Annotated in this window: 85 protein-coding genes and 1 tRNA gene; 63 read left to right on the plus strand and 23 right to left on the minus strand. The window is 56.6% G+C overall.

The window, feature by feature from the left end; genetic code table 11:
* Positions 1 to 168: 168 nt before the first annotated feature.
* Complete coding sequence (htpX, locus tag AB1724_12010; protein MEW6078531.1) at positions 169 to 1,095, minus strand: zinc metalloprotease HtpX; 927 nt, start codon at positions 1,093 to 1,095, stop codon at positions 169 to 171.
* Between the two features lie 136 nt (positions 1,096 to 1,231).
* Between htpX and AB1724_12015 the strand changes: the two genes are divergently transcribed.
* Together AB1724_12015 and AB1724_12020 are read left to right on the plus strand one after the other, a co-directional pair.
* Entirely contained in the window at positions 1,232 to 1,768 is a 537-nt protein-coding gene (locus AB1724_12015; protein MEW6078532.1) for an LEA type 2 family protein, read from the plus strand.
* Positions 1,769 to 1,773: 5 nt separating this feature from the next.
* Complete coding sequence (locus AB1724_12020) at positions 1,774 to 2,700, plus strand: alpha/beta hydrolase (GenBank protein MEW6078533.1); 927 nt, start codon at positions 1,774 to 1,776, stop codon at positions 2,698 to 2,700.
* A gap of 24 nt (positions 2,701 to 2,724) precedes the next feature.
* On the opposite strand, the gene AB1724_12025 is transcribed toward AB1724_12020, so the two are convergent.
* The gene (locus AB1724_12025) at positions 2,725 to 3,891 is read right to left on the minus strand and encodes an ATP-binding protein (protein ID MEW6078534.1); all 1,167 of its coding nucleotides are present in this window, start codon (positions 3,889 to 3,891) and stop codon (positions 2,725 to 2,727) included.
* A 382-nt stretch (positions 3,892 to 4,273) separates the two neighbouring features.
* Between AB1724_12025 and AB1724_12030 the strand changes: the two genes are divergently transcribed.
* From AB1724_12030 to AB1724_12105, 16 genes are all read left to right on the plus strand, one after another.
* Positions 4,274 to 5,281 (plus strand): NAD-dependent epimerase/dehydratase family protein, encoded by a 1,008-nt coding sequence (locus AB1724_12030; protein ID MEW6078535.1) that lies wholly within the window; start codon positions 4,274 to 4,276, stop codon positions 5,279 to 5,281.
* 12 nt (positions 5,282 to 5,293) lie between these two features.
* Positions 5,294 to 6,127, plus strand: a complete 834-nt coding sequence (locus AB1724_12035; GenBank protein MEW6078536.1) for an SDR family oxidoreductase — start codon at positions 5,294 to 5,296, stop codon at positions 6,125 to 6,127.
* 12 nt (positions 6,128 to 6,139) lie between these two features.
* The gene (locus AB1724_12040; GenBank protein MEW6078537.1) at positions 6,140 to 6,526 is read left to right on the plus strand and encodes a hypothetical protein; all 387 of its coding nucleotides are present in this window, start codon (positions 6,140 to 6,142) and stop codon (positions 6,524 to 6,526) included.
* Between the two features lie 367 nt (positions 6,527 to 6,893).
* The gene (locus AB1724_12045; protein ID MEW6078538.1) at positions 6,894 to 8,333 is read left to right on the plus strand and encodes an amidase; all 1,440 of its coding nucleotides are present in this window, start codon (positions 6,894 to 6,896) and stop codon (positions 8,331 to 8,333) included.
* Between the two features lie 13 nt (positions 8,334 to 8,346).
* The gene (gene surE, locus AB1724_12050; protein ID MEW6078539.1) at positions 8,347 to 9,117 is read left to right on the plus strand and encodes a 5'/3'-nucleotidase SurE; all 771 of its coding nucleotides are present in this window, start codon (positions 8,347 to 8,349) and stop codon (positions 9,115 to 9,117) included.
* 13 nt (positions 9,118 to 9,130) lie between these two features.
* A complete protein-coding gene (locus AB1724_12055; protein ID MEW6078540.1) occupies positions 9,131 to 10,102 on the plus strand; it encodes an HD domain-containing protein in 972 nt (323 codons plus the stop codon).
* 29 nt (positions 10,103 to 10,131) lie between these two features.
* Complete coding sequence (locus AB1724_12060) at positions 10,132 to 10,935, plus strand: crotonase/enoyl-CoA hydratase family protein (GenBank protein ID MEW6078541.1); 804 nt, start codon at positions 10,132 to 10,134, stop codon at positions 10,933 to 10,935.
* A 112-nt stretch (positions 10,936 to 11,047) separates the two neighbouring features.
* Positions 11,048 to 12,655 carry a carboxyl transferase domain-containing protein gene (locus tag AB1724_12065; GenBank protein ID MEW6078542.1) on the plus strand — a complete coding sequence of 536 codons (1,608 nt, stop codon included), beginning with the start codon at positions 11,048 to 11,050 and terminating at the stop codon, positions 12,653 to 12,655.
* A gap of 5 nt (positions 12,656 to 12,660) precedes the next feature.
* On the plus strand, positions 12,661 to 13,452 hold the full coding sequence (locus AB1724_12070) for an enoyl-CoA hydratase-related protein (protein MEW6078543.1): 792 nt from the start codon (positions 12,661 to 12,663) through the stop codon (positions 13,450 to 13,452).
* A gap of 48 nt (positions 13,453 to 13,500) precedes the next feature.
* The gene (locus tag AB1724_12075) at positions 13,501 to 14,988 is read left to right on the plus strand and encodes a biotin carboxylase N-terminal domain-containing protein (protein ID MEW6078544.1); all 1,488 of its coding nucleotides are present in this window, start codon (positions 13,501 to 13,503) and stop codon (positions 14,986 to 14,988) included.
* Positions 14,989 to 15,540, plus strand: coding sequence for a biotin/lipoyl-containing protein (locus tag AB1724_12080; protein MEW6078545.1), 552 nt, complete (start codon positions 14,989 to 14,991; stop codon positions 15,538 to 15,540).
* Positions 15,541 to 16,431: a hydroxymethylglutaryl-CoA lyase gene (locus AB1724_12085; protein MEW6078546.1), complete on the plus strand. Its 891-nt coding sequence runs from the start codon at positions 15,541 to 15,543 to the stop codon at positions 16,429 to 16,431. It abuts the gene before it with no gap.
* 390 nt (positions 16,432 to 16,821) lie between these two features.
* Entirely contained in the window at positions 16,822 to 17,214 is a 393-nt protein-coding gene (locus AB1724_12090) for a hypothetical protein (GenBank protein ID MEW6078547.1), read from the plus strand.
* Between the two features lie 184 nt (positions 17,215 to 17,398).
* Positions 17,399 to 18,523 (plus strand): pyruvate carboxyltransferase, encoded by a 1,125-nt coding sequence (locus AB1724_12095; protein MEW6078548.1) that lies wholly within the window; start codon positions 17,399 to 17,401, stop codon positions 18,521 to 18,523.
* A 51-nt stretch (positions 18,524 to 18,574) separates the two neighbouring features.
* Positions 18,575 to 19,258: a YkgJ family cysteine cluster protein gene (locus AB1724_12100; GenBank protein MEW6078549.1), complete on the plus strand. Its 684-nt coding sequence runs from the start codon at positions 18,575 to 18,577 to the stop codon at positions 19,256 to 19,258.
* A gap of 73 nt (positions 19,259 to 19,331) precedes the next feature.
* Positions 19,332 to 19,640, plus strand: a complete 309-nt coding sequence (locus AB1724_12105) for a hypothetical protein (protein ID MEW6078550.1) — start codon at positions 19,332 to 19,334, stop codon at positions 19,638 to 19,640.
* 71 nt (positions 19,641 to 19,711) lie between these two features.
* On the opposite strand, the gene AB1724_12110 is transcribed toward AB1724_12105, so the two are convergent.
* Both AB1724_12110 and AB1724_12115 read right to left on the minus strand, forming a co-directional pair.
* Positions 19,712 to 21,517 (minus strand): acyl-CoA dehydrogenase, encoded by a 1,806-nt coding sequence (locus AB1724_12110; protein MEW6078551.1) that lies wholly within the window; start codon positions 21,515 to 21,517, stop codon positions 19,712 to 19,714.
* A 33-nt stretch (positions 21,518 to 21,550) separates the two neighbouring features.
* Complete coding sequence (locus tag AB1724_12115) at positions 21,551 to 22,318, minus strand: enoyl-CoA hydratase/isomerase family protein (protein MEW6078552.1); 768 nt, start codon at positions 22,316 to 22,318, stop codon at positions 21,551 to 21,553.
* A gap of 195 nt (positions 22,319 to 22,513) precedes the next feature.
* Here AB1724_12115 and AB1724_12120 point away from each other — a divergent pair, with 195 nt between their 5' ends.
* Positions 22,514 to 25,507, plus strand: a complete 2,994-nt coding sequence (locus tag AB1724_12120; protein ID MEW6078553.1) for a pyruvate formate lyase family protein — start codon at positions 22,514 to 22,516, stop codon at positions 25,505 to 25,507.
* On the opposite strand, the gene AB1724_12125 is transcribed toward AB1724_12120, so the two are convergent.
* The 9 genes from AB1724_12125 to AB1724_12165 form a co-directional block, all read right to left on the minus strand.
* A complete protein-coding gene (locus AB1724_12125; GenBank protein MEW6078554.1) occupies positions 25,462 to 25,815 on the minus strand; it encodes a hypothetical protein in 354 nt (117 codons plus the stop codon). The genes AB1724_12120 and AB1724_12125 overlap by 46 nt on opposite strands.
* Positions 25,816 to 25,834: 19 nt before the next feature.
* Positions 25,835 to 28,312: a hypothetical protein gene (locus tag AB1724_12130; protein ID MEW6078555.1), complete on the minus strand. Its 2,478-nt coding sequence runs from the start codon at positions 28,310 to 28,312 to the stop codon at positions 25,835 to 25,837.
* A gap of 4 nt (positions 28,313 to 28,316) precedes the next feature.
* Positions 28,317 to 28,976: a hypothetical protein gene (locus AB1724_12135; GenBank protein ID MEW6078556.1), complete on the minus strand. Its 660-nt coding sequence runs from the start codon at positions 28,974 to 28,976 to the stop codon at positions 28,317 to 28,319.
* Between the two features lie 2 nt (positions 28,977 to 28,978).
* Positions 28,979 to 29,680 carry a hypothetical protein gene (locus AB1724_12140; protein ID MEW6078557.1) on the minus strand — a complete coding sequence of 234 codons (702 nt, stop codon included), beginning with the start codon at positions 29,678 to 29,680 and terminating at the stop codon, positions 28,979 to 28,981.
* Positions 29,681 to 29,710: 30 nt separating this feature from the next.
* Positions 29,711 to 31,402 carry a hypothetical protein gene (locus AB1724_12145; protein ID MEW6078558.1) on the minus strand — a complete coding sequence of 564 codons (1,692 nt, stop codon included), beginning with the start codon at positions 31,400 to 31,402 and terminating at the stop codon, positions 29,711 to 29,713.
* 179 nt (positions 31,403 to 31,581) lie between these two features.
* The gene (gene metW / locus AB1724_12150; GenBank protein MEW6078559.1) at positions 31,582 to 32,181 is read right to left on the minus strand and encodes a methionine biosynthesis protein MetW; all 600 of its coding nucleotides are present in this window, start codon (positions 32,179 to 32,181) and stop codon (positions 31,582 to 31,584) included.
* A 40-nt stretch (positions 32,182 to 32,221) separates the two neighbouring features.
* Complete coding sequence (locus tag AB1724_12155; GenBank protein MEW6078560.1) at positions 32,222 to 33,385, minus strand: homoserine O-acetyltransferase; 1,164 nt, start codon at positions 33,383 to 33,385, stop codon at positions 32,222 to 32,224.
* Positions 33,382 to 34,641: a PLP-dependent transferase gene (locus tag AB1724_12160; protein MEW6078561.1), complete on the minus strand. Its 1,260-nt coding sequence runs from the start codon at positions 34,639 to 34,641 to the stop codon at positions 33,382 to 33,384. Before AB1724_12160 ends, AB1724_12155 begins: the two co-directional genes overlap by 4 nt.
* A complete protein-coding gene (locus AB1724_12165) occupies positions 34,638 to 35,102 on the minus strand; it encodes a two-CW domain-containing protein (GenBank protein MEW6078562.1) in 465 nt (154 codons plus the stop codon). Before AB1724_12165 ends, AB1724_12160 begins: the two co-directional genes overlap by 4 nt.
* A gap of 64 nt (positions 35,103 to 35,166) precedes the next feature.
* Between AB1724_12165 and tmk the strand changes: the two genes are divergently transcribed.
* From tmk to AB1724_12210, 9 genes are all read left to right on the plus strand, one after another.
* A complete protein-coding gene (gene tmk, locus AB1724_12170; GenBank protein ID MEW6078563.1) occupies positions 35,167 to 35,826 on the plus strand; it encodes a dTMP kinase in 660 nt (219 codons plus the stop codon).
* A gap of 318 nt (positions 35,827 to 36,144) precedes the next feature.
* Entirely contained in the window at positions 36,145 to 38,454 is a 2,310-nt protein-coding gene (gene cysS, locus AB1724_12175) for a cysteine--tRNA ligase (protein ID MEW6078564.1), read from the plus strand.
* A 75-nt stretch (positions 38,455 to 38,529) separates the two neighbouring features.
* Positions 38,530 to 39,510 (plus strand): hypothetical protein, encoded by a 981-nt coding sequence (locus AB1724_12180; GenBank protein MEW6078565.1) that lies wholly within the window; start codon positions 38,530 to 38,532, stop codon positions 39,508 to 39,510.
* 168 nt (positions 39,511 to 39,678) lie between these two features.
* Positions 39,679 to 39,867 (plus strand): ferredoxin, encoded by a 189-nt coding sequence (locus AB1724_12185; GenBank protein MEW6078566.1) that lies wholly within the window; start codon positions 39,679 to 39,681, stop codon positions 39,865 to 39,867.
* Between the two features lie 93 nt (positions 39,868 to 39,960).
* The gene (locus AB1724_12190; GenBank protein ID MEW6078567.1) at positions 39,961 to 41,229 is read left to right on the plus strand and encodes a DUF362 domain-containing protein; all 1,269 of its coding nucleotides are present in this window, start codon (positions 39,961 to 39,963) and stop codon (positions 41,227 to 41,229) included.
* Entirely contained in the window at positions 41,226 to 41,804 is a 579-nt protein-coding gene (locus AB1724_12195) for an MGMT family protein (protein ID MEW6078568.1), read from the plus strand. The genes AB1724_12190 and AB1724_12195 overlap by 4 nt, the downstream gene beginning before the upstream one ends.
* 1 nt (position 41,805) lies before the next feature.
* A complete protein-coding gene (locus tag AB1724_12200) occupies positions 41,806 to 45,231 on the plus strand; it encodes a UvrD-helicase domain-containing protein (GenBank protein ID MEW6078569.1) in 3,426 nt (1,141 codons plus the stop codon).
* Between the two features lie 89 nt (positions 45,232 to 45,320).
* On the plus strand, positions 45,321 to 45,731 hold the full coding sequence (locus AB1724_12205) for a hypothetical protein (GenBank protein ID MEW6078570.1): 411 nt from the start codon (positions 45,321 to 45,323) through the stop codon (positions 45,729 to 45,731).
* Entirely contained in the window at positions 45,728 to 48,151 is a 2,424-nt protein-coding gene (locus AB1724_12210; protein MEW6078571.1) for a PBP1A family penicillin-binding protein, read from the plus strand. Before AB1724_12205 ends, AB1724_12210 begins: the two co-directional genes overlap by 4 nt.
* 12 nt (positions 48,152 to 48,163) lie before the next feature.
* Here AB1724_12210 and AB1724_12215 read toward each other — a convergent pair whose 3' ends face one another.
* Entirely contained in the window at positions 48,164 to 49,036 is an 873-nt protein-coding gene (locus AB1724_12215) for a hypothetical protein (protein ID MEW6078572.1), read from the minus strand.
* A 1,034-nt stretch (positions 49,037 to 50,070) separates the two neighbouring features.
* On the opposite strand from AB1724_12215, the gene AB1724_12220 reads away from it, so the two are divergent.
* The 8 genes from AB1724_12220 (at position 50,071) to AB1724_12255 (ending at position 56,553) form a co-directional block, all read left to right on the plus strand.
* The gene (locus AB1724_12220; GenBank protein ID MEW6078573.1) at positions 50,071 to 50,679 is read left to right on the plus strand and encodes a site-specific integrase; all 609 of its coding nucleotides are present in this window, start codon (positions 50,071 to 50,073) and stop codon (positions 50,677 to 50,679) included.
* A 49-nt stretch (positions 50,680 to 50,728) separates the two neighbouring features.
* Positions 50,729 to 51,082 (plus strand): DUF6516 family protein, encoded by a 354-nt coding sequence (locus AB1724_12225; protein ID MEW6078574.1) that lies wholly within the window; start codon positions 50,729 to 50,731, stop codon positions 51,080 to 51,082.
* 5 nt (positions 51,083 to 51,087) lie between these two features.
* Entirely contained in the window at positions 51,088 to 51,447 is a 360-nt protein-coding gene (locus AB1724_12230; protein MEW6078575.1) for a transcriptional regulator, read from the plus strand.
* Positions 51,448 to 51,559: 112 nt separating this feature from the next.
* Positions 51,560 to 52,144, plus strand: coding sequence for a hypothetical protein (locus AB1724_12235; protein MEW6078576.1), 585 nt, complete (start codon positions 51,560 to 51,562; stop codon positions 52,142 to 52,144).
* 44 nt (positions 52,145 to 52,188) lie between these two features.
* Positions 52,189 to 52,899 carry a hypothetical protein gene (locus tag AB1724_12240; protein MEW6078577.1) on the plus strand — a complete coding sequence of 237 codons (711 nt, stop codon included), beginning with the start codon at positions 52,189 to 52,191 and terminating at the stop codon, positions 52,897 to 52,899.
* A 202-nt stretch (positions 52,900 to 53,101) separates the two neighbouring features.
* Complete coding sequence (locus AB1724_12245) at positions 53,102 to 53,305, plus strand: helix-turn-helix domain-containing protein (GenBank protein MEW6078578.1); 204 nt, start codon at positions 53,102 to 53,104, stop codon at positions 53,303 to 53,305.
* 629 nt (positions 53,306 to 53,934) lie between these two features.
* Complete coding sequence (locus tag AB1724_12250) at positions 53,935 to 55,224, plus strand: DUF3987 domain-containing protein (GenBank protein MEW6078579.1); 1,290 nt, start codon at positions 53,935 to 53,937, stop codon at positions 55,222 to 55,224.
* 960 nt (positions 55,225 to 56,184) lie between these two features.
* Positions 56,185 to 56,553, plus strand: a complete 369-nt coding sequence (locus AB1724_12255; protein MEW6078580.1) for a hypothetical protein — start codon at positions 56,185 to 56,187, stop codon at positions 56,551 to 56,553.
* A gap of 152 nt (positions 56,554 to 56,705) precedes the next feature.
* Here AB1724_12255 and AB1724_12260 read toward each other — a convergent pair.
* Both AB1724_12260 and gltX read right to left on the minus strand, forming a co-directional pair.
* Positions 56,706 to 56,779 (minus strand) — tRNA-Gln (locus AB1724_12260).
* A gap of 50 nt (positions 56,780 to 56,829) precedes the next feature.
* On the minus strand, positions 56,830 to 58,230 hold the full coding sequence (gene gltX / locus AB1724_12265; GenBank protein MEW6078581.1) for a glutamate--tRNA ligase: 1,401 nt from the start codon (positions 58,228 to 58,230) through the stop codon (positions 56,830 to 56,832).
* 180 nt (positions 58,231 to 58,410) lie between these two features.
* Here gltX and AB1724_12270 point away from each other — a divergent pair, with 180 nt between their 5' ends.
* The 15 genes from AB1724_12270 (at position 58,411) to AB1724_12340 (ending at position 70,457) form a co-directional block, all read left to right on the plus strand.
* Positions 58,411 to 60,327: an aldehyde ferredoxin oxidoreductase family protein gene (locus AB1724_12270; GenBank protein ID MEW6078582.1), complete on the plus strand. Its 1,917-nt coding sequence runs from the start codon at positions 58,411 to 58,413 to the stop codon at positions 60,325 to 60,327.
* Positions 60,328 to 60,586: 259 nt separating this feature from the next.
* Complete coding sequence (rpmF, locus tag AB1724_12275; GenBank protein ID MEW6078583.1) at positions 60,587 to 60,766, plus strand: 50S ribosomal protein L32; 180 nt, start codon at positions 60,587 to 60,589, stop codon at positions 60,764 to 60,766.
* Between the two features lie 47 nt (positions 60,767 to 60,813).
* On the plus strand, positions 60,814 to 61,566 hold the full coding sequence (gene fabG / locus AB1724_12280; protein ID MEW6078584.1) for a 3-oxoacyl-[acyl-carrier-protein] reductase: 753 nt from the start codon (positions 60,814 to 60,816) through the stop codon (positions 61,564 to 61,566).
* A 27-nt stretch (positions 61,567 to 61,593) separates the two neighbouring features.
* Positions 61,594 to 61,824: an acyl carrier protein gene (gene acpP / locus AB1724_12285; protein MEW6078585.1), complete on the plus strand. Its 231-nt coding sequence runs from the start codon at positions 61,594 to 61,596 to the stop codon at positions 61,822 to 61,824.
* Between the two features lie 33 nt (positions 61,825 to 61,857).
* The gene (gene glyA, locus AB1724_12290; GenBank protein ID MEW6078586.1) at positions 61,858 to 63,099 is read left to right on the plus strand and encodes a serine hydroxymethyltransferase; all 1,242 of its coding nucleotides are present in this window, start codon (positions 61,858 to 61,860) and stop codon (positions 63,097 to 63,099) included.
* A gap of 111 nt (positions 63,100 to 63,210) precedes the next feature.
* Entirely contained in the window at positions 63,211 to 63,696 is a 486-nt protein-coding gene (locus AB1724_12295) for a cytidine/deoxycytidylate deaminase family protein (GenBank protein ID MEW6078587.1), read from the plus strand.
* Positions 63,697 to 63,699: 3 nt separating this feature from the next.
* Positions 63,700 to 64,152, plus strand: coding sequence for a transcriptional regulator NrdR (gene nrdR, locus AB1724_12300; GenBank protein ID MEW6078588.1), 453 nt, complete (start codon positions 63,700 to 63,702; stop codon positions 64,150 to 64,152).
* A gap of 27 nt (positions 64,153 to 64,179) precedes the next feature.
* Entirely contained in the window at positions 64,180 to 65,277 is a 1,098-nt protein-coding gene (gene ribD, locus AB1724_12305) for a bifunctional diaminohydroxyphosphoribosylaminopyrimidine deaminase/5-amino-6-(5-phosphoribosylamino)uracil reductase RibD (protein MEW6078589.1), read from the plus strand.
* Positions 65,277 to 65,939, plus strand: coding sequence for a riboflavin synthase (locus AB1724_12310; GenBank protein ID MEW6078590.1), 663 nt, complete (start codon positions 65,277 to 65,279; stop codon positions 65,937 to 65,939). The genes ribD and AB1724_12310 overlap by 1 nt, the downstream gene beginning before the upstream one ends.
* Before the next feature lie 15 nt (positions 65,940 to 65,954).
* The gene (locus tag AB1724_12315; protein MEW6078591.1) at positions 65,955 to 67,169 is read left to right on the plus strand and encodes a bifunctional 3,4-dihydroxy-2-butanone-4-phosphate synthase/GTP cyclohydrolase II; all 1,215 of its coding nucleotides are present in this window, start codon (positions 65,955 to 65,957) and stop codon (positions 67,167 to 67,169) included.
* A gap of 63 nt (positions 67,170 to 67,232) precedes the next feature.
* Positions 67,233 to 67,700, plus strand: coding sequence for a 6,7-dimethyl-8-ribityllumazine synthase (ribE, locus tag AB1724_12320; protein MEW6078592.1), 468 nt, complete (start codon positions 67,233 to 67,235; stop codon positions 67,698 to 67,700).
* Positions 67,701 to 67,712: 12 nt separating this feature from the next.
* On the plus strand, positions 67,713 to 68,150 hold the full coding sequence (gene nusB / locus AB1724_12325) for a transcription antitermination factor NusB (protein ID MEW6078593.1): 438 nt from the start codon (positions 67,713 to 67,715) through the stop codon (positions 68,148 to 68,150).
* A 26-nt stretch (positions 68,151 to 68,176) separates the two neighbouring features.
* On the plus strand, positions 68,177 to 69,547 hold the full coding sequence (locus tag AB1724_12330; protein MEW6078594.1) for a TrpB-like pyridoxal phosphate-dependent enzyme: 1,371 nt from the start codon (positions 68,177 to 68,179) through the stop codon (positions 69,545 to 69,547).
* 15 nt (positions 69,548 to 69,562) lie between these two features.
* On the plus strand, positions 69,563 to 69,841 hold the full coding sequence (locus AB1724_12335) for a hypothetical protein (GenBank protein MEW6078595.1): 279 nt from the start codon (positions 69,563 to 69,565) through the stop codon (positions 69,839 to 69,841).
* The gene (locus AB1724_12340) at positions 69,831 to 70,457 is read left to right on the plus strand and encodes an MBL fold metallo-hydrolase (GenBank protein ID MEW6078596.1); all 627 of its coding nucleotides are present in this window, start codon (positions 69,831 to 69,833) and stop codon (positions 70,455 to 70,457) included. Before AB1724_12335 ends, AB1724_12340 begins: the two co-directional genes overlap by 11 nt.
* A gap of 94 nt (positions 70,458 to 70,551) precedes the next feature.
* Here AB1724_12340 and AB1724_12345 read toward each other — a convergent pair whose 3' ends face one another.
* Positions 70,552 to 71,349: an FKBP-type peptidyl-prolyl cis-trans isomerase gene (locus tag AB1724_12345; GenBank protein ID MEW6078597.1), complete on the minus strand. Its 798-nt coding sequence runs from the start codon at positions 71,347 to 71,349 to the stop codon at positions 70,552 to 70,554.
* A 251-nt stretch (positions 71,350 to 71,600) separates the two neighbouring features.
* Here AB1724_12345 and AB1724_12350 point away from each other — a divergent pair, with 251 nt between their 5' ends.
* A complete protein-coding gene (locus AB1724_12350) occupies positions 71,601 to 72,338 on the plus strand; it encodes a hypothetical protein (protein ID MEW6078598.1) in 738 nt (245 codons plus the stop codon).
* A gap of 78 nt (positions 72,339 to 72,416) precedes the next feature.
* Here AB1724_12350 and AB1724_12355 read toward each other — a convergent pair whose 3' ends face one another.
* The 4 genes from AB1724_12355 to AB1724_12370 all read right to left on the minus strand — a co-directional run bounded on the left by AB1724_12355 (position 72,417) and on the right by AB1724_12370 (position 77,853).
* Positions 72,417 to 75,680 carry a DUF748 domain-containing protein gene (locus tag AB1724_12355; GenBank protein ID MEW6078599.1) on the minus strand — a complete coding sequence of 1,088 codons (3,264 nt, stop codon included), beginning with the start codon at positions 75,678 to 75,680 and terminating at the stop codon, positions 72,417 to 72,419.
* A gap of 8 nt (positions 75,681 to 75,688) precedes the next feature.
* The gene (locus AB1724_12360) at positions 75,689 to 76,495 is read right to left on the minus strand and encodes an MBL fold metallo-hydrolase (protein MEW6078600.1); all 807 of its coding nucleotides are present in this window, start codon (positions 76,493 to 76,495) and stop codon (positions 75,689 to 75,691) included.
* A gap of 739 nt (positions 76,496 to 77,234) precedes the next feature.
* Positions 77,235 to 77,546, minus strand: a complete 312-nt coding sequence (locus AB1724_12365; protein ID MEW6078601.1) for a HigA family addiction module antitoxin — start codon at positions 77,544 to 77,546, stop codon at positions 77,235 to 77,237.
* A 10-nt stretch (positions 77,547 to 77,556) separates the two neighbouring features.
* The gene (locus tag AB1724_12370) at positions 77,557 to 77,853 is read right to left on the minus strand and encodes a type II toxin-antitoxin system RelE/ParE family toxin (protein MEW6078602.1); all 297 of its coding nucleotides are present in this window, start codon (positions 77,851 to 77,853) and stop codon (positions 77,557 to 77,559) included.
* A 304-nt stretch (positions 77,854 to 78,157) separates the two neighbouring features.
* Between AB1724_12370 and AB1724_12375 the strand changes: the two genes are divergently transcribed.
* The gene (locus tag AB1724_12375; GenBank protein ID MEW6078603.1) at positions 78,158 to 80,938 is read left to right on the plus strand and encodes an Hsp70 family protein; all 2,781 of its coding nucleotides are present in this window, start codon (positions 78,158 to 78,160) and stop codon (positions 80,936 to 80,938) included.
* A 6-nt stretch (positions 80,939 to 80,944) separates the two neighbouring features.
* Here the strand turns inward: AB1724_12375 and AB1724_12380 are convergent, their stop codons facing one another.
* Positions 80,945 to 83,122, minus strand: a complete 2,178-nt coding sequence (locus tag AB1724_12380; protein ID MEW6078604.1) for an acetate--CoA ligase family protein — start codon at positions 83,120 to 83,122, stop codon at positions 80,945 to 80,947.
* A 255-nt stretch (positions 83,123 to 83,377) separates the two neighbouring features.
* On the opposite strand from AB1724_12380, the gene ppdK reads away from it, so the two are divergent.
* The 5 genes from ppdK (at position 83,378) to fusA (ending at position 91,566) form a co-directional block, all read left to right on the plus strand.
* Entirely contained in the window at positions 83,378 to 86,110 is a 2,733-nt protein-coding gene (gene ppdK / locus AB1724_12385) for a pyruvate, phosphate dikinase (GenBank protein ID MEW6078605.1), read from the plus strand.
* Between the two features lie 98 nt (positions 86,111 to 86,208).
* Complete coding sequence (locus tag AB1724_12390) at positions 86,209 to 86,433, plus strand: hypothetical protein (protein ID MEW6078606.1); 225 nt, start codon at positions 86,209 to 86,211, stop codon at positions 86,431 to 86,433.
* A 43-nt stretch (positions 86,434 to 86,476) separates the two neighbouring features.
* A complete protein-coding gene (locus tag AB1724_12395) occupies positions 86,477 to 88,774 on the plus strand; it encodes a GspE/PulE family protein (GenBank protein ID MEW6078607.1) in 2,298 nt (765 codons plus the stop codon).
* 195 nt (positions 88,775 to 88,969) lie between these two features.
* Positions 88,970 to 89,533 (plus strand): GerMN domain-containing protein, encoded by a 564-nt coding sequence (locus AB1724_12400; GenBank protein ID MEW6078608.1) that lies wholly within the window; start codon positions 88,970 to 88,972, stop codon positions 89,531 to 89,533.
* The gene (gene fusA, locus AB1724_12405; GenBank protein MEW6078609.1) at positions 89,530 to 91,566 is read left to right on the plus strand and encodes an elongation factor G; all 2,037 of its coding nucleotides are present in this window, start codon (positions 89,530 to 89,532) and stop codon (positions 91,564 to 91,566) included. The genes AB1724_12400 and fusA overlap by 4 nt, the downstream gene beginning before the upstream one ends.
* Before the next feature lie 81 nt (positions 91,567 to 91,647).
* Here the strand turns inward: fusA and AB1724_12410 are convergent, their stop codons facing one another.
* The gene (locus tag AB1724_12410) at positions 91,648 to 92,184 is read right to left on the minus strand and encodes a periplasmic heavy metal sensor (protein ID MEW6078610.1); all 537 of its coding nucleotides are present in this window, start codon (positions 92,182 to 92,184) and stop codon (positions 91,648 to 91,650) included.
* Positions 92,185 to 92,625: 441 nt separating this feature from the next.
* On the opposite strand from AB1724_12410, the gene AB1724_12415 reads away from it, so the two are divergent.
* The 5 genes from AB1724_12415 to groL all read left to right on the plus strand — a co-directional run bounded on the left by AB1724_12415 (position 92,626) and on the right by groL (position 98,428).
* Positions 92,626 to 94,416: an ATP-binding protein gene (locus AB1724_12415; GenBank protein MEW6078611.1), complete on the plus strand. Its 1,791-nt coding sequence runs from the start codon at positions 92,626 to 92,628 to the stop codon at positions 94,414 to 94,416.
* Positions 94,417 to 94,423: 7 nt separating this feature from the next.
* Positions 94,424 to 95,788, plus strand: a complete 1,365-nt coding sequence (locus AB1724_12420) for a sigma-54 dependent transcriptional regulator (GenBank protein MEW6078612.1) — start codon at positions 94,424 to 94,426, stop codon at positions 95,786 to 95,788.
* 270 nt (positions 95,789 to 96,058) lie between these two features.
* Positions 96,059 to 96,259: a cold shock domain-containing protein gene (locus tag AB1724_12425; GenBank protein ID MEW6078613.1), complete on the plus strand. Its 201-nt coding sequence runs from the start codon at positions 96,059 to 96,061 to the stop codon at positions 96,257 to 96,259.
* Between the two features lie 230 nt (positions 96,260 to 96,489).
* Positions 96,490 to 96,777 carry a co-chaperone GroES gene (gene groES, locus AB1724_12430; protein MEW6078614.1) on the plus strand — a complete coding sequence of 96 codons (288 nt, stop codon included), beginning with the start codon at positions 96,490 to 96,492 and terminating at the stop codon, positions 96,775 to 96,777.
* A gap of 19 nt (positions 96,778 to 96,796) precedes the next feature.
* A complete protein-coding gene (gene groL, locus AB1724_12435) occupies positions 96,797 to 98,428 on the plus strand; it encodes a chaperonin GroEL (GenBank protein ID MEW6078615.1) in 1,632 nt (543 codons plus the stop codon).
* The last annotated feature ends 522 nt before the right edge of the window (positions 98,429 to 98,950 follow it).

A 98,950-nucleotide genomic window follows, 5' to 3' on the forward strand; every position in this document is an offset into this window, starting at 1 on the left:
AACCGATTCTTTTCTGACAGATCGACAGCCTTTTCATCTAAAGACCCGTCTCTTGTCATCCTCCGCTTACGCGGGCTCTGACCTTATGTGTAATGGTTTGTTTTGCTGTGGAAATTATCCTTTTTTAATCATACTTTTGATCACAAGTCAATGGTTTCCGTAAGATGATCAGGAGAGGTTGTCCCAGAAGGCCTTACCCTTCTCATAATTCACGCCCCCGCCGCTGTCGTTTCGGCCGGAAGGCCGACCGGTCGGGGAGGCTCCCCGCAGGCGGGCGATCCGGTCCTCCAGTGGCGGATGCGTAGAAAAAAGGCTGAGCAGGCTGCCGCCGGAGAGGGGGTTGACGATGAACATGTGGGCCGTGGAGGGATTGGCGTTCATGGGCAGACGGCCGGAATAGGATCCGATCTTGGCCAGGGCGCTGGCCAGGCCGGTGCTGCTGCCCGCGAACGAGGCGCCGGAAGCATCGGCCAGATACTCCCGGGAGCGGGAGATGGCGGTTTGAATCAGGACCGCCGCCAGCGGCGCCAGAAAAGACATGATGATCAAGCCCAGGCCGCTCATGCCGCCCTCCTCGTCGTCCCGCCCGCCGCCGAATATCGCCGACCACCGGGCCATGTTGGCGATCATCATGATGGCGCCGGCCATGGTGGCGGCAATGGAGCCGATGAGGATGTCGCGGTTTTTGACGTGGGCCAGTTCATGGGCCAGAACGCCGGCCAGTTCGTCCCGGTTCATCAGCCGCAGCAGTCCTTCGGTAACCGCCACCACCGCGTGCTCCGGGTTCCTTCCCGTGGCAAATGCGTTGGGTGAATCCTGGGGAATAATATAGACTTTCGGCATGGGCAGACCGGCCTGACGGGCCAGTCCTTCCACAATCCCGTAAATCTCAGGCGCGTCGGTGACCGTGACTTCCCGGGCATTGTACATGCGCAGGACGATTTTATCCGAATACCAGTAACTGATAAAATTCATGCCCGCCGCGAACACGAACGCGATCATCATGCCCTGGCGTCCGCCCAGAAGCTGACCGATCACCATGATCAGCACCGTCATCAGCGCCAGCAACAGGGTGGTTCGAATCTGATTACCCATGTTTTCAATTCCTTATTTAAAGTTCCGCCGCCACACGCACCAGCTTTTTTTTAAAATATAAGAAGGCTTATGATAACTGGCAAGATTCAGCAAATATTTTTTGACAAATTCACCCCTTGAGGTGATGATCAATCTCATGAATATCTCTTCACCATGCTTCCGAATAATCGCCGGCTTTATGGCCACCATGGTCCTCTGCCTTGCCGGCTGCGCCACCCTGTCCGGCATGAAGACCCCGGAAATCAAACTGGCGGGGCTCCGGGCCGCGGAAATCAAAGGACTGGAGGCCGTCTTCGAGGTGGACCTGCGCGTTATCAACCCCAACAAAACGCCACTGGACATCCAGGGCGTCGACTGCGAGCTGGCTTTCAACGGCCGTCACCTGGCCAGAGGCGTGGCCGGTCCGCAAACAGAGGTCCCGGCTTACGGCAGCGGCGTCGTCTCGGTCACGATCTATGCCTCCCTGCTGGACCTGTTCGGCGCGGCCCGGCGGATGGTGGAAAGCGCCAACAGCGACGCCCCGGACGAACGCTGGACCTATGCCGTCAAAGGCAGCCTGGACCTGGGCAATACCTGGTTTACCAGCATCCCCTTTGAGTCCGGCGGAGAAATCGATCCCAGAGAACTCATGGACACGCAATCTTCCAGAAAACCCGAAATAAAGCAGGAGTGAAACCCATGTTGAGCCGCAACGCGAAGATATTAAACTTTGTTCTCAAATACGGCCTCAAGCCGCCCCAGGCCATCATGCCCATGAATCCCGGCGTGATGATCGGCTTGAGAAAAATCGTGGATGCCGGCGTCCGGCTGATCGACCGGGTGCCCGGCCACGTCTCCATCGAAAAGACGGCAGCCGGCGGCGTTCCCGGAGAATGGGTCATCTGCGGCGACGCCGTTGACCGGAACAAGGTGATTCTTTATCTGCATGGCGGCGGTTATTTCTTCTGCTCCCCGGTCACCCACCGGCCCCTCACCTGGCGCCTTTCCCGGGAAACCGGAACCCGGGTGCTGAGCCTGGATTATCGCATGGTGCCGGAATACACCATGGCCGACTGCCGCGAAGACGCGGTCAGCGCCTACCGCTGGCTGATGGACCAGGGCATCGCGCCCGCCGACCTCTTTATCGGCGGAGACTCGGCCGGCGGCGGATTGACGCTGCTGACTCTGCTGGCCCTTAAAGACAGGGGCATTCCCCTTCCCCGGGCCGCCTTCTGCCTTTCTCCGTTCGCGGATTTAAGCGGAACCAGCCCCACTTTCATTTCCAACGCCCGCAAAAGCGACATGTTTCATCCCAGACTTTTAAAGAAGACGGAGGCGTATCTGACCACCGGCCGGGACCCCTATGACCCGGACCTTTCCCCGGCCTTCGGGGACTATCAGGGCCTGCCGCCGCTGTTTATCCAGACGTCGGACGCGGAACTGCTGATGAACGACTCCCTGCTGACAGCGGAAAGCGCGAAAAAAGCGGGCGTCGAAGTGGAATTGAAAATCTGGCACGATCTGCCCCATGTGTTCACCCTTTTTGCCGATTTCGTCCCGGAGAGCAAACAGGGCATAAAGGAGATCGCCGGCTTTATCCTCAGGCAGATGTCAGCGCCGGCATAAAAATGTTATAAGATGCGAGCCGTGTCATGAAAAAATCCGCGGCATGTCCTTCCAGCCGAGGACCCGGCCGGAAGCCCGGTCATACCCCTTTGCCCCACCGTATATCAGAAAACAGTTGTCCGCCGTCAGGCCGGATATCCTGCTGAAAAAGTCCAGCCCTTTGAAAAAGTCGGAGGCCAGCGTTTCTCCGGACTTGATCTCAACCGCCCGGAACGTGTTCCCCTCCTCAATCAGCAGGTCAATCTCATGCCCGGTGCTGTCCCGCCAGAAAAAGGCGTTTGATCGGGCGCCGGAATGAAACCGGTGCTTGACGTATTCCGCCACGACAAAGGTTTCAAATATGCTGCCTCTCAGATAGTGGGAACGAAGTTGATCGGGGGATTGGATATCCAGCAAAGAGCACAACAGCCCCGTGTCGAAAAAATAGAGCTTGGATTGTTTGACGACGCGCTTATTGAAATTCTTGTAATGAGGCTTGAGCAGAAAAACGATAAAACTGGCCTCCAGAATAGATATCCATGAACTGACCGTTTTATAATTGATGCCCAGTTCATCGCCCAGGCTGGAAAGATTCAGCAACTGGCCGGTCCGTCCCGCGCACAGCCTTACACATCGCTGAAACGCGGCCAGGTCGCCGATATTTTTGATGCTCCGGACATCCCGCTCGATGTAGGTCTGAATATAGGACGGATAGTAATCCGGCGCCGCCACCTGCCGGTCATAAAGAACGGGATAGGTCCCGGCAAAAAGGAGATTGTCCACCTCGGATGTCAAAAGTCCGGCCTGATCCAGTTCCTTCAAGCCAAAAGGCATCAGGTGAAACACCGCCACCCGGCCTGCCAGCGACTGGGAAATGTTTTCAAGCAGAAGAAAATTTTGCGAACCGGTCAGGATAAACCGGCCCATCTTTCCGGATTCATCCGCCACCACCTGGAGATAGGAAAACAGTTCGGGCAGTTTCTGCGCTTCATCAATAACGACCCCTTTTTCAGCAAAGGCCTTCAGAAACCGGACAGGATCTTCTTGCGCGGCGGCACGGTCATTCAGGTTCTCAAGATTAACGTACGCGTATTGCGGAAACAGAGCCCGCGCCAGTGTTGTCTTTCCGGATTGCCGCGGCCCTGTCAGGGAAACCACCGGAAACTTTTTTGCCATGGATACGATTTTTTTGCCCAGAGCCCGATCTATCATTTTTTCTCCCCGGATAAATATGGACCAGGATATATTTACAAATTAGGAATGTCAATCCTAATTTGTAATAATTGCGGGTTGGGAGCGGTGGCCCCCGATCACTGAGCGGGCCGCATCAAACCATACCGCACCATGTCATCTTCCGGCACGGTTTTTCGGAGCGTCCACCCCCTTCTGGATTTTTGAATCGGTTTCCGGTATGGTAAAAATTCCCTAATCCGATTTTCACAATTTTTTTTCTCGTATCTGGATTCCGGGTCGGGGGCCGGAATGACGGGCAAGAAAACATGGCCCCGGAAAAAGGATAAGCTTAATAAAACATCATGAATAATGATAGAGAATCAACAGACGGGATAAAATCTTCTAAATCGTAAGGAAGACCATGACGACCATTTATGTTACCGGAGCAACGGGGTTTATCGGCGGTCATCTGGTTCAGTCCTCTCTTGCCGCCGGGCACGCGGTCCGGGCCCTGACCCTGGCCGGCGATCCGGGCGCCGAGGACCTGCGCCGGGCCGGGGTCGAGGTTTTTAGCGGAGATATCCGCGACGGCGATGCCGTGGCCAGAAGCATGGCCGGGGCCGACATCGTCTATCACTGCGCCGCGGTGGTGACCGACTGGGCGCCGAAGAAACTGTTTGCCGAGGTCACGGTGGGCGGCACTGAGAATGTGTGCCGGGCGGCCCTGGCCGCCGGGGTAAAACGGCTGGTGAAACTCAGCACCAACGACGTCTTCGGCCTGGATGAATCGACGGTCCTGACCGAAGAAAGCCCGCTTTCGCCCTGGGGCGAACCCTACCCGGATTTTAAAATCCAGGCCGAGGAAGTCGCCTGGCGCTATCATCGCGAGAAAGGCCTGCCGGTCACCATGGTCTACCCCTGCTGGGTCTTCGGCCCGGGAGACCGGACCTTCGTGCCCCTGCTGGCCGACGCCATTTTAAACAACGAGATGGTCTTCTGGCGCAAAGACGTCCTGGTCTGGCCGGCCTACATCGACAACCTGGTGGACCTGCTGACGCGCATCGCCGTGGACGACCGGGCCGTGGGCAACGGCTACCTGGTTCATGACGGGGAGTCGACCACCCTGCAGTCCTTCTGCGCCGCCATCGCCGAGGCCCTTGGCGCGCGGCCGCCGCGCCGGCACATCCCGTACGCCGCCGCCTATGCCGCGGCCGCGGTCATGGAGGCCTTCTGGAAGCTGACCGGCCGGACTTCCCGGCCGCTGCTGACCACCTACACGGTCAAGAACCTGGGGTCCCGGCTGCGGTTTTCCATCGACAAGGCCGCCCGGGAGCTGGATTGGCGGCCGCCGGTGTCATACCCGGAAGGCCTGCGGCGGACCCTGGACTGGCTGCTGACCCTGGATCGGAAAACCCTTAAAAGTAAATAGGGGACGTGTGACATGATAAAAAGTTCAGACCTGTTTGACGGCAAGAACGTGTACATCACCGGCGGCTCCAGCGGCATCGGTTTGGCTATGGCCGAACAGGCGGCCGCGGCCGGCGCCCATGTGCTGATTTTCGCCCGGGACGAAGACCGCCTGCGCCAGGCGGCCGAAAAAATCCGGGCTGCCCGGCGGGACGAAAAGCAGAACGTTGCCTGGCATGCCCTGGATGTGACGAATGTGGCCGTGGTTTTGCCGACGTTCTGGAGAAACGTCGAGCAATTCGGCCCGCCCGACATCCTTATTAATAGCGCCGGCCAGGCCAGGCCGAATTATTTTGAAAAGATAAACGCCGAACAGTTCGACGCCACCATGAAACTCAATCTCTACGGCACGCGCCACGCCATTGCCGCGGCCCTGCCCCACATGAAACCGGGCGGCTATATCGTCAACGTCTCCTCGGTGGCCGGCCTGATCGGCGTGTTCGGCTACACCGACTACAGCGCCTCCAAGTTCGCCGTGATCGGTTTTTCCGAGGCCCTGCGGGCGGAGCTCAAGCCCAGGGGCATCACCGTGTCGGTGCTCTGCCCGCCGGACACGGACACCCCCGGCCTGGAAGCCGAGAACGTCACCAAGCCGGCCGAGACCCGGGCCATTTCCGCCAACGCCCGCACCATTCCGGCCGAAACCGTGGCGCTGGCCCTGATGCGCGGCATGGCGAAAAAGCAGTTTCTGATCATCCCGGGCTTTGACGCCCGCCTGTCGGTGCTGGTCAAGCGGCTGGCCCCGGGCCTGGTGGAGTGGATCATGAACCGCACCATCGCCCGCATCCATCAATCATCCGCAAAATAAGGAGACTTTCGCATGCAACGATCCGCTGTCGTCATATCCTGGCTGATGATCCTGACCGGCGCCGGTATTATCCTGTTCTGGATCGCCTTTTTCTCCGTCAACCTGGTCCCGGAAAACGCGCCGGCCTGCTACCTGGCCTTCGAGCGCTCCTTCCCGCCGCCGGACGCCCTGCTGGCCCTGGGCCTGATTGTTGCCGGCGTGCTGACCCTGCGCGGCCGCCCCGCGGGCCTGACCCTTTCCCGGATCTGCGCCGGCGGCCTGCTGTTTCTGGGCGTGATCGACATCTCCTTCAACCTCCAGAACGGCATTTACGGCCTGGGCACCGACGAGTTGATCAGCATGGCGGCCATCAACCTCTGGTGCGTGGGGCTGGGGACGGTTTTGGCCATCCGGTCCTGATACCAATTCCAAATCAAAGCGCTCGCGGTGTTGGCTGCGTCGTCGGCTCCTCGACGTATTACAATACGCCTGCGTCGCCTCCTCCTGACCCCCTTGTCATTTCGACCGAAGGGAGAAATCCCGTTTTTTCAAGAAGTTGTTTTTGCGAGATTTCTCGCTACGCTCGAAATGGCAAGGAAATGTGGCGTTTACGGTTGCATCAGGTAAAAACGTGATGGCAAAGCCATCCCGTTTGAATTCGTCAGGTTTATCTGGTAAGAATTTCAGAAGCATTATATACAGGGTATCGGTCCCGGCAATTCAATTGAAATTCCGGCACGAATCGCGCCGTCATCGGGTCGGAAGGCAATTTTTATACGGAGGCAAAATGAACGAACTGATCACCATGTCCGGACTCGCCATCGCAAACAAGATCCGGGAAAAAGAAATTTCTCCGGTGGAGGTCATGGACATTCACCTGGCCAGAATGGAAGAGGTGAATCCCAAAATCAACGCCGTGGTGGTACCTCTCTTTGAAGAGGCCCGGAAGGAAGCCAAAGCGGCCGAACAGACGCTGACCGAAGCAAAAAAGGAAGACCTGCCGCCTTATTTTGGCGTGCCCTGCACCATCAAGGACACCTATGCCATGGCCGGACTGCCCTGGGCCGGCGGCCTGTGGAAACGGCGGCACAAAATTCCGGATTTTGACGCCACCGTGGTGGAGCGGATCAGAAAATCCGGGGCCATCATCATGGGCAAGACCAACGTGCCGGAAGCGGCCATGTGGGTGGAAACATACAACTACGTTTATGGCCGGACCCGAAACCCCTACGATCTTTCCCGGGGTGTGGGCGGTTCTTCCGGCGGGGAGGGGGCGATTGTCGGCTCCGGCGCCTCACCGTTCGGCATGGGCAGCGACGTGGGCGGCTCCATCCGCTACCCGGCTGCCTTCAACGGCGTTCCCGGCCACAAGCCCACCGGCGGCCGCGTGCCCGGCTACGGACACTGGCCGGAAGCCCACGGTCCCATCGCCTGGTACTGTACCTTCGGCCCCATGGCCCGGCGGGTGGCCGACCTGGCCCCCCTGATGAATCTGGTACAGGGGCCGGACGGCAAAGACACCATCGTCGAGGACCACGGGCCGGTTTCGCCGGAAAGCGTTGACCGGAAAAAACTGCGGGTCTTCTATTTTGAATCCAACGGCATGGCCCGGGTCAACGCCGATGTGCGGCGGGCGGTGGACATGTGCGCCGGCGCCCTTCACCACGAAGGACTGGCCGTGGAATACTGGCGGCCGGCCGGAGTAAACCGGTCCCTGGAGATCTGGCAGGCCGGCATGAGCCAGAACCCGCATCCCTTTGTCGAGATCATGGGCGACGGGGAAGCCATTTCCCTGATGAAGGAGACCCTCCTCTTCATTCTCCGCCAGGGGAAAATCACCCTGCCCGGCCTGGCCACTTCCCTGGTGGAGAAACCGGGGCAGCTTTTCGCCGGCCGCAACCGTAAAATGATCGCCCTGGGCGATGACCTGCGCCGCCGCATCGAAGAGCGGCTGGGTGACAATGGCGTGCTCATCTGCCCGGTGTTTTCCACGCCGGCACCCAAGCACGGTTATGTCTGGGCGGATCTGCTCGGCATCGGGTACTCCGGCCTGTTCAACGTCATGGGGTTTCCGTCGACGGTGGTGCCGGTATATTATAATGAAGGCGGTCTGCCCGTGAGCGTTCAGATCGTGGCCGCCCGCTGGAACGACCATCTGACCCTGGCCGCCGCGGCCATGATTGAAGAAATTTTCGGCGGCTGGAAACCGCCGGCAAAAATCGGCTGAAGGCAACGCGACGATGAATATTGTGCTGACCAATGATGACGGCGTTGATGCCCCGGGACTGGCGGCCCTCTACCGGGAATTGTCCCGGAAGCACGAGGTGAAGGTGGTAGCGCCCGCGTTCGAGCGCAGCGCCGCCGGGCACAGCATCTCCATTCACGAGCCACTGCGGGTGAGAAAGGTTCCCGGCGCCGACAACAGCCGCTGGTACGCGGTGTTCGGCAAGCCGGCCGACTGCATGAAACTGGCCCTGCTCAAGCTGCTGGAAACCAAGCCGGACCTGGTGATCTCCGGCATCAACGCCGGCGTGAACGACGGCGTCAATATCCACTATTCCGGCACCGTGGCCGCGGCCCGGGAGGCCTGCCTGAACGGGGTGCCGGCCATGGCCGTTTCCACGGCCGGCCGGAGACCGGCCCATTTCCAGACCGCCGCCGTTGTCGCCGGGCATCTGGTGGATAAAATGGCGGCCTGGGGCGTTTCCCACAAAACCCTGCTGAACGTGAACGTACCGGACCTGCCCCTGGAGGATATCGCCGGCGTCCGGTTTACACGCCAGGACATGGCCATTCCCGGGGACTGGGTGGAGAAACGCCGGGACCCCCGCGGCGGCGGCTATTACTGGTACGGCTACACCACCCCCCAGATCATGGAGAACAGCGGCACCGACCGGGAAGCCCTGAGCCGGAACTATGTGTCCATCACCCCCCTGGTATGCGACACCACCGACGAGGACATGCTCAAAAAGCTTAAAAAAATTGAACTGAACATCAAGAATATCCCCTGATAACGGAAACATCATGCCGAAAACAAAGTTTGTGTCCGATCTGGCCAAAAACGAGAAAGTCGAGAAGGTGACCTTTGCCGTCTCGTCGATCGCCACGGCCAGGAAAAAAGACGGTTCCGATTTTTTACGGCTGGTCCTGGCCGACCGGACCGGGACCATCAATGCCGTGGCCTGGGACAACGTGGATAAAATCGGCGCCGCGGCCCGGTCCGGCGTCTTTGTGGACGCCACCGGCGTGGTGGACGAATACCAGAGCTCCCGCCAGATGAAGATCGAGGATCTGGCCGCCGTTGATCAGGCCCAGATCGATCCGGCCGATTTCCTGCCGTCCCTGGACCGGGAAACCATCAATGCCAAGTTCAGCCGTCTGCGGCAGATCACCAACGATATGGCTTCCGGGGAGATCAAAACGCTGCTGGGCCACTTCTGGAACGACAGAAAATTCGTGGAGGAGCGGTTCAAGCGGGCGCCGGCGGCCAAGCACATGCACCATGCCTATCTGGGCGGATTGCTCGAACATACCCTGTCGGTGGTGGAGCTGGCCCTGGCCGTCTGCCGCCACTACGGCGACCGTCTGAACCGTGACCTGCTCGTGGCCGGCGCCATGCTCCATGACATCGGCAAAACCCGGGAGTTCGTCTATGACTGGACCATCGATTATTCGGACGAAGGCCGGATGCTCAACCACATCGTCTGCGGCATCATGATGCTGGAGGACAAGCTCAAGGAGTTCGAGTTCGTCACCACCGAAACCGCGTTGCAGCTCAAGCACCTGATCGCCAGCCATCACGGCAGCCGGGAGTTCGGCTCGCCCGAGCCGCCCAAAACCCTGGAAGCCCTGATCTTAAACCATATCGATGAAATCGACGCCAAGCTCGCCGGCATTGGAAACTTCATCTCGGAGCAGGAACCCGGCCAGGTCTGGACTTCCTTTCATCGTCCCATGGAGCGGTTCTTCTATATCGGCAGGAAAAAAGAGGGATAGCGGCCTCTTCCCAGCCTGAAAGAGGAAAAATGAAATACGATAATATTCTGTTCGAAATCAGCGAGGGCGTGGCCACCCTCACGCTCAATCGTCCGGAAAGCCGCAATGTCATCACCAGCGCCGAGATGGTCGCTGAATTTGAAGATGCCCTGGCACGGGTGAACGCCGACATGTCCGTCATGGCCCTGATCATTACCGGCGCGGACCCGGCTTTTTCGGCCGGCGGCAATGTCAAGGAGATGGCCCGGAAAACCGGAATGTTTGCCGGGACGCCGGCCGAGATAGAAGAAAATTACAAGAAATATGTTCAACGAATCCCTCTGGCCGTCCAGCGGGTGGAAATCCCCACCATTGCGGCGGTCAACGGCCCGGCCATCGGCGCGGGATGCGATCTGGCCCTGATGTGTGATATGCGGGTGGCCTCTGAAAAGGCCCGCTTCGGTGAGACCTTTTTGAGCGTCGGGCTCATCCCGGGAGACGGGGGCGCCTGGTTTTTGCCCCGGGTCGTGGGCATGGCCCGGGCCTGTGAACTGACCTTTACCGCGGATGTGATTGACGGCCAGACCGCCCTGGAAATGGGAATGGTCAATTACCTGGTGCCCCACGATCAGCTTCTGGTAAAAGCCAACCAGATCGCTGCCAAAATAGCGGCCAAACCGCCCGGGGCGCTGCGCCTGGCCAAGAAGTTGCTGTATATGGGCCAGCAGGTCTCGTTGCAGGAATTGCTGGATCAGTCGGCCGCTTTCCAGGCCCGCTGCCACCATACCGAGGATCACCTGGAGGCCCTGGCGGCCATGTTTGAAAAACGCCCGCCGAAATTTAAAGGCCGATAGCCCGACAGTTCAGAATAATAATTATGTTGATATTTCTACAGCCTGATTTTATCATTTTATCATTGAATCAGATTCAAAATATGAACGAGATTTTTTAAAACAAGGCGGGCGGATGGATAAAATCGTTTCTCAGGTCGATACATCTTCAAAGCGATATCTGGAAAACAGGGAATACAACCTGGCCCTGGCCGCGGAATTAAAAGAAAAGCTGGCCGTGGTGAAAAAAGGCGGCAGCGAAAAAATGGTCGCCAAGCACCGGGCGCGCAACAAGCTTCTGCCCCGGGAACGGATTGACCGCATCGTTGACGGCGGCTCTGCCTTTGTGGAGCTGTCGGCCCTGGCCGCGCATGAAGTCTATAACACGGACGTGCCGGGCGCCGGCATCGTCACCGGCATCGGCCGGGTGCACGGCGTCGAATGCATGTTCGTGGCCAATGACGCCACCATCAAGGGCGGCACCTATTTCCCCCTGACGGTCAAAAAGCATCTGCGGGCCCAGGAAGTCGCCCTGCAGAACCGGCTGCCCTGCATTTACCTGGTGGATTCGGGCGGGGCTTTTCTGCCCATGCAGGACGAGGTCTTCCCGGACAAGGAACACTTCGGAAGAATCTTTTATAACCAGGCCGTCATGTCTTCCGAAGGCATTCCCCAGATCGCCGTGGTGCTCGGTTCCTGCACCGCCGGCGGGGCCTATGTTCCGGCCATGTCCGACGAGACCGTCATTGTCAGGGGCAACGGAACGATTTTCCTGGGCGGGCCGCCCCTGGTCAAAGCCGCCACCGGCGAGGTGGTGACGCCGGAGGATCTGGGCGGGGCCGAAGTGCATACCGCCCGGTCCGGGGTGGCCGATCATTATGCCGAGGATGAAGAAGAGGCCCTGATCATCACCCGGAACATTATTGAAAACCTGAATTATCGATCCCGCCGGAACCCGCCGGTCAAAATCATGCCGCCGGCCTACGATATCGGAGAAATATACGGGATCCTGCCCAAGGACACGAGGACGCCCTATGACATCCGGGAAATCATCGCCCGGATCGTGGACGGGTCGGAGTTCCATGAGTTCAAGGAAAAATACGGCTCCACCCTGGTCTGCGGGTTTGCCCGGATCTACGGCTACACCGTCGGCATCATCGGCAACAACGGCATTCTTTTTTCCGAAAGCGCCATGAAGGGCGCCCATTTCGTGGAACTCTGCTGCCAGCGGAAAACGCCCCTGCTGTTCATGCAGAACATTACCGGCTTCATGGTCGGCAGAAAGTATGAAGCCGGCGGCATTGCCAAGGACGGCGCCAAGATGGTCACCGCGGTTTCCTGCGCCAAAGTGCCCAAGCACACCCTGGTGGTGGGCGGATCGTTCGGGGCCGGCAATTACGGCATGTGCGGCCGGGCCTATAACCCCCGGTTCCTGTGGATGTGGCCCAACGCCAAGATATCGGTCATGGGCGGGGAGCAGGCGGCCGGCGTCCTGTCCACCGTTAAAAACGATCAGTTGATTGTCGAGGGCAAGGAGCCCCTGACCGAGGAGCAGATCCGAGAATTTCAGAAGCCGATCATCGACATGTACGACAAGAAGGGCAGCGCCTATTACAGCAGCGCGCGGCTCTGGGATGACGGCGTCATCGATCCGGTGCAGACCCGGGATGTCCTGGGGCTGACGATTGCCGCTTCTTTGAATCCGGGACTGTCGGAAACCGACTTTGGCGTCTTCAGGATGTAGAAACAATGAAGTATGTAAAAGAACACATCGACGAGCGCAACGTCGCCCGACTGGCCTTAAACCGGCCTGAAATCCATAATGCCTTCAATGATGAACTCATCCGGGAGCTCACCGGCCGGGTGGATGAGCTCAACCGGGATGAGCGCCTCCGGCTGATGGTCCTGACCGGCGAGGGCAAGTCCTTTTGCGCCGGCGCGGACCTGAACTGGATGAAGTCCATGAAGGATTATTCCCTGGACGAAAACATCCGGGACAGCGAAAAACTCGACGGCCTGTTTGCCGCCATCCGCCGGTCGCCGGTGCCGGTCATCGGGCTGATCAACGGCCCGGCCTTCGGCGGCGGGACCGGGCTTGTCTCGGTGTGCGATTATGCGGCGGCGGTTGAAAGCGCCCTGTTCGGCTTTACCGAGACCCGTCTGGGGCTGGTGCCGGCGGTGATATCGCCCTATGTCATGGAGAAGATCGGGGCGGCCAGCGCCCGGGCCTGGTTTCTGTCCGGGGAGCGGTTTGACGCGCGGACCGCCCGACAGATCAACCTGGTCGATGAAATTGTGCCGGAGGAAAAACTTAAACAACGCGGCGAGGAGATCATCGCCGGGTTTTTAAAGGCCGCGCCCGAAGCCCAGCGGCACGCCAAAACCCTGATCCGCGAAGTGGAGCGGTTAAGAAAGAACGGTGATGATGCCGCGGTGCGGAAATACACCACCGGCTTGATCGCAAAGCTTCGGGTCTCGGATGAAGGACAGGAGGGGATGGCGGCTTTACTGGAAAAACGTAAACCATCCTGGCTGGAATAACGGCTTTGCCGCAGCAAAATTGATTGTGCGCAAAGGGTTTTTATAAAGATGATAAGAAAAATTTTAATCGCCAATCGTGGCGAAATAGCCGTACGGGTGATCAACACCTGCCGGGAAATGGGTATTACCAGCGTGACGCTCTACAGTGACGCCGATGCCGCCCTGCCGCACACCTTCATGTCCGACGAGGCCTTTTGTCTGGGCGGCGGGTCCCTGGCTGACACCTATTTGCACCAGGACAGGATCCTGGCCATTGCCGGGCAATGCGGCGCCGACGCCATTCATCCCGGTTACGGGTTTCTGTCCGAAAATCCGGTTTTCTGTGAAAAGGTGACCGCCGCCGGTTTGATCTTTATCGGTCCCACGCCGGAAGCCATGCGGCTCATGGGCGACAAAATCACCTCCAAGAAAAGAATGGCCGAGGCGGCCATACCGGTCATCCCCGGGTATAACGGCGACATTCAGGACGGCGCCTTCCTCATGGAACAGGCCGAAGCCATCGGCTTTCCGGTCCTGATCAAGGCCACCGCCGGCGGCGGCGGCAAAGGCATGCGGGTGGTCCACGGGCCCCTGGATTTTCCCGACGCCCTGGACGGCGCCAAGCGCGAGGCCCAGAACGCCTTTTCCAATGACCGCGTCCTGATCGAAAAGTTCATGCCCCGGTCGCGCCATATCGAGGTCCAAGTATTCGGCGACACCCACGGCAATTATCTCCACTTTTTTGAACGGGAGTGTTCCATCCAGCGGCGCCACCAGAAAATAATCGAGGAAACACCGTCAACCGCCCTGACCCCGGAAAAAAGAGCGGCCATTACCGGCAGCGCGGTGGAAGTGGCCAGGGTCATCAGGTATGTCGGCGCCGGCACCGTGGAGTTTATCTATGACGACTCGGGTAATTTCTATTTTCTGGAAATGAACACCCGGCTTCAGGTCGAACATCCCATCACCGAAATGGTGACCGGGTTTGATCTCGTCCGCCTGCAGATCGAGGTGGCCGCCGGCCATCCCCTGCCGGTGCGGCAGGAGGATATCCGCCAGACCGGTCATGCCATCGAGGCCCGGATTTACGCCGAGGACCCGGACAATGAGTTCCTGCCGACCACCGGCGTCATCTGCGAGATCGGGTCCTCCCGGATGAACGGCGTCCGCCTGGATTCGGGCTTTCGCGACGGCAACAGCGTCACCATCAAGTACGACCCCATGCTGGCCAAGCTCATCGCCCACGGCAGCACCCGGCAGGAAGCCAGGGACCGCCTCATCCTGGCGCTGGATGATATCCTCTTCCAGGGCGTCAAAACCAACCGGGAATTTTTAAAACGGGTCCTGGCGTCCGCGCCGTTTGCCGACGGCAACACCTTTACGTCGTTTATTGCCGAATTTGAACAGGCGCTGAAAAAGGCGGCCTATTCCAGTGACGAGATCGCATTAATCATCGCGGGTTTTCTTTTTGATGAAAGAGAAACGCCCCTGCCGGCAGTGGCGGCGGCAACCGCTCAGACCGCCTGGGACATGGTCCCGGGCTTCAGGAACGTGTAAGTGAAACGCGAACTGATCATCAACGGGGACCGGTACCAGGTGGAGGCCGTTAAAACCGACGGCAACAGGCTTTCTTTTCATTTCGACGGCCGGGAATATCATTTTTCAAAACGACAGGGCCCGGCGGAACTGGTCATTACCGAAAACAACAGGAACCATGTCGTCCGGTGCAGCCGGTCTTCCCGGAACGTGCAGGTCAACATCGGGCCTCTGGAGGCGTTTATCGAGGTGCCCGAAGTCAGCCGCTCGAAAAAATCCGCTTCCGGCGGCGGATCATTGAAATCCCCGATGCCGGGAATCATCTTCAAGATTTTTGCCGAGGAAGGCAGCCTGGTCAAGGCCGGGGATAAGATCCTGATCCTGGAAGCCATGAAGATGGAGCATACCCTGCGGGCCAACCGGGACGGCCGCTTGACTAAAATATTCTTCAAGGAAGGCGACCAGGTGGAAGGGGACGTGGAGCTGGCGGCCATCGCCTCCGAGGAAAAAAAAGTCCAGGTGGAAGGGGACCAGGAACTGGCGGCTATCACTTCCGGGGAGGAGACGGGTTAGATGCTGGCCGCGCTGCCCCGGAAGGTGAAGATCGTTGACGTTTCTTTGCGGGACGGCCTGCAGAACGTATCCGGGCCGGTCATTTCCACGGCCGACAAGAAAAAGTTCTTTGACCTGCTCCTGGCCGCCGGTCTGACGGATTTTGAGGTGACCAGTTTTGTCAGTCCCGGCCGGATCCCCCAGCTGGGCGACGCCGAAGCATTCTACTCCCTGATTGCCGCTCATGAGGACCGGGGCATGCGTCTGGCGGCCCTGGTTCCCAATGAAAAGCAGCTGGCCCGGGCAATTCAATGCCAGGTAAAAACCATTGCCCTGTTCACCTCGCCCTCCGATACCTTCAACCGCAAAAACATCAACCGGGATGTCGCGTCCTCTTTAAAGGACATCGAAACCGTGGCCCGGGCCGCCGCCGCCCACGGCATGAATATCCGGGGGCTGATATCCATGGTTTTCGGGTGCCCGGACGAAGGAAAGATCGACGAATCGCTGCTGATGAAAATCATCGAACGGTTCCTTTCTTTAAACGCCTATGAAGTCGTTTTAAGCGACACGGTCGGCGTTGCAGGTCCCGGGCAGGTTCACGAGTTGACGGGTAAGGTAAAAGAACGCTTCGGCCTGGATAAAATCGTCCTGCACTGCCACGATACCCGGGGGATCGCCGTAGCCAACGTGCTGGCGGCCCTGGACGCCGGCATCTCGATCTTTGACGCCTCGACCGGCGGGCTGGGCGGCTGTCCATTTGCCAGGGGCGCCCGCGGCAATGTCGCCACCGAGGACCTGGTTTACCTGTTCAATACCCTCGGGATCGATTGCGGGGTGGACCTGGAAGCCCTGGAAAAGGCGGCGGAGCTTATTTTAAGTAAGACCGGGAATCAGTGCCAGGCGGAATAATCGCTAGCCCGGATAGGTTTGGCCCTTGGCCGCCTGGCCACACCCGCAAGGCGCAGGACGCGAAGCTGTAGTAAATCTACTGCGAGCGGCCGGCAACACAGCGGATGCGGTCAAGAGGACTTACCCGGAGGGTAAAATATTCGGGATTGTGGTCTTGCGGGAAACACATTTCCCCTCGCGCCTTGATCCTTTTGGGGCCGGTTACAAGCGGCTGCTGCATTTCTCGAACTCGGGCTGACGCCCTCAAACAGCGAGAAATGCTTAACGCAGCCGTGTGTAACCGGCTGATTCCCAAAAGTCTCAAACAGCGCTCGGGAAAACGCGTTTCCCGCAAGTTCATTCTTATTAGAAACGTGGTACTGATAATAATGTTAGAGCCATAGGAAAGATATGCGCATCTTCTATTCGCAAGGTTCTGATCCACTGATTGCTGCATCACGTTCAGAAATGCGTGCGGTATCGTCTGCGTTGTCGGACTTTCTGATTTCGGAAAAGGACGAACTCTATATTGCTGCTGATGCCAATGAATCAGCAGAGCCATATCAGGTATTGCTTAAAGGTTTAAGGCTTGTAAAGGACCGCGTCCCTATCTGCATTTCTATCGAGGCCGAAGGAGAGTTGAAGGTTGAAGGCGAGGTGTCGGAGTTAATGCTTTGGGTAAAAGCCTTTCATTTTCCAGAATCCGCCGCTGATGGTGACCACCATCATCCCGAAAGTCGAGCGGACATTCGGGTCCAGCCAGGAAGCCTCAGTACTATCGTGGAAGTTTATGAGCCGGAGTAGGGCTCTATCAATTCGCTAAAGTTGCGACGACCCTGACGGGACGCGGACTAAGCCCAAACATTAACAGCAAAGGATGAAGCAGCAACAGGCAATATACAAAAAAAATTGATGAGGCCGTTCAAGTCTAACCCCTTGAACCCTTGGCCCCTCGAACCCTTGAACCCTTGTTTTTAGTGAGGTTATCATGTCCGAACACGATTTATGGAAGATCTTCCCCCGCATGCCGAGAAAAGTTACGATCGGCGACATCACCATCAGAGACGGATTCCAGCACGAAGAGAAGTTTGTCTCCACGGCGGCGAAAATCCATTATGCCGAAGAACTGATTTTCGCCGGCTGCCGGAATATCGAGCTGACCAACCTGGGCAACCCCCATATCATGCCCCAGTTCAGGGACGCCGAAGAGGTGCTCAAATACTTCCGCGGCGAGCGGTTTGCCAAGGGGTGTAAGGCAAGAGGCATCGATCCCGGCGATATCTGCTTTACCACGGTCACCATCCGGGAAGCGTCCGTGGACCGGGCCATCCGCTTGAAAGAGGCGGGCGTGGGTCCGGACCGGTGCCTGATGATGGTTTCCACCGAAGAAGAGCATCATTACGCCAACTCCGGCATGACCCTTCCCCAGTACTGGGCCGAAGCCGAGCGGGCCACGAAGAAATGCCGTGACGCGGGCATGAAGATGTGCGGCACGGTCAGCACCATCTGGGGCAGCCCCATCGGCGGGGCCACGGACATGAAGGACGCGATCACCTTTACTAAAAGATGGCTGGATATCGGGGCCAGCGACGTCGAGCACGCCGACCATGACGGCAGCGCCTCGGCCGCCCAGGTGTACCGTTATTTTTCCATGGTGCTGGACGAGATCCCGGATGTGAGCAAGCACATCGCCCACTTTCATGAAACCAAGCGGGTGGCCTCCGCCTCTGTCCTGGCGTCCCTGCAGGCGGGCATCGCCCATTTTGAAGCCACCCTGGGCGGCCTGGGCGGTCAGCCGGCCAACTTCCTCGATGACTGTCCGGTCAAAGGGACCGGGGACTATTATTACGACGACCCGCGTTACGTCGGGTTGATCTGCCTGGAAGACCTGCTGGTCATGCTCGATGAAATGGGCATCGAACACGGATATAATATCGGGAAAATCCTGAAGCTGGGGAAAAACCTGGAAAAGACCATGGGCCGGCGGCTCCGGTCCGAGGCCATCATCAACGGCCCGACGGTAAAAGAAGGTCACATGGAATACGCCCGGCCCGGTTTAAAGGAGCTCAAGGCCAGGGCCGGCGAGAAACCCGGCCAGCGTTTTCCCGAGTAGAATAAGCGGATCAAAAAAGAACCTCCATTTAATGAAAGCACGGTCCGCCTGATGACTATTCCCGCGAAAAAGACCGGTTTAAACCGCCGGACGGGATTCGGGTACACCTGTCACCGCTGCCTGGCCTGTTGCCGTTTCAAGAAGATCCAAGTCAACCCTTACGAAATAGCGCGTCTGGCGAGGCGCCTGGACCTTTCTACCACCGAATTTATCATCCGCCACACCACCTCCGGGGGAACGGTTTTGCGGTTTCGGGAGGACGGCACCTGCGCCTTCCTGACCGATCGGGGATGCGGCGTACACCCCGACCGGCCCCTGGTCTGCCGGCTCTACCCCTTGAGACGGCATGTCCGTTTTCCAGAGGAGGAATCTTTTGACCGGCTGGAATGCGAACCGGAATGCCGGGGCGTTTTTAACAAAAACGGCACCATTGAAGAGTATCTGGAAGAACAGGGCGCCGGGCCGTTCCTGCACGCGGCGGATCTATACCTGGATTTGCTCTGGCGGCTGCTGCAAACCCTCCAGGATCAGCGGCAGGATTTCGATCAGGCGGAAACCCTGCTTCAAACCGTTCGAAGCGTCAGCGGCGATCCGGCGGGCGGACATGACCTGTCCTGGATTGACATGGACCGGGCCGTATCATATTATTGTGAACAATCCGGGACGCCTGTTCCAGCGGATGTGGAGGCGCAAATGGTTCTGCACATCAAGGCCGTCCGGGAATGGTCGGCTTAAATTACCATCAGGAGGTGACCATGACATCCAAATCGAAAAAAAGAACCTGAAGAAGCATCTGGCGATCGCCACCATGGCGGCATCCCTGGGCGTGTCCCTGGGCGTACCGGTGGGAGATGTGCTGGCGGAAGAAACGACAACCAACACCCCCCCGGTCTACTCCAGCCCCTACAACACGTCAGACCAGGGGAAAATAGAAGCCGTCCAGGGAAAATTCAAATCCACCCAGGGAAAGCTGCAATCAAGCCAGGGCAAAATCGAATCCGTCCAGGGCAAGGTCACCTCGACTCAGGGGAAAATCGAGTCCGTCCAGGGCAAGCATCTCGACAGCCCGGAAAGCATGGATCCGTCACTCACGGGAACGGAGACCGCCCCGAGATAGGCCGATTGCCCGGGAGCCCTTCCGGCCGGCTTCCCGTTATCCCTGATCCCGCACCGGCCGTTCGGCGCCGCCTAATCGTTGAAGAAAGCCGGGTCCATCTTCACGGTCAGGGGATCCTTGTCCATGAGGCGGGCGGCAAGGGCCAGTGTTTTCGGCATCTCGTAGCCGAAGAAATAACGGCAGGTGAACAGCTTGCCCTGGTAGAACTCCGTTTCCCCGCGCGTGGGCCCCTTGTCCAGTGATTCGGCGGCCTTGACGGCCTGGAGCAGCCATTGCCAGCCCACGGCAATGATGGAAAACATCTCCAGGAAGAGTACGGCATCGGCCAGGAACGTCTCCGGCCCCTCGGCCTGGGCCACCCCGACCAGGTGCATGACCACTTCCTGCATCCGGTCCATGGCCGCCTTCAGGGCCGCGGCGTGGCCGGCCAGGGCCGGCCGCTTTTCCGCCGCCGCGATGGTCCCGGCCACCTCCGTTGCGAACAGCATCAGGGCCTTGCCCTCCTTCATGACCATCTTGCGGCCCAGCAGGTCCATGCCCTGGATGCCGGTGGTGCCCTCGTGGATGGGATGGATGCGGATGTCCCGGTAATACTGTTCCAGGGGGAAATCATCGCAGTATCCGTACCCGCCCAGGCATTGCAGCCCGGCGCTGACCGAGAGAATGCCCATCTCCGAAGGATAGGTCTTGACGACCGGGGTGAGCAGGTCCAGCAGCAGCGCGTTCTTCTCCTTTTCCCCGCCTTCGGTCACTTTTTCAAGATCGGCGTATTGGCAGCACTGCAGGATCAGGGAGAGCGACCCCTCCACCACGGCCCGCTGGAAAAGAAGCATCCGCTTGACGTCGGCATGCGCGATGATGGGGATCTGCGGCTTGGTCGCGTCCCGTTCCATGATGGGCCGGCCCTGGGTCCGGCCCCGGGCGTATTCCAGCGAGGCGTAATAGGCGGCCGAGGCAATGCCCGCCGCCGCCATGCCGATGGACAGACGGGCCTCGTTCATCATCTGGAACATGTATTTCAGGCCGCGGTTGGCCTCGCCCAGAAGGATGCCGCGGCAGTCGCCGTTGTCTCCCAGGGACAGTTCGGTGATGGGGGCGCCGCGGTACCCGAGCTTGTGGAACACCTGGCTGACGGTGATGTCGTTGGGCGCCAGGCGGCCGCCGGCTTCCGGCCGCAGGCGGGGCACCACGAACAGGGAGATCCCCTTGACGCCGGCCGGCGCGCCGGTGATGCGGGCCAGCATGAGGTGGACGATGTTTTCGGCCCCGTCATGGTCGCCCATGGAGATGAATACCTTCCGGCCCGATATGCGGTAATCGCCCTGGTCGGTTGGCTCGGCCTGGGTGGTGATGTCGCCCAGGGAACTGCCGGCCTGGGGTTCGGTCAGTGCCATGGTCCCCTGCCACTTGCCGGCCAGCATGTGGGGAACGTAGGTTTTGACGAGTTCCGGCGTGCCGAAGGAGGTGATCAGGTGGGCGGCCCCGAGGCACCCTTCCGGGTACACCCCGGCCGAGTAATTGGCCGCCGAGAAGATGAAATGACCCGCGCCCACCAGCATCATGGGCACCTGGTCCCCGCCGTGCTCCACGGGAAACCCGGCCGAGATCCAGCCCCCCTCCCCGCTGGCCGCCAGGATCTTCTTCACCGCCGGATGCACGTGCACGCGGCCGTCCACCAGCTCCGGCTGCCGGCGGTCCATCTCCGTTAAGACCGGATAATACAGGTCCCGGGCCAGGGCCAGGGCCGCGTCCACGATCATATCGAACACCTGGCGGGTATGCGCCGAGTAGTACGGATAACGGGTCAGGGCAACCGCGTCGAACACCTCATAGAGCAGGAACTTTAAATTGCGCTTGCTGCAGAATTTATCTCCCATGGCTTTCTCCTTGCGATTCCGTTTTCAGCATCTTCACGCCGCGCCGCCGCGGGGGCTGAGCAACTGGCTGATGCACAGGGACTGGTTGCGGTCTTCCAGGCGGATGGCGCTTTCCAGGCTGACCGGCCCGGCGTTGACGTCCAGGGCCTCCTTGGTGAGCTTGAGGCCGAGGGGCGACTTGCCGGCCATGTTGCGGGCCAGGTTCATGGCCTCGTCCATGAGACGGTCCGGCTCCACCAGGGACTGGACCAGGCCGATGCGCAAGGCTTCCTGGGCGTCGAACAGGTCGCCGGTATACAGGTAACGGGCCGCGTTGCCCAGGCCGACGATCCGGGGGAAAAGCCAGGAAGAACCCATGTCCGCGCCGCCCACGCCGATGTTGATGTAGGCGGCTGAAAATCTGGCTTTGGGGGCGGCCAGGCGGATGTCGCAGGCCAGGGCGATGGAGAAGCCGGCGCCGGCGGCGGCCCCGTTGATGGCGCCGATGATGGGCTGGGGGCAGCGGCGCATGGCCAGGATGAAATCCGAGTATGTCCGCTGGGCGGTATAGGCCTGTTCCGGGGTATAGCCCCCGGCGGGCGCCGTGATGGCCGGGTCGCTCATGTCCAGCCCCGCGCAGAACCCCCTGCCCGCGCCCGTAACCACGATGACCCGCGTCTCCCGGTCCGTGAGACGCTCAGCGAAAAAGCGCGTCAGGTCGTCCCGCATGGCAAAATTGATGGCATTGAGGCAGGCCGGCCGGTTGAGCGTCAGGATGCCGATTGGCCCGTCCTGGCGGTATTCGATGGTTTCGTATGCCATGGTCTTCCCTCCCGGTTGCGAACTTTTACGTTATTAAGAAAAGTATGTGAAAGAATAAATTGTTTGCGGGGCATTGTTGCTCAGGCTGCCCTTTAATTTTTAGCAGGGCCGCCCCGGTCCGTCAATCTATTCCTTACCGCGGCCTGTTTGGAGAAAATGGACAATATTTCCAATATCTGGTAGAATAAAACGATTATGAAATCCGCTCATCCCGTCAAATCCCGGCTGGCGACAACCACGGGCGTAATGTTGTTCCTCGGGTCGCTGAAAGTCTTTGCCGCCGCCTTTACCTTCAGCAAACGGTTAAACCGGGAAATCCGGAACCCGGACACCGGGGACGTTTTCAATGCCGGCATCCGGTTTGAAACGCGGGACGGTTCATTTAAGGCCGGCGTTGTTTTTGATAACGGCCGGGTCCGGGCCGGCCGGGGCCCGATCCCGGATGCCGACGTTACGGTGTTCTACAAGGACCGGGAAACCCTGGCGCGCATTTTCGCCAAAAGCCCGGAAGAAGCCCTCGACCACCTCCTGACCAACGAGATGGCCTACACCGGCAACATGGCCGTGCTGACGCGCTTTTCCTACCTGACCACCCTGCTTTCCCCCGCGAAAAAGAAACGCCTCCCGGCCCCGGCCCTGTTTTCGGCGGAGACAGGCCCGAAACGACAACAACTGAAGAACGAAATCCTGGGCAAAAAAACGGACCAGGTCCGGTTTTTAACGGATGCCTATCTGGGCGCCTACGCCATCGGGGATTTTCCCCGCATTCAGTATTTAAGGGACAGACGATTTTCGCTGATGCCGGCGGTGTGCGCCGAGCGGGCCGCGCTTCTGACCCGGTTCCACCGGGAAAACGGGTTCGAGACCGACACCGGCGGCCGAGCCTGGGACCCGGAACTGCGCCAGGCCGAGGCCATGCGATATGTCATGACCCGCAAAAAGCCCCTCATCTGGGACCGTCACCTGCTGCCCGGATCGACCACCGCCAAAGAAGTCGGCGTGCCGGTTTACCCGGAATTCATCGGCACCACCATCTGGCCGGAGCTTTCCTCCATCGAAACCCGCGCCCTCAATCCCAACCGCCTTTCCGAAGACGAGGCGAACGTCCTGAACGCGTACGTGTTTCCTTACTGGATTCACCGCAACGTCCGGGAATATTGCCGGACGACCTTCGGAAACCCGCTGTCCCAGCGCCTGGAAGAACGGTTTGTCCTCTATTTCATGATGAAGAACAACGCCGTTTCCCATACCATCCCGGACTTTGACGCGGTCCTGAACCAGGGGATCAAGGCCATGCAGGACAAAGCGGCCGGAAAGGAAAGCCGGGCGGAAACCGAAGATCAGGTCAATTTTTACCGGGCCCTGCAAATCGCCCTGGACGGCGTCCTGGCCTACGCGGAAAATCTGGGCCGGGAGGCGGAACGCCAAGCCCGGGACCAGGACGGCGAGCGCCGGCGGGAGTTGCTGGAAATGGCCCGCGTCTGCCGCAAGGTCCCGGCCGCGCCGGCGGAAACCCTGTACGAGGCCATCGTGTCCCTGTGGATATCCTTCGTGTGCCTGCACGTGGAAAACGCCAACTCGGCCCTTTCCATCGGCCGCCTGGACCGGCTGCTGCAGCCGTTTTTCGTCCGGGACATGGAGGCCGCGAAAACGGACGAGGAGCGGGAGCAGGTTGTGCGCCGGGCCATCGAGCTGGTGGCCAGCCTGTTTGTCAAGCTCAACGACCATGACCCCCTGATACCCAGCGTGGGCAACAAACTGTTCGGCGGCAGCTCCTCGGACGACACCGTGACCGTGGGCGGCGTTGACGAAAACGGCCAGACGGCGGTCTGCGACATGACCTACATTATTTTAAAAGCCGCGGAGATGCTGGGCTTCCAGGACCCGAACCTGAACGCCCGCTACTTTCCGGGCGTCAATTCCGGGGAATATCTCCGGCGCCTGTGCGAAGTCAACGTCAACATGTGCGCCTCGCCGATTATCCACAATGACCGGCTCATGATCGAGTCCCTGGAAAACCAGGGCTTCGGAAAAGACGCCTGGAACTGGGGGGCCACGGGCTGCGTGGAGCCGACCCTCTGCGGCCGGCACTACGGTCACACCAACTGCATGCTCGTCAACATGGTGGCCCCCCTGGAAATGGCCTTAAACAACGGGGTTCACCCGGTCATGGACGAACGCATCGGACCGGCGACCGGCGACGTCCGCTCTGATTTTCCGTCCTTTGAGGATTTTCTCTCGGCCTACCGGACCCAGTTCCTTTTTCTGGCGGAGCTTTCCGTCGAGATCAATGACATGCTGGGCAGGGCCCACCAGTATGTGCACCCGACGCCGCTGCTCTCGGCCATGTTCCGCGGCCCCCTGGACAAGGGCCTTGATCTTGTCCGGGGCGGAGCTGAATACAATTCCTCGGGCGTGGCCCTGGTCTCCATCACCGACGTGGTCGACAGCCTGCTGGTGATCAAAAAGCTGATCTATGAAACCGGGGCACTGGATTTTGCCCGGCTCATGGAAGCCCTGGCAAACGATTTCAACGGCCCGGACGATCAGCAGCTCCTGGCCCACATCCGGCGCGTGCCCAAATTCGGATCCGGAGACCCCGATGCCATCGCCCTGGCCCGGGACCTGATGGACATGGTCTATGAATTTTACCAGCCGAAGAAAAACTACCGGGGAGGACGGTATTTGCCGGGATACTGGTCCATCTCCTACCACGTGGGGTTCGGCATGCTCTCGGGCGCGCTGCCTTCCGGCCGCCGCAAGGGCCAGGCCTTCACGCCGGGCCTGACGCCCGCGCCCGGCGCCTCAAAGGACATCCTGGCCAACTGCCGGTCCGTGGCGGCCCTGGATCATCTGAAGATGCCCAACAACCTGGCCTACAACGTCAAGATGGTCCCCGGTCCCGATGACCCGCCCGCCAGGACCCTGGATCTGTTTGCGGCATACGTGGAAGGCTATTTCGCGTCAGGCGGCATGCAGTGGCAGTTCAACGTGGTGTCAACGGACGTCATGCGCCGGGCCATGGAGCGGCCCGAGGATTTCGGCTGGCTCCTGGTCCGCATTTCCGGGTACAACGCCTATTTCGTCAAACTCAACCGCAACATGCAGGAAGAGCTCATCAACCGCACCGAGTTTTGTCCGGGTCACCGGGCCGTATCCGATTCGACCAAAGATAGCGTGCTTTTGTAATAGATTCTTCTGAGTATGGGATATTCTTCTCCGCTCTGATATTGCAATAATTCGACATAATCCGGGGTGACCTCAACCACCGTCCAGCCCTTAATCTCATCGCCTTTTCCGACCACCCATTTTTCTCCCGTGTCTTGATCCACCAGCGTGGCGGTTTCAGAGCCTTTTATTTGAGGGTCATGCTGAAAACCATTGGCGACAAAATCCTGGCCATAGACGGCCGGACATATCAGCGCAACAATCAGAAGACAATATAGAAAAGCTTTATACATGTCACCGCCCCCCGTTGATGGTAAATGATCTTTCATCTTCAACTCCCTCTGACGTTTAGTCGGCATAATCGCATCCATTATTGTCGGATTGATATGGAGAATTTATAAATATTACGCCTCTTGATGAAGCAAGGCCCCGGTATGATGTCGTGAACGGGGTTGTTCTCCTGGCCAGACATGGGACGGAACAATAATTTCCATATACCATCTGGTTCACAACCCCCGGCATATAGCTGGATTTGTTGTACGCCGTTGAATGGTTAAAGCCATCATCAATGTCAATTTTTGACAGAGAATATGTCTCCCAGACGTATGGCTGATTGCCATACTCTCCGAGAAAGAACACCCTGGAAAATCCCCCCGGCGGAACAGAGGCGATATCGTAATGCCAGGTGCTGTTTCTGGCAAAGCGGACCGATAAATTTTTTATTCCGTGCGAGTAGACATCCCATTCCCAGGGATTGGCAATGCCGTCCAGATCCGTGTCCACAATCTCAATGGCGTCAGTCGATCCGGCATCATGTAAGACATTCTTCATGCATATCTTGTCCATCACATTAATGAAATCAAGCGGCGTTGGTTCAGAAATGTCCTTATATCCCAGACCGAGGGCATTTGTCTCCGTGCCCCTCGTCCCATTATAAACCAGAAACAGATGCACATCCGTGGCCCACAGGGGCAATTCCGCGGGCAGGTTGAACTCCAACCGGGTTGGCCCCTGGCTGGAGATAATTTCTCCCTGGGCTGTTGGAATCTGATTTTCCGCGACAATCTGATAAAAAGTCGAATATGTCGTTGCGCCCGGTGTTGCCGCGAACTGATCTTCAAGCCCCCGGCGGTATTTGACCTGGAGAGAGACCGTTCCTTTGGTTAAATCATCTGTTTTAGAAACCGCGTTGACAACAATCTTGTTAAATCCCTGTCCCGCAGGATTATTCATATACTTATCCGGATATCGGGGATCAGATGGATCGTAATAGGGGTGCGTGTCTGTAAAGGCATAGTAACCCTCTTCCGGCAGCGATATCTCTATCAAGGGGATGGTAATTTTTGAGGCGGCCACGGCATTGATTGTTTCCTGCCCCATGCGGCCTTTCATCACCAGCATAAATTCTCCGGGCGTCTTGGCATCCTGAGGAATGGCGAACAATTCCAGGGGATCGCTCTGTCCTCCGGCCGCGACGCACATATAGGCGGCTGTCATATTGAGGATATCTTCTTCAGAAGGGTTAACGGCATCCTGCCAGGGATAGTTGTCCACATTGTTGACGGGAACCCGTTCATCATTGACGTTGTCGTAATAGAGTTCAAACCGTCCCTGAATCTCTTCATTCATGGGGTTGACAATGTAACAACCCTCGCCGTCGGCCGCCAGCTCCATCTTCCCCCGGAAGAAAAACTCCAATAACGCGGCGGCGTAGCCCACGGCCCGGGGAATGAGCTTTTCAGCGTAATCTTGAAACACATAACTATCCATCGGAGGTATGGTCTTTGTCTCGGAGGTAGGGAAATCCGAGCCATAGTACGTTTCCATGTAAAAAGACAAATAATCAACGCCGGCCAGACGATAACCCGAATCACCGTTGGCAATTTTTATATAATAAGGTCTTTTAACCGTATCCCCGGGTGAAAAGGGATTCGGGTAATCCAGTTCCTTGACCTCCACGCTGGTTTCCCTGGAAGGATAGAGAAACTGGCGTGAGAAAAGTGTATCCCATGAGACAAAATTGGCGTTGGTATATTCGGAAAGGCCGATATCCGACCGAAGAGTTATCTCTGGATTGGTCCCGGAATATTGGTTGCTGTCAAACAGATTGGCAACAGGTACAGACGCTTCCGGGAACACGCTGGTCTGACGCAAGACAGCCTTATCGACCATAAAAGGCGTTATAGAAGCAATGTCTACATTAGAGTCGCCATTAGTGGTGCCATTAGCCCATACCTCATAAGCCGATGAAATATGGCCGTCATCTCTGGCATGTTCGGGCACCGTCAGATCTTCAACAAGATGCATCAGCTGACCCAGCCCCCGAAATGTTTTTACAAACTCCTTGTCCTTTGTTTCTTTGTTAGGGGCTGTAAGCGCCAAGTAAAATTTATCCCTGACATCATCCCACGAATAATGCCCACCAGGGCTCTGCTCGCCCGATTCTCTTTGAGACCATAAAACAGAAGACTCTCCGGAAAAGCATAGCGAGATGTCCAGGCACCCGGAGAAACCAGCCTCATGAATATCCGCCTCTAATGGGTTGTGAAAATGGTTGGCTCCACGACTAATCGGTACATCTTCTTCTTCACCGCCTCTTCCAAACCATTTATAAGCCTGTTTTGAAAATAATATTTCATCTTTACCATCAGGAAAGCCTACTTGATTTCTCAAATATGAATCTAGGGAAAACTCATTGATAGTGTTTTCTCCAATAAACTCATTGATGTTTTTATGCGTCTCCTTTTTAAGGGCAAATACCTGCGGAACCGGTTGCAGGCATATCGTCAACAAAACCACCCATATAATAATTTTCAGATTTCTCATTGATTTATTGTCTCCTCCAGCCTTGATTTTGTTTTAACCATTCATGTTCTTTCTGAACCATTTGGTATAATATTGGCGGGTTAAAATCACCGGTTCCAGGGACTGAATGCGCTTTGTCTCTTTCCTCCCACGTATTTAATTTCGGTAGTTCTACTATCCCAAATGTAATCGTAATTTTTTCCGGTAAAACGGTTAGAATACCGTTTTTATAAATTTTTTTATTAATTTCAGTTGTTGCTCCTGTTTTTCCAATAAACAGCCAAGACGGCCCGCAGTGCTGAAAAGGGATAATCTTTATTCGTTGTTCGGGATAACTCGCGTAACCGGGTTTATAAATAATAAATTGCGTCTCTGCGGCCTTCGAATTAAGGCCGACCAATCTCGTACAGGGCGGAATACGGAAGAAACCATCCTTATCGGTCAACACTTCTTGTGCGTGTATATCTTTTCCCCACCCACCGCCAGGGTAACCAAAAATGGATTCAATCTGATAAACCGCTACGACCACCACTCCCTCAAGCGGCTCTTTTGTCTCCATGTCGATTATCTTGCCCTGATATGCCGGCTTATGAAAAATCAGCACCGCCTCGCATTCCGTCACGGACAGGACTCCTACTGACAGGAACAAGAACAGCAATAAAATATTTTTCAGATTTTTCATCATTTCTATCTCCTCCACCCTTGATTTCGCATTAGCCAATCATGTTCATCTTTAAGCATTTGATCTAATAGAGGCACTTTAAAATCAGGGGACGAAATTGAGCTGCCTATTCTTCTTTCTTCCCATGTATTCAACTTCGGCAGTTCCACTAGACCAAAGGTTACGGTGATTTTCTCCGGCAATTCGCGACCTATACCGTTGTTATAGTCTTTTTTATTAATTTCAGTCGTTGTTCCTATCTTTCCGGCAAACAACCATTCCGGCCCGCAGTGTTGGAAGGGTGTTATTTTCAACTGCTGCCAGGGATAACTCGCGTATCCGGGCTTGAAGATAATAAATTTTGTCCATGACGCCCTTGAATTCAGCCCGATCAGGGTGGTGTACGCTGGGATATGAAACACCCCGTCCTTATCAGTCAGCGTCTCTTTGGCGTGAATATCCTTACTCCACCCGCCTGCCGGGCCGCCGATAATGGCGTCGATCTGATAAACCGTCACCACGACAACTCCCTCCAGGGGCTCCCTGGTCTCCATATCGATTATCCTGCCGGTATACGCGGGCTTATGAAATATCAGCACTGCCTCGCATTCCGTCACGACGAACACCCCTGCTGAAACCATCAGGATTAATGCCATCAGGCAGACCCGAAGCCCCTGCCTGTAACCGAACAAAGTGGTGGTGAAGTTTAATGCTGTCATATGATTCATTGCCTGCATTTTCCTCTCAAATGGAAGGCTTTAAAAACTCCCGATTCGCCATATCCCGTCCGTATCCAGGATAAAAAGAACCTGAAAAGAATAAGTTGTCCCGTTGATGACGGTTCCCATGTCATATACCGCCCGTTCCCCCTGGAATTCCGCAAGCCGGATACCGCCCATGCCTCCCGCGATTCCTGGCAGAAAAGAGGACAACGCGGTAAATCGCTGATCAAAACTTTCCCGTGAGCTTCCAGCAAAGAATGCAACGGCCCTGTTCACATCTCCGGCCGTCAGGGCGGCTTTCATCCCTTCCCATTTTGTCCGCAGCGAGGCATCTATCGCCGCTTCTTCTACTACCTGCACGGCCACGGAATTCGTGTGCGCATAACCCAGGTCATCCGTTACGGTGGCCGTAAGGACATAAACGCCTTGCATGTCCATGGCAAGCCGGTATTCATCATAGCTGCTTTCCAGAAAGGTGACGGTGCCGGGTCCTGTGTAAGAAATATCAGAAGCAGTAAAATAAAATGATCCGGTAATCCGCAGATTAGTCTCAAAAGGCAGGATACCCCGAACCGGATCGGCGGTCAGGCAGATATAATCACCCGAGGTGTCGGCATGAACGGGGACCGAAGAACTGATCATATGGCCATCAACATCCGTGGCCGTGATGGTGAGGAGATTTTCGCCATCAGTCAAAGGGACATGATCCGCTCTGAACTGACCGTCGCTGATGATGGCGGGGATTCCGTTCACCGCCACGCCGGTTTCCTTGTTTCCGGCATGGCTAACGGCGCCTTTGACGGAAATGGTGCCGCCGGATACTTGGGCGCCATCCAGGGGTGATGTAATTTGAAGGGTCAGCGGGTTATGAACCGTTATAGTGACGGAAGCGGTTCTTGTCCCGCCGGCGCCGCTGGCCGTCATCGTATACGTTGTGTTTTGCGCTGGCAAAACCGTCCGCGTTCCGTTCAACTCAACCGGACCGATCCCCGGCTCAATGTTCACGGAATCGGCATGAGTGGTGGTCCAGGAAAGCGTGGCTGTGTCTCCGACGTTTATCTCGGACGGTGCGGCGTTAAAAGTCACGGTGGGCGGATAAAGCACATTGACGGCAGCGGCGGTCGTAGCAGTTCCGCCCGGGCCGGAGACGGTGATTTTATAAAGGGTTGTTTCTCCGGGCGTTACCGTCAGTGAGCCGCTTGCATCCACGTTGCCCACGCCCGGCTCAATGATCGCGGTATCCGCACCAGTGGAGGTCCAGGTCAGAGTCGACGACCCGCCGCCGGCAATTGTCTCCGGATCGGCGGATAAGGATACCGTCGGCGGGTTGGTCACACCGCCCTGCCTGATCTCGATGACCAGATAGGTGCCGGGCTTGCCGCTGATTTCGATCTTGAGGTTATTGCTCTGGCTTAAGCTGAGCGGAAATTTTAAGACAAATTGGTTCTGCTTGAAATCTTCAGGCGTAAAAACCGGGACGTCATTTAATAGAATTCGCGCGCTGGTAACACGATGGATGCTGCCTTCTTCGCAGTTGCGGATCATCAGTTCACCGGATCCTTCCGCGGCAGTAAAGCTGTCTTCATAAACATTTTGCGCGGCAGTGGTTCGCGAATACTGCTTCGGGCCGAACACGGCCTTATCGGCCATGGCTTTGCCGGCATTAAACCCGAAGATGCCGAATACGGCTGACAGGACAAGCAAGACAATGGTACGTTGTTTGAACATTATCCCCCTCCCGTTAAAATTGGATGTGTTGATTTTAAACTTTAGTCTATTTTAAATGTAAAAAACAACACTTTTTATCCATGCACACAGCAAAAAAATATCCGGGTTAAGGGCGATCGGAAGCAAAGAAGGCACGGGGTGTTACGAACAACGATATCGGCGGGTATAGGACTTTTCCGTCACTTTTTTTCGAGCTGAAAAATGCCGTAGGTGGCCAGGAGGTTGGGCCAGAAGCGGACAATGGCGCCGGTGTCCGAGGTCCGGCCCGGAGATGTGGCCACCTCCCGGACAAGGCGCATCTTCATCTGACCGGCGAAAATGCGGAAATCCCGGATGCTCAGGACGCGGATGTTGGGCGTGTCGTACCACTGATAGGGAAGCTGCTCGGTGACCGGGGCCCGGCCGCCGAAGAGGAGCTGGGTCCGGATGCGCCAGTGGCCGAAGTTGGGAAAGCTGACAATGGCCTTCTGGCCGATGCGGAGCATGGCGGCGATGAGCCGGGGCGGATCAAAGACCTGCTGCAGGGTCTGGCTTAAAATCACGTAATCAAAAGCGTTGTCCGGATAGTCTTCCACCTCGCGATTGATGTCGCCCTGGAGCACGCACAACCCCTTTTCAATGCACCGGGCCACCCGGGACTCCATGATCTCGATGCCCGTCTCCCGGACCTTTTTATGCGTCTTGAGGAAATGGAGCAGTTCCCCTTCGCCGCACCCCAGGCCCAGAACCCGGGAACCCGGCTCGATCCAGGAGGCGATGATGGCTAAATCAAACCGCATATCCCGATTCGATTTGAAATCGGTCTGATATTTATTATTGTTATCCGGCGGATACACTGTCCAGAAATCCTTTGATGAGCGCGCTCAAGCGCGGGTTGGGAATCAGAAAGGCGTCATGGCCCCAGTCGGCCTCGATTTCACAGAAGCTCACGTCCAGCCCGTTTTTCTTCATGGCGGTGACCATGGCCCGGGACTGGTAGGTGGGGTAGAGCCAGTCCGAGGTAAACGAGACCACCAGGAAGCGGGCCCGGGTTTTTCCGAAAGCCTCCACCGCCGAGCCATGACCGTGCTGGGCTTCCAGGTCGAAGTAGTCGGCGGCCTTGGTGATATAGAGAAAGGAATTGGCGTCGAACCGTTCCACGAACCTGGCGCCCTGGTAGCGCAGGTAACTCTCCACCTGGAAGTCGGCGCCAAAATCAAAGGAAAAAGTCTCCTTGTCCTGAAGACGTCGTCCGAACTTGCGGCGCATGGCTTCGTCGGAAAGGTAGGTGATATGGCCGATCATCCGGGCCACGGCCAGGCCCGTGTCCGGTTTGGCAGCGCCGTAGTAATCCCCGTTGTTCCAGTTGGGGTCGCTCATGATGGCCTGGCGGGCCACCTCGTTAAAAGCGATGGCCAGGGCCGAGTGGCGCGTGGTGGTGGCCAGGGGAATGGCCGAGGCCACCATTTCCGGATAGCGGACGGCCCACTCCAGCACCTGCATGCCGCCCATGGAGCCGCCCACCACGGTCAGCAACCGGCCGACGCCCAGATGATCCAGCAGGGCCTTCTGGGCCCGGACCATGTCGCCGATGGTAATGACCGGAAATCCGGCGCCATATGGCTTTCCCGTGGCCGGGTTGATTGACGACGGCCCGGTGGAGCCCATGCATCCGCCGATGACGTTGGCGCAGACCACAAAATACCGGTCGGTGTCGATGCCCTTGCCCGGGCCGATCATGATGTCCCACCAGCCCGGTTTGGGGTCGTCTTCGCTGTAGCACCCGGCGGCGTGGGCATCGCCGGTCAGGGCGTGGGCCACCAGCACGACATTGCTCTTGTCGGCGTTGAGCCGGCCGTACGTTTCAAAGGCCAGGGTCACCGGTCCCAGGCGGGCGCCGCTTTCCAGGGTCATTTCATCCGGCGGCCCGGCAAAGGTGAAGGTCTGTTTTTTAACCAGGCCCACCGAAGCCCCGCGCTGATCATGTTCGATGTATTCGCTCATCCGGTCTGCTCCAGGGCCTGACCCAGGTCGGCGCAAATATCGTCGGCGTCTTCGATGCCCACGGAAAGCCGCAGCATCTCCGGCCCGATGCGCAAGCGCTGCCGGACGGCGTCATCAAAGGAAACATACTGGGTGGAAAAAGGATGGATGATCAGGGTCCGGCAGTCACCCAGGTTGGCCAGATGGACAACCAGCTTCAGCCGGTTGATAAAGGCAAAGCAGGCGGCCTGGTCTTTCAACCCGAAGGTCAGCAGGCCCCCGCAGCCTTTGCCGCCGAACTGGGCCGCGGCCACGGCCTGGCAGGGATGGTCTTCAATGCCCGGATAGTTGACCCAGGCCACCTCCGGCCGGCCCTTTAAAAACCGGGCCACGGTCAGGGCGTTGGCGCAAATGCGCTCCATGCGCAGGGCCAGGGTGTCGATGCCGATCAGTGTCAGGTAACTGTGCAGGGGCGCCTGGGTGGCGCCGAAATTGATGTGCTGCTCGCGCCAGATTTTGTCCAGCAGGGCCGTCCGCCCTTTCCGTTCCACAAAAGGCCCGAAATCGGGGAACCGGTCCCGGTTCCAGTCAAATACGCCGCCGTCGATGACGGCGCCGCCCACGGCCGCGCCGTGGCCGCACAGGTACTTGGTGGTGGAGTGGATGACCGCGTCGGCCCCCAGTTCCAGGGGCCGGCACAGAAACGGCGTGGCCAGGGTGTTGTCCACCACCAGGGGCAGGCCGAGGCCGTGGGCCGTGTCGGCCATGATCCGGATATCGGGAACGTCCATGGCCGGATTGCCGATGGTCTCCAGGTAGACAAAGCGGGTCCGCCCGGTGACGGCGGCCCGGACCGCGGCCGGATCGGTCGGATCCGCCGGCACGGCCGTGATGCCGTATTTCTTAAACACGCTGGCAAAAAGCTGATAGGTGGACATGAACAGAGAGGTGCCGGCCACGAACTCGTCCCCGGCCCGCAGCAGGGCCAGGCAGGTATTGGCAATGGCGGCCATGCCCGAGGCCATGACAATGGCCCCGGCCCCGCCTTCAAGATCGGTCAGAACCTTTTCCAGGGCCTGGTTGGTGGGGTTGGACAGCCGGCTGTAGATCATATCCCCGGTTTTACCGGCAAAGGTCTGGTTCAGGTTTTCGGCGGTGTCGTGGGCAAAGGCCGCGTTCTGAAAAATGGGCGGCAGGGTGGCACCCTGCCAGCGGCTGTCGGGCCGGGTGTGATGAACCACCCGGGTGGAAAAGGCTTGCCGGGGTGTTTTCTTCATTTTTCCTTCTCCTTTGAAGAAGGGTTCTGGTCCGGCGCTTCGTCCAGCAGGGACGTCAGGACCGGGCAGGACCGGCAGACCCGGATCTTTTCCTTCCAGGTTTTATGGATCGTGCCGTGGCAGATGGTGCCGTTGATCAGCCAACACAGGGTGCCCCGGTTGAATTCCCAGGCCGGGCACTGGCGCCGGATTTGGGCCGGGCACTTGTTGACCACCCAGCACTCCCTCTGCCGGACCCCGCGGCCGTGACCGCTGACGGCCAGCAACAGCAACTGCTTTTCCACGTGATCGGGCACCGAGCGCCAGCCCTGTTCATAGCTGTGCACCGCCTTGATGGAAACGCCCAGCAACTGAGCCATCTGCTTCTGCGTCTTGCCGAATCGCTTGCGCAGGTCTGAAAAATCCTGTCCGGTCACGGTTTTCTCCAGAAAATTCTTGAGGTTTTCCTTTGTCGGTGTCATAAATAGACAACATCTTATTCATACCACAATGTGGTATGTTTTTGTCAATAAAAAAGAATGCGCCATGTTCATTACCCTGGAAGGAACCGAGGGGGCGGGAAAAACCACCCAGCTGCCCCACCTGGTCCGGTTTCTGGAAGACCGCGGCCACGACTGCGTCGTTACCCGGGAGCCGGGCGGAACGCCGACCGGGCTGAAGATCCGGGGGATCCTGCTGGACCCCGCCAACCATGGCATGACGCCTGAGGCCGAGCTTTTTCTGTACGCGGCCGACCGGGCCCAGCACGTGGGCACCGTCATCCGGCCGGCCCTGGACGCAGGCAAAACCGTGATCTGCGACCGGTTTATTGATGCCACCGAAGCCTACCAGGGCGCGGCCCGGGGCCTTGACCGGGAACTGATCAGCCTGCTCAACCGGGTGGCCACCGGCGGCCTGAAGCCGGATTTGACGATCCTGTTTGACCTGCCTCCGGAAACCGGCCTGGAACGCGCCTGGGAGCGGATCAACCGCAACGGTAACGGCGCCGCCGACCACCGCTTTGAAACAGAAGACATCAATTTTCACAACCGGGTCCGGGACGGGTACCTGGCCATCGCCGCCCGGGAGCCGGAACGGTTTGTGATCATCAACGCCGACGGCAGCGAGGAGGATGTGCGGAAGGCGTTACTGGCGGGGGTGGGGAAAAGGGGTCGAGGGGTCGAGGGGTCGAGGGGTCAAGGGTGAGAAAGAAGGGGAACATATCCCTTATGGCAATATGGATGACGAACGTTTTAAGGTATCATCTGCAAAAAGGGTTAGCTTTCAAATAAGGGATAAAGGCATTTTATCTGGATCACCCGGTTAAACCGGGTGATGACGAATTTCAAAAATGACTGGTAGAATAATAGTTGAATAATAAGTGATGGTGAAAAGAGCCATAATGAAACCTGTGGGATATGGACGCCCGGTCCCCTTGAACCCTGGACCCCTCGGCCCCTTGACCCCTATAGTGCTATGGGGCTCTGCCTTAAGGCCAATTGATATAGAACCAAGGAACCCCCTATGACCACTCTCCTGGACTTCATCGGCAACACCCCCCTGGTGGAAATACGGCGGATCTGCCCCCGGCCCGGGGTCCGCATCCTGGCCAAGCTGGAATACATGAACCCGGGCGGGTCCATCAAGGACAGGGCCGCGCTTTACATGATCGAGGAAGGGGAAAAGTCCGGCCTGCTGACCAAAGACAAAATCGTCATCGAAGCCACCAGCGGCAATACCGGCATCGGCCTGGCCATGGTCTGCGCCATCAAGGGCTACCGGCTCTGCCTGGCCATGTCGGAAAACGCCAGCGAGGAGCGCAAACGCATTCTCAAGGGTCGCGGCGCCGAAATCCTGCTGACCCCGGGACACCTGGGAACCGACGGCGCCATCGAGGAGGTCTACCGGCTGGTGCGGGAAAATCCCGACAAATACTACATGACCGATCAGTTCAACAACGAGGCCAACTGGAAGGCCCACTACTACGGCACCGCCGAGGAGATCTGGCGCCAGACCGAGGGCCGAATAGACACCATGGTGGCCACGCTCGGGACCAGCGGCACGGCCATGGGCCTGGCCCGGCGGCTGAAGGAGCTCAAACCCGATATCCGCATGGTCGGGGTGGAGCCCTTCCTGGGGCACAAGATCCAGGGCCTGAAAAACATGAAGGAGTCCTATCAGCCTGAAATCTATTCCCGAAAGTGGCTCGACGACAAGCCCAACATAGACGACGAAGAAGCCTTTGCCATGGCCCGGCGCCTGGCCGCCGAGGAGGGGCTGTTCGTGGGCATGAGCAGCGGCGCGGCCATGGCCGTGGCCTGCGCCGAAGCCATGCGGCTGGAAAAGGGCACGGTGGTGACCATTTTCCCGGACAGCGGCGAGCGCTATTTAAGCACCACCCTTTTTGCCGTGCGGGAGACCGTCGATATCCGGCTTTACAACACCGCCACCCGGCAGAAGGAGAACTTTGTGCCGCTCTCGCCGGGCCGGGTCTCCATGTATTCCTGCGGCCCTACGGCCAACGCCCGCATGAGCCTGGGCCACTGCCGCCGCATGGTCTTCGCCGACGTGCTGTCCCGCTACCTGATCTACCGGGGATATGCCGTCCGGCATATCGTCAACATCACCGATTTTGACGACAACACCATCGAAGGCGCGGAAAAGGCCGGTAAAAGCCTGACCGAATTCACCCGCGGGTATATCGATCATATCAAGCAGGACCTGGCCGCCCTGGGCGTCAAGCCGGCCGAGAAATACCCCCTGCCCAGCGAGGAGTTCCCGGAAATGGTGGATATGGCGGAGAAGCTGGTCGCCAGGGGCGTGGCCTATGAAAAGCTGCGGTCCGTCTATTTTGACATTTCCAGCCTGGGGGATTACGGCGACCTTTCCCGGGTCGACGCCGACAAGATCCGGCTGGGCGCCACCGTTGACCTGGACGAATACGAAAAGGACAATCCCCGCGACTTTACCCTGCTCAAGCGGGCCCGGCTGGGGGAATTAAAGAAAGGTCTTTACGTCCAGACCAAGTGGGGCAATGTCCGGCCGTCGTTGCACCTGCAGTGCGCGGCCATGTCCCGTAAATATCTGGGCGATCAGTTTGATATTCATACCGGCAGCTTTAACCTGGTCTTCCCGCACCATGAAAACGAACAGGCCATATCCCGGGCCCTGACCGGCAAAACGCCGGCCCGGTTCTGGATTCATTGCGAAACGGTTTTGTCGGAAGAGAGCGGCGCCTGGAAACCCGCCGTCATGACCATTGAAGAGGCCCTGGCCGCCGGCCTGACCGGCCGCCAGCTGCGCTACTGGTTTGTTTCGGTCCATTACCGCAAGCCCCTGACCTTTTCGCGGGAAAGCGTGGACATGGCCGCCCGCTCCCTGGCCCGCCTGGACAACTGTGTCAGGGCCCTGGCCGCCATTGCCGGAAAACCGTCCGGGGACAAACCGGAAAAGGAGCGCGCCACCCGGCAGGAGATCGACCAGATCATTTATAATATCCGCCAGGGCGTGGTCGACGCCATGGACGATGACCTGAATGTCTCCGAGGCCCTGGCCAGCATTTTCAAAAACATCAAGCAGATCAACACCTTTCTGGCGGACGGCGCCCTGGATGGCGCTGACGCGCAAAAAATCATGGACGCTTTTGCGCAGATCGACCAGGTATTGAACCTTTTTGATTTTTCAGAACCGGCCGCGGATACCTCGGCCCGGGTTCAGGCGTTGATGCGGCAGCGGGACCAGGCCCGGAAGGAAAAAAACTGGGCCCTGGCCGATGAACTGCGTAAGACCCTGCAGGAAATGGGGGTTGCGGTGGTAGATACCAAGCGCGATTAGAACTTATTTAGCACCAAGGGCTCAAGGGGTCCTTGAACCCTGAACCTTAAACCCTTATATTGGTCGAAACCTGTCATGCTCGAACCCGTTCTTTTCCCTTTTACCTGCCTGGATGAAAAAACCGCCGGGATGCTGCTGGCCTGCTTCGATCGCATCCGGGTGTATCTGCCCACGGATTCCGCAGCCGGCGATATGGACCCGGACGTGCTGAAAACCGGCCTGGTCACGGCGGTCAACCCCCTGGCCGACAGCGGTCTTCAGGCGGACCGGATATTTCAGGAATACCGCCAGTGGCGCCAGGCCAACCGGGGCACGGATATTTCCTTTTTCAAGATGTCGGGCAGCACCATCCCCTTTTTCGACGAATCAACCATTTCCTTTTTAAAACAGGACATCGTCCATGCCTCTTCCCGCACGGAAAAAGAACCGGACCTGCTCCTGGCCGCGCGCGTCTTCCTGCGCATGACCGGCAACTATGACCGCGCCCAGGCGGACATCGCCGAAGATCTCCTGCTGCAAAGCGAAAAGGAACTGACCATGCTGGCGGCCCTGCATGGGGATGACGATGATGATGATCAGGAGGATCTGACCGTTCCGGCGGCGCAAAGCCTGACCGCCGATACCGGTGAACTGATGACCCGGGAACGGCTGACTGCCTGGTCCATGCTGACGTCGGAAAACGACGCCCTCCCTTCATTATTTGTCACGCCCAGCCGGGCGGTCTTTGCCGCCGTTATGGATCATTTTGAAAGTCATACCGCGACATGGGAGAACATCCCCGCTCCCGGGGATTTGCCGCACCGGGATGATCCGGTCTTGTCTTTGTGGCGGCAGGACCTGTCGGCTTTTTTCAACGGCCTGCTGAAGGGTGACGCCGGCGCTCCGCCCCCCTGTCCGTTAAAAAAGCCCGGCGCCTTTTTAACGGTGATCCGGTTGGCTGAGATATCCCCTCGTGATTTTTTGAAAAAGCTTCAAACCCCGTCCCCGGAAAGACTAAAACACCAGGAAAAACAATCGGTTGAATCAACCATTGTGGCGGCTGTTTTCCCGGCATAAAGAGTATCTCTGAAATTTTACAGGGGAACGGTTTTAATCTCTTGACTTTGGTTTTTAGGGTGGTATAGAGGATTTTCTATGATTTATCAGGACCTTTTCAAAGAACGACAATTCAATGTCAAGGCTGACGATCAGATAAAACATTCAACTTAAAAGGAGGCTGGCAAAATGGGTTATAACGTAACGGTTGACGAGAGCAAATGCACCGGTTGTGAAGACTGCGTTGACAACTGCCCGGTTGAGGTGTTCGAGCTTCAGGATGAAAAATCCGTGCCCGTGAACATGGACGAATGCCTTGGTTGCGAAACCTGCGTCGAAGTCTGCGAGCAGGGCGCCATAACCGTCGAAGAAATTTAGTCGACCCGCGCTGGTTTGATTACAACTGGCAGAATCTTTGATCCCGGCTTTTACCTTTATGATAAAAGCCGGGTTTTTTTTGGTTTATAGCCTATGAGCCCTATCAAGTTCCCGCAAATGGTCCGGGTCAGGCAGCGGCTTTACGCCAGTCCGCTGACGGACGTTAAAGGCGCCGTGGCCGCCGCCCTGGGGTCCTGCCCGGAAATCCGTAAAGCGGGGAAAGGGGCCCGGATCGCCCTGGCCGTGGGCAGCCGGGGAATCGACGCCATCGACCGGATCACCGCCGCCTGCGCGGCGTTTTTTAAACGTATCGGCTGTTCACCCTTTATTGTTCCGGCCATGGGCAGCCACGGGGGCGCCACCCCGGAAGGTCAGGAAAAAATTCTGGCCGGCCTGGGAATTACCGCGGCCGCCATAGGCGTGCCCGTCCGGTCCGACATGGCCACGGCTGCCGTCGGCCGGCTTTCCTGCGGCATGAACATCTTTGTCGCCAGGGAGGCCCTGGACGCGGACTTAATTTTCCCCGTCAACCGAATCAAGCCCCACACCAAGTATATCGGGGACATCGAGAGCGGCCTGGCCAAAATGCTGGCGGTGGGTCTGGGCAAGGCAGACGGCGCCAGGGAAATTCACCGATTTGCCGTCGTCACCCGGACCTTTGACGTCATCCGCCAGGCCGCCGAACAGATTATCGCCACCGGCCGCGTCCTGGGCGGACTGGCCATCCTGGAAGACGGCCGCGGCCGGATCTCCCGCGTGGAAGCCTTACCTGCCGCCGGCCTGATAGAAGAGGAGAAAAAGCTGCTGGCCGAAGCCTACCGGAACATGGCCCGCATTCCCTTTGACAACGTGGACCTCCTGGTGGTTGATCGGATCGGCAAGGACATCAGCGGCATCGGCATGGACTCCAATGTCACCGGCCGGCACCGGGACATCACCGGCGATTTCTTCACGGCACCTCACGCCAGGCGGATATTCGTCAGGGACCTTTCCCCGGCCAGCGACGGCAACGCCAACGGCATCGGCCTGGCGGACTTCACCACCACCCGGCTGGTCAATGCCATCGACCGGAAGAAGACCCTGGTCAACGCCCTGGCCGCCATCTCGCCGGAAAAAGCGGCCATCCCCGTGGCCTTTGATTCCGACCGGGAAGCCATCGTCGCCGCGGCGCAAAGCTGCGGCCTTGTTTCTCCGGAATCCGCCCGCATTATCCGTATTCAGGATACCCGGCATCTGGAGACCCTGGCGGTTTCCCGGGTCTTTGAGAAGGAAATTTTGGAAATCGAGGGCCTATCGCTGGACGGAACGTGGGCGGAGATGGCTTTTGACGAGCAGGGAAACTTAATCAACGGATGTGAATGATGCGCGGCGTCAGGACCGGAACCGGAAGGCAATCAACGGATCGAACATTATACCGCTTATGGGTTGAAACGGCCTGGGGCCGGTGTTGCCTGACTTATGCCGGCGAGCCTTTTCTTCTTTTTGGCATCACCCTCCCGGGCAGCATAAACAAAGCCGGACCGGATTCAAAACTGGAAACCGGGGCGGTCCATCCATCGGCCATCCTGGTCGGGCAAGCCCTGGCGGATTATTTTGACGGCTGCGGACCGGCCGTGATCCCCGGAAAATGGCTGGCCCTGGAACAGCTGACCGCCAACGAGCGGCTTGTTTTGAAAGCCGTCCGCCAAATCCCCTATGGCGCCACCCGCACCTACGCTGAGGTGGCCGGCATGGCCGGTTTTCCCCGCGGCGCCCGGTTTGCCGGCAACACCCTGCACAAGAACCCCTTTCCGGTCATCATTCCCTGCCACCGGGTGGTGCGGTCGGACGGCAGCATCGGCGGTTTCGCGTCGGGTTGCGAAATGAAAGAGAAAATGATAGCGCTGGAAAGACAAAAGGGTTCAAGGGGTCAAGGATTCAAGGGATCGAGGGGATAGCATGCGGTATATCGCCGATCTCCATGTTCATTCCAGATTTTCCCGGGCAACGGCCCGGGATCTGGACCTGGAGCATCTTCATATTTTTTCCCAGTTAAAAGGAATCACCGTAGTCGCCACCGGCGATTTCACCCATCCGGAGTGGTTCGCCGAACTGCGGGAAAAACTGGAGCCGGCGGAGGACGGTCTGTTCCGGTTGAAAAAGGAGATCGCCGAGGCCTGCGACCAGCGGGTTCCCCCTTCCTGCCGGCGGCCGGTGCGGTTTATCCTGTCCACCGAAATCAGCAACATCTACAAAAAAAACGACCGGACCCGGAAAAACCATCATCTGGTCTTCATGCCGGACCTGGATACGGCGGCGCGATTCAATACCCGGCTGGAGGCCATCGGCAATATCCGCTCGGACGGACGGCCGATCCTGGGCCTTGACGCCAGAAACCTGCTGGAGATCGTCCTGGAAACCTCCGCCGACGCCTTTCTCATCCCGGCCCATATCTGGACGCCCTGGTTTTCCCTGTTCGGGTCCAAATCCGGGTTTGACGCCATCGGCGACTGCTTTGAGGACCTGACGCCCCACATCTTTGCCGTGGAAACCGGCCTGTCCTCCGACCCGGCCATGAACTGGCGGGTATCCGGCATCGACGGCCTGACCCTGGTGTCCAATTCCGATGCCCACTCCCCGTCAAAACTGGGCCGGGAAGCCTGCATCCTGGATACGGCGCTATCCTATCCCGACCTGCGCCGGGCCATCAAAACCGGTGATCCGGCGCAGTTTCTGGGAACCTATGAATTCTTTCCCGAGGAAGGGAAATATCATTTTGACGGCCACCGCGCCTGCGGGGTCTGCTTTTCTCCCGACATCACCCGGCAGTACCACGGCCTCTGCCCGGCCTGCGGCAAGCCCCTGACCCTCGGTGTTTTATACCGGGTGGAGGAACTGGCCGACCGGGAACCGGGGAAAAAACCGGGCCGCCACCATCCTTATTACAGCCTGGTTCCCCTGGAGGAGATCCTGTCGGAAATCGCGGGGGTGGGGTCAAAATCAAAAAAAGTCGCCGCCGCCTATGACGGGGTCCTGGAAAAACTGGGGCCGGAGTTCGACGTGCTGTACACCCTGCCGGCCGAGGAGATCAGAAAAAGCGGGGTGGCCCTGCTGGATGTGGCCGTCGGACGCGTCCGGGACGGCCATGTCCATCTGACCCCCGGTTATGACGGAGAGTACGGCCGGGTCCGGGTGTTTACGGAAGACGAGAAAGAAGCCCTCCAGGGGCAGCAGCACCTTTTCCCCGATGATACCGGCAAGACGGACGCGGGCGGCCGGCGGACCCTTGCCTTGCGGGTAACCGTTGCCGCCAGAAAACCCGATGTCCAGCCCTCCCTGCCCGGCATCGCCGCCGGCGGCGAACCGGCTGCCGATCAGCCGGCGGATCCCTTCAAGGGCCTCAACAGCCGGCAGATGGAAGCCGTCAGCCACGGCGACGGCCCGCTGATGATCGTCGCCGGTCCGGGTTCCGGGAAAACCCATACCCTCACCTGCCGCATCGCCCGTCTGATCCGGGAAAACAGGGTTGCCGCCGAAAACATCCTGGCCATTACCTTTACCAACCGGGCCGCGGCTGAAATGGCCCGGCGGATTGAGCAAATGGTCGATAAAGCATCCGGCCGGCCGCAGGTGTCCACCTTTCACGCCTTCTGCTTTTCGCTTTTAAAGGAAGGACCGGAAACGGTCCCGGTGATCCTGGACGAAACCGATCAGCGGCAGATGATGGCCGATGCCGTCGAGAGCGCGGCCATGGCCGAAACGGTCGGAAAACTGTCTCCCGGCCGTTTCGCGGAAGTCATCGCCCGGGCCAAACAACGACTGCTCTCGTCCGCGGATGACCTTTCCGCCATTGCCGGCGGCCTGCCGCCGGAGATCCTGTCCACGGTATATCAAAGCTACCAGCGCCTGATGTCGTCCGCCGGTCTTATGGACTTTGAAGATCTGATCGCTGCCGTCGTCCATCGCCTGGAACAGGACGACGCCTTTCGCGAAGACTGCCGGCGGCGGTTTCCTTACGTGTTCGTCGATGAGTATCAGGATATCAACTACGCCCAGTACCGGCTGATCCGGGCGCTGGTGCCGCCGGACGGCAACATCTGCGTCATCGGCGATCCGGATCAGGCGATTTACGGTTTCCGGGGATCGGATGCCGCTTTCTTCCAGACGTTTGACCGGGATTTTCCGAACGCCGCGACCGTCTGCCTGGACCGGAGCTACCGCTCCACCGAAACGATCCTTTCGGCCTCCTATCACGTCATCAGCCGGCAGCCGGACAATGACCGCCGGGTCAGGGTCTATTCGGGGATCACGGGATTGCCGGTCATCACCGTGGCCGGCCTGGCCACGGACCGGGCCGAAGCCACCTTTGTCGGCAAAACCATCGAATCTCTGGTCGGCGGGCTGGGTTTTTTTTCCGTGGATTCCGGCCAGGCCGGCTACGAGGATGACCGCAACGCCTATGGGTTTGCGGACATCGCCGTTCTTTTCCGGACCCGGGCCCAGGGAAATATCTTCGCCGATGTGCTGGGCGCCGCCGGCATTCCCTTTCATCTGGTCAGCCGGGAAAACATGTATGCCGCCAAAGGCATGGCGGAACTGATTTCCCTGTGGCGGCTGTGCAATGACGGCGGCACCATGATGGATTTTGAGCGGGTGCTGGCCGCCGGCGGGGGCAAAATAACGCCTCAAGCCAGAGAAGCGCTGGCCGCCTGGAAACGGAAACACGGCTTTTCGGTAGAGAGAATGATGCGGGCGCTGATCCGCTTTCCCGTTGACGGCATCGGCAGCGCCGTCCAGAACCGGCTGGCCGCTCTGGCGGGCAGCCTGCTGACCATGCGGGATGAGATGCGGCCGTTGGACGCGGAGGAGCAGCTCCTGTATCTTCTGGTCAGGCGATCGGACATCAGGGCGGTCATCGACAGCCGTCAGAAGACCCGGGATGCCTGCGACGCGCTGGTGCGGGAAGCGGCGGCGGGCGGGCTCGATCCCGGAGCCTTTCTGGCGGCGGTGAATCTGTCCTCGGACGCGGACGCCCAGTTGCCCGAGGCGGACCGGGTGCGCCTGATGACCATCCACGCGGCCAAGGGGCTCGAATTTCCGGTTGTGTTTGTGGCCGGCTGCGAGGACGGGTACCTCCCCTTGAAGCGCGGCGAGGATGAAGCGGTAGACGAGGCGGAGGAGCGCCGGCTGCTTTATGTGGCCATGACCCGCGCCCGGGATCAGCTTTTTTTTACTTATGCCAAACAGCGTCAGATCTTCGGTAAGATGGAACAGAGACGGATTTCCCCCTTTGCCGAAGATATTGAAAGCCGATTAAAGGTAAGCGCCGGCCTGGGAAAGGGAAAAAAGCCCCGGGGCGGGCCGGTGCAGATGGAATTGTTCTGACCCGGATATTTCATAAAAAATTTTCATGAAATATCCGGGCTAATGGGTTTGATATTACCCGTATTTATTGATAAAGGGTTTCGGGAAGCATGGAACAGCAACCGCTCACCGAAGAAGCGTTCGACAACGGTGTTACCCTGCGTCTTTACGATGCCTCGCGGAAACTGGCCGGAGACCGCTGGCTGGTGGCTCTGGCGGCCAGGGCCATGGTGCCGGTAAGAGAGCCCCAGTCACCGGACGCCACCCCGGAAGATTTTTCAACCTTCCGACAGGCGACAGGGGATGAGGTCGTGTTTGAGCAGAAGCGCGAACGGTATTTTATCGACGCATCGCGGAAAGCCGCGGTTTTTGAAGAGATGCTGGAAAGTTTCCGGTCGATGACCCGCACCTACGTGGCCCATCCCCAATTCCCGGCGCGTTTTGTCGCCAAGGCTTTCCGGGAATTTCTGGCCCGCAACAAGCTGAACGATCAGATGCGCGGAGGATTCGATTCCGAATGATCATGAAAGTCTTCAAGTGGGCCCTCATTCTCGGGCTGGTCCTGATTGTTCTGGCCCTGGGCGCCGGAGCGGCCTTCTTTTACCATGTCAGCCGGGACCTGCCGGAAATTTCCTCGCTCCGGGATTACCGGCCGCCGACCATTACCACGGTTCACGCGGACAACGGCCGGAAAATCGCCGAGTTCTATAATTGCCGGAGAATCGTCCTGCCCCTGCCGGAAATTCCGGAGCAGCTGATCAACGCCTTTGTGGATGCCGAAGACGCCCGGTTCTTTCAGCATACCGGCGTCGATCTGGTCAGTATTGTCCGCGCCGTTATCAAGAACATGACCGCCGGCGAGATTGTCCAGGGCGGCAGCACCATCACCCAGCAGGTGGCCAAGTCCTTTTTCCTCTCGTCGGAAAAAACCTTTGCCCGCAAAGCCAGGGAGGCGATTCTTTCCTACCGCATTGAAAAGCGGTTCTCCAAGGAAGATATTCTCTTTCTGTATCTCAACCAGATCTACCTTGGGCACGGCGCCTACGGGGTAGAGGCGGCCGCCGAAAACTATTTTGGAAAAGCCGTGGGGGAACTGAATCTGGCTGAATGCGCCATGCTGGCGGGTCTGCCCCAGGCACCCAGCCGCTACTCACCCTTCCGGTATCCGGCCCAGGCCAGAAAGCGGCAGTTGTATGTCATGAATCAGATGATGGAAAGCGGCCATATCACCGGGCAGGAAGCCGCCGCGGCACGGGAAATGGAAGTGGCTGTCCAATCGAAGAAAAGCTGGTTCCAGGAAACGACGCCCTGGTATTCGGAGTATGTCCGGCAGTACGTGGAAGAAAAGTACGGAAAGGATATGCTCTACAATCAGGGGCTTCAAATTTATGCCGCCGTCAACGTGGACATGCAGGAGGCCGCCCGGCGGGAGATTGACCGGGGATTGCGCGCCCTGGATAAGCGCCAGGGATACCGGGGTCCGATCGATCATCTGGACATCCAGGAGATCGAACCGTTTCTGGCCGAATTGACATCAACGTCCGAAAACGGGGACGCGGCGGCGGCGGACACCGCTGAAAACGGACGGACGGTTACCGCCGTGGTGGTCGAGGTGGACGACGACGAGGGAACCGTGCTGGTCCGGTTCCCCGGCGGCAGGGGCCGAATTTCCTTGGCGGATATGGCCTGGGCCAGGAAACCCAATCCCAGAGTTCCCTGGCATTTACCTTCAGCCAGAATCAGCCGGCCGTCCCAGGCTCTGTCCGTGGGGGACGTCATCCTCGTGACCATCCCCCCGGCGACGGATGCCATGGCCACTGCCGATAGCATGCCGCCGCAGACGGCCATGGCCGCGCCGGCCGGCGGATCGGATGATGTTCCGGTTTTTCTGGAACAGACGCCGACGGTGGAGTCGGCCCTGATCTGCATGGAAACGGGAACCGGACGGGTCAAAGCCATGGTCGGCGGCCGGAATTTTTCCAAGAATCAGTTCAATCGGGCCATTCAATCCAGACGCCAGCCGGGCTCGGCCTTCAAGCCGATCATCTACGCCGCCGCCCTGGACAAAGGCTATACAGCGGCCAGCATGATCGTCGATTCAGCCATTGTCTATGAAGACCGGGAGCGCAATTTTGTCTGGAAACCCCACAACTACGAAGAAAAATTTTTCGGACCGACCCTGTTTCGCCTGGCCCTGGTCAAATCCCACAACATTCCGACCATTAAAATCCTCAAGGACATCGGCGTGGATTATGCGATCGCGTACGCCGAGAAAATGGGCATCACCGCGCCGCTGAGCCAGGACCTCTCAATCGCCCTGGGGTCGTCGGGAATACCGCCGATCGAATTGATCATCGCCTATTCCGTCTTCGCCAATTTGGGGGAACGGATAACCCCCCTTTTCATTGAGCGGATCATCGACCGTGACGGGCGGGTCCTGGAAGAAAACAAGGCCGGTTCGGTCCAAGTGATGGATAAAACCACGGCCTACATCATGACCAGCCTGCTGCAGGGGGTGGTGGAAGAGGGTACCGGCCAGAGAGTGCAGGCCCTTAACCGGCCGGTGGCGGGAAAGACGGGGACCACCGACAACCTTTATGATGCCTGGTTTGTGGGCTACACACCGGATTATGTGACGGCGGTCTGGGTCGGTTTTGACAAGGCCCGGTCCCTGGGCGCCGGAGAAACCGGCGCCAATGCCGCCAGTCCCATCTGGCTGGGGTTCATGCAGGATATCCTGCGGGATAAACCGGTTCAGTCCTTTACCGTGCCGGAGGGGGTGGCCTTCGCCCGGATCGACGCTGAAACCGGTCTGCTGCCCATTGCCGAATCCCGGGAAACCTTTTTTGAGTGCTTCAAGGAAGGAACCGTGCCCACCGAACACACGCCCCGGCCGGGAACGGTTGTCAGGGATGAGCAGTTTTTCAAACAGGGAATGTAATAGCCCGGTCGGCTATTGAGCGCTCTTTTTGCGGGCGTTAAACTCCCGGATCAGTTCCGAAAGTTGAATGGCTTTCTGGTCATACCGGTATTTGTTCTCCCTGGCCCGCTGTTTTTCTTCCGGTGTGACGGCAGCGGCCAGTTCCTCCTTGACCTGCGCCGCCTCCTCATTGATTCGCCTGGTTTCCTCCTCCAGTTGCCCGCGGGCGGTTTCCGGATCGTCCAGGTTGATATGGCTGTAATACTGTTCCTCGGGGACGGCGATCGGCTCTTCCGGATCATTGGCCAGGGTTTCGCTCTGGCTCTCGGTCGCCACTTCCTCGTTGCTTATGGGAGCACGTTCCCGGGACCTTTCCGGCCTTGTGACGGGCGGCTGGCTCCGGTCGCTCACAGACTGTTCCTCCGCCGGCGGCGGTGTAGATGAGGGGGGCTCTGAGGGCGCCGGCTTAAGGGTGTAAAAAACGACCCCGCCGACAATGAGCAGGGCGAAAACGGCCAGGCTGACGTCCACCAGCCTGGGTCGCGATTTTTTTTCGGATTCCTGCGGAACGGGAGCTGCCGATTCGGTTTTAACGGGTTCGCCTTTCATCTTTTCGAACACAATGCCGCATTTCGTGCACTCTCTGTCCTTGGGAGAAATTTTTCCTCCGCAGACGGGGCAGGCGATCCGCATGTCCGGGGGAAGGTCATTGAAGGAACAGGGCGTCCCCTCCTTCCAGACCGTACTCCAGTCGGCCGCGACAAAATCTTCCCAGCCGCCGCCCTGATCTTCCCAGATGACGCTGCCGTGATAACACAGGCCGACACGGCCGTCTTCGAATTTGATGGCGGTTGTCTCGAAATTATGGTTGGGGAGCTGAAGTTTTTTTGCCTGCCATTTGGCCATGATGAACCTCCTGACATGAAAATCGTCCGGTCAAAAAAGATAAACCGTAAACAGAATAAAACAATATTTTGATTATAGCATATGCTTTGCCCAGTTACAACGTCTCTGCTTTGTTCGTGCCCGGTCGGATTTTTCCATATTGTCGCGGGGCGGACATTCCGGGTAAAAGGGAGAACAGAAATAATCGCTCAAAAAGCAAAAAGGGGTTTGCGGTAAATCCCCGCAAACCCCCGTCATTATCTGGCTGAGGGATAAGGATTCGAACCTTAATAAACGGGGCCAGAACCCGAAAATATACATTTTCACGACTTTTCACGGTTTATCTTTTTGGTTCACAAATATCTTGAAATTATATACTTTCTTTTATTTTAATATTCACTTGACTGCACGATAAAACACGCTAAAATGAAATTATGTGTGGGGTAGAGTGTGGGGTAAAAAGTGTTTTCGGGTTTTAAACCGGGTTTAACCATGGTGTGGGGTAAGGTGAAATTATGCCAAAATTTCAGACACGGGAAAAAACGACATATCCGGGGATTTATTCCATGGAGGCCCTGGGCGCGGATGGTAAGCCAGACCGGGTTTATATGTTGCGTTACCGGAAAGACGGTAAGCTAATAGAAGAAAAGGCGGGGTATGCCAGGCAGGGAATGACGGCGGCAAAAGCAAACCATATCCGGGCGTCCCGCATAAACGGTCAAATGACAAACGCGGAACGGCGGACGGCCCTGGAAGCCCAGAAAGCGGCGGAAGCTGGCCGCTGGACGTTCAATAAACTTTGGAACCAGTATCAGGAAACCCGGCCTATCAAGGGCATACAGACCGACCGGAACCGCTATGAAAACCACATAAAACCATTGTTTGGAAATAAGGAACCAAAGGACGTTTCACCTCTTGACGTTGACCGGCTACGCCTGAAAATGCTGAAAACCCATTCCCCGGCCACGGTTTATAACACCCTGGAACTGTTCAGGCGGATTTCCAATTATGGCATTAAGAAAAGGCTATGCCCCGGCCTTCCATTCATTGTTGAAATGCCTGAAAAAGACAACGAAAAAACAGAAACATTAAGCCCGAAACAATTAACAAGACTCATTGAAGTTTTAAACGAACACGGAACCGAACCGGCGGCCCTGATTATGAAGCTGGCCCTGTTTACTGGAATGAGGCGCGGGGAAATTCTCAAATTGCAATGGCAGGATGTAGACTTGCAAAAGGGGTTTATTTTCCTGGCCGACCCAAAGGGCGGGCAAAGCCAGAAACTGCCATTGAGCCCGGCGGCGGTTGAAGTTTTAAAACAATGCCCACGGCACAAAACAAGCCTTTACGTTTTCCCTGGGAGGCATGGCGGAAAACGGGCTACCACGAAACGGTTGATTGATAAACTGAAAAATGAGGCTGGCCTTCCCGACGACTTCCGGCCCCTGCACGGACTGAGGCACGTTTACGCTTCAACGCTGGTAGAAAGCGGGGTTGATTTATACCGGGTTCAGAAATTGTTAACCCACAAAAGCACGGCCATGACGCAAAGATACAGCCACTTAAAGGATGAAACATTGCGAAGCGCGGCGGTTACGGCTGCGGCGGCCATACTGGGCGGCCCGGAAAGCAAGGCCGAAAAGACGGGCACCGAAACAAAATAAAGAATGTTGACAAATTATCATCAGATGATAACCTATTGCGCAGGTAAACATGACCGCTGAAAAAGATGGTTCCCTTGACACGCTGCTGGACTTGGACGGTGAAATCTTTCCCATGGATAGCGGTTTCTGGGTAAAATTCGAAATCAAGCCCATACCGCCAAGCAAAACCGCGCCCCATGGGATAAAGTATTCCCTGACGCTGCATGACCGGAACAATAACCGGGTTGTCGGTTTTGATAATGCCCATGCGGTCAAGCCACGGAAGCAGAAAGGCTTTTCCGGAAGAAAAGTTGCCTGGGATCATGCGCACCGTTTGGATAAGGTGCAACCGTATCATTTTCAATCCGCCGGCCAGTTGCTTGAAGATTTCTGGAAGGCGGTTGATCAATACTTGAAGGGATAAATATCATGGCCGAAAAAGTAATGAAAATTGGGATCATGTCAAAGGAAGATTACCGGCGTCGGACGATTGCCATTGCCAAAGGTGAATATAAACCCGGTAAGAGTGAGCCAAAAATCTGGTTTGAATCCATGGAATCCCTGGGGCAGATTTTGAGCGGCCAGAATCAAAAGCTGTTGCGGTTAATCAAGGAAAAGCATCCGGCATCCCTGGCCGAACTGGAAACCATATCCGGCCGGAAGAAATCGAATTTATCAAGAACCCTTAAAACCCTTTCCAATTACGGCATTGTTGATCTGGTGCGCACAAAAGGGATGGTGCGGCCGGTTGTAAACGCCACGGATTTCAAGGTTGAATTGAGCATATAAAACCATACTTCCGGCAGGGATAGGGGCGGGCTGATCACCTGCCCCGAACGGCGGAAACCTGGACCGCCTTCCCTGATCTTCACTATCAGGGCCGGAACCAGGCAACGGGATAATGACACGAAAACACAAAGACCCCACAGCCTTTGAGCGCCTTTTAGCGGCTATTGATCCTTGCTATAAGCCCACCGAGTTTGAAAATAAGGTTGAGCGGCTAATGGTCATAAGCGAAGCACAAGAACGCCTAAAAAACATACAAGCGCAAGATGGGGAGGCGGGAAATAACTCTGACCAATTAAGAAACGAAATTTTGGATTTTCTGCAAAGTTTTTTAAACGCGGCCTACGAATACCACGAAACTACGGGGATACGGTCTGACCTAAAAGCGGCATTGTTTTTGAAAAAATTAGGTGTATCAACCGGGAAAAATAAAAAGACCCGCAGCGGGCATTTGATTGTTGATTATGTTTGGTTGATAAATCCTGGCCCTGATTATTATCCGGCTGATCCCACGTCGGCGCTTGAAAGCCTGGCGGCTATGCATGGCCTGGAAAGTCCTGAAGCGGCCCTTCAACAGTTACGGACGCACATTCGGAAAATGGGAAAAAGGGCGGAAGCAAAGGGCGAAGTTGAAGGTTTTAAAAAATTTGTCGAGGGGTTACACCTTCCCGGGAACCCCCCTTGGCCCTATAAAAAATAAGTATCCTCTATTTTTTTATTCATCGGAAACCAGGAACCGGAAATATGAAAAAGAAAACACTATCAGAAATAGCCGAAGCCGTTTCTAAAGAAATTGAAATTTTGAGGGAAAAAACAGGCTGGCCGCCGTTTTTATTGAAACAGCTTTGTAGTATATGGAATTATCCGATTAGCCCTAAAGCCCGTAAAAAGGCCATAGCTGCTGCATCTTGGCGTTTAAAAAAAATTGATCTGAACACGGAACAAATGGAAACCGTTAAACAGGCTATACAAAAAGAGCTTCTTAAGAGCGTTGCCTTTAAAAAAAGAAAGTGGCCCGACGAGGCGTTAATCCCTATAGAAACAATAGAAAACGCACAAGACGCAAACGATTCACTGAAAGAGCATATTATTTTTTTTGAATGCTATAACCAGGCTGTTAAAGCATACCGGGAAAGTAAAGAACCGCGAACGGAAAAAAGGCAGGCGTCATTTTTCCGAACCATGGGAATTACAAAAATAGGCGTTACAGGGAGAGGTAAACCGCCAAAGAAAGTTAATGAAGAAATGCTATTTAGGGAATACTTACAATGTGTCCACACAGGCCTGGACCAATGGGCAGCCCTGGACGTCATACAAAAGGAAAATAACCTTCCAAGCGTAGATGACACCTTGAAACATATTCAACTTTATGTAACCGAACTAAAAAAAGCCCTTAAAGCTGAAGGGTTAAATCCTGATGTTTTTAAAGGTTTCATACCTGGAAACCCTTCCTAATATTCCGGCAAACCACGCTTAAAAATCTCCCTTAGCGTTCAAGTACGCAGACGTAACACCCTCCCTGTTTTTCAATTTAGGAAAAACAATACGTATTATTTTTCCTAATAAAATCATTGACTTATCACGCACTTTGGGGCCATAATAAACCCAGATTAAAACAGTTAAAACATTTAACAACTTTTAACAGGCAGGTGAAAACATGGAAGCCCAAAAACTACTAAATACCAAGGAAGCGGCGGCCCTGATAGGCTCGAACCCTCGAACGTTGGACAACTGGCGCGGTTTAGGGCGCGGTCCGGTTTACGTAAAATTGAATAAACGCAACGTGCGTTATGCCTTGGATGACTTGCTGGAATATATCGCACGTCACCGGGTTACACCGGCAGGAGGCGGCTATGAATAAAAAACCCCTAACACCTGGCCGGGCTGTAAGGCGTTTTTGCCTTGAATGTTGCGGCGGTGCGGCGGACGTGAAAAATTGCGGCGGGGATGCCCTGCTAACCGGCGAACCCTGCCCACTTTTCCATTATCGTGCTGGGCGCGGAAGGCCTTCCGTCAAAGTTATTCGGAGGGAATGCCTTCATTGCATGTGCGGAAGCCGAAATATGGTCGAGAATTGCGGGAACGCCAATTGTTTTTTGTTCCTTTTCAGGATGGGCATAAATCCGAACCATCAAATATCGAAAAATCAGGCTCAAAAAAGGCAGTTTAACGGGCAGTTTTGCTCGCAGAAGGAACGAATCACTTCAGGCAATGGTGTTATGGCCTGAAAAGCAAAAGGCCGTTCCTGGCAGGGAAAACGGCCTTTAAGAAAGGAATTACCTAATGAGGAATAGTAACAATTTGTACGGTGAAAGTCAAACAGAATCAGAATCGAGATCGGAACTAGGGCAATGGCAGACGGCAAGAGAACTTATCCCCCGCTGCCCTTATCCCTGGAGCGTTCTTCCGGCAGTAATAGAAGATAGTTTTAAAAGACTGGCTAGATCATGCGCTTCGACACCTGACCCGTTACCAGGGTTCGCTTGTGCGATGATTGGGGCAACTGTAGGTCGTTATGTTTCGATAGAGATGAAAGACGGTTGGCAAGAACCACTAATTTTCTGGGTTATCGATATAAATGAAAGTGGCGGAGGAAAAACGGCGAAAATGCAAAGTCTGGCAAGCGTATTCAGGGAATTACAGCGCAATGAACAGGAACGGGCAAGGTTAGAAACAATTGAATGGGAAACAATGGCTCCGCAAGACCGTGGACGGCCAGCAGACAGATCCCGTGCCTATTATTGCACAGATTTAACTCTAGAAGGCTTGCGGGCTGACTTGGACGGCCATAGCACCGGCGGCATTCTTGCCATATTAGCCGAGGCCAGTAGCCTGATCAGTGGGCAGAATGAATATAAAAACGGGAAGGGAACGGACCGAGAATCATGGTTACGACTTTATGACGGGCATGATGTTCGAATCAGCCGTGCTTCAAGAAGTATGTTAATCACCGGCGCGCGCGTATCTGTTATAGGTGGGATTCAACCGTTAATTTTCCAGCAAGTGTTTGGCAAAGGAGATAAGCAATTCCTGAAAGATGGAACAATCTACCGGGGGCTCTTTACATATGCCCCGTCAGATCACCACACATTGACGCCCGAAACTTGGGCAGATGCCGACCAGCAGGTTTGGGAAGACGTATTAAAGCGGGCCTTCGCTTGGGTAGACGGTCAAGAGCTTCTCCACCGCATTCATTTGAATGAAGAAGGGCAATCTTTATTTTTAACCTGGCGAAACGACTTAGACCGGCAGAAATTCGACTTGCCCCCTGAGATTCGAGGTTTCTTGCCAAAGGCGTATGGGACGGCGTTACGGTTAGCCGCAGCCATTGATTTGATTCATTGCTTCCATAAGGACCAGTCACCACGGAAGCAGATGGGTGAGGAAGGGGTGCAAAGGGGTATTGATGCGGCTATGTTCTACCTAGGACAGGCTGTGGACGCCACCCGCCTGATTCTCGGAGTGGCATTGAAAATAAACCCTATGAAAAAGAAAATTCGGCAGGCTATCCGAGACCGGGGAACGATGACCGCCACCGAAATCAACGAAGATGTTTTTAAAAGAAATATCCCGGCGGAAAAAATACAGGCGGCACTCAATGAAATGGTAATGAATAGCCAGTTAAGTATGACCATCGAATCAACTGACGGGCGGCCAAGAACAATATACGTACTGCACGAAAAAAACGAATTAACGAAAAAAGCGGCAAGAGCCGACCAAACACACAACCATTATTCGTTTAATTCGTTTAATTCGTTGCCGGATGAAATTGAAATATGACCCCCATTGAATATTTAAAGACTTTCAGAATAACCGCAATAATCGAGTCCACGGGTAAGATCACCTTGAAGGGATTAAGTGGTCTGCCAGAAGAACTTTGGGGGGAAGTTGTCTCCTGGGCAAAAGAACACCGGGCCGAAATAGAAGACGACCTTAACAGGCATGGTGGCTGTTTAGCACGTTGCAAACAATCCGGTTTATGTTACGGCACCGCTTATTTTGATGGCAAGCCAGGGCGGGGCACAATCTGTGACCTAACCCGGTGCGCTTGGAATAAAAAAGGTTAGCTTGAATTTATTTCGAAAATTAAGGTGAGGCTCTCCAAGCTGGCAAGTTAGGTTCACGACCACAGGACAAGTTAGCTTTTGTTTGGGTAATTATTTGAGTCCATAAAAAAGGGCAATCAGTCATGATAGCTTTCAGAGCAAATAACCGAAACTATAAAAAAGGCAAGTGTTGCATGATAAATGACCGACACTATAAAAAAAGCAAACACCAAAAGAAACACCACTACGCGCGGAAAGCTGGTCGTGTGTTAGACGCCTTGGATGCCTAAAAGATGACAACATGTTATTTAGGCGGCAAGTTGTAAAAAACTCTTTTATGGCACTCCTAAAATTCCGGCCTACATAATTATCTATAACCAATCGTTTATACTTAATTAATTATTGTTTTTCACGAAAAAAGTGGGTAGTTTACGCAGTAAAAAGCGGATTTCTTTGTCAGGTTTCAAGAGCGAATAAATCCCGGCGCAGCTCATGAAGCATGATATGGGGGGTATGTCTTTCTTGCCAGTTTTCAAGTCTTTAACCACCGGGGATAGGAACGCGCGCAAAATAACGGAAAATCGGAATACTCTGCTGTTGGTTTTTATCTTGATTTATATTAAAATAATTATATTTTATAAATAGAGAAGTATAGCTTAAACAATCATTGCCATGCTCTTGGGGGAGTAAGAGAATGAACCGCATTGTGAAATTAGTTGTCTTGGCTGTTTCGCTGTCGCTTATGTTCGGATGTGCCACGTACTACCTTCAGTCCAACCTTAACGGCCTCTCGGTCGGTATTTCCAAATCGGCGTTTCTCTATACATTTCCCGACACCCGCACGACTCAAGGCCCGATTCTTAGAGCGGCACAAAAGGGCAAAGACGGTCTCATTGAAGTCTTCACCATGGAAATGACTGGCGGGCAATTGGGGCAGCAGCCTGTTCCATTCTGGTTCCTGTTCGAGAATGGCAGCTTGACGCAGTGGGGTCGACCGGAGGACTGGCGAAATGTCTCCGCAAGTTACGAGATCAACTTCAATCCAGCGCATGGCGTGCGCTAGAGGTAACGCAAAAGGTTTTCCATAACGAGCAAGGTTTTTTGAAGGGCTGGGCGGTTTGGTTTGCCTAGCCCTTTTTTTGCTCTGTGTGGGGTAGAGTGTGGGGTAAAGAAATAAAAAAGGGCTTAGCTTTTGGCTAAACCCTTGTGGTTGGCTGGCTGAGGGATAAGGATTCGAACCTTAATAAACGGGGCCAGAACCCGTTGTCCTGCCGTTGGACGATCCCTCAAAAAACGAAGTCACCATAACAAACCCGTCCGGTTAAGGTCAAGAAAAAACTCATGGGTTTTTAATGCGGGCGATTGCCGCGGCCAGCCTCCGGGTTACCGCCGGCCGGCCCAGGGCCACCATGGTTTCAAAAATACCGGGGCTTTCGGTCCGACCGGTGATGGCCACCCGCAGGGGCTGGGCAATTTTTCCGAATTTTACACCGGTCCTGTCCAGGATCAGTTGAAAGGCTTTTTCCAGGTTTTCCTGGGTATAGTCAGTCAGGCCGTCGACCGCCTCGGCGCTCATCTCAAGCAGGTTCAGGTTGTCCGGCACCAGAAATTTCTGCGCCGCCTTCTCATCATAGGAAAGCGGCTCTTCAAAATAAAAGGCGGCCTTGTCCGCCATTTCCCGCAGGGTCTTGCTCCGTAACGTCAGGGTTGAGATGACGCCGGCAAGGTAGCGGTCATCGTCAGCGGCGTATCCCTTTCCCTTCAGGAACGGTTTGAGGTGGGTCGTCAGGGCCTCCGGCGGGGTGTTCTTGATGTGTTCGGCATTGATGGCCAGCAGCTTGTCGGGATTGAACACTCCGGCCGATTTGCCGATATGATCCAGGGTAAACTTTTCTTTCAACTCCGCCATGGTGAAATATTCCTGGTCGCCGTGGGACCAGCCCAGGCGGACCAGATAGTTCAGCAGCCCGGAAGGCAGAAAGCCCATGTCCCGGTACTCCAGGACGGACATGGCGCCGTGCCGCTTGCTCAACCGTGACCGGTCGCTGCCCAGAACCATGGGCACATGGGCAAAAAGCGGCAGGGGGTGATCCAGGGCAAGGTAGAGCATGATCTGGCGGGGCGTGTTGGCCACGTGATCGTCCCCCCGGATAATGGTGTTGACACCCATGGTGATGTCGTCCACCACCACGGCAAAATTATAGGTGGGCGTGCCGTCGCTCCTGAAAATGACAAAATCACCGGTTTCGGCGTTGTCAAAGGCGATGGTGCCCTTGACGGCATCATCCAGAATGGTTTTTCCGGCATCCGGCGTCCGGAAGCGGACCACGGTTTTATCCGACGGGGCCAGCCCCTTTTCCCGGCAGGTACCGTCATAAGCCGGGTTGCCGCCCACAGCCAGGGCTTTTTTCCTTTTTTCCTCCAGCAACTCGGGCGTACAATCACAGTAATAGGCCCGGCCGGCCGCCACCAGCCGGTCGGCGTACTGGCGATAAATATCAAACCGTTCCGACTGAAAATAAGGCCCTTCATCCCAGTCGATGCCCAGCCACTGCAACGATTCGATGATGCCGTCGGCCGAGGCCTGGGTGGAGCGCTGCGTGTCGGTATCCTCGATGCGCAGTATAAATCGGCCGCCGGTGTGCCGGGCGTAAAGCCAGTTAAACAGGGCCGTCCTGGCGCCGCCGATATGCAGATGACCGGTGGGGCTCGGCGGAAAGCGGGTCACAATGGTTTCCATTTTCATCTCCTGAAATTTTCGTTAGGCTGCTTATAACACCGGTAAAAACGATTTGGCAAATTAATACCGGCCCGGGTCGGGAGACGAGATTTCTTGACAAACCGGTCCGGAATTGATTTCGTTGCATGTAACCACTACATAAAATTCCGTTATCAACCTGTCCCAGGGTAAGGAGGAGCAATGGCATCCCGATACAAGGGGTATACCGGCCGGGTGGCGGATATCGACCTTTCTTCCGGAACGATTTCCGATTATCCGGTCACGGACGAAGACCGGGAAAAATTTCTGGGCGGACGATATCTGTCCACCAAAATCCTCTGGGATACATTGAAACCGGGGGTAGACCCGCTTTCCTCGGACAACCTGCTGATCGTCATGACCTCGCCGCTGACCGCAACCGGCGCGCCCTCGTCCAGCCGCTATGATATTTCCGCCAAAAGTCCGCTGACCGGCGGCATCGGGCATTCCAACAGCGGCGGCAATTTCGGTATTCACCTCAAGCGCGCCGGTTTTGACGGCGTGATCGTGCGGGGTAAGGCAGCCCAGCCGGTATATATCGAAATGAATGACGGTCAGATTGCAATCAGACCGGCCGGAGACATCTGGGGCACGGATACCCAGAAGGCCCAGGAGATGATGCTGGCCGGCAACAAGGGCGGTACCATGGCCATCGGCCCGGCCGGAGAAAACCTGGTGCGCTTTGCCTCGGTGGTCTCCCAGGAAAGAAGTCATGGCCGGGCCGGCATGGGAGCGGTCATGGGCTCGAAAAACCTGAAAGGCATGGCCGCTTTCGGCAAACAGAAGATCGACATCGCCGCGCCCGAGGCATTCAAGCAGACCGTCAGAAAATGGGTTCAGCTGCTGCAGTCTCACCCCGCTACCGGCGATATTGTTCCCAAATACGGAACGGCCGTGTTTGTCAATATCCTTTCCCGCAACAACGCCCTGCCCACCCGGAATTTTACCGAAGGCACCTTTGAAAAGGCCGATGATATCAGCGGCGAACGGCTGGCGGAAAAATACCTTGTCAAAAACTTCGGGTGCGTGACCTGCCCCATCCGCTGCGGCCGGGTGGTGGAATATAACGGGAAGGAGATCAAGGGACCTGAGTATGAAATTCTCTGCCTCATGGGAGCCAATCTCGGCGTCAGCGACATGGATTCGATTATCCGTTGGAACTACGAGCTGGATCTTCTCGGCATGGACACCATCAGCATCGGCAACGTGCTGGGGTTTGCCACGGAATTGAACCGCAAAGGGCTGTGGAAAAACGACCTTGATTTCGGCCGGACCGACAACATCTCCGCGATCATTGCCGACATCGCCTATCGCCGGGGGATTGGCAGCGACCTGGCCGAAGGCGTCAAACGCCTGTCGGAAAAATACGGCGGAGCCGAGTTCGCGGCTCATTCCAAAGGGCTGGAAATGGCGGCCTATGAACCCCGGTCGGCGGTGGGACACGGCCTGGGATACGCCACCGCCAACCGGGGCGCCTGCCACCTGGACGGCGGGTATATGATTTATTTTGAGGTTTCCGGTCCGGCCACGCTCAAACCGCTTCATGCCCGTTCCAAACCGGGCTGGGTTATTCTGGACCAGAACCTGCTTTCCGCCATCAGCGCCGGCGGAAACTGCCTGTTTACCTCCTGGACCTTTGTGCCGGCCCAGGCTTTCAAGCTTCCAAGCCATCCCGTGGCTTCCGCCGTCGTCAGTTTTCTGCTGACCTGGACCTGGCCGCTGATCGACGGCATGCTAAGGCTGCCGCCCTGGATGCAAAAAATCCACCTGCCCATGCTGCCCCATTCCAAAGCCATCAAACTGGCCACGGGCATGCCCATGGATTTCGGCCGGTTCGTGGCGGTCGGCAATCGGGGTTTTACCCTGGAGCGGATGTTTAATTTACGTGAAGGAATCGACAAAAAACAGGACTGGCTTCCCCGACGGTTTACCCATGAACCCCTGTCCGGAGATCTCAAAAGGGTGGTTCCCCTGGATAAAATGCTGCCAAAATACTATCAATTGCGGGGCTGGGATTCAAACGGGAACCCAACGGATAACACTTTGAAAAAACTCGGTCTTTGGTTTACCCGCGGCTGATTTTTTTACTGTCCGGTTCAGGCCTTCCAACCGCGGATAATGTCTTTTCCCTCCTCTTTCCGCCTCCGGACAGGCTTTCTTTCTGATTTCATACCGTTTTCATATCGTTACCGGAATAAAATCCTTGACAATAATTGCCGTTTTCTTTATTCCTATCCAGATTGTACGGCTTATAAATATAAGCGCCGGCCGATTTTCCGGCGTTTTTTGGCGATTGATTTTAATTGTTAATAATTAAAACGGATAAGGAGAATATAAGATGGCAGTTCCAAAGCACAAGAAATCCAAATCAAAACGGGATATGCGGCACGCCCACTACAAGGCATCCCCGGTAGATGTCATTTCCTGCCCGCAATGCGGGGAAGCCAAGCAACCTCACCGGGCCTGCCCTTCCTGCGGCACTTACAAAGGCCGGACGGCCTTCGAAGTCAAGGAATAGGTCGGTCATTCGCCCGAATGAACGGGGTTGATCAGGAGCAGACGCCCATGGGTCTTGACCAGAACCAGCGGGTAGTCGTGGTAACGGGGGGAGCCCGCGGCATCGGCCGGGCGGTATGCCTGGCCCTGGCCGTAAGGGGTACTCATGTTTATTTTAATTATTCCAGATCGTTATCGGCGGCCCAGGAAACAGAGGTGTTGATCAGAAAACAGGGCGGCCAGGCAACGGCTGTCGCTGCCGATGTCTCTAAAGAAAATGAGGTCAAAGATTTTTTTGGCGCCATTGTCGATGAGTCCGGCCGCCTGGATGTTCTGGTCAACAACGCCGGCATCACCCGGGACGGCTTGATCCCCCGCATGAGCGAGCAGGATTGGGACGATGTTCTGGCCGTGAATCTCAAGGGCGCTTTTCTGTGCATGAAAGCGGCCTCCCGGCAGATGCTCCGGCAGCGGTCGGGCCGGATCATCAATATCAGTTCCGTGGTAGGGCTGACCGGCAATCCCGGCCAGGCCAACTACGCGGCCTCCAAAGCGGGGTTGATCGGGCTGACCCGATCGGTGGCGGCGGAATTCGCCTCCCGGAACATCACCGTGAACGCCGTGGCGGCCGGTCTGATCCATACGGATATGACGGCGGTTCTCTCCGCCGAGGAAAAAAAGGGCATCACCGAAAAAATTCCCCTGGGACGGATAGGAGAACCCGAGGACGTGGCAGGGGTGGTGGCGTTTCTGGCATCTGACCAGGCCGCGTATATCACCGGCCAGGTGATTCACGTCAACGGCGGATTATACATGGGATAGAAAAAGGATAATATAAGGAGAAACAACATGTCGGTTGAAGATAAGGTCAAACGGATTATCGCAGACAGACTGGAGATCGCCGCAGAGGACATCAGCCTTGAATCCGAATTCATCAGTGACCTGGGCGCGGATTCCCTGGATATTGTGGAGTTGCTGATGTCTCTGGAGGACGAATTCGATCTGGAAATTTCGGATGACGAAGCGGAAAAGATCAAAACCGTGCAGGACGCCGTCAGTTACATTAATGAACGGCTTTAGACAAAATATCATTATTGGATCGGAGAAGTAGCGTTGAGCTTGGAGTTGCTGGAAAAGAGTGATCCTGAAGTTGCCCGGGCGATTCGCCTGGAGCTGGAGCGGCAACAGAACAACCTGGAGCTGATCGCCTCGGAGAACGTCGCCAGCCCGGCGGTTATGGCCGCCCAGGGCAGCGTCATGACGAACAAATACGCCGAGGGATATCCCTCCAAGCGCTATTACGGCGGTTGCGAGTTCGTCGATGTGGCCGAGCAGCTGGCCATTGACCGGGCCAAGCGGCTGTTTCAGGCGGCCTATGCCAATGTACAGCCCCACTCCGGATCTCAAGCCAATATGGGGGTTTATTTCGCGTTGCTCAAGCCCGGAGACACCATCCTGGGAATGGACCTGTCCCACGGCGGGCACTTGACTCATGGCAGTCCGGCCAACTTTTCCGGTCAGTTGTTTAACTTCAAACATTACGGGGTGCGCCCGGATACCGGCCGCATCGACTACGACCAGCTCGCGGACCTGGCCAGAACCCATCGCCCGAAAATGATCGTGGCCGGCGCCAGTGCTTACCCGCGCCGGCTGGAGTTTGAAAAATTCCGGGAGATCGCCCGGTCCGTCAACGCCCTGCTGGTAGTAGACATGGCCCACATCGCCGGGCTGGTGGCGGCGGACCAGCATCCGTCGCCCCTGCCCTTTGCCGACGTGGTCACCTCTACGACCCACAAGACCCTGCGGGGACCCCGGGGAGGACTGATTCTTTCCAACCAGGATTACAGCAAAATACTCAACAAGGAAATATTCCCCGGTATTCAGGGCGGACCGCTGATGCATGTCATTGCGGCCAAGGCGGTAGCGTTCGGGGAGGCCCTGACCGAAGGCTTCCGAACCTATCAGGCGGCCGTGGTGGAAAACGCCGGAATTCTGGCCCGGTCGCTGATGGACCGGGGCGTTGACCTGGTTTCCGGAGGAACGGACAATCATCTCATGCTGGCGGATCTGCGGAGTCTCGGGGTTACCGGCAAGGAAGCCGAAACAATTCTGGAGCGGGCCGGCTTAACGGTAAACAAAAACACCATTCCCAACGATCCGCAGGGGCCCCTGGTTACCAGCGGCGTCCGGATCGGGACGCCCGTATTGACGTCCCGGGGGATGACCGGAAAAGAAATGGAGATCGTGGCCGATCTGATGGTTACCGTTCTAAAAAATCGAGCCGATGAAGCCGTTATTCAGCGGTCAAAGGCGGCGGTCAAAGACCTCTGCCGGCAGTTTCCGCTCTATGCCTGAACGCCATCCGTTATGGCCGGACGGCGCCTGAACGATAGCTCCGGTCAATTTCCGGCCAGGACATAAAAAGGCGGGCCGGACGGCACATCCGAAGAATTCGGGAGACAACATATGGACGGTTCAACCGGAAAAAACTGGAAACGACCGGAATGGCATACCTACTTCATGCAGATCGCCGAACTGGTCGCCAGCCGTTCCACCTGTCTGCGGCGATCCGTCGGGGCCGTAATCGTTAAAAACAAGCGGATTCTGGCCACCGGATATAACGGGGCTCCGTCGGGTGTCGCCCATTGCTCCGAAACCGGCTGTCTCCGGGCCCAGCTTCAGGTGCCGTCGGGTGAGCGGCATGAATTGTGCCGGGGCATTCATGCCGAACAGAACGCCATCATCCAGGCCGCTTCCCACGGGGTCACCATCAGCGGAGCCGACCTTTACTGCACCAATCATCCCTGTTCGATATGCGCCAAGATGATCATCAACGCCGGGTTAAAAACCATCTATTACAAGGATGGGTATGCCGACGCCTTGTCAGCTAAAATGTTGAGCGAAGCGGACATTAAGCTGATCCAGACGGGCGGCCAGACCGAAAGGGGATAAAGCATGAAATGCCCGTTTTGCGGAGGACTCGAGAACAAAGTTATCGATTCCCGACTTAGCCGGGAAGACACGGAAACCCGCCGCCGCCGGGAATGCCTCGCCTGTCAGCGCCGTTTTACCACCTACGAGCATGTGGAAAAGGTGCCCATCATGATCGTCAAGAAGGACGGCCGCCGGGAGCCCTTTCTCAAAGAAAAGGTCCGGGTCGGTATTCACAGCGCCTGCCAGAAGCGCCCGATCAGCACCAACGCCATCGAGGCGTTTATCGATGAACTGGAGCGGGACCTGATGGAAACCGGCGAGAACGAGATCCCTTCGAGCATCATCGGCGAGAAGGTCATGAAAAAACTGCATGCCCTGGACGACGTGGCCTACGTCCGGTTTGCCTCGGTATACAGAGAATTCAAAGACGTGCATGATTTTTATTCCGAGCTGAAAAGTTTGTTAAAACGATAGCGGCGATCGGCGCGGTGTGCGGGCAACATGGATGATATCCGTTTTATGGAAGAAGCGATCCGGCTGGCGGAAAAGGCCGAGGGGTTTACCTCCCCCAACCCGACCGTCGGCGCGGTGGTTGTAAAGAACGGCCGGATCGTGGGCCGGGGCTGGCATGAAGCCGCCGGCAGACCTCACGCCGAGGTGGTGGCCCTCGATGAGGCCGGTTCCCTGGGCGAAAAGGCCGACCTGTACGTGACGCTGGAGCCCTGCAATCATACCGGCCGGACGCCGCCCTGCACGGAAAAGATCATCCGCGCCGGGATCGCCCGGGTGGTTTTTGCCGTGCGGGATCCGAATCCGAATGTCACCGGCGGCGGCCGTGATTTTCTTAAAAGCCGCGGCATCGAAGTGGTTGAAGGCGTATGCCGGGAAGCGGCTGAAAAACAGATCGAATGGTTTCTCAAGTTTGTCCGGACAAAAAAACCGTTCGTGACGTTGAAATGCGCCATGACCCTGGACGGCCGGGTCGCCACCCGGACCGGGGACTCCCGCTGGGTGACCGGAGAGGCGGCCAGGCGTTATGTCCACCGGCTCCGGCATGCCGCCGACGCCATCATGGTCGGGGCGGGAACGGTGAAGGCCGACAACCCCCGGCTGACCGCGCGCCTTGGCGACCGGCCGGCGAAGGATCCCCTGCGCGTCATTCTGGATTCCCGGCTGACGGTGGACGAGAACGCGGCCGTGTTTAACGTCGAATCCACGGCCGCGACCCTGGTAGTCACCGGGCCGGCGGTCGACGGCGACAAAAAGGAGCGGCTGGAGTACAAAGGCGTGCGGGTGATCCCGGAAACGCTTGACGGGGACGGTCGCATCCGCCTGCCGGACCTGATGGCGCGGCTGGGCGCCTTGAACATCACCAGTCTGCTGATCGAAGGCGGCGGGCGGGTCAGCGGGGCGGCCCTTAAGGCGGGCATCGTCGATAAGATTTGTTTTTTTTACGCCCCCAAGATCCTGGGCGGCGATGACGGGGTTCCGGCCTGCTCCGGAACCGGTCCGGAATGGATGAAAGACGTGCTCAAAGTGAGCAACATGACGGTGAGCCAGATAGGCGATGATATTATGGTAGAAGGTTATCTGAACTGATGTTTACCGGTATTATCGAGGGGCTGGGTGTCATTCGCGACACCCGGGCGGTCAGCGGCGGCCGGCGAATCAGCATTGACGCCGGATTCAACCTGGGCGACACCGCCGTAGGCGACAGCATCGCGGTGAACGGCGTCTGCCTGACGGCAGTGACGGTGACCGGGACTCGTTTTGAGGCCGATGCCTCGCCGGAGACCCTGGCCCGGACCACCCTGGGAGAACTGAAGGGCGGCAGCCGGGTGAACCTGGAGCGGGCCCTGCGGTTTACCGACCGCCTGGGCGGTCACCTGGTCACGGGGCATATTGACGGGACCGCCGTCATGAGGGATAAAAAAAGAGCCGGCAACGCCGAAATCATTACCGTCGGGGTCGGTCCGGAGTTGTCCGGCTATATGGTGGCCAAAGGGTCGGTGGCCGTGGACGGCATCAGCCTGACCATTAACCGCTGCGGCCGGGATTTTTTTGAGGTGAGTATCATACCGCATACCGCGGCCATGACCACCATCGGCTTCCGGCAGCCGGATGAACGGGTCAATATTGAAACCGATATCATCGGAAAGTACGTCAAACATTTTCTGACCGCCGGCCTGACTGATGAGACGCATCAATCCGCCGGCGGCCCGATAACACGGGAAACCCTGCTGAAAGCGGGGTTTGTATAACAGAGGAGAAGTATCATGGGAGTAATGAGCATTGAAGACGCGATCCAGGACATTCGCGCCGGGAAAATGATCATCCTGGTGGATGACGAAGATCGCGAAAACGAAGGCGACCTGATGATCGCCGCCGAAAAAGTAACCCCGGAAGTGATCAACTTTATGGCCATGTACGGCCGGGGCCTGATCTGCCTGGCCCTGGACGCCCGCATCGTGGAGGCCCTGGACCTGCCCCTGATGGTGGATCGGAACACCTCGCAGTATAAAACGGGCTTCACGGTGTCCGTTGAAGCCGCCCGGGGGGTCACCACCGGCATTTCGGCCGCCGACAGGGCCACCACCATCCTGACGGCCGTGGCCGACGACGCCACGCCGGAGGACCTGGTGCGGCCGGGCCATGTGTTTCCGCTTCGGGCGCGGCGCGGCGGGGTGATCGTCCGGGCCGGCCAGACCGAAGGCTCGGTCGACTTGGCCCGTCTGGCCGGGCTGAAACCGGCCGGGGTCATCTGTGAAATCATGAACGACGACGGCACCATGGCCAGAATGCCGTCCCTGGAAAAATTCGGCGAAAAGCACGGTATCGGCATCTGCACCATCGCCGACCTGATCGAGTACCGCATGCGGACCGAATCCTTTGTCAAAAAAGTGGTGGAGGCCAAAATTCATTCCGAGTTCGGCGGCGAGTTCAAGGTGGCCGTGTACGAAAACGACATGGATGATTTCCAGCACATTGCCCTGATCAAGGGAGACATTAAAGAAGACGAACCGGTGCTGGTCCGTGTTCATTCCGAATGCCTGACCGGGGACATTTTCGGCTCCCTGCGCTGCGATTGCGGCAACCAGCTGCGCAAATCCATGATCATGATGGCCGAGGCGGGGGCCGGTATCCTGCTGTACGTCCGCCAGGAAGGCCGGGGTATCGGCCTGGTCAACAAGCTCAAGGCCTACAACCTCCAGGACCACGGGCTGGACACGGTGGAGGCCAACGAGAAACTGGGCTTCCGGCCGGACCTGCGGGATTACGGCATCGGCGCCCAGGTGCTGGCCGATCTGGGCGTAAAAAAGATGCGCCTGATCACCAACAACCCCAAGAAAATCGTCGGACTGGAAGGCTACGGATTGTCGGTGGTGGAGCAGGTTCCCATTGAAATTCAGCCCAATGCTTACAACAAAAATTATCTGGAATGCAAAAAACTGAAAATGGGTCATACCCTGAACCTGGACTGCGTGCCATAACCCGGGATAACCAGTCACTGAAAATACGGAATGGGAAAAAACCAAATTACGGGAGGAGGACATATGCCAAAACTGATTGAAGCCGGGCTTTCCGCGCAGGGCAAGCGGTTTGCGCTGATCGCCAGCCGGTTTAACGATTTTATCACCGAGCGGCTGGTCGCCGGCGCGGTGGACGCGCTGATCAGAAACGGCGCCGCCGACAAGGACATCGCTCTGGTCAAGGTGCCGGGCTGTTTCGAGATTCCGCTGGCAGCCAAAAAACTGGCGGCCGCCGGCACCTATGACGCGGTCATCTGCCTGGGCGCGGTCATTCGCGGCGCGACACCTCATTTTGAATACATCAGCGCCGAGGTGTCCAAGGGAATCGCCCAGGTCGGCCTGGAATCGTCCGTGCCGGTGATTTTCGGCGTGATTACCACCGACACGATTGAGCAGGCGATTGAGCGCGCCGGGACCAAAGCCGGCAACAAGGGCTGGGACGCGGCCATGGCCGCCGTGGAAATGGCCAATCTGATGAAAAAGATCGCTTAAAGGAAATCCGTCATGGCGGGAAGACGCAGAGCACGGATTTACGCGTTGCAGTTTCTCTTTGCCGGGGACCTGAACGCGTGGAGCAATTTCGAAGAGGAGCTGGAAACCTTCCGCACCCGCTTCGAGCTGACCCCGGAAACCGTTCCCCATTTTTTCACCCTCGTCCGCGGGGTCAGGGAAAAACGGCAGCAAATCGATACCCTGCTGGTGGAACACTCCCAGAACTGGAAGATCAGCCGCATGTCCGGCGTGGACCGGAATATCATGAAAATCGCGGTCTATGAAATGATGTACTGCGAGGATGTGCCATTCAAGGTGGCCATCAACGAAGCCATTGAGATCGGCAAGCAGTTCAGCACCGAAGACTCCGGAGCCTTTATCAACGGGGTGCTGGACAGCATCCGGAAAAAAATCGAACCCCAGACAAAAAAAGACCAGACACCTTCTTAACCCATCATCAACTAAGGAGAATACCGGTGAGCAACAAAAAGGTTTTATTAGCCGAAGAGGACATGCCCCGTCAGTGGTACAATATTCTGGCGGATATTAAAATGAATCCCCCCCTGGGACCTGACGGAAAACCGATCAGTCCGGATATGCTGGCGCCGGTTTTCCCCATGAACCTGATCGAGCAGGAAGTCAGCTCACAGCGATGGATCGATATCCCCGATGAGGTGCTGGGTATCCTGAAGATCTGGCGGCCGTCCCCCCTGGTCCGGGCCAGCAACCTGGAAAAATTTCTGGGAACGCCGGCCAGAATTTATTTTAAAAACGAAAGCGTCAGCCCCCCGGGCAGCCACAAACCCAACACGGCCGTTCCCCAGGCTTATTACAACAAGGAATTCGGCATCAAGCGCATGACCACCGAAACCGGCGCCGGCCAGTGGGGCAGCGCCCTGGCCTTTGCCTGCTCCCATTTCGGCATTGAATGCAAAATCTACATGGTCCGGATCAGTTTTGACCAGAAACCCTACCGCAAGTCCATGATGTCTGTCTGGGGCGGCAAATGCGTTGCCAGCCCCAGCAACGAGACCAAGGCCGGCCGGGACGCCCTGGCCAGGGATCCGAACACCCCGGGCAGCCTGGGCATCGCCATCAGCGAGGCCATCGAGGCCGCGGTCAGCGACACCACCGGTAAGACCCGCTACTCCCTCGGCAGCGTACTCAATCACGTCATGCTCCACCAGACCATCATCGGCCTGGAAGCCAAAAAACAGATGAAAATGATCAACGAATATCCGGATGTCATCATCGGCTGCGCCGGGGGCGGCAGCAATTTTGCCGGCATCGCCTTCCCCTTTGTCCTTGACAAAATTAACGGCAAGCACATCGACATCTACCCCGTGGAGCCCCAGGGATGCCCCACCCTGACCCGGGCGCCGTTCGTGTACGATCACGGCGACACCGCCCGCTACACGCCCCTGCTGCCCATGCACAGCCTGGGCCACGCCTTTGTTCCGGCGCCATTCCATGCCGGCGGCCTGCGCTACCACGGCATGGCCCCTACTGTCAGCCAGCTGGTCTGCCAGGGTATCCTGGAACCCAGGTCGGTACCGCAGCTCAAGTCCTACCAGGCCGGCGTCACCTTTGCCCGGACAGAAGGCATCATTCCCGCGCCGGAAACCTGTCACGCCCTGGCCTGCGTCATTGATGAAGCCAACAAGGCCAAGGAGGAAGGTAAGGAAAAGGTCATCCTGTTCAACTGGAGCGGCCACGGGCTTCTTGATTTGACCGGTTATGACAAATACTTTGCGGGCGAGCTGACCGACGTCGAACTTACCGAGAAAGAGATGGCCGCTTCGGAAGCGGTGTTTGCCGAATTTCCCAAACCGCAAATGATAAAATAAAAAAAGGTCGGAAGCATGCCGTCAGAACGGGAACGTCACTGCCCCAGGCTGGGTCACCAGATTCCTTTTGCCTATTGCCTGACCTGCGGTGAGACCGGCGGCCCCTGCTGGAAAATCGCCGATTGCTGGTGGGAGACCTTCGATATCGTCGGGTATCTCAACGCGCATTACCCGGGGGAAACGGTCGCGGCCCTGATAGACGCCCGGCCCAAGCCTAAAATCACCAGCATCCTGGAGCTGATTGAACAGGCGAAACAACGCGTTAATAATGATGGAGGTGGAGTTGATCATTGAGAAGATGGAAGTGGGCCCGATCATGGCCAACTGTTTTATCGTGGGCTGCGAGGAGACCCGGCAGGCCGCGGTCATCGATCCCGGAGACGAGGCGGACCTGATTCTGTACCGGCTGGCCGGCAGTAAGCTGACCGTGAAGCATATCATCAATACCCACGGCCACTTTGACCATGTCAGCGCCAACCGGCAACTGAAGCAGGCCACCGGCGCCGACATCATCATTCACGCGGCCGACGCGCCCATGCTGACGAGCCTGTCGGACATGGCTTCGGCCTTCGGGCTGTCCTGCGACAATTCGCCGCCGCCAGACCGGACTGTAGACGAAGGCGATATCATCGCCTTCGGCAATATTGAAATGAAAGTCCTGCACACGCCGGGCCATTCGCCGGGCGGCATTTCGCTGGTGACCGGCAAGACGGTCTTCGTCGGCGACACGCTCTTTGCCGGCTCCATCGGCCGGACGGATTTTCCCGGCGGCGATTTTGATACCCTCATCTCCGCCATCCGCAACAAGCTTTTTCCCCTGGGAGACGATGTCACGGTTTATTGCGGTCACGGGCCGGAGACGACCATTGGCCGGGAAAAACGAACCAACCCCTTCGCGGCAATCAGATAAAGGCCGTCGCTAAAACAAAAACGTCTCATCCGGGCATTTGTATTTTGCCCGGATGAGACGTTTTATTTTTCAGCCCGCCTCGATAATGGCCGATTTATTTTTTTGTCTCGGTGGCCGGTTTGGCTTTTTCTGCTTTCTCTTTCGGGTTCACCAGATCCACCGGCGCCTTCTTTTCCTGTTTGACGATTTCCAGCAGCTCCACATCAAAAACCAGGGTCGCGTTAGGCTCGATCTGCTGACCCATGCCTTGAGGGCCGTAGGCCAGTTCCGTGGGGATGAACAGTTTGTATTTGCTGCCCACGGGCATGAGCTGGAGCGCTTCAGTCCAGCCGGGAATCACGTTAGCCACCGGAAAGGTCGCCGGCTCGTTACGCTTATAGGAGCTGTCAAACACCTTGCCGTCAATGGTAGTGCCTTCATAATTGACTTTGACGGTGTCGGATGCCGCCGGAATCGGACCGGTCCCTTTGGTGACCACCATGTACTGCAACCCGCTGGCAGTGGTGGTTACGCCCTCTTTTTTGGCATTCTTCTCCAGAAACGCCTTGCCGGCGGCCAGGTTGGCCTCGCCCTTTACTTTTCTCTCCTCCATCTGCTTGGCCTGCATTCTCTGGGAAAAAGACTGAAGCAGGGTGTTGGCCTCATCTTCGGGGATCATGAGGGGCTTTTCGGTCATCTGGTCTTCAAGGCCTTTTTTGAGCATGTCCACATTGATTTCTCCCTTGATGTTCAGCAGGGACGCCGCCATCTTGGTGCCGATGATATAGCTGATTTTGTCTTTTTCGGTGGCCAGCGCGGCTGATTTGTTCTCGGCCGTCACCGTATTTACCTGGCAGTTGAAAACAAACAGACCCAGACAGAAAACAACAATAATACGCTTGGTGATTTTCACAATGAACTCCTTTCGATTTTCTCTGGTTTATTTACAGGAACAATAGGACTGATTCCTTGTTGAATTGAAACAGGAAGATACCACTCTTGCCGATTTGTTGCAAATGTTTATTTAAAGTCCGGAACAAATAAATTTATTATATTTGTTGACGGATCGGCCCGGCTTGCATATAAAGAACATTCATAAAAGCAGTTATTTACCTTTTTCTTTTATCAACCGATAAAAATCGCCGGGAGGTGCCTGTGGTGAAAATGATTGGTTTTTGGGCCGGTTTGATCGTAATGACGATGATGATACCCGTTGTGGCCTTAGCCAACCCCCTGCTGGATGAAATGGATGCCTTAAACAAAGCCGGCGGTTATGAGAACCAGAAAAAGGCCATCGAACTGGGTAAAAAAGCGGTGGAGGCCGAACCGGACAGCTATGAGGCCAACTGGCGGCTGGCACGGTCTTACGCCTATTACACCCACGCCCTCCAGGAGCATTTAGTCCCCGGCTGGGAGGACGCCTGCCGGAAGGACGCTAAAAAGGGTCTGCGCTATGCCGAGAAAGCCATGCAGCTTGAACCGGAAAAAATTGAAGGCTGTTATTTCTTTGCCTTCAATGCCGGCATGTACTCGTTCGGCATCAGCATCGTCGGGGCCGTCACGGAAGGGCTCAAGGGAAAAACCCAGAAAAATTTTGAAAAAGTCTACGCCATGGACAAGAATTTCGAGGAAGGGGACGTAATGATCTCCCTGGCCCGGTTCTGGCACCAGTTGCCCTGGCCCCTGAAAGACATGAAGGAATCGCTCCGTTACTACCGTGAATACCAGGCCTCGCCCTTCTGGGGAAAAGATCCGAATACCATGATCCTGGTAGCCGACCTGCTGGCGGACATGGGCGGAGAGGAAAACAAACAGGAAGCCCGGCAGATCCTGGACACAGCCATGAAGACTTGCGGCGAATACTATCGGAATATCGGTCAGGAAGCGCTAAATAAGTTATAGGCTCCGGTTCTTCTTCAACCCAGCTGATGAGCAGGATTCCAAGGGCCGAGGGGTCAAGTGAACGACCCCTCGGCCTCTTTATTTAAGCCGCACATCCACGCGGCTGTTGCCGACACCCTTAATGGCTTCCGGTTTCAAAAAAGACGCCTCCACCACGAACACCCGGGCCGGTTCGACTTTTCCGGAAGCCAGAATCCGGTCCCGTATCCGGCGCGCCCGCTGGTCGGCCAGCGTTTTCAATTGATCGTCATCCACCTGGATATGCTGACGCATCAATGTCTCTATTTCCGCAGAGGGGATTCTGCTGTCCAGGCCGAGTACGTTCTTCTGCTTGTCAAACGGCTCAAGCTTGTATGCCTGCCAGAGATACTCCTCGAACTCCTCCGGGGCAATAAGAACGTTGTCCACGGCTGTAGCCCGCGCCTCCGCCGGCGGCATGGCGGCGTGCTTGACGGCCTTGAGCTTTTTTAAGAACGCCATATCGGCCAAAGCCTGCCGGTCCTTCTCTCCATCCACGAAACCGTTCAGTTCAATGGCCAGCTTCGGCCGGTCGTAGAGCAGATCCACCAGTTTGTCGACAACAGGGCCGGTCGCTTCCGGGATATCGGCGCTGCCGTATGCAAACTCCAGATGGCTGGGATCGGCTCCGCCCATGACGGCGCCGACCAGGGAGAAGGGTGAAGTGGCGGCCTTGACGACGATATTGGTAAAGGCCTGGAGAATGATCCGGCCCAGACTGAACTTGGGATCGTTCAGGTCTCCTGAAACCGGGACATCCAGCACGATTTTCCCCTGGCGGTCCCGCAGCAGGGAAATGGCCAGCCCCACCGGAAGATCAGCGGCGTCGGGGCTGTCCACCGTTTTTCCCAGTTCCAGCTGATCGATAAAAATATGGTTTTCCCCGGTCATTTTCCGGTCCTTGACAATGTAGCCCAGATCGGTGAACAGTTTGCCTTTGGCAATATCACGGCCGATATATCTGCCGGAATAAGGACTCACCCCGCTGAGTTCCAGGTTTTCCACCTTGAGAAGAAGATCGGCATAGAGATCCCGGGACAGAGGGCTGATGCGGCCGGACAGGTTCAGCGGTGTCTGGTTGTCAAGCAATCCCGAAAAGAGAACCTCGGCGACCTGATCCGGACGGGAAGAAACACCGGAGACCTCCAGGTTGGCTTTGGACAACCCGGCCTGAAAAAGCCGGCCTGAAGAAAGATCGGAAAACCGCAGACGGCCATCCGCCAGGACAATTTTTCCAATGTCAACCGATACGGATTTGCCTGCGGATTCCGGCGATGGATCGGCTTTGAATTCAGTGGTGCCGGTGCCTGCCTCATCTTTTCCGGCCGTACGGGCAAGGTTTAGCTTTCCTCCGGCGTCAATCGCCACCTCGGCTGACGGGCGGATGAGCCGGATATCGCCTACTTCGAGCGCTGCCGGATGGTTGCCGGCCCTGACGGCGTTCAGTTCCAGGCCGTCAAAGGCTACCAGCGGTCCGCCCTTTTGCCTGTCAATGGACTTGAAGTCACGGATGGCGGCCTGCCCCTGGAATGTGGCCGCAAGATCTTTGCCCTGGACTGGCGCCAGCGATACATCACCCTGGAGAAACGCTTCTCCGCCGGTTATCTCTCCGGGAACATAATCGGCCAGAAACGGATAAAGGCCGGGCAGGCCCAGGTGGTCCAGTCCGACCGCCAGACCGGCCGACAACGGCGATAGGCCCACACCACCCTTGACCGTCAGCAGGCCGCTTTCATTGAGACGGCAGGAAAAATCCACCTGGCCGGTGTTGTCCCGACGCGTGGAGAAATCCGTCACGGCGGCCCGGATTTGATCGACGACCGCGCCGGCGCTGTTGCCCGGCAGCAGGCCTTCGGCCCGAACCTGATAGTTGTCCAGAGACAGGGTGCTCAACGAGACCACCCAGGACGGAGACGCTTCTTCCGGGGTCGAATCCTCGCCGACTGGTTCTTCTGTGATGGGCTCCGCCGCCGGACCGGACAGGGCCTGCAGATTCAACGTCCCGTCCTTCAGCCGATTGACCCGCAGGCGGCCGTCGGCCGTGCGGACCGCGCCGATGGTAATATCCCTTTTGCCGGTATCCACCGCAACCGCATCCACCTCCAGCAGCGGCAGACCGATTATCTCGCCGGGCGAAGGCCCGTCAGCCGTTTCAGACCCGTCTCCGTCGGATAATGAAACGACGGCATCGGCCAGACGGAACGCATCGACCCGAATCTTCATCGGCGAATCACTTTCTGGTCTATCCTGGACCTGATCTTCTTCCGCCGGAGCGCCGGTTCCGGCATCGGCCGGCGGCGGCAGAATGTTCAGTCTTCCGGACGCATCCCGTACCAGATGAATTTTCGGCCCTTCCAGTTCAACGGCGGAAAGATGAATGTCACCGCCGAGGATACCCGACGGCGACAGGCCGATTCCCAACCGGTCCAGTTCAAGCAGCGGGCGGTCTTCAGCATCCGTCGCCTTCAGGCCTTTTAATTCCGTGCGGCCGCTCAGCCGCAAAGCCGTCTCGGGGGTATTAATAAATGAAATCGTCAGGTTGGCATCCAGGGTGCCGTTTTTGATCGTAACGGGCAGGGCCGCGGGAACATAATCCAGGTAATAAGGCAGGTCCAGTTCCTTTAGCTCCAGGTTAAAATTCGTTTCCAGGCTATGGTGAAACGGCTTGGTCTTGCCTTCCAGGGAAAACGGCCGGCCGTCGATGTCGGCCGAAAACCGGGGCAGAACAAAAACCTCCGCGGCCTTGCCGATGGTAGAGATAAAAGGGACGCCCACATTCAGGTGTTCCAACCGGTGGATTTTGCCTTTGCTCTCATCCTTGAAGACAACATCGCCTTCTACAATTTCGATATTGGCCAGGGAGAACGCAAACAGGGACGCTTCTGAATCCGCTTTCTGCGGCTCCGGGACGGAAGACGGCTCTTCTTTGGCGGGCTGAATCAGGTCTGAAAAATTAAAAGCGCCCCGCTCGTCCCGGAAAAGACGGACAACCGGTTTGTCCAGGCGGGCCTGGCTGACCACCGGCGCCGCTCGAAACAGGGACCGCCACTCCAGATTGACAAACAGGGACTGAAAAGCGGCCATGTCGTCAACGGAATCTTTCTGCTTTACGGAGAAATTTTCAACCGCCAGGGTCAGGGTAAAGGGGTTGAAGCGCACCTTCCCTATGGCGACTTTCCGGTCTATCGCCTGGGAAAGCTTGCTGACCGTAGTGTTCCGGGCAACAAGGGGAATAATGAAAAACCCGGTAAAGACGTAAATCGCCAGCAGCCCGGTGATTGCCAGCAGCCATTTCCGGCGACGACTCAGATTGTGGATCATCATTGATTGCCTTATCTGTTCCGCAGTCTCGAAAATTCCGAGGGATCATGGGTGCAGCAGGTTTCGACTTCGCCTTTGTGGCGGTTGACCACCTGCCACAGGGCGCGCATCTGCTTCATGGCCCGGCCGTGGTCGATGTGCGCGAACCATTCAAAGGCGATAAACCCCGGCGTACACCCGCCGGCCTCTGCCATGCGGCGTTCATGGTAATAGGCGTCACCGGCGTGCAGCAGCCACCGTTCCGGCGTCCGGATGGCCACGCCGCAATGCCCCCGGGTATGTCCGGGCAGTGGCACCAGCACGATCTCTTCCGGCAGCCGATCGGTATCCCGGACGCAGGGCAGGCCGAACCAGTCATCATTGCCGGGCATTTCATGAACCACCCAGCGGGGGGAGTGGGCAAAGTGGCAGCGCCGGTAGCGCTCCTTTTCCCGGAAGGTCGTCGGGTGGGTGGCCGCCTCGTATTCCGGCCTCAGCACATGGACCTCGGCCCGGGGAAAATCAGGCAGCCCGCCGGCATGGTCCAGGTCCAGGTGAGTGATCAGAATATGCCGCACATCTTCGGTTTTGTAGCCCAATGCTTTGACCTGCTCGGCGGCCGTGTCTTGAACATCGGCTTTCATATTCAGCAGAAACCGCATGGGCCCCAGTCGCCGGGGGTCTTTCATGTCGGCGATGCCGACGCCGGCGTCAACCAGGATCAGCTCTCTGCCCGTATTGATCAGCAGGCAGTGACAGACGATCAGGGCCGGGCTCTGGTTGAGCAGCGCGCCGCCCATGGGCCTCATGGTGCCGCAGTTTAAATGATGTATTTTCATGGGCATGTCCTTTTCGTTAAGGGAAAATCCGGTTGCGAACCGACACCAGCCTGGCCATCTCGTCGTTCTGTATATGAGCACAAGGAGCGGATTTCATGCTTTCCATTGGGGGCAGGTCAAGGCAGAGCTGCCTTCCTCGATTTTTGTCTTATCAGAATCGTCTTCGCGTAACAAGTTTTTGATGGACGCAGGCATTTGTTGCTCAAGCCCGGCGGATTGACTAACAAAAAGTGATGGGGAAGAATATAGCATGCGGTTTTGCCAAAAGCATGTTTGTTCGCGCCGTGACCCTTTTGGGGCCGGCTGGCATCATCCGCGGCGTTTCTCGAACTCGGGCTGCGCTGGATAATCTGAAAGACCTGCCACCACCCTCGGACAGCGAGAAACGCTTTTCGCGGCTGACGCCACCCGGCTATTTCCCAAAAGGCTCAAAGGCGCTCACAATCACACTTTTGGCAAAGCCCGGCAGCCCTGGTACTACTTTTCAGTTAGCTGAAACCCACCGAATAGCGGATAACCCCAGAACTACTTCGAGTCCATTTTGGAACCTCGGGCAAAATAGCTCCGTAATATTACACAATATAGATGGCTATAAGCCTTCCTGTCTCTTTTAGATGGTAAAGGAGCCCTCTGTAGTTGGTCCAAATAGTGTACGGTATCACCTGTCGAATATCAAACTGGCCGCATTCGGGAAAGGGGTTTTTGTGAGCGACCTGCGGGCATTTTGGGAGAAAGCCTATTATGCGGAGGCTTCATGGATCGGCCGGGCCCGTCCAATCTTTTCCATTCGTTTGGGCGAATGCAGGGCGGCCCACAGGTCATTCCGCTGCTGCAGATTGAGCCAGAAGTCCGGCGTCGTACCGAATACCCTAGCCAGCATCAACGCCGTGTCAACGGTGATGGACCGTTTGCCCGTGCAAAGTTCGTTAACCGTCCGCCGGCTGACATTCATGGCGGAAGCCAACTGCCCCTGCGTAATACCCAACGGCAACAGAAATTCCTCGGTTATCATTTCACCGACACTGACCGGTCGTCGTTTGGTCGCAATCATTTTACACCTCTTATCTGTATGCGTGATTATCCAGATATACGCCGTCGGCTTCTCCGCGGCTATCGTCCCAGGAAAAAACGATTCGCCATTGATTGTTTACGCGAATGGAATATTTGCCCTTCAAGTGGCCGGATAGCAGTTCAAAATGGTTGCCGGGCGGACTCTTCAAGTCCGCTTCGCTGGCCGCATCGTCCAGCAGTTGCAGTTTTCTGAATAATCGGTCGCGGATATCGGCGGGTATTTTTTTAGACGAAACGTCTTCGGTAAAAAAGTCCCGTAACCAGTTATCCCGAAATTTTTTGATCATGTTTTTACTGTAACGTATATGATTACAATTGGCAAGCAATCTTATTCATTAAAACTGACAGCCTCTAAGCTTGTGGCATTTAAACTCGCCGTATTCGGGAAAGGGGTTTTTGTGAGCGACCTGCGGGCATTTTGGGGAGCGAACAAAACACTCCTTCCCGAATGCGGCCTTATGCTTCTATGATTCATTATTAATATATACCCCCGTGTTGACATCCCCGGCTTTCGTCCCTACCATTAGGCCACAAAAACCGGGCAAAAGCCGTCCGCGTTCATAACTGCTTGTAAACTGGAAAGGTTTTCAAATGTTGCCTCCGGATGCCCGATTCGTTATCGGAATTGACCTGGGCACGACCAACTCGGCGGTGTCGTACGCGCGACTGGACGCCGCCGACGGAAAGAAGCCCGCCATCAAACGGTTTGAAGTGCCGCAGCTCACCGGCAGCGGCGAGTTTTCCCGCCGGCCGGTGCTGCCGTCATTTTTATATATCCCCGGCGAACACGAAATCGCCGAAGCGGCCATCACCCATCCCTGGCGCATGCCCACTAAAAATTTTTCCGGCATCTTCGCCCGGGATTTCGGGGCCAACATTCCGGCCCGACTGGTTTCTTCGGCCAAAAGCTGGCTGTGCGAAAACAGCGTCGACCGGAACGCCGCCATCCTGCCCTGGGGTTCGCCGGCCTCCGTGCGCAAGGTCTCACCGGTGGAGGCGTCGGCCGCCTACCTGGACCACATGCGCCAGGCCTGGAACCTGTCCCGGGGCGAGGAAGAGGAGGAGTACCTGGAGAACCAGCTGGTGGTGGTGACCGTGCCGGCGTCGTTTGACGAGGTGGCCCGGGACCGGACCCTGGCGGCAGCCTCCCTGGCCAGCCTGAAAAACATCATTCTGCTGGAAGAGCCCCTGGCCGCCTTTTACAGCTGGCTGGCCGTCCACGAAAACGACTGGAGCGAAAAGGTCAGCCCGGACGAACTGATCCTGGTCTGCGACGTGGGCGGCGGCACCACGGACTTTACCCTGATCACCTTGAGCGACGAGCACGGCAGCCCCCGTTTTGAGCGCATTGCCGTAGGCGATCACCTTATCCTGGGCGGGGACAACATCGACCTGGCCCTGGCCCGCCGGGTCGAAGCAAAGCTCAAGAAACCGCTTGACGCGGACCGGCTCAAAACCCTCTGCCACCAGTGCCGCCAGGCCAAGGAAAACATCCTGGAGGAACGCTCCGAACGGGAACGGATCACCCTCATGGGCCAGGGTGGCAGCCTCATCGCCGGCACGATCTCTTCCGTTCTGGACCGGGCCGAGGTCCGGGAAACGGTGCTGGAGCAGTTTTTTCCGCTGGTGGACGAAGGCCGGGTGGCGGCCAATCCGGGGACCAAGGTCCGGTCGGCCTTTGGCCTGGCCTATGAAAGCGATCCGGCCGTGACCGCCCACCTGATGCGGTTTCTGTCCCGCAACGCCGCCGAAACCGAGTCGCGGATGTCCCGGCCGCCCGTGCCGGACATCGTCCTGTTCAACGGCGGAGCCCTCAAGCCAATGCCGGTCCAGGAGCGGATCCGGGAAGCCCTGCGGCAATACTACGGCCTGGGCGACGCGGATCGGCCGCGGGCGCTGATCAACCCCGACCACGACGCCGCGGTTTCCCTTGGCGCGGCCTATTATGGCCTGGTCAAGTCCGGCCAGGGCGTGAAGGTGGGCAGCGGCAGCCCCCGCTCCGTTTACCTGGGCATCGCCACCGGCGAGGAAACGGCGGATCGGCCTGCGTCCGCCATCTGCGTGGTGGAAAGGGGCCTGGAGGAAAACACCCGCGTCGAACTGGCTGACCGGACCTTTGATGTCATCGCCAACCGCCGGGTGCGGTTTGATCTGTACAGCTCCAGCTTCCGCTCCGGGGACCGCCACGGCGATATCATTGCCGTCGATGATTCGGTCGTGCCGCTGCCGCCGGTGGAGACGATCATCCAGTTCGGCGAAAAAGGCGCCGCCCGGAACATCCCGGTTCACATTGAGATTGAATACACGGAAATCGGCACCCTGGTGCTGTGGTGCCGCTCTCTGGCCAGCTCCCACCGCTGGCAGTTGCAGTTTCAGCTCCGGCAGGCAGCGGCGGCCATGGATATTCCCGACGCCGGCCAGGTGATGGACGCCAATCTGGTGGAATCCGCCCTGTCGGTGGTAAGTGAGGTGCTGTCTGAAAAGAAAGCCGGACCGGCGGAAAAGAAGAAGTTGACCGGTCTGGTTCACGCCCTGACCGACCTGACGAAAACTTCCCGGGAAAAATGGCCGGTGTCCTTCCTGAGGGCCATGGCCGATCGGCTGATCGATATCCGGGAGTGCCGGCGGATCTCCGCCGACCATGAAACCCGCTGGCTGAACCTGGCCGGGTTCGCCGCCCGGCCCGGCATCGGCGACGGGTTTGACGCCCAGCGCGTCACCGCCTTCTGGAAAATCTACAACCAGGGGATCTGTTTTGCCAACAACGCCCAGGTCCGGGTGGAATGGTGGATCTTCCTGCGCCGCATTGCTTGCGGGCTGAAGCCCGGTCAGCAACGGCAATTTTTTCAGGATGTCTCTTCGCTGATTCTGCCCGGAAAAGGCCAGGGGATCAAGCTGTCCGAGCAGGAGCAGGTGGAAATATGGATGGCCCTGGCCAATATGGAGCGGCTGCTGGTCAAGGACAAGATCACCTGCGGCCGGGCCCTGCTGACCCGGATCGCGAAAAAGAACTGCAAGCCCCAGTACCTCTGGGCGGTTTCCCGCCTGGGCGCCCGGGACATGCTTTACGGGTCCGCCGACCGGGTGGTGCCGCCGGCCGAGGCAGCGGAATGGATCGACGCCATCATCGGCGTGGACTGGCCCCGGCCCGAAGCCGCGGCCGCGGCCGTTTGCCGCCTGGCCCGCAAAACCGGTGACCGTACCCGGGATGTGGACGCAGGCCTGGTGGAACAGCTTCTGTCATGGCTGAACGAAAAGAATCTGGCCGGAGAATGGGCCTCCCGGATCACCGAGGTAAAAGCGGTGGAACAGCAGGAACAGACGCTGACCTATGGCGAGTCGTTACCGGCCGGGCTGATTCTACGGTCCTGATCCGGATTACCGTCGCTGCTCGCGCAGCAGAAACCGGCTGTAATCATACATCTTGGCCAGGGATTTGACGGCCCGCTCCGGAGTGGGGAAGAAAACGCCTTTGTAACGGGCGCCGTCCACCTTATATAAGGTCTTGTCTTCGGTCTCGTCGGTGACGATGTTGACCCCGATGACCGGCTTTTCGTAAGTTTCCATCAGCTTGACGATGTGGGCGATGTAGCTTTCTTCAAATTCATACATGGCCTTTAACACTTGCTGGCCGAACCCCACGGTGTAGTTCGGATCAATGACGACGTTTTTGATCAGCCGCTTGACGCTGTGCTTCCGGCCCAGAATACCGAGATTCAAGACCATGTCGCAGCCGTCCCAGCGGATCAGTTCTTCGATCACCCGCACCGGAAAGGAGTTATCCCGCTCACCGACCAGATCGACCGGGTTGGCATGACTCCAGTAGGGCGGCAGGATGCCGTTGATGGTTTCGATCAACTCCGGCGAAAGCTGCGGCACTTCCAGATTGAAGGAGGCGCACAGGTCCGAGGCCACCACCCCCCAGCCGCCGCCCAGGGTCATGATGGCCACCCGTTTGCCTTTGGGCAGGGGCAGGGAGGAAAACGCGGCTGAAAGATCGAGCATATCCATGGTCCGGTCCACCTTGATGATGCCGGTCTGCCGGCAGACCGCCTCAAAAACGCGGGCGTCCGACGTCATGGCGCCGGTATGGCTGGCCGCGGCCCGGCTGCCGGCCTCGGTCTGTCCCCCCTTTAACATGACAATGGGTTTCCGCCGGGACAGGCGCCGGGCGCTTTCCAGAAACCGCTGGCCGTTCTTGACGCTTTCGATATAGAGCATGACGATTTTCGTGACGTCGTCGATTTCAAACCCTTCCAGATAGTCCTCGATGGTCACCATGCCCTCGTTGCCCGACCCGCAGAAGGCCCGGATTTCGATACCCTGCTGTTCGGCGAAATGGAGCAGCTGACCGCCCATGTTGCCGGACTGGGCCACCACGGCGATGCCGCCGGGATCGGGCCAGACCAGGGAACCGGTGCAATAGAGCCGGATGTGGGGATTGATGATGCCCATGGTGTTGGGACCGATGACCAGGATGCCGGCTTCCCGGGCTTTTTCCATGACGTTTTTTTCCAGGGCTTTCCCCTCGGGTCCGACTTCGGCAAACCCGGAGGTGATCAGCAGCATGCTTCTGATACCTTTTTTCGCCAGGTCGGGAATCAGGTCGCTGACGCCGGCGGCCGGAACGGTCACCACCGCCAGGTCCACCGGGCCGGGGATGTCGTTGACGGATTTGTAGGTTTTCCGGCCCGCGATTATGTCTTTGGTCGGATTGACGAGGTATATTTCGCCTTCGTATCCGTTGGCCACGGTATTGGTGAAGAGCAGGTGCCCCCACTTGCCCATCTGGCCGGAGGCGCCGACAAAGGCGATGGAACGGGGATAAAACAGTTTTCCCAGAGCCTTCGGGTCGACCGGCGGCGTGACAGGGCGTTCCTGGCCGCGACCGCCCTTGACGATCAGGGCGTCTACGGCGCAGATTTTTCCTTCAGGGGTGATGATCAAGGGATTGATGTCGACTTCCGCGATGTCCGGCTCCTTTTGTCCGATTTCCGACAGCCCCATCAGGGTGTCGATCAGTTGACGCCGGTCAGCCGGGGCGTCTCCCCGGAATGCCCCCAGCAGTCGGGTGGCTCTGATTTCGTCGATCATTTCCCCGGCGTCAATTTCGGTTAGCGGCGCCACGCGGAAGGTGATATCGGCCAGGGCTTCGGTGAAAATCCCGCCCAGGCCGAACATGACCACCGGCCCGAAAACCCGGTCGTGAAACAGCCCGGCCACGAATTCCCGTTTCCCCTGAACGTGAGGCTGAACCAGAAACCCTTCCAGCGCCGATCCGGCAGCGTCGACAATCCGGCGGCAGGCGTCTCGAACGGCGGTCCCGTCGCCGAGATTGAGGTGTACGATGCCGGCCTCAGTCTTGTGCATCAGAGTGGCGCCCAGGCCCTTGACCACCACCGGAAATCCGAAGGCTTCGGCCGCGGCAACCGCCTGGTCGGTTTCAGTCGCGACGGTTTCCGGAACGACAGGAACGCCGTATCGTTTCAGTATGTTTTTCGCGTCATGTTCGGAAAGAGCTGTTTTTTCGGTAAAATTCAAGTCAGCCTGACTCATCGGCGGTTTCCTTTATTTTGCGTCCATATTTGCAGACAAATTAATTGACGAGCGCGTTCAGCCACTACCTTAACGCTAACGTTAATGTTAATTATCCTAAGCGATAATAAATCAAAAGTCAAGCGGCGGTTGGCATATAAAAAATCTGAATATTGACATAACCTATGCTGTTGCCTATACTTCTTTTCCCGTAACCACGCGGTTGGCCGTTCTTTTTTCTATTTGTCCCTTATCACAAAAACATAAGGAAGCCATATGAAAACAAAAAAGTGGGTTTATCTTTTCAGCGAATTGGATCAGGTCATGGCCAATGTCAATAACGACTGGGACTCGGTGCGGGCACTCTTCGGCGGCAAAGGCGCCAATCTGGCGGACATGCAGCGCATCGGGGTTCCCGTTCCGCCGGGTTTTACGGTCACCACCGAAGCCTGCAATGCTTACCTGGCCGGCGGCGGCGTTTTTCCGGACGGCATGTGGGACCAGGAACTCCAGGCGCTGATGGACATCGAGAAGCTTACCGGTAAAACGTTCGGCGACAGTGAAAAACCGCTGCTGGTTTCCTGCCGGTCGGGCGCCAAGTTTTCCATGCCCGGCATGATGGATACCGTGCTCAACATCGGTCTCAATGACGAGACCGCCCAGGGCATGATTCAACTTACCCGGGATCCCCGTTTTGTTTATGACGCTTATCGCCGCCTGATCCAGATGTTCGGTTCCGTGGTCATGGGGATTCCGGATGAAGCCTTTGAATCGGCTATCGACCAGGCCAAGCGAAGAGCCGGCCTGACGACTGACGCCGAACTGACGGCCGATCACTGGCATGCCCTGACCAGTCATTTTAAGACCATTTTTCACAGCCATACCCAGATCGACTTTCCCCAGGATCCGGTGGAGCAGCTCATGATGGCCACCGAGGCGGTTTTCAAAAGCTGGAACGGCAAGCGGGCGGTTGATTACCGAAATGCGGCCGGCATTTCCCATGATCTGGGCACGGCCGTCAGTATCGTTACCATGGTCTTTGGCAACATGGGGGACAGCAGCGCCACCGGCGTGGCCATGACCCGCAACGGCGCCACCGGGGTACCCGGGCTGGAAGGCGATTATCTGATCAATGCCCAGGGCGAAGACGTGGTGGCCGGCATCCGCATGACCAAAAGTATCGACCAGCTGGCCGTGGAGATGCCGGAAGATTACAAGCAACTGCAGCAGATCGCCGCTGTTCTGGAAAATCACTACCGCGACATGCAGGACATGGAGTTTACCATTGAGCAGGGGAAACTATGGATGCTTCAGACCCGGGACGGGAAACGAACGGCCCAGGCGGCCGTGCGGATCGCCGTGGACATGGTGGAGGAGGGGCTCATCTCCCGCGAGGAAGCGGTTTCCAGAGTTTCTCCCGGCCAGATTGATTTCTTTCTTCATCCTCAGTTTGACAACAAGGCCGTGGCCGAGGCCCGGGGCGGAGGCAAAGTGCTGGCCCGGGGATTGAACGTTTCGCCCGGAGCGGCCGTGGGCAAGGTGGTGTTTGAAGCGGACCTGGCCGAGGCCTGGGCCAAAGAACAGGGCCGGCAGGTGCTGCTGGTTCGCCCGGAAACCAAACCGGATGACGTGCACGGCATGCTGGCGGCCAACGGCATCATCACCAGCCGCGGCGGCCGAACCAGCCATGCCGCCCTGGTGGCCCGCCAGTTCGGCAAGCCGGCCGTGGTCGGCGTGGCGGCGCTGCAGATCGACCTGGTCAAGCGGCGCATGGCCGTGGGCGAACTGACCATCCAGGAGGGTGACTGGCTTTCCCTGGACGGCAACACCGGTGAGATTTTCGTCGGCCAGATCAAGACCATGGTGCCCGACATCAACGACCCCTGGCTGATCCGGTTGCTGGGCTGGGCCGACCGGATCCGTACCCTGGGCGTCATGGCCAATGCCGATTATCCGGCGGATGCCCGGCGGGCCAGGGAGTATGGCGCCGAGGGCATCGGTCTGTGCCGGACGGAACATATGTTTTTTGAGAGCGAGCGTCTGCCCCATATCCAGAAAATGATCATGGCCACACTGCCCTATGACCGCCGGGAGGCCCTGGCCGCACTGCTCCCCTTCCAGCGGGAAGACTTCGCCGGCCTGTTCCGGGCCATGGACGGGCTGCCGGTCATCATCCGTCTGATCGATCCGCCCCTGCACGAGTTCATGCCCGATCTGCTGGGACTGATCAATGAACTGGCCGACCTGAAACTGCGCGTCAACCACGCCACCACCATGGCCGAGATCGATAACCTGTTGCAGCAGATCCGCCTCAAGGAGCGAATCCGGACCCGGGCCGAGCAGTTGCGCGAGCAGAACCCCATGCTGGGGCTGCGCGGCGTCCGCCTGGGCATCCAGATTCCGGAATTGACCGGCATGCAGGTCCAGGCCCTTTTCGAAGCCGCCTGCGAGGTCACCCGTGAAGGCATTAAGGTGCTGCCCAAGATCATGATCCCCCTGACCACCCATGCCAATGAACTCAAACGCCAGCTGGAGGTACTGGAGGCCACGGCTAAAAAAGTCATGGCCGAGCAGAGCATCACCATCGATTACAAATTCGGGACCATGATCGAGGTCCCGCGGGCGGCCATGACCGCCGACCAGATCGCCGTTTATGCGGAATTTTTCTCTTTCGGTACCAATGATCTGACCCAGACCACTTTCGGCATTTCCCGGGATGACGCCGAGTCCGGTTTCCTGATGAGCTATCTGAACCAGGATATTCTGCCGGAAAATCCCTTTGCCACCCTTGACCGGGACGGCGTCGGTGAACTGATGCGTATCGCCGTCACCAAGGGACGCGGGAACCGCCCCGACCTGGAGTGCGGCATCTGCGGCGAGCACGGCGGTGATCCGGAATCCATCGCCCTGTGCCATGAACTGGGGCTTGACTATGTGTCCTGTTCGCCGTTCCGCGTGCCGGTGGCCCGCCTGGCCGCGGCTCATGCGGCTTTAAAAAACAGGCCATGATAATCTCCTCTGGAATGCGAGCCCCGGAGGTGTTGTGAACGGACTTGACAGAAGTGGACATTTCCGTATAATAAAATAATTCAAGGCGTTTCAATCTCATGGGAGCGACAAAATCAACAACCCAGCTGGTCTGGGGCCTGCTGCTTGTAATGGCGGGAATCGGCGTGGTGATCAGGGCGAACCTGCTGGATTCGGAAATGAAAACCATTGCGGGGCAGCCCTCTACCGAGATGTTCATCCGTATTTGCGTTTATGTCATGGCGGTTCTACTGATCGGCGGCGGTATAAGGAAAATAAGAAACTATTTTTCAAAAAGCCAATAAACGGGTTATCAATCCGTAATTTCGTAAGTTAAGGATTTCCAACATGGCTTCAATCTTATCCCCGGCTAAAGGCACTGATTCCGGCGAGGAATATCGCCAGAAAGTCCAGGATCTGAACAAAAAAATATTTTCCGCCTCCAACCTGGACGAAATCCTGATTGATCTGAAGGATGATATCCTCGGTCTGTTTGACGCCGAACGCATTACCATTTATTTCGTGGATGGCGTCAAGCGCGAACTGGTTTCTCGCTTCAAAACGGGCAATGAAATCGAGGAAATCCGGGTTCCCCTCGCCCCGACCAGCATTGCCGGCTATGCCGCTTTCAAGCAGACGATAGTCAATATCGCCGATGTATATGATAAACGGGAACTGGCCAAGGTCGACGCCGCCTTGAACTACGACGACCGCTGGGATAAGCGCACCGGCTTTACCTCCAAACAGATGCTGGTGGCCCCGATTATTTTTAAAAAGATGCTGATCGGGGCGATTCAGCTCATCAATCATAAAAACAAGAAAAAGTTCACCGAAGAGGAGGAAAAAAGCCTCCGGGAACTGGCCGAAACCATGGGAATCGGTCTGTACAACCAGAAAAAAATGCAGGCCGCCAAAAAAGGCCGGGGCAAGTTCGATCACCTGCTGGAAAATCATATCCTGACCCAGAAAGAGGTAAAAGAAGCCGCCGTTATGGCCAGGGAGCAGGGCAAAACCATCGAAGAGGTGATGGTCAAGGAATATAACGTCCCGAAAAATGCCATCGGTGAATCTCTGGCCAAATACTATGACTGCCCCTTTCGCCCTTATGACAATCAGATCCCCATTCCAGGGCACTTACTGGCCGGGCTGAAAGTCCCTTTTATGAAAAAAAACGTCTGGGTGCCCCTGGGATCCACCACCGACGGCGTCATTCAGATAGCCATAGACGATCCCTATGATACCCAGCGAGTCAATGAAATCCGGGCACTGTTTTCCGGCCGCACCCTTCGTTTCTGCGTTTCCTTCAAAGAAGATATTTTTGATTTTATCGAACTGTTCACCACCGACGAAACCGAAACCGCCTCCATCGATCAGATCCTGTCCCAGATGCAGGCCGAAGACAATGAGGTCATGGAGGCCGAGGGCTCGGTTGACGAGGAAAGCAGCGCCATCGTGCAGCTGGTCAACAAAATCATCATTGACGCCTACAACCGGAACGCCTCTGATATTCATATCGAGCCCTACCCGGGCAAAAAGAATACCGAGGTCCGAATCCGCATCGACGGCGCCTGCACCCTTTACCAGACCATTCCATATAATTACAAAGCGGCGGTTGTCTCCCGCCTAAAAATTATGTCGAACCTGGATATCGCCGAAAGACGAAAACCCCAGGACGGAAAAATCGCCTTTAAGAAATACGGGGGACTGGATATAGAATTGCGCGTTGCCACCGTGCCGACCCAGGGAGGGGTGGAAGACGTGGTCATGCGTATCCTGGCCGCCGGTGAACCGATACCAATTGAAAAAATGGGCTTTTCCGAGCAGAACCTGAAGAAATTTCTCGAGTGCATTCACAAGCCCTATGGCATTGTCTTTGTCTGCGGCCCCACCGGCTCCGGTAAAACCACCACCCTGCATTCGGCCCTGAAAAAAATCAACAAAGTGGACACCAAGATCTGGACTGCGGAAGATCCGGTTGAAATCACCCAGGTGGGGCTGCGACAGGTTCAGGTTCAGCCCAAGATCGGGTTCGACTTTGCCGCGGCCATGCGCGCCTTTCTCCGCGCCGACCCGGACGTCATCATGGTCGGTGAAATGCGCGACAAGGAGACCACCCACATCGGCATCGAGGCGTCTTTGACCGGTCACCTGGTGTTCTCCACTCTGCACACCAACAGCGCCCCGGAAAGTATTACCCGTCTTCTGGACATGGGGATGGACCCCTATAATTTCGCGGATGCGTTGCTGTGCATCCTGGCGCAACGTCTGGTCCGCACGCTCTGCAAGGACTGCAAAAAAAAGTTTCATCCCACCCAGAAGGAGTACGATGATCTGGTCCATGCCTATGGCGGGCCGGAGGAATTCAACAGCCGCTGCGGAACTCCCTACAACGACGACTTTGTCCTGTACAAGCCCTCCGGATGCAACGCCTGCAACAACACCGGCTACAGAGGCCGGATGGGGCTTCATGAGCTGCTGGTGGGTTCGGATACCATGAAACGGGCGATAATCGATCTAAAGCCGGTTGAAGAGTTAAGAAAGCTGTCCATGCAAGAAGGGATGAAAACCCTGCTTCAGGACGGTATTGAGAAGGTCATTGCCGGCCATACGGATTTGCTGATGGTCCGGAAAGTTTGCATCGCCTGATCCGGATGAGACGGTTTATCGGCGCGTTGGCCATTTGATTGACCTGTCAAATCCCGCGTGGTTTTGCTTTTCGCAAACCATCCGTTTTTCGCCGCCGCGAATCCCCCTTCTATATCACCGCTTGACATCAACGCTGTCATGGCTTACATGTGTGTATATTTTTTTTCCTTACGGCATTAGGGACGCTGGTGTTTTATGGATAAAACCAAACTGATAGTTTATGCCGTGGTGTGTTCGCTTCTAACGGGCATTGCCGTTTACGGGTTAATGATGGTTGTTCCCGGTAAGCCGACTTTGCCGGCAAGCAGGCCGGCGAGGGAAAAGAACAGGCACGGTAAAATCGACGTATACCTTTATTTCGGTCTTTCCGCGGACACGCTGCTGGTGGCGGAAAAACAAGTGATTAACGGTGCTGCGGACCCGGCGACGTTCTCAAAAAACATTATTGACGCCCTTATTGCCGGTCCGGTCGATAAAAATCTGGTGCGAACAATGCCGGAAGGGACGGTCTGCCGGGCGATATACCTGACCGAGGACAGCACAGCCTATGTGGACTTCTCCGCTTCTATCCGGGACAAGCTTCCCGGGGGGTCGGAATCGGAACTGCTGGCGATTTATTCAATCGTGAATTCACTGATATTAAATGTGGATCAGGTCAAGAAGGTAAAAATTCTTATAGAAGGCAACGAAGTCAATACGATGGCCGGCCACATCGACCTGCGCCAGCCCTTCAGCGCCAATATGCGGATGATCAAATGACGCAACCGACAAAAATAGAAAACCTGCGAAACATCGGAATCATCGCGCACATCGATGCCGGGAAGACCACGGTCACCGAACGTATTCTGTATTACACCGGTCGTTCCCATAAAATGGGAGAGGTTCACGATGGTGAAGCCGTCATGGACTGGATGCCTGACGAACAGCAGCGGGGCATTACCATTACCTCGGCCGTCACGACCTGCCGCTGGAAGCATTCGGAAATCCAACTGATCGACACCCCCGGCCACGTGGATTTCACCATCGAAGTGGAGCGATCCCTGCGTGTCCTGGACGGAGCCGTAGGCGTTTTCTGCGCCGTCGGCGGCGTGGAACCGCAGTCGGAAAAGGTCTGGCGTCAGGCGGACAAATATCATGTGCCCAAAATCGCTTTTATCAACAAAATGGATCGGGCCGGCGCCAATTTTTTCGGTACCGTCGACATGATGAAGGAAAAGCTGCATGCCACCCCTCTTGTCATTCAACTTCCCATGGGCAAAGAAGACGCCTTTTCGGGAATCATCGATCTGGTGGAAATGAAGGCCGTCGCCTGGGATGATGACAGCCTGGGCGCGAAATTTGAAGCCGTTGATATTCCCGGTGAGGTTCTGCCGACCGCCGAAACCTGGCGGGAGAAAATGATCGAAGCGCTGGCGGATGTGGATGAAACGATCATGAATGCCTATGTGGCCGGAGAACCGGTGGAAAAGGCGAGGATTCTGGCTGCCATCCGCAGGGCCGCCATTACGCTGGAACTGGTTCCGGTCTTATGCGGAAGCGCCTTGAAAAATAAGGGAATACAGCCATTGCTGGACGCCATTTCCCAGTTTCTGCCCAGTCCCACCGATGTGCCGGCGATTGAAGGGATCAATCCGCAGACCGGTGAAAAAGTCCGTTGTGAACCCAAGGCATCGGCCTCACTGGCAGCGTTGATTTTCAAGGTGTCCATGATGGAGGGGAGACGGCTTTCCTATGTCCGGATTTACAGCGGACGGATAAAAACCGGTGATGAGGTTTATAATCCTCTCCGGGGGAAAAAAGAAAAAATTTCCCGCATTCTACAGATGCACGCCAACAAGCGGGAGCGGGTGGAAGATGCCGGTCCCGGAGGAATCGTCGCGGTTATGGGACTGAAGGAATCCTCCACCGGCGAGACGCTTTGCCGGGCTGACAGGCCCGTGCTTCTGGAAAAGATGGAGTTTGACGAGCCGGTCATGTCCATCGCCGTTGAGCCGAAGACGCATGCCGATCAGGAAAAACTGGATGAAGTGCTTGAAAAATTCGCGGCCGAAGACCCTACCTTAAAGGTCGCCACCGATCAGGATACGGGGCAGAGAATTCTGTCCGGCATGGGAGAACTTCACCTGGATATCATCATCAGCCGAATGCGCCGGGAGTTCAACACCATGGTGAACGTCGGTAAGCCCCAGGTGGTTTACCGTGAAACCATCGCCAGGGAATCGACGGCAACGTCCGTATTTGATCGGGATATAGCCGGCCAGCACCATTTTGCCGAAGTAACCTTGAAACTGATCCCCGCGTCGAGGCGGGAGGGAAATCGTTTTCTGGTAAATCTCGCGCCCGGCGCGCTGTCGCCGGAGTTCATCCCGGCGATCGAGCAGGGGGTCATGGAATCGTTCGCCAGCGGGCCCTTCATGGGGTATCCGGTACTTGATGTAACGGCCGTGCTGACCGGCGGCGCCGTGCGGGAAGGCGTGAGTACGCCCCTGGCATTTACGGTGGCCGGTTCGATGGCCTGCAAGGACGCCCTTTTTAAAGGGTCCCCTTTCCTTCTGGGCCCTGTTATGGCCGTTGATGTCTATGTGCCGGATGGATTCCTGGGCGATGTTATCGGGGATATCAACTCCCGGGGCGGCAAGATTGAAGCCATTGTCGCCAAAGCGGAATACCAGGAACTGAAAGTCATCGCTCCGCTTGCCCGGATGTTCGGTTATTCCACGTCGCTGCGATCCGCCACCCAGGGAAGGGGAACGTTTTCCATGCGATTTTCCCATTTTGACAAAGGAGAGTAACCGGTAAAAGGGGGGGTGGCTGTGTTCCTCATTTAAGGGGGAAGGAGGGGGAAGGGGAGAGGAACACAGCCGGGAGGAACTTTAATTGTTGCTTATTTTGTTAGGGCAACCGGTACCGGGGGCGACTTTGCGGGAATCCCGCATACAGCCCGGCTTGTCGTTTTTCGGGCAGCGCCGGAACATGTTTCCGGTACCCGCATCCGGTGCGATTTTTCTGGCTTCCAGTTGATAATCGACCTGTTTTTCCATGAGTGTGGCACTTAACGCCGATATTTCTTTCAGCACGGACTGAATACTTTTTCTGTCCGGGTCCGATGTCCTCATCAGAACGGCAAGGTTTTTGTAAGCCGTGTTCAGTGCGATCCGGGTTTCCGCTGTGTCGTCGATAAATTTCTGATTAAGAGCAGCCAGCTGGTCCTTTTGGTCGCTGGTCAGGTCATCACGTGCATCCCAGCGAGCGGGATTTTCGCCGCAGGGACAACCGCTGCCGATTCCACAGGCAAATGCCTGGGGACAGGGGCAATCGGCCCCCATTCCCCAGGCAAAGGCCGAGGAACTGGCTGTGACAATGAGGAGAAGCGTTATCAGAGAGATTTTATTGATACGGGATAATTGCATCAGTCAGCTCCTAAACAAGGTGGTTAGAGGGTTGTTGGTTTATCATCAGTTGCTATTTGTAAATGCAACCGGCGTGCCATGCCTAAAAATTTTTATAACATTTTGTTTTATTGAAGTTTTATATTGTTTATCAAAAACGATTCCATTATGGTGTACCATTGAATGGATATTTTTTATACACAAGCACTGCCCAGATGGATATAAAATATCCATAAATATTGTCTCTATCCTTTAAAATGAGTGGCTCCCAAGACTTATTTCCTTATTTATACGAGAACAGCGGTTGTTTGAGAAACGCAACAAGGACGTGGCAAGGCATGATTTTATTTTTCAGGACGTAAATCCTTTAAAGCCTGTATATTAATGATAAGGCATCATTTTTGCAAAAGAGGGTTACCTTAGTTGTTATTAAAAGAAATAAAAAAAGCCATGCCGGCGTTTATGCAAAGAAAACTCACCCTTGCCCAGGCCTTGCTGGGAATATCGCCTTTTTTAATTCTTGGGATCTTTCTGGTCCTGGTTCCGATTTTCATCTTTATCACGATAGATAATATCAAATCCCTTAACCAGCGGGTTACCGAACATTTTACCGGCAGGGGAGAGGCGCTGATTCGCTCGTTTGAGGCCGGAGCCAGAACCGGCATCATGATCATGAGCTGGGAGGCGGAAAAAATTCAGCAATTGCTTACTGAGACAACGCTCCAATCCGATATTGAGTACATAATGGTTACCGACCGCCAGGGGAAAATCCTTGCTCACAGTGATCCTGCCCGGGTTGGCGAGGTCTACGGGCAGATGCCGGAATTACCCGGCAAGGAAAATCCGTCCCAGGTGAAATACCATGAGATCATGGATGATGACAGTAAACGTATTTTTGAAGTGTATAAGCGGTTCACACCTGTCCGGCCGAGACTTTCCAGGGAAAATCTGAGGAAAATGGTGGACCGGCTGCCGCCCCTGGAGCCCAAATCCCTGCCGGACAGCTGGTGCAGCCTGCATTTCTGCATCTGCCGCAGTCCGGGATGCCCCGATGTGGAGCAGTTCATTTTTGCCGGATTCGGCATGGAGCGGGTGGATGCCGCCAGAAAAGATCATGTCCGGCGGTCAATCCTGCTCGGCGGGGGGCTGTTTTTGATCGGATGCGCCGGGATGGTCAGCCTCCTGGCCTTTCAGGCCTATCGTTCGGCGCAACTGTCTCTGGTCAGGATGAAAGCCTTTTCCGACGAGGTGGTCACCAACATGCCTGCCGGGCTGGTGACGATTAACGCCGCCGGGACGGTTACCTCCTGCAATCGGCGGGCCGCGGAAATGTTTTCCGCCGTCCCCGATAACGTTGTCGGCCAGAACGTGGAGTCCATGTTTCCAGCCGTCCGGGATCTGGCGGCACGAGTGGTCGCCTCCCGGGAAAATATTTCCGCCGAAGTGGAGAGCCCGGGACCGGAAGGGTTGAAGCGGGTGTTTGATGTCGGCGCTTCACCAGTGAAAGACGACAGCGGCGTGATTACAGGTTATCTGATGCTGTTCAAGGACCTGACTGAGGTCAGGCGATTGGAAAAAGAGATCGAACGCAGCCGGCGCCTGGCGGCCATCGGCAAATTGGCGGCCGGCGTGGCACATGAGATCAGAAATCCGTTGAGTTCCATCAAGGGGTTTGCCACCTATTTCAAGGAAAAATTCAACGGCAAAGAGGAGGTGACCAAAACGGCCGACATCATGATTTACGAGGTGGAGCGGCTCAACCGGGCGGTCACCCAGCTGCTGGAATTCGCCCGCCCGATCGCCGTCGATCTGGCCGACGTTTCTCCGGAGAGCCTGATATCTCACTCGTTGCGCCTGGTTGAACAGGATCTGAAGAACAAGCGGATTGAATGCCGGACGTTGATTCAGACCGGCAGGAAAACCATTCGGACCGATCAGGACAGAATGAACCAGGTTCTGCTGAACCTGTACTTAAACGCCATCGAAGCCATGGAAGCCGGCGGCCTGCTGACCGTTACGGTGGCCGACACGGAGGATGAAAATTTCGTGGCCATTGACGTGACGGACAACGGCCGGGGAATACCGGATACGGATATGGAACAGATATTCGATCCCTATTTTACGACCCGGAACACCGGGACCGGGCTGGGGCTGGCCATTGTCTACAAACTGATTGAAACGCTCGGCGGAACCATATCGGTCTCAAGCCGCCTGGGCCAGGGAACAACGATTCACCTGCGCGTCCCCTGTTGAGGAAATGATGAAAACACGAAATACCATTCTTATTGTCGATGACGACGCCGGGCACCGCTCCATGCTGCGTACCCTGATGAGCGGCTGGGGATATGATCTGGCGGAGGCGGATGACGGATCGCGGGCGGTGGACATGGTCCGGGAAAGAAGTTTTGACGTGGTGCTGATGGATCTGAAAATGGTCAACATGTCCGGGGCGGAGGCCCTGGAAAAAATAAAACAGCACAACCCGTCCATTCCCGTCGTCATCATGACGGCTTATTCCTCCGTGGAAACCGCCGTGGAGACACTTAAAAAAGGGGCCTATGACTACCTGACCAAACCGCTGGATTTTGAAAAACTGAAGCGGACCGTGGCCCGTATCATCGAAAGCCTGTATCTCAAGGAAGAAAACAGGGACCTGAAGGAAAAACTGGGCCGCCGTTTTTCCCGTGAAAATATCGTCGGCAACAGTCCGGCCATGGTGCGGTTGCTGGAAACCGTCGAGCAGGCGGCGCCATCGGACGCCAACATTCTCCTGGCCGGTGAGTCCGGAACCGGCAAGGAACTGATTGCCGGTGCCATTCATTACAACAGTCCCCGGAAGGAGTTTCCTTTCGTCAAAATCAATTGCGCCGCGATTACCGAAACGCTTCTGGAGTCCGAACTGTTCGGACATGAAAAGGGCGCTTTTACCGGTGCCGACAGGAAGAAAAAAGGCCAGTTTGTTCAGGCCCACAACGGCAGCATTCTCCTGGACGAGATCAGTGAGATGCCGATGACCATGCAGGCAAAACTGCTGCGGGTCCTTCAGGAACGGGAAGTGACGCCGGTGGGCAGTGAACAGACCATCGCCGTGGATGTCCGCATTATCGCTTCAACCAACAAGGATCTGGCCGAGATGGTCAGCAGGAATACCTTCCGGCAGGACCTCTTTTTCCGCCTGAACGTGGTCAAACTGGACATACCGCCGCTACGGGAACGAAAGGAGGATATTCCGGAACTGGCCCATCATTTTTTACAGGTGTTTGCCGCAAAAAACAAAAAAACGATTCATGGCTTTACACCCGATACCATGGATGCCCTGTTGAAATACGCCTGGCCCGGCAACGTCAGGGAACTGATGAACACCATTGAGCGGGCGGCGGTGCTGTCACGGACGGACTATCTGTCTCTCCAGGATTTTCCCCTGATCGCTTCCCGCGTGGAGCCGGACGATCATGCCGGCGATTTTCTGGAAACGATACCGCCGCTGCCCCTGTCTGAAGTGGAAAAAAAGGCTATCTTGGGTACCCTGGCCGCCACCGAAGGCAACCGGAGTGAAGCCGCCCGGCGCCTGGGCATTACCCGCAAGACCCTGCTGAAAAAGCTGAAAGAATACGGCGTCGCTTGAAAAAGCCATTCGAATCCGGCGAAAATACACCGTCTGAACCCGCGTTTGAAGGGTTGATGGCAGTGCCCTCCCCCGGTATCAAGCCCAGCGGCAATTTTCAGGGCCGCCTGCAAATTTTTCTTGCATTTTCAAAGCGGTTATCATAGAGATAATATCAGCTTTGTTATAGATTGACGGGCTGGTTTCGTTCTGCAGGTAGCATCCCTTTGTCGCAAAGTGGGACCCTAAAGTTCTGGAACCAAAAACATTAATGAAAGGAGGGTGTCACTGATGCACAAGGGTGTTGTGAAGTGGTTTAATGACAGTAAAGGCTTTGGCTTCATCGAGCAGGAAGACGGACCGGATGTGTTCGTTCATCACAGCTCGATCAATTCAAGCGGCTTCCGGTCTCTCAACGAAGGCGACCATGTTACGTTCGACATCGAGCAGGGCGCAAAAGGTCCTGCCGCCGTGAATGTAACCGTCGTGTAAGCCGAATACCGAACCAACTGAAAAAATCAAGGCGCCTTTTGCAAAAAAAGGCGCCTTTTTTATGGTCCCTGAACCGCCGTTCATCATATCCTCTCCTTCCATCCCCGAAAAAACTTTCCGGCCGGGCTTGACATTTGTGCCAATAGGCCTATTTTTTTATTATTTTAGCATATTGAGGATATCGAAAAATAATTATTTAATTCAACATCATAAGGAGGGGAGTTTCAGAAATGAAAATAAGACCTTTAAACGACAGAATCCTGGTAATCCGCACGGAGGAAGAAACCAAAACAAAGGGAGGGATTATCATTCCCGATACCGCCAAGGAGAAGCCCTTTCAAGGCAAGGTCGTTGCCGTCGGCCCCGGCAGAGTGGACGACAGCGGGAAACGGATGCCGCTGGACGTAAAGGAGGGGGATAAAATTTTATTCTCAAAATACGCGGGAACCGAAATCAAGATTAATGGGGTGGAACATCTGTTTATGAAAGAAGACGACATTCTCGGAATCGTCGAATAAAATTAAGGAGGCTTCAGTCATGAGCGCAAAAATGATCTGTTACGGCGCTGCCGCCCGGCAGCATATGCTAAATGGTGTCAATCAGCTCGCCAATGCCGTCAAGGTGACCCTGGGCCCGAAAGGCAACAATGTCGTGCTGGAAAAATCCTTCGGCTCTCCGGTGGTGACCAAGGACGGCGTGACCGTTGCCAAGGAAATCGATATTGAGGGCAAATTTGAAAATATGGGCGCCCAGATGGTCCGTGAAGTCGCCAGCAAGACCAGTGACGTGGCCGGGGACGGAACCACGACCGCGACGGTGCTGGCGCAATCCATTTATATTGAAGGCCAGAAACTGGTAACCGCCGGTATTAACCCCATGCCCATCAAACGCGGCATCGACAAGGGAGTCGCCGCGGTTATCGACCACCTCAAGTCCATCTCCAAGCCGATTTCAAACAAAAAGGAAATCGCCCAGGTGGGCAGCATTTCGGCCAATAACGACGATTCCGTCGGTGAAATTATTTCCGAAGCCATGGAAACCGTGGGCAAGGAAGGGGTGATTACCGTTGAAGAGGCCAAAAGCATGGAAACGACTCTGGAAACGGTTGAAGGCATGCAGTTTGACCGCGGCTACCTGTCCCCCTACTTCGTGACCAATACCAGCAAGATGCTGGTGGAATTAAAAGACCCCCTGATTTTAATCCACGAGAAAAAGATATCCGCCATGAAGGAGTTTCTGCCGGTTCTGGAAAAAATCGCCCAGAGCGGCAAGCCCCTGCTGATCATCGCCGAGGATGTGGAGGGAGAAGCCCTGGCGACACTGATTATTAACAAGCTCCGGGGCACCCTGCGTGTAGCGGCCGTTAAAGCTCCCGGTTTCGGAGATCGTCGCAGGGCCATGCTGGAAGATATTGCCGTTCTTACCGGCGGACAGGTGATTTCCGAAGACACGGGAACGAAGCTGGAAAATATCACCTTTGACCAGCTGGGCCAGTGCAAAACCGTGAAAATCGACAAGGACAACACCACCGTTATTGACGGCGCCGGGAAGAAGAAAGATGTGGAAACCCGCATCAAACAGATCCGCGCGCAGATCGAAGAAACCACCTCCGATTACGATCGGGAAAAACTTCAGGAGCGGCTGGCCAAGCTGGTCGGGGGCGTGGCCGTACTGCATGTGGGCGCCGCTACCGAAACCGAAATGAAGGAGAAAAAAGCCCGGGTAGAGGACGCCCTGAATGCCACCCGCGCGGCCGTGGAGGAAGGCATCGTTCCCGGCGGCGGCGTGGCCCTGGTCCGCTGCATTGCGGCCCTCGACAAAGTGGCCGTGAAGGGAGAGGAAAAGCACGGCATCAAAATTTTGAAAAGAGCGCTGGAAGAGCCTCTGCGGCAGATTGTCGGCAATGCCGGTTATGACGGAAGCGTGGTCATCAACCGGGTCAAAGAGGGAAAAAACGATTTCGGTTTTAATGCCGCTACCGAGGAGTACGAAAACCTCATCGCTGCCGGGGTGATTGATCCCACCAAGGTCGTCCGTTCGGCTCTTCAGAACGCCGCCTCGGTGGTTGGATTAATGCTGACCACCGAAGCCATGATCGCGGAAAAACCGGAAAAGAAAAAAGCCCCGGCCATGCCGGCCGGCGGCGGAATGGATGACGATATGTACTAATCCGGACGGTTCGGAGTTGATCGTTTTTTTATCGCTGGGAGAACGGATTGCCCGTTCTCCCAGCTTTTTTTTGTCGTCGCCGGGTATCGGCGTGTCCGCCTCCTTCGAGGATCCCCGGGAATTTGCCCCTTTTCAAAGAAAGTAAAGCCCGCCTTTTGCAAGACGGGCTTTACCCCTGGTCCTCCCTGACCAGATAATCATTTCCCTCCTGGAAATGATCTGCTGCACGCCCGGCTTGAAGTTCTTCCCGCGCGGACGAATGATGGCCGTGTTCCCCCGCCGCCGCTGATTGCCGGCCGCGACTTGTCGCGTAAGAGGGATGTAAGACACACGGAATCTTGCCATTGAACTGCTTGCTGATTCGAGACGAGCAGGTGAACCTGCTCCGGCAGACAGGGGGTTGAGGGGCCTGCCATCTGCCATCATCACCGTCGTCAGGAAAACACGCCATCAATAGCACAAACAGCGATTTTCATATTCATTGACTGAAGTCTTTTCTCCCCACCCTTCGGGTTTATGCTA

This window comes from Thermodesulfobacteriota bacterium (genome assembly GCA_040753795.1).
In the GTDB taxonomy this organism is placed as follows: domain Bacteria; phylum Desulfobacterota; class Desulfobacteria; order Desulfobacterales; family Desulfosudaceae; genus JBFMDX01.

Excerpts from the sequence above, each read along its gene's own strand:
- htpX (MEW6078531.1), bottom strand. The coding sequence starts at position 1,095 with ATGGGTAATCAGATTCGAACCACCCTGTTGCTGGCGCTGATGACGGTG.
- AB1724_12015 (MEW6078532.1), top strand. The coding sequence starts at position 1,232 with ATGAATATCTCTTCACCATGCTTCCGAATAATCGCCGGCTTTATGGCC.
- AB1724_12020 (MEW6078533.1), top strand. The coding sequence starts at position 1,774 with ATGTTGAGCCGCAACGCGAAGATATTAAACTTTGTTCTCAAATACGGC.
- AB1724_12025 (MEW6078534.1), bottom strand. The coding sequence starts at position 3,891 with ATGATAGATCGGGCTCTGGGCAAAAAAATCGTATCCATGGCAAAAAAG.
- AB1724_12030 (MEW6078535.1), top strand. The coding sequence starts at position 4,274 with ATGACGACCATTTATGTTACCGGAGCAACGGGGTTTATCGGCGGTCAT.
- AB1724_12035 (MEW6078536.1), top strand. The coding sequence starts at position 5,294 with ATGATAAAAAGTTCAGACCTGTTTGACGGCAAGAACGTGTACATCACC.
- AB1724_12040 (MEW6078537.1), top strand. The coding sequence starts at position 6,140 with ATGCAACGATCCGCTGTCGTCATATCCTGGCTGATGATCCTGACCGGC.
- AB1724_12045 (MEW6078538.1), top strand. The coding sequence starts at position 6,894 with ATGAACGAACTGATCACCATGTCCGGACTCGCCATCGCAAACAAGATC.
- surE (MEW6078539.1), top strand. The coding sequence starts at position 8,347 with ATGAATATTGTGCTGACCAATGATGACGGCGTTGATGCCCCGGGACTG.
- AB1724_12055 (MEW6078540.1), top strand. The coding sequence starts at position 9,131 with ATGCCGAAAACAAAGTTTGTGTCCGATCTGGCCAAAAACGAGAAAGTC.
- AB1724_12060 (MEW6078541.1), top strand. The coding sequence starts at position 10,132 with ATGAAATACGATAATATTCTGTTCGAAATCAGCGAGGGCGTGGCCACC.
- AB1724_12065 (MEW6078542.1), top strand. The coding sequence starts at position 11,048 with ATGGATAAAATCGTTTCTCAGGTCGATACATCTTCAAAGCGATATCTG.
- AB1724_12070 (MEW6078543.1), top strand. The coding sequence starts at position 12,661 with ATGAAGTATGTAAAAGAACACATCGACGAGCGCAACGTCGCCCGACTG.
- AB1724_12075 (MEW6078544.1), top strand. The coding sequence starts at position 13,501 with ATGATAAGAAAAATTTTAATCGCCAATCGTGGCGAAATAGCCGTACGG.
- AB1724_12085 (MEW6078546.1), top strand. The coding sequence starts at position 15,541 with ATGCTGGCCGCGCTGCCCCGGAAGGTGAAGATCGTTGACGTTTCTTTG.
- AB1724_12090 (MEW6078547.1), top strand. The coding sequence starts at position 16,822 with ATGCGCATCTTCTATTCGCAAGGTTCTGATCCACTGATTGCTGCATCA.
- AB1724_12095 (MEW6078548.1), top strand. The coding sequence starts at position 17,399 with ATGTCCGAACACGATTTATGGAAGATCTTCCCCCGCATGCCGAGAAAA.
- AB1724_12100 (MEW6078549.1), top strand. The coding sequence starts at position 18,575 with ATGACTATTCCCGCGAAAAAGACCGGTTTAAACCGCCGGACGGGATTC.
- AB1724_12105 (MEW6078550.1), top strand. The coding sequence starts at position 19,332 with ATGGCGGCATCCCTGGGCGTGTCCCTGGGCGTACCGGTGGGAGATGTG.
- AB1724_12110 (MEW6078551.1), bottom strand. The coding sequence starts at position 21,517 with ATGGGAGATAAATTCTGCAGCAAGCGCAATTTAAAGTTCCTGCTCTAT.
- AB1724_12115 (MEW6078552.1), bottom strand. The coding sequence starts at position 22,318 with ATGGCATACGAAACCATCGAATACCGCCAGGACGGGCCAATCGGCATC.
- AB1724_12120 (MEW6078553.1), top strand. The coding sequence starts at position 22,514 with ATGAAATCCGCTCATCCCGTCAAATCCCGGCTGGCGACAACCACGGGC.
- AB1724_12125 (MEW6078554.1), bottom strand. The coding sequence starts at position 25,815 with ATGAAAGATCATTTACCATCAACGGGGGGCGGTGACATGTATAAAGCT.
- AB1724_12130 (MEW6078555.1), bottom strand. The coding sequence starts at position 28,312 with ATGAGAAATCTGAAAATTATTATATGGGTGGTTTTGTTGACGATATGC.
- AB1724_12135 (MEW6078556.1), bottom strand. The coding sequence starts at position 28,976 with ATGATGAAAAATCTGAAAAATATTTTATTGCTGTTCTTGTTCCTGTCA.
- AB1724_12140 (MEW6078557.1), bottom strand. The coding sequence starts at position 29,680 with ATGAATCATATGACAGCATTAAACTTCACCACCACTTTGTTCGGTTAC.
- AB1724_12145 (MEW6078558.1), bottom strand. The coding sequence starts at position 31,402 with ATGTTCAAACAACGTACCATTGTCTTGCTTGTCCTGTCAGCCGTATTC.
- metW (MEW6078559.1), bottom strand. The coding sequence starts at position 32,181 with ATGCGGTTTGATTTAGCCATCATCGCCTCCTGGATCGAGCCGGGTTCC.
- AB1724_12155 (MEW6078560.1), bottom strand. The coding sequence starts at position 33,385 with ATGAGCGAATACATCGAACATGATCAGCGCGGGGCTTCGGTGGGCCTG.
- AB1724_12160 (MEW6078561.1), bottom strand. The coding sequence starts at position 34,641 with ATGAAGAAAACACCCCGGCAAGCCTTTTCCACCCGGGTGGTTCATCAC.
- AB1724_12165 (MEW6078562.1), bottom strand. The coding sequence starts at position 35,102 with ATGACACCGACAAAGGAAAACCTCAAGAATTTTCTGGAGAAAACCGTG.
- tmk (MEW6078563.1), top strand. The coding sequence starts at position 35,167 with ATGTTCATTACCCTGGAAGGAACCGAGGGGGCGGGAAAAACCACCCAG.
- cysS (MEW6078564.1), top strand. The coding sequence starts at position 36,145 with ATGACCACTCTCCTGGACTTCATCGGCAACACCCCCCTGGTGGAAATA.
- AB1724_12180 (MEW6078565.1), top strand. The coding sequence starts at position 38,530 with ATGCTCGAACCCGTTCTTTTCCCTTTTACCTGCCTGGATGAAAAAACC.
- AB1724_12185 (MEW6078566.1), top strand. The coding sequence starts at position 39,679 with ATGGGTTATAACGTAACGGTTGACGAGAGCAAATGCACCGGTTGTGAA.
- AB1724_12190 (MEW6078567.1), top strand. The coding sequence starts at position 39,961 with ATGAGCCCTATCAAGTTCCCGCAAATGGTCCGGGTCAGGCAGCGGCTT.
- AB1724_12195 (MEW6078568.1), top strand. The coding sequence starts at position 41,226 with ATGATGCGCGGCGTCAGGACCGGAACCGGAAGGCAATCAACGGATCGA.
- AB1724_12200 (MEW6078569.1), top strand. The coding sequence starts at position 41,806 with ATGCGGTATATCGCCGATCTCCATGTTCATTCCAGATTTTCCCGGGCA.
- AB1724_12205 (MEW6078570.1), top strand. The coding sequence starts at position 45,321 with ATGGAACAGCAACCGCTCACCGAAGAAGCGTTCGACAACGGTGTTACC.
- AB1724_12210 (MEW6078571.1), top strand. The coding sequence starts at position 45,728 with ATGATCATGAAAGTCTTCAAGTGGGCCCTCATTCTCGGGCTGGTCCTG.
- AB1724_12215 (MEW6078572.1), bottom strand. The coding sequence starts at position 49,036 with ATGGCCAAATGGCAGGCAAAAAAACTTCAGCTCCCCAACCATAATTTC.
- AB1724_12220 (MEW6078573.1), top strand. The coding sequence starts at position 50,071 with ATGCCTGAAAAAGACAACGAAAAAACAGAAACATTAAGCCCGAAACAA.
- AB1724_12225 (MEW6078574.1), top strand. The coding sequence starts at position 50,729 with ATGACCGCTGAAAAAGATGGTTCCCTTGACACGCTGCTGGACTTGGAC.
- AB1724_12230 (MEW6078575.1), top strand. The coding sequence starts at position 51,088 with ATGGCCGAAAAAGTAATGAAAATTGGGATCATGTCAAAGGAAGATTAC.
- AB1724_12235 (MEW6078576.1), top strand. The coding sequence starts at position 51,560 with ATGACACGAAAACACAAAGACCCCACAGCCTTTGAGCGCCTTTTAGCG.
- AB1724_12240 (MEW6078577.1), top strand. The coding sequence starts at position 52,189 with ATGAAAAAGAAAACACTATCAGAAATAGCCGAAGCCGTTTCTAAAGAA.
- AB1724_12245 (MEW6078578.1), top strand. The coding sequence starts at position 53,102 with ATGGAAGCCCAAAAACTACTAAATACCAAGGAAGCGGCGGCCCTGATA.
- AB1724_12250 (MEW6078579.1), top strand. The coding sequence starts at position 53,935 with ATGATTGGGGCAACTGTAGGTCGTTATGTTTCGATAGAGATGAAAGAC.
- AB1724_12255 (MEW6078580.1), top strand. The coding sequence starts at position 56,185 with ATGAACCGCATTGTGAAATTAGTTGTCTTGGCTGTTTCGCTGTCGCTT.
- gltX (MEW6078581.1), bottom strand. The coding sequence starts at position 58,230 with ATGGAAACCATTGTGACCCGCTTTCCGCCGAGCCCCACCGGTCATCTG.
- AB1724_12270 (MEW6078582.1), top strand. The coding sequence starts at position 58,411 with ATGGCATCCCGATACAAGGGGTATACCGGCCGGGTGGCGGATATCGAC.
- rpmF (MEW6078583.1), top strand. The coding sequence starts at position 60,587 with ATGGCAGTTCCAAAGCACAAGAAATCCAAATCAAAACGGGATATGCGG.
- fabG (MEW6078584.1), top strand. The coding sequence starts at position 60,814 with ATGGGTCTTGACCAGAACCAGCGGGTAGTCGTGGTAACGGGGGGAGCC.
- acpP (MEW6078585.1), top strand. The coding sequence starts at position 61,594 with ATGTCGGTTGAAGATAAGGTCAAACGGATTATCGCAGACAGACTGGAG.
- AB1724_12295 (MEW6078587.1), top strand. The coding sequence starts at position 63,211 with ATGGACGGTTCAACCGGAAAAAACTGGAAACGACCGGAATGGCATACC.
- nrdR (MEW6078588.1), top strand. The coding sequence starts at position 63,700 with ATGAAATGCCCGTTTTGCGGAGGACTCGAGAACAAAGTTATCGATTCC.
- ribD (MEW6078589.1), top strand. The coding sequence starts at position 64,180 with ATGGATGATATCCGTTTTATGGAAGAAGCGATCCGGCTGGCGGAAAAG.
- AB1724_12310 (MEW6078590.1), top strand. The coding sequence starts at position 65,277 with ATGTTTACCGGTATTATCGAGGGGCTGGGTGTCATTCGCGACACCCGG.
- AB1724_12315 (MEW6078591.1), top strand. The coding sequence starts at position 65,955 with ATGGGAGTAATGAGCATTGAAGACGCGATCCAGGACATTCGCGCCGGG.
- ribE (MEW6078592.1), top strand. The coding sequence starts at position 67,233 with ATGCCAAAACTGATTGAAGCCGGGCTTTCCGCGCAGGGCAAGCGGTTT.
- nusB (MEW6078593.1), top strand. The coding sequence starts at position 67,713 with ATGGCGGGAAGACGCAGAGCACGGATTTACGCGTTGCAGTTTCTCTTT.
- AB1724_12335 (MEW6078595.1), top strand. The coding sequence starts at position 69,563 with ATGCCGTCAGAACGGGAACGTCACTGCCCCAGGCTGGGTCACCAGATT.
- AB1724_12350 (MEW6078598.1), top strand. The coding sequence starts at position 71,601 with ATGATTGGTTTTTGGGCCGGTTTGATCGTAATGACGATGATGATACCC.
- AB1724_12355 (MEW6078599.1), bottom strand. The coding sequence starts at position 75,680 with ATGATGATCCACAATCTGAGTCGTCGCCGGAAATGGCTGCTGGCAATC.
- AB1724_12360 (MEW6078600.1), bottom strand. The coding sequence starts at position 76,495 with ATGAAAATACATCATTTAAACTGCGGCACCATGAGGCCCATGGGCGGC.
- AB1724_12365 (MEW6078601.1), bottom strand. The coding sequence starts at position 77,546 with ATGATTGCGACCAAACGACGACCGGTCAGTGTCGGTGAAATGATAACC.
- AB1724_12370 (MEW6078602.1), bottom strand. The coding sequence starts at position 77,853 with ATGATCAAAAAATTTCGGGATAACTGGTTACGGGACTTTTTTACCGAA.
- AB1724_12375 (MEW6078603.1), top strand. The coding sequence starts at position 78,158 with ATGTTGCCTCCGGATGCCCGATTCGTTATCGGAATTGACCTGGGCACG.
- AB1724_12380 (MEW6078604.1), bottom strand. The coding sequence starts at position 83,122 with ATGAGTCAGGCTGACTTGAATTTTACCGAAAAAACAGCTCTTTCCGAA.
- ppdK (MEW6078605.1), top strand. The coding sequence starts at position 83,378 with ATGAAAACAAAAAAGTGGGTTTATCTTTTCAGCGAATTGGATCAGGTC.
- AB1724_12390 (MEW6078606.1), top strand. The coding sequence starts at position 86,209 with ATGGGAGCGACAAAATCAACAACCCAGCTGGTCTGGGGCCTGCTGCTT.
- AB1724_12395 (MEW6078607.1), top strand. The coding sequence starts at position 86,477 with ATGGCTTCAATCTTATCCCCGGCTAAAGGCACTGATTCCGGCGAGGAA.
- AB1724_12400 (MEW6078608.1), top strand. The coding sequence starts at position 88,970 with ATGGATAAAACCAAACTGATAGTTTATGCCGTGGTGTGTTCGCTTCTA.
- fusA (MEW6078609.1), top strand. The coding sequence starts at position 89,530 with ATGACGCAACCGACAAAAATAGAAAACCTGCGAAACATCGGAATCATC.
- AB1724_12410 (MEW6078610.1), bottom strand. The coding sequence starts at position 92,184 with ATGCAATTATCCCGTATCAATAAAATCTCTCTGATAACGCTTCTCCTC.
- AB1724_12415 (MEW6078611.1), top strand. The coding sequence starts at position 92,626 with ATGCAAAGAAAACTCACCCTTGCCCAGGCCTTGCTGGGAATATCGCCT.
- AB1724_12420 (MEW6078612.1), top strand. The coding sequence starts at position 94,424 with ATGAAAACACGAAATACCATTCTTATTGTCGATGACGACGCCGGGCAC.
- AB1724_12425 (MEW6078613.1), top strand. The coding sequence starts at position 96,059 with ATGCACAAGGGTGTTGTGAAGTGGTTTAATGACAGTAAAGGCTTTGGC.
- groES (MEW6078614.1), top strand. The coding sequence starts at position 96,490 with ATGAAAATAAGACCTTTAAACGACAGAATCCTGGTAATCCGCACGGAG.
- groL (MEW6078615.1), top strand. The coding sequence starts at position 96,797 with ATGAGCGCAAAAATGATCTGTTACGGCGCTGCCGCCCGGCAGCATATG.